Source organism: Dolichospermum sp. LEGE 00240 (assembly GCF_015207875.1).
Taxonomy (GTDB): Bacteria; Cyanobacteriota; Cyanobacteriia; order Cyanobacteriales; family Nostocaceae; genus Dolichospermum; species Dolichospermum gracile.
In genome coordinates, this window is record NZ_JADEVZ010000004.1 from 57,672 (window position 1) to 138,646 (window position 80,975).

Sequence of the window (80,975 nt, forward strand, 5' to 3'; positions counted from 1 at the left end):
TTCACCGTTCAGCAAAGCCCAAGTAGTGGCATACAAGCCAGCATATTTGGGTAAGGGCGCATCGTGGTAGTTAATAGTGGCTTTTTTTGCTCCTGCGATCACGTCCTCTGGAATGATCCATTGAATATTATTAATACTGAAAAGATAATCGTACCCAAAACCCAGGAGTGTTTTGTGAAAAATGGTTCGAGAAGCAGTGTGGGTAATCTTATGTTCCTCGGACCACTTTTGTAATGAATTATCTGTGGAATACACTCCCAACACTTGGCAATTTTTCCGCAACAGGATTTCCAAGCAGTTCAATGTCAAAACACCATTGCCCACAACAAAACAGGAAAAGCTGGACATAATTCATTTATCCTCGTGAATTTGCACAAATTTTCTGGGTATGAATTAGGGATTGAGGATATATCGGAAATCACCTGAGTTCGGAGACGCTACGCGAACGGAGTTATGATTTTTTCAACGAGATCATCAGGGTTTGAGACTCATACTTGGGGCAGTTTTCCAAGAATTCTCTCATGTCGAACTCAGGTGAAATCATACATTCTCATCCCAGTATGTATGGACGAATCTGATCCGCAATTTTTTGACTGGTGCGATCAGCAGTAATTAATTCAATTTGTTCTGGACTAGATGCTCCCAAACCCAATGCCACTGCTGTGCGAATCTGTTCTAATTTCCAAATAGATCCTTGCGTCACCTCATTTGTTGTTCCCAGTGAACGCAACATTGCCAAACCAATGACATCAATAGCTATGGGATCTGTACTTGCCAGCATGACGTTTGCCGCCACTTTCTTGCCAGCATCTGGTCCCCCTGACACAAAGGCTTCCACACCATCTATTAACACCAAACTAGGCCGATAAACTGCATTAATTTCTGCGATCATTTGCTGCATATACGGTGAACTATGCAAGTCACCCATATAGTTAAATGGATCACCCGGAACATACTTAGCTACCATACCCACAGTATTTTTCAATGACAGTGTATAGCGCGCTCCTTGATGAGTTTTCAGACAACAGGTATTAATCACTGCACCTGCTTGGAGAATTGGTCGCGCAAAAGCGAAACCTTGTTGCCAGTGAGTTCCCGATGGGGAAAAGTATTGCCATTGTTCAGTAGACATTTCATCAAAAACAATTACTTCCACCCCATAGCGATCTGCAAGTTGAAATACTCCCTTTAGCTGCATAGCGGCGCGGGTTTGAGCCATTCCTGAGCGATCGCCTATGGTAATTTGCCCTACTCCAGCTTTTTGCAGTTTTTCCACCAAAGTTGCTAACAATTTTGTATCTGTTGATGCTGGAGATGGATCGGCAGTATTATAGTTAGGCTTCAGAAAAATGCTTTTTCCCTCCATCCCCCCTGGCTGCAACAAATCAAGTATTCGTTGAGTTCCCGATACCCGATCTTCAGTGTGAACCAATGCAACTTTGCTGATCCCAGTAGGTTTGGGTAATGGTAATACGTTCATTGCCTGAAGGTTCTTGGCATTAGCAGCATCCAGAATATATCTAGATGTTCTCAGGGTATGAAGAAGGGATGCGGGGGAAACACCCAGGGTTTTGAGACTGTGAAGAATAGGAGGAACAATTGCTGCTCCCGCAAAAAGTCCAGCTACTCGGAGAATATTTCGCCTTGTGTGCTTGGGGTGAGAAGATTTAGTCCGCATAACACAACTTAATTAAGGGAATGTGTTTATATAGGGTTTGCTGAATAAGTTGCCTGTGAAGGCAGGGAACTCTTAACTGGGAACAGGAAGAGAGTTTTGGGCAATTTTACTTTTCTTCACATACCTTTAAATTTTTCGGTTCACCTACTTATATAAGAGTTGATAACAGAAATATCAATCTTTTTCAAATACGTACTAAGTCGCTGGGTACTGCAAATTTTGGGGTTTCTCCTGGGGAATAAACAGCCCTGTCTTCTGTATCACTGAGAATAATTGATCCGGCCCCAATAATATTTTCTTTGCCAATGTTGATGTAATTTCTGATCGTAGTATTCAAACCAAGAAAAGTATATTCTCCTATATTTGATCCACCACCAAGAGCAACATTAGAAGTTAGGAAACAATGATCGTTAATTACACAGTGGTGCGCGATAGAATTTACGCCCAAAAGTAGACAGTTGTTACCAATAGAAGCAAAAGGTTGAATAACATTATTTTCCATGATAAAGCAGTTTTCTCCCACTGATTTACCATAATAAAATGCCCCAGAACTAATATAGGAGATAAAGCTATATCCTCTGTTTTTGGCATTTAAATATTTTTCTGCCCGTAATTTATTCACTTGTTGGTAACTAATGGCAATAAATAATTTATATTCATCAGGTGAATAATAATTTTCTAGTCTTTCATAAGGGACAACCGGTAAATTATAAAAACTCTCTGTTTCTAGATGGGCTTGATCAACAGTAAAGCCAACCACCTCATGTTCAGAATCACAATTGAGATAAAAGTGAGCTATTTCTGCAATTTCACTAGTTCCGAAAATAACCACTTTAGCCATAATTTATTCTCCAATCATATCTTGTTTTTGCCGATAGTTATAGATGCTTGAATCTCCCATAAATTCTTCCATCGTTGCATGATTATCTTGACTGATTCCTTGTTTTTTAATGACTGTACCAACAGTGAGGAAAATTATTTGTAAGTCTAGCAATAAACTCCAATTGTTGATATAGAAAATATCTAGGTTAAATTTTTCTTCCCAACTCAGAGAATTTCGACCGCGAACTTGAGCTAAACCTGTAATCCCTGGTTTGACTTCTTGCCGTCTGGCTTGTTCTGGGGTATAAAGGTCAAGATATTTAACTAACAATGGACGTGGACCGACAAAACTCATCTCTCCTTTAGCAATATTCCACAGTTGGGGAAGTTCATCCAAACTAGTTTTTCGGAGAAATTGACCGAAAGATGTCAGACGTTTTTCATCAGGTAATAAGTTACCTTTTTCATCTTTCTCATTAGTCATAGTGCGGAATTTATAAAAGTTGAAAATTCGCGCATCTTTACCTGGACGGGGTTGGATAAATAAAATTGGCTGCCCCATCCGTAAATAAATAGCGATCGCAATTACTAGCATTAAGGGAGAAAGAATAATTAAGGCGATAATTGCCATAATTTTATCTAATCCAGACTTAATTAATCTGCTAATTAGATGATGTTTCTGAAAGTTTTCAGTCATCATGGATAAACCTTTGATTTAAAGTAATTAAAATCGCTCAAAACCTAAACCTAATTAATGAGAACTTTTCAGGCAAATTTAATCCAGAGATGTTACTTAATCTCGGCATATCGGTTCTATAGCTTGCTAATTATTAGCAATGATAAACAGATTTATTGAAGTAATCTAGTCAGATTGGCACTGCTTCTTAGCCAGTAATATCAGTCTTGAACTAAAAACTGAATTATCAACAAAATCCCCGGTTATCATTAGTTCGACAATCAGTTAATGCCTAATTCTTGATAGTATTTCGTCAGTCTTTCAAATACAAAATCTTCATTATATTCGGTTGTTACTCTTCTCCGTCCTTGATTACCATAGGCTTCCCGCAATTCGGGATTAGATAACATAATTGCCAATGCCTCGGCTAATCTATCACTATCTTGAGAAGGCACAATTAAACCTGTTTTTTCCTGTAATACTGCTTCTCGACATCCCCGAATATCTGTAGTCACAACTGGTAAACCCATCGCCATCGCTTCTAAAATAGATCGGGGTAATCCTTCATGAGTAAAAGTAGGTAAAGTAAAGACATCTAAAAGACCTAAAACTTCTGGTATATCTTGGCGGTCACCTGTGAGTGTAACGTGGTTCTCAATTCCCAGATTGCTAATTTTTGCCATTAGTTCTGTTTGGAAAGGTTCAGGATCTGAACTAAGTTGACCACCAATTATCAGAATATGTAAATTAGGAAATTTATCCACTAATTTAGCAGTAGCTTCTATCAGGTATCCACTACCTTTTTTGCGAGTTAAACGCCCAATTGTGCCAACAATTAAATTTGCTGTTTCTGGAATACCTAAAGATTGCCTTAATTCACTCTGATGAATGGGATTGAGTCGCTCACGGTGGAAACGATCAATATCTACACCGTTACCTAAATAAGCCAGTTTTTTAGGTGGACAAAGACCGAGTTTTTTAGCAGTGCTAATATCTTCATAATTTTGGCTAAGAATTAAATCAGTGATTAAAGCAGTCAGCTTTTCAACTAGAAAGTAAAAGTAATACTGGGTAGGAGTTGATAAATCATGAAAGGGCAGCCCGTGGGAAGTGTAAACAATGCGTTTAACCCCGGCAATTTTAGCGGCGATTCGTCCTAAAACAGCAGCAATTGGTGTATGGACATGGACGAGATCATATTGATTTTGCTGAATAATTTTTGTCAAGTGATAAATACTTTTTAAGCTGGAAAATAACGATATCTTGCGATCAATATTTACGGGATGTATTTGGTATCCATTTGTTTGTAACTCTTCTACTTCCTTTCCTGGAGAACAGGCTATGCCAACCTCAAATTTTTGTGACAACAAATATTTTATCTGAGGTAGTAAAAGTATCTTCGCTGTACCACCAATTGCACAAATATGCAAGATTTTCATATTTTGATCTATGGTCTTTGCTATTATGAGAATTTATAGAAAAGAGGATTTTTTAAACTTGGTAATATGAGCGATACCATTTCACAAATCGCTCGATTCCCTCCTCAATTGAGGTATTGGGTTTAAAACCCACATCTGTTACTAAGGCATCAACATCGGCATAGGTTGCTGGTACATCACCAGCTTGCATGGGAAGCAAATTTTTCTCTGCTTTCATTCCCAAACAACTTTCTAAGGTTTCGATAAAGTGCATTAATTCCACTGGTTGATTATTACCGATATTGTAATTTTTGTATGGGGCATAACTTGTGGCGGGATCTGGGGCATTTCCTGACCAATGAGGATTTGATGCAGCTACTTGATCAACAACACGAATTACACCTTCCACAATGTCATCAATATAGGTAAAATCCCGCCTCATTTTCCCATAATTGAAAACATCAATTGGTTGTCCTGCTAAAATTGCTTTGGTGAAGAGAAACAATGCCATATCAGGGCGACCCCAAGGACCATAAACTGTAAAAAATCGCAATCCTGAAACTGGTAAGCCATACAAACTACTGTAGGTATGTGCCATTAATTCGTTAGCTTTTTTGGTAGCTGCGTACAAACTCACGGGATGATCTACATTGTCGTGAACGGAGAAGGGAATTTTTGTATTTGCACCGTAAACTGAACTAGAAGAAGCAAATACTAAATGTTGAACGTTGGTATGGCGACAACCTTCGAGAATATTCACAAATCCCACTAAATTACTATCTACATAGGCATGGGGATTTTTTAAGGAATAACGGACTCCGGCTTGGGCTGCTAAATTGACGACTTTATCAAAACTAGATTGAGCAAATAATTTGGGGATGCCTTCTCTATCTGCTAAATCTAATAAATGAAAGCTAAAATTGGGGTTTGGTAAAAGTTGCTCTAATCTGTCTTTTTTTAAGGTAACATCGTAGTAATGGTTAAGGTTATCTAAACCTACAACTTGATCACCTCTTTCTAGTAAGCGTTGACTGAGGTGAAAACCAATAAAACCAGCCGCACCTGTAACTAAAATTTTCGCCATAACTTCACCTTTTATAAACTCCAATAATTAATATTTGCTGGTACATCCCCAGGTTCAAATATTGATTTGATATCCATGAAGATTCCCCCTGGACGAATATGAGCAAATAGTCTCTCTGCTGACATTTCTAAATATTCCTGATGGGGAACTGCTAAAATTAAGGCATCAAGATATGTAAGTTCTTTCCAGTCAGATAATTGAATCCCATATTCATGGACTGCATGACTATTTTCGGCTAAAGAGTCATGGACTAGGGGGTCAATCCCAAATTGTCGCAATTCATGAATGATATCGGGAATGCGACTATTTCTTAAATCTGGGACATTTTCTTTAAAGGTAAGTCCCAAAATCCCCACTCGCGCCTTTTTGATTGTCACATTGGCTTCTACCAGCAGTTTCACCAACCGACTCCCCAAGAATTGACCCATGTTATCATTAATCCGTCTACCGGCGAGAATCACCTGGGGATAATAGCCAACTTGTTGGGCTTTGGCTGTGAGATAGTAAGGGTCTACACCGATGCAGTGACCCCCCACAAGACCTGGAGTGAAAGGTAAAAAATTCCACTTTGTCCCCGCAGCAGCTAAGACATCACGGGTGCGAATATTCAGGCGATCGCAAATTATTGCTAGTTCATTCATCAAGGCAATGTTAAGATCCCGTTGGGTATTTTCAATGACTTTGGCCGCTTCAGCTACTTTAATTGATTGAGCGCGGTAAATACCAGCGTCAACAACAGCAGCATATACATTAGCGATTTGTGCCAATGTTTCCGGGTCTTCACCTGCGACAACTTTAACAATTTTTTCTAAGGTATGAGTTTTATCACCTGGGTTAATTCGTTCCGGTGAATAGCCTAATTTGAAATCAACGCCCTGTTGTAAATCAGATACCCGCGCTAGAACAGCACCACACACTTCTTCTGTGACTCCTGGATAAACGGTGGATTCATAAACGACGACATCACCTTTTTTGAGGACTTTACCGATGGTTTCTGAGGCTTTAATCAGTGGAGTCAAATCAGGAACACGGTTATTGTCAATTGGCGTAGGGACGGCGACAATAAAGAAGTTACAATCAGCTAAATCAATTAGCTCACAAGTAATTTTTAAAGATGTATTTTTGAGTTCTTCACTGGTAACTTCGCCTGTGAAATCTAGTCCTTGATTTAAGGAGGCAATTTTTTCTTGATTAATATCAAACCCAACTGTATTGGGAAATTTTTTGGCCATTGCTAAAGCCACAGGTAAACCAACGTAGCCAAGACCAATGACTGCGATCTGATTCATGTTTCTATTTCCTTCAGGGAATTTGAAAAATTTTTGCTTGTTTAATAAGTGTAAATACTGGTTATTTAGAGCTTGGCGTGGCGGTTGAAACCGTTTATTTACCTATCACTTTCTCCGATTTGAGACTATTCCTACTTTGCTCTAATTCTTCCTCCTGACTCTTCAGCTAACCAAGCTTGGAACATGAGTATAACCCAGAGATGATGTTGCCAATTGCGATCGCCATTTTGGTGTTCATCCCACTTTTGCCGAATTGGTTGAGGATGAAAATACCCTTCTCTTCGCAATCGAGACTCATCCAGTAAATCTTCTGCATAATCTCGTAGGGGTCCACGCAACCATGCACCAATCGGAATACCAAAACCCATTTTTGGCCGCTCAATTAATTCCTTGGGTACGTACTTATATAAAACCTGTCGTAACAACCATTTACCTTGATTACCACGTATTTTCATGGATAGGGGGATTTGCCAAGCAAATTCCACAACCCGATGATCTAAAAAAGGTATGCGACCTTCAAGACTCACACCCATAGTGGCACGATCTACTTTCACTAAGATATCACCTGGCAAGTAGCTAATTAAATCCAAGTACATCATGCGTTCTGTGAAATTCGGTAAACTTGCCCACAAATTGCCATCACTAAAAACTGTGCTGAGTTGGGAACTATCAATCACAACTTTCTCTGGTTCTTGCAAAGGGGATACCAAATCCGCATACATAGTATCGGGGTGGGAAACTGCTAAAATGCTGGCTAACTTATGTAATTTATCGCCAAAATTCAATTTTGCTGGCAATATGGTATTTATCGGCTCAAAACCTCGATTCCAAGTCTGGGCAGAAACACTGGTTAAAGCTTTGGCTGTAGAATGACGAACTGTTTGCGGTATCCAGCCGATCTTCTGCCAGATACTACTTGCCAAAAAATAGCGCTTATATCCAGCAAATAATTCATCACCCCCATCACCAGAAAGACTGACGGTGACATGATTTCTGGCAAGTTGAGATATTAAGAATGTGGGAACTTGGGAAGGATCGGAAAATGGCTCGTCATATAAACTTGGTAGTTTGGGAATTACTGCCATAGCTTCATCTGAGGTAACATAAAGTTCCCTATGGTCTGTACCCAAGTGCTGTGCCACAGACTTAGCATATTCAGCTTCGTTATAGTCTTGTTCGTGAAAACCGATGCTGAAAGTTTTCACGGGTTGCTGACTTTGAGACTGCATCAAAGCCACAATTGTCGAAGAGTCTATCCCACCGGATAGAAAAGCACCTAAAGGAACATCTGCCAGCATTCGCATTTTTATGGCATCCTTTAGTAGCTCCTCTAAATGTACTATAGCTTCATTTTCTGACCCTGTGAAGGGATAAGCAACACCTGATTCTGCGGCAATTTTGGCAGACCAATAGGGTACTGGCTGGGGGTGAATTGTCGTTCCATTCCAACTTAGAAGAGTTGCGGGTGGTAATTTATAGATGCCTTGATAGATGGAATAAGGTGCAGGAATATAAGAAAACCGGAGGAATAAAGCCAAGGCATCACGGTTGATTTCGGGTTGAAAATCAGGATGGACTTTAAAAGCTTTTAATTCTGAGGCAAATATAAAAGTATGACCGCACCAACCATAATATAGTGGCTTTTCACCGATGCGATCGCGTCCCAAATGTAAAACCCGTTCTTGAGAATCCCATACAGCAAAAGCAAACATCCCATTGAACCGCTTGGTTGCTTCTAAAACTCCCCATTCACAGATGGCTGATAACATTACCTCTGTGTCAGAATGACTGCAAAAGCTATATCCAAGACTTTGTAACTGCTTTCTTAATTCGGGAAAATTATAAACTTCACCATTGAAAACAATTACATACCGACCATTGCTAGATATCATCGGTTGATGTCCTTGCGGTGAAAGGTCTACTATGGATAGTCGCCGATGTCCTAAAGCAATACCGACCTCTCCATCAACCCAACTGCCACCATCATCTGGACCACGATGAATTAATGACTTTGACATTTGCTGCACAATTACTGGTAGATAATCTGTGCTAATTTGTCGAGATATATCCCAAAAACCAGTGATTCCACACATAAATATTGTTTTAGTTAATGCTTTTTACTTCTTTTTGTGCATTCAGCCAATCTTGCGTACTTTTTCGTACATAATTGTAGAAGGCAATTTGCCTTTCCCGAAGTATTTCATTTGTGTATTCTTTGGCTTTCTCTAGGTTACGGGCTGACATTCGAGCCATGCGTTCTGGGTTAGTCACAACTTCCCGAATTTTGGCGGACAAAGCAGCAACATCACCAGGTGGCACTATATCCTCTGGTGCTAGTAGTTCAGGAATGCCCCCCACTGTAGAACCAATACATGGTAATGCCCGTGCCATTGCCTCGATCATTGCTCTGGGTAAACCTTCTTGATAAGATGCGAGGATAAACAAATCCGCCTGATCCAATTCATCCCGCACAGCTTTTCCTGCGGATAACTGACCCCGAAAATTTACATAATCTCCTAAATTTAATTTCACTGCTCGCATTGCCAATTCTTCTCGATGCTTACCATCTCCAACAACAACTAATTTCAGTTTCAGTCCCTGCTGTACACAATTGGCGACAGCATCAATTAAGACATCTGGTGCTTTATAAAGTTGTGCTAATGTCCCGACAAAGATGATAGTGAAAATCTGACTTTCCTGTTTAGGTAAGCGCGGAACGGATACAAAAGCCTCATGAGATAACTCTATACTTGAGTAATGTGTGGAAAAAGCATCTTTTCCTGGTGGATACCGCTTTTGGAGAGCAAACTCGGTGACATAGGCTGCACCACAAGCTCTAGCACATTGTCGCCGCAATATCTGAGGAGATCGCCAGCGGAAATACGGACGCAAAGGGTGTTTAATAGAACCGGGCGCAAAGACATCATAGGGATCACCAACCACTTCTAGACCGTAGGGATGATTCGTAGCCCGTAGTTTAGGTTCAATACAGGAAGCAATGGTCGAACTTACCCTCAAAATTACGGCATCTTCCGTATTTACAGCTTGTTGGGCGGCACGTTTTACCATGATCGATCGCCATAAATACTGCATCGGTCCAATGTAATAGGGAATAGCCGCAAAAGAAATGCGATTCCTGCGGAGCGCTTCGCTATCGCCATTAGCCTCTTTCCAATCAGACGGCACTGACGGGACATCCTGAACACGGGCAACCACCCGCACATGATCAAAAACCTCTAGATACCTCTGCCAAAATGAATGTGGAAACTGAGTATGTGTCCAGACAATCCCATCTGGTGTCCGATCAAAACGATGTTCAAGTGCAACGACAACTTTCATAAGGATATGTGGTAAGTAGAAAAGCACAAAGCGGGCTGGAAGTGTCAATTCTTAATTCATACAAGAATTACGTAAAAACATTTTCTCGTAAGTAGACGCAATCACCTGAGCATGAAACTGTTGAGAGCGGCTTTTTCCGTTTTCAGAAAATTTCAGCTTTAATTCTGAATCTGTTGTTAGCAATCTAATAACAGCTTCTGCTATAGCTTCCACATTGGCCGGAGGTACAAGAATACCATTGACACCATTTTCAATAATTTCCCCTGGACCATAGGGACAATCTGTCGCAATCACGGGAGTGCCACAGGCCATAGCTTCTACAATCACATTTCCAAAACCTTCATAGAGAGATGACAGCACAAAAATATCTGCCGCTGCCATATATTTATATGGGTTACTTTGAAAGCCTAGTAATCGGACACAATCATTTAATCCTAGTTGCTGAATTTGTTTTTCTAGGATCCCGCGCTGTTTCCCTTCCCCAATAATCCACAAATGTACTGGGATGACTTGCCGCACCTGTGCTAAAGCATCAATCAAATAGGGAAAACCTTTTTGATCAGTCAGTCGTCCACAGGCGACAATTAGCGGCACATTTGCGGGTAACTCCTCCTGATGGATAGACTCTTTTGCACCACTCAAGACCCTACTATCCCAGCCAGCGTTATAAATTACATCTAATTGATTGCTAATATGAGGACACAGGGTCATTAAATCCTCTGCTACACCTTGAGAAAGGGCAATTATCTGATCAGCTTGTGGATAAAGTCTGGGAATTAGTGATAACGTCAGCAAGTTAGTGATATGCCAATAGGGTTGATGCTCAACAGTGGGAGGATTCTGAACACAAAGAATAACTTTTGGACGAGTCGGCAGATCACTAGCAGCTAAAAGGGCGACGACATTGGCGTGATCCATAATTGAGCAGAGAATATTAGGCTTTTCAGCTTGGATAAGTTGGCGAAGTGGAGCTATTGAGCGAATGTTGCGGATGACGCTGGAGTTAGTTTTTCCTGTATTTAAAAAATGCAATTTAACATACTTAGGTAAGTCAGATTCATAAGAACCACCAGACCGGGATAAAGCTAGAGAAAAACGAAACTTTTGAGAATCAAGGTGATTGATGATTCGTAATAAATGCATCTCTGCACCACCACCACCAAGGGTGGGAACAAAGAATAGTATATGTATTCGATGATCAAATTTACTTTGTGATTGGTTCATGTTTTTATCTACTTTCTGCTCGAAATGACAACAGTCCAAATGCACGGAGAAGTATTACAGATGAAGTGAGGGAAATCATCCCACGGATTATTCCCGGCCCCGATGGTTCGATTAGATAGAGGGTGATTACATAGGGAACTATCATTGAAGTTTGAGTGGTATAATTGCGGAAAGTCCAAACTAGCCATTTATGGAAAAGGCCAAATGCAAAGAAAACTATAAATACACCAGGAACACCAAAATTCCAATAGGCTTCAAGAGTAGGTTCAATGGGAATACCTATATCTAAATCAAAAAATGTATTGCCAACAACACCATCTACCAATCCAGGCTTCCCTGGCCAAAGTCCCCGGGGAATCAGGATTGTTAGGGCAGCTAAATAAGAGCTACCATAGAGAAAATCAACCTGATTAGGTACTAAAGCTAAAATGGGAATTTCACCGCTGCCATCTCCACTTCGTGATCCTAATTCATCTGTTGCCAAGCCGAAAATCGCCTCTGTTGAAGAGGGTTGATTTAATTTATCCCAGTTGATTTCCCCACTCCAGGTACTGTTTCTGAAATCCCCTAATATACCTAGTAGAAACAATCCGATTACAGCAAAAGTTAGGATTTGAGTGAAGGCAACTTTGCGATCGCGGATCATCGCCACCATCAACCCAAAAATGATGAAATAAATAATACTTGAACGAGAGCCTCCACTTAAAAAATTAATCACAAGTGAACTGACTGAACATATCCAGAATAGTCCTTGCAGATGAGCTTGAGGATCTTTTGCTAACCATATCAAGCAGGCAATAGCACCAAATTGAATCAAGAGTTGCCAGTAGAATTGACCCGCTAGTGTTGCCCGTCGTCCTTGTCCCCAAGAAAGGATGTGTGCAGCAATTCCACCTTGAATTTGCATATAAGCTGCACAGGCTACGATAGAGAAAATTACTACACACAAAACTTTCAGTTTTAGATGACGAGGTGGCAAAAAGGTTAATTGTAAATTACCAAATCTCAGAGAGAAGAAGAAACCACAATAGTAACTAACTAGACCAACTATACTAAGAAATATGTTATCAGCGAATAAGAAAGTTAAACTTTCGCTATTCCAATTCGGTAGAGCTATATGTGCTTCAAGTCCATTTATATAAATAGGAGTCTTACGTATTTCATGGATCAGAGTTAGAACAATATTGAATATTAAAGGATGAAACCATCCATAGGAAGGTTGATAAAAAATAATAGGTATGAGTAGAAGTAAAAAATTTACTACCAATCCTAAATTGACCCATTGTAAGGCAACTGTAGACTTTGGATTCAAATATACTTGAATAACTACAAAGAGTAAATAAATAACAATGATGGCAATTACTAAAATTCGGTGAGTCCAGTGCATAGGAACAAAGGGTGATTCATTATTGTATCTATGACTGTCAGGTTTTAATTTTGTTAGTTGGGAATTATTCATTTTTCTCACTCATTTATTTTCTGCTCAGGACAAAGCTGTTTGTAAGTTTCAATGAGTTTATCTACACCCATATCCCAATCAAATGCCTTTGCTCGTGTCCTAGCTGCAATTGCCATAGCATGGCGCTCTTCCTCATTGACAACCAGAAAACGTATTGCCATTGCCAGACTGAGTGCATCTCCAGCAGGTACGAGTTTACCAGAAACTTCATTTTCCACAACGGTTGGGATTCCACCCACATTAGAAGCAATGATAGGAAGACCAGCAGCCATTGCTTCTATAAGAACAGTAGCAAAAGCTTCGTAATAACTGGCTAAGATAAATATATCTGCACTCTGGTATTCTCCAGGAATATGAGTGGGTGATACTGCACCAGCAAACTCAACCCGGTTACTAACACCAAGCCGTTCTGCCATATCTCGTAAAAACAACTCATAATCAGGAGATCCACTACCAATAATGCGAAGACTAACTGGAAGATCGAGCAGATGGGAAATTGCCTCAAGGCAAATTTCAATTCCTTTCAAGGGAATTAAACGAGCAATTGTGAGTAAGGTAATTGGTTTTAGGTGAGAGATAGATTCAATGACTCTTTGTTGACAATTCGCAGATTTACGGGCTGCGGCAATTGCTTCAAAAGGTTGCAATTTAGTAAAATTTGCCAGGAGTAATATCTTATTATTAGAAACGGAAAAATGCTGCCCAAGGCGTTTTTGATAAAGTGGTGTAGTCGCCCAAATGCAATCATAAACTGAGAATAAAAACCTTTGGAGTAACTCCAGTACAAAAGTATATAACTGTTGAGGTAGATTCTTCGCAGAAATGTTAATCATTTTATCCTGATTAATTATATCCCAAACTAAGTCTGAACTATACTTTACAATTGATGGAATTCGATGAAACCGAGCAATAATACCAGCCATTATCGTTAAATTGAAACTCATAGTTTGCATATGTAAAACAGTTGGCTTAAACTCGCCAATAATACGATTTATCTCATAATAAATTCGGGCATTACGCACTATTTTATCTAGCCAACTCCGACGTGAAGTTTCATCAATAAAGCTTATGGGTATTCCATCAATTATTCCACTAGAATTTGGATCACCATAAGTAATAATATGTACATCAATATTTCTAGATATCAAGTTACGTGCAATATGTTGGGTTTGCGCTGATGGACCGCCTATTTTAGGGGGATATACACCAGAAACTAATAATATCTTCATTTTCATCATGCCTCCTAATTTATCTTGTTTATAAATTCTTTAGTTACGTTTGAGTAAAGTTAGCAATCTCAGCGGTAGGAATAAAGCCTTAGTTGTCAGTATCGCGTTTTCTCTAGTTTTTTTCCAAAAAAGAAAGCAGAAATAGTTAGCAAGCGAAGCAGATACCAGAGTTGCAATTGCTGCTCCAATTCCTTGGTGCATAGGTATGAGTAATAGATTGAGCATAATATTTGCCGCTAATCCTATTAGTTTTGCGTATAAATTCAAATGTTGCAGTCCCTCTGTCACTATCCAATTGCTCATCACTTCTCCTTGAAATGTAAATAGAGAAGTAAATATATAAATAGAAAGAATAGGACTAGCCAGTTGATAATTATCTCCATACAGTAGCTTTATTAAAAAGCCTGACAAGGGAACTATTAAAATTATAATAGCATAGGCGAGAAGACTAGTGAAATCATAAATTTTCTGTAGCTTCTTTCTGTATGTAGATTTGCTAAGGCTTTGAGCCTTAATCATACTTGGATATAATGAAGAACTAATTATAAGGGGTAAAAAAGACAAAGATTCGCAGAGAATCACTGCGCTAGAATAAATTCCAATTGAACTATGACCAACCATACTTCCTAACATCACCTGATCAAGTGAGGCATAAATTAAAATAGCAGTGGTTGATAGAAATTGAGGATATGCCTCTCGGATCAAATCTTTCATTGATTGAAAATCAGTTCTCCAATTTCTAATATTTTGATGATCTAGTTGATAATAAAATATTAATCCAGTTGCATAAATTATTGTTTCTAAACTAATAATACTAGCGAATAGGAACAGAGGTGCTTTAAATACAATAAGGAAGATTTTTATGATCGTTATGATCACAAAAGCTAAATTACTAGCTAACACTTGAAATTTGGATTTAACTTGAGATTCAAACCAGTTTTCAATTGGCTGGAAGGAATTAAATATAAATTTAATAGCTACAATTGCAACTAGTAGATGGATATAAGAAGACTGGGGATATATTATCTTAATAAACGTTATTGACAATGTGGCCGCCAGGATTCCACCAATAATTTGAACAAGAAAAGCTGTGCCTAATATCTTATCCTTAGATACTGGTTTTTGGACTAAATCTCTGGTTACAATTTTGCCCATTTGTGAAGTGGATAGTGGCAAAAAGAAACTGGAAAAAGCCAAAGCATATTGAAGTGTACCAAACTTGTCAGGTCCGAGATAACGTGCTACTAATGTTCCCATGCAAAGACTTATAAATAATCTGAAAACTTTTCCCACGAAAAGCCAACCTGTATTACCGATAATTTGACGATTTTCTGGATGAAAATCTTTGACAATTTTTCTGAATGTGAGCAAGTAATTCCACACTAATATTTTTTTTATTTTCATTATCTGCTTTACTCATTTTTGATAATTTTTTATAAATTATGTGATTCACAAAGAATTATGCTTGCGACTACGAAAGTTCCAAGATGTTTGATAACCATCTACACAAGCTATCCATTTATTTTCATCAATTTTATGAGGATCTATATTATGCATTCCTATTTTATTCCAGCCCCTGCCGCTTCCTTTAATAATTGAATCTTTGCTGATTTGTTTCTCTTCGTAATTTCTAGTTGTTAGATTGGTTATTTCAAATGCTCGAACTTGATTACCATATAAATGTTCATCATCTTGAGTATATCTAACGATTTTGCCATCTGATACTATGACTCTACCTCCTGGTCTGGCAATATTTTTGTTGCCCTTGATGACCGGACTTTTAGGATGTTCAATCCAAGTTTCTAAAAGATCATTTGCATAGTATAAATATAAAACATCGCTACTTTTTACTGAAGTCAAAAGCCACCAATAATCCTCAAAGTAAAAAACAGAAGCATCAGAATATTTATCACCAGACATTAAATCTTTAACAAAAGTCCATTTCGTAGGAAAATCCACTGCTTTATAGAGGCGAATAGAATTGACTTCATTGCTTTCTGGAATCAGATAATACTCATTGTTCCACTTAAAAACGTATGGATAAGATAAGTGAAAATATTCATCAATTACAATTTGTTGATAGGTCCAATTAAAACCATTAATGCTAGTTGCCAGGGCGATATCACCCTTGTGATCATCAGCATTCATAACTTCAAAAAACATATACCAAATCCCATTTTCATTGATCATAAATGGGTCTGCTACGAATTCGGCTGGAACATCTTTTACATCTTGAGCAGTCAAAACTGGGTTTTTTATATTTTCAGGAGCAACAAAATCTACAAGAGATGTGCCTACATAAATTCCAATTGACCAATTTTCTTGCTTTTTGACAAATTGTTTGATAAGTTTTTTGGCAAAATTCATATCTATTAATCTCCGAATATTTAATGCAGTTTCTAATTCTAAGAAGTTGTTTCAGGAGGTAGGGTCGCAGGCCCTGCGCCCATTCAGTGGCGTTGAAAATTGTCGTTATGGCAAGCCAAAAGGCAAGAGTGAAGAGGGTTTGGGCGATTTTACGTTTCTTTACACAGTTTGGTTTTATTGTGTTCACCTACTTAGATAAATCACAGGAAACCATCGAAAATTTCTCATTGTTTTTACCACTCAAGGGAATATTCTTTTTCCGACTGCATCCATCCTTGCCAACTTCCAAGTTGTACACACCTTCTGGTAGATAAACTACTGCCACCTCTGTGGGAACAATCACCTCTAGAACCCTATTTCCGTTCTGCGTCACCTTCATTGGCGTACCAGCTTTACCTACTGCTACCTGCAACCTGCTGATTTTTTGCCGTGCTAATGCCAGACGCAAAAATGCTTGTCCTGCTTGACCCCCTTCCATCCGCATGACGTTTTTGCCCCGTTGTAATATCCGATTCCCCAAGTTTTCTGCTGCTTCTAGAATTTCCTTATCCCCACTGGCTTCATAGGCTGCCACAAGGATGTCGAGAAAGATAGTCTGCTGTTGATCTAAGCCATACCTATTGACCATCTTTCCTTGCTCAATATATTCCGGCACAAATCCATCCTTTCCCATATTCAGCAAGTTATCCCACGCTTGCCTGAACCGTTGAATGTACTTAGGGTCTTTGGTGGTACGATAGGCTTGAACCAGGATGTAGAGAGTATTGTATTTACCGTCACCATAAAGCTGATTGACAGCGGGCTTCCCATCGGGATTAAGTTTGCGGATAAAGTGACCCCACTGCTCGACCCACGCCTTGTCATACCATAAATTCGTTACTGCCATGGCCCTATCTAGATATTTCTTTTCCCCCGTCAGTTGGTGGAGATCGAACAGTTGCCGTACGTAGTATAGGGTGTCCGTATCGCTAGACCTTTCCTCTGAACGCAAGAAGGCTTGAGTAGGGGTGAATTGTTCTTCTAGTAAAGCTAGATGCTGGTTCATTCGGTTCTGCCAGACAAACTCTAACTTCTGATTTGCCCATTTTATAAACTTAGGATTGCCAGTTTTTTGGGACAAATAGGCTAACCCATTAGCTACCGCACCGTAATCCTGTGTCAGCGTCACTTTACTCTTGGGCTGACCATCTTTCACCTCTACCCAGCCCCACATTCCAGCGTTATTTTCGTCAAAGTGCTTGATGGTTGCCTCAGCTAATGCTACACACTTTTTCAGTAGATTCAAGTCGTCAGGAAACCACTGGCAAATTTCGACTCCTTTGCTTATCAAAGCCACAGGTTGCTTATTCCCCGTACTCATGTTTGAGAACGGATCTAGGGAGTCATAGGAGAAGGGAATTAGCCCCGTATGAGGATTGCGAGTAGAAAAGAAAGACTCAGCAAATGAACCCATCATGGCATCGGCAGGCTGATAATCTAGTGACTTAAGTGCGATCGGTAAGTAATTGTCTAAGTGACCTCGCAGAAGATGCTTACCTGTTTTAGCAATCTCACTCCAGTATCTATCCATGATGTCAAAGCCAGCTATGAGAAACTTGTCCCCGGCAATATAGTAAGCCTCTTCTTTGCTGCCTGCAAGTTTGATATGAGTTAGGTCTAGATCATATCCTTCTAAACTTTTTGGGTAATACCACAACATCATCACAGTAGCTAACAATAAAGTCACAATAAATTTTTGGGAACTTTGCTTCATCTTCAATTGCCCTGGATAGGTATAATTCTTTCTGGTCTTTGACTATATCCTTGAACTTTGTGGTGTTTATATCTGAATTATTTATTATTAATTACACCCCTTGCGGCTCAGTGTTTGCCAAAATATTGCTATTGGCAATTGGGATGAAAACACTATTTCTTTCAGGATCTCCTGAGCCATTTTTTTCTAAATATTTAGGCTTGTAACCCGCTACTAATTGTGACAGCAATAGCATAATCGAAGCAGCATCATTTTTAGCAGCTGCTCCCACTAAAGTTTCTATCGTCATATCCAAATAACTAGGGATGATTTGACTGGCATTTTTTACGACTAACAGTTTTTCATGCTCAGTTTTTTCATACTCTTCTCCCTCAACAAATAACTCTTCAAACAGCTTTTCTCCTGGTCTTAAACCCGTAAATACTATATCAATATCTTTGTTAACCTCATATCCCGAAAGATGAATTAGTTCTTTTGCTAAGTCCACAATTTTTACAGGTTCACCCATATTTAACATTAAAACTTCACCACTACGACCCAGGACAGATGCTTGTAAAACCAGTTGTACAGCCTCCGGTATAGTCATAAAGTAACGACAAATATCGGGATGAGTAACTGTAATTGGTCCCCCTGCTAAAATTTGTTTTTGGAAAGTGGGAACTACACTACCTCGACTCCCTAAAACATTCCCAAACCGCACAGCTACATAGGATTTACCACTTCGTTTTGCTGCTTGTAAAACTAGCATTTCAGCTACTCTCTTACTCGCACCCATTACATTGGTGGGATTAACTGCTTTGTCCGTAGAAATCATGACAAAATGTTCAACATTATATTGCAATGCTACCTGTAATAAGTTCCTCGTGCCAATCACATTATTAGTAATTGCTTCGGCCGGGTTTAATTCCATTAGAGGGACGTGTTTATGGGCAGCAGCATGAAAAATTACATCCGGTTTAAATCTCTCGAAAGCGTGTTCTAACCTCGACTGCACTCGAATATCAGCAATAAATGTATAAATCTGCGGAAGCGGAATATTGATAGCTAATTTACCCTTATTTTTGAGAATTTGGATCAGCTGTTCTAGTTCTTGTTGGATATTAAAAACAGAATTTTCTCCATGTCCAATCAGAATTATTTTAGCTGGATGACAACGGAAAATTTGCCGACATAGTTCACTGCCAATTGATCCTCCTGAACCTGTAATTAAAACTGTTTTATGTTTAATAAATTTAGACACCCTTTTAATGTCTATATGAATAGGTTCACGTCTGAGTAAGTCTTCAATTTTGATATCTCTAATACTATCCACTCGAACCCGACCATTGAGGATTTCATGTATTCCTGGTAAAGTGTTAGGGTGGACTCCATTGGCTTGACAAATATCAACAATTTCTCGGATAATTTGTCCAGAAACTGTAGGCATCGCAATAATAATTTTCTGAATTTTTAATGTTTTGATTACCTCGGGAATTTTATAGCGATCGCCCAATACCGGAATTCCCCGTAAATGTATATGCTGTTTTTTGATATCGTCATCAATAAAGCCTACAGGATAAACCCCAAACTGGGGATTTCTTTGCATATCTTCCACCAGAGAAACCCCCGCATTACCCGCACCAATAATCAGCACTCTCTCCCTATGCTTAGATATTTTCTGTCTATGATTTACTCTTTCTACAACCCGCACACTAAATCGTAACGCAATCACACAAATACCAGACAGTATTCCCTCCAAAATTGGCAGTGATTGCGGAAGATTACTTAATAGCACATTGAATGTTTTATCCAATATATTAAATAGCGTTGTTTGGATGACTATCACACCCATCATTAACATGACTATATAGATGATTTCCTCAATACTTGCATATCGCCAATAGCGTTTATAAAAACCACATCCCCAAAAAACAATTAGTTTAACTACTAAAAACAAAATTGTAGCAACTTTTAACTGTGAAATATATTCTTGCAAATTCAGATCACCATCTAAACGCAAGGATAATGCTAAGAATGGTGTCATCGCAAAAATAGTAATATCAAAAATAAACCAATGTCTATTCCTAACTTTACTTAATTGATTAGATAAGGTTTTAATTGTTTTCTCAACAGTAAAATGAGAGACTAAAAATAGGATATTCACATCAACATCTCCAGGAAAATATATGAAATCTTTTCACTAGATAAACACCTGAGATTTTAATTGATAATCTCAAAGACATGATATATTCAAATCACCGTCTTACAGCAGAATTCAGGATTCAGGAGTAAAACTGGCTTACCGTCCGGCTTTAAATTTAGATTCTGTACCTCATTAATCTGCAATCTACTGTGTTCAAATCACCCTCTTAAATAATTAATAATGTGGTGACTTACAAAAATAAATTTTCACCAATTAAATGAAAATGCCATAGGGTTGATAAATATCAACTAAACATAAACATTAATGTATGAGTTATTATTTTTTATCTTGAACTTATAGAGGTTTTATCAAATTTCCACTGCTTAAGTCATGCCAGTTTGACACAAATTCCCTATTAAATAAAAATAATAGCAGCAAGTATAGTGGTTACACCATATCTGCTGCTTGATGAGTTCAAAAACTTCGATTGTTAACTTTTAATCCAACTATTAAAAACCCATAAACAGCCTGTTTAATTTGCTGTGTGAATTTTTAATTACTAATTTTTAATTCTGTTTTGCGGTACTAGGCTTTTGCTTGTAACGACTTCAGTAATTCAGTATTCACACCCGATTCACGAGTCAGAGAAATTTTACCCGTGCGAGCGATTTCTCTCAATCCAAATTTTTGTAGCACTTGCACGATCGCCACCATTTTACCAGGATCACCCACAACTTCCAAAGTCAAAGAATCTTCAGCCACATCCACAATTCGCGCTCGGAAAATCTGAGATAATTCAATAATCTCCGAACGATTGCTGCTAGTAGCATTTACTTTCAAAAGCATCAACTCTCTTTCTACGCAAGGAATTTCTGTAATATCCTGCACCTTGAGAACATTAACTAACTTATACAGTTGTTTAGTCAATTGCTCAATAATGCGATCATCACCAGGGACAACCATCGTAATTCGGGATACTCCATCCTGTTCCGCAGGTCCCACAGCCAGGCTTTCAATATTAAAACCCCGACGCGCAAATAAACTAGCAATGCGGGATAGAACCCCCGCTTCATCTTCCACAATAACTGACAGCGTATGTTTCATCGGCGACTAAAGGAGCATGACATGAACGCAGACCGGCACTCATGACTGCAAAGCGAGTTTCGACTACGCTGCATTGTCGGTCTGAATTTTTATTTTATACTTAATAATTGCCATCATTCCGTTCCTGTGGAAAAGTTATCGCAGGAGTCAGGAGTCAGGAGTCAGGAGTCAGGAGTAAAAACCTGTTGTGGACGGAGTTTCATGAATACCTACGGTACGTTGACAAATTATATTAAAGTAGAGCGATCGCAATTCCTCATAGGTTGGATTGTGGAACGAAACCCAACAATATCTATTTTCAAAGGTAGATGCAGCCTTTAAATCAAAGCCATATATTGTCATCAGCAGTGAAAATTGACAGGAACAAAGTATTTATGGGTTGGTTACAAAGAATGTTTGGCTTAGAAAAATCCGAAAGCGCCCAAGTTAATCCAACTTCTAGCGATGATGCTAATAAACAAACAATAGAACCAGAACGCATAGGATTAAATGGAGAATACGACCAAAGTGGTTTAGCAAAGCGCGTAGCATTAGCATTTGATCAATATCCTGACCTTAATGATATTGATACACTCTGGGTTGCCCAAACAGGTGGCACTGTGGTACTAAAAGGTAAAGTTCCCACCCAGGATATTCTTAATCAACTAGTTGCCGTAGCTCACACCGTTGATGGCACTACAGATGTTGATACTACACAAGTTAATATTAATTAGATTAATTAGAGTTTGCTAAATAAGTTGTTGGTGAGGACAGGAAGTAGGTAGATGTTTACCAATTACCAATTACCAATTACCAATTACCCATTACCATTACCAATCCAATCTAAAATCGCCTGGTTAACCTGTTCTGGTGATTCGTCCTGGGGACAATGACCGACATCTTCCAAATATAGCAATTGCAATCTCTCATTGTAGCCCACAAATTGATTTGCTAGTTTTGGCGGCACAAATCGGTCTTTTGTTCCCCAAATTAACAGCATGGGAATTGTTAAGTTTGGTAAAATTTTCTTGACACTAGGACTAAAATTCATCCTTGTTGTGGCTTTAAACAAAGCTCTAAAGGCACGGGCAGATCCCCGATCCTGGGGTGGTCCTGCTAAAATATCTATAAGTTCATCAGTAATGGCTTCAGGATTTGCATAAGCTAAACTAGCCCAAGGACGCAGCACACCAGGACGACGGACAAAATAAAATATCGGTTTCAATATTAATCTAGAAGTAAATATACTTTTAATCCCGCTGACAAGAGGTTGCAAAGCCGTCGGAATCATTTCCTGTTCCAAATTAGGATCAGGTAAACTCATCATCACTATCCCCTTTACCATATCAGGATGGTTAGCGGCTGCGACTAGAGAAATCAGTGAACCGATGGAATTACCGACCAAAACCACTGGTTGACGGATAAAAGTTTGCCAAAAATCGTAAACCTGCTCTACCCAAAGTTCCACATTGTAGTTAGTTGCAGCTTTTTCCGAAGCCCCAAAGCCAATCATGTCCAAAGCGTAAACCGTGTGAGACTTACCCAAAACCTCTAAATTATGTCGCCAATGACCAATGGAAGCGCCGAAACCATGAAGTAAAATTAAGGGTGTTGTTCTTGCATAATCATGGGGAGGACGAATATAAGTATAACGGGTTTGCCAACCACGCCACACCCAATCCCTTTGATTACCAACTCTTTGCTGCCAATGTCTTGCGGTAGTCACAGTTATCTCTTGCTGATTAGTTGGAAACTATATATATATGTTACACTATATTTAATTAGCTTCAATGTATACCTAATTTTGCTATCATGGAAACATCTTCTAGATATCATACCTCTATGTATGTCAGAAGAAAATTGTAACAATAGTTATTAGTGTCAAGTATCATGTAATTTACATTAAATAATCCAGTGGAATCAACTCAGAGTCAGACTATACAGTCAACGACTTGATCGAACTTCTCTTATAAATTTGCTACACTAGAGAGGGATATTCATTTTCCCATTCTGAGTTACTGTTGTATTTTGCCTTCAATGGCATATCAAACTAACCTAACTAAATCAAGACCAGTCCAAAATCTTAACTAAAGAGCTGCCACTAATCATAATGCCTGTGATTGAGAAAAAAAGAACTCGCGATCTGCCCCAAATTAACGAACGGATTCGCTTCCCGAAAATTCGGGTGATTGACACTGATGGCGCACAACTGGGAATTATAACTCCGCAGGAAGCGATACAATTAGCAGAGGAAAAGGAATTAGACCTGGTGCTAATTAGTGACAAGGCTGATCCGCCAGTATGTCGAATAATGGACTATGGGAAATATAAGTTTGAGCAGGAGAAAAAGGCGCGGGAAGCCCGGAAGAAGCAGCACACGGCTGATGTGAAAGAAGTGAAGATGCGCTACAAGATAGAAGAACATGACTATAATGTGCGCGTTAAACAAGCCGAACGCTTCCTCAAAGACGGCGATAAAGTTAAGGCTACTGTGATGTTCCGAGGTCGGGAAATTCAACACAGTGACTTGGCAGAAACGTTGCTTAAGCGAATGGCTACGGATTTAGAGCCTTTTGGTGAACTTCAGCAAGCACCGAAGAAAGAAGGGCGAAATATGATGATGCTGATTTCACCAAAAAAATAATTTTGTCAACAACCTAGTCATGAATGCTGTATAAATTAGTTAGTAATAGGATCTAAAATTGACACCGGGGAGATTTGTCCCATTCCCTCAGCATTCATACATAATTAGATTTATGTCAATTTATTCTGAAATGATAGTCCTGACGGCTGAGTGGGAAAAATAATACTCAGTTGTTCAGGACTTTTGCTATGGTTTTAGAGAGGAGTCAGAAAGAAGGAGTCAGGAGTCAGGAGAAGAATAAAGGAGAATAAAGAGTTTCAGGTTTAAAAAAGTGAATTAGGTGCAAGTAATAAGCATTGACACTGTTTATTTACCGAACTGACAAGTCAGCGCTTACGCTATCACTTTCTCAGATTCGAGACTATTCTGATCTCCTTCTAATTCTTCCCCCTAATTCTTCTTCCTGACTCCTGACTCCTGACTCCTAGCCTATATAGTTATTTTTACTTAGCTACCCAGACAATAAAACTGTATGGAATCGAAAAATCACGGCTTTTGTAGCAATCGAGGTCTTTTGGCGCGAATGCTTCAGTGGGTGAATCTCCGTCCTGAAGAAGTTGAGCGCACTTGGATGATGTTTGCTTTCTACACAACGGTAGCTGTAGGATTAAGATGGGCAGAGGATAGCACTGTTGCCCTATTTTTAGATCAATATGGAGCAGGACAACTACCTTGGGTTTATATTGCTAGTGCTGTGCTTGGTGTGGGACTGGTAGGTTTATTTTCTTGGTTGCAAAGGATTTTCCCTTTACGTTGGGTGATTGTGGCGATTGTCCCTTGTATGATCGTGCCTTTATTTTTATTAGTATTATGGCGTTGGGGAATAAATATTCCAGCGATCGCAATGGTGATTATTTTTATCCTCCGATTGTGGGTAGATGCTTGTTATGTAGTCAATGATTTGAATACTTCAATTGTTGCTAATCAATTATTTAATATTCGGGAAATTAAACGGACTTATCCACTGGTAAGTAGTGGTTTATTAGTAGCAGATGTCATCAGTGGGTTTAGTTTGCCTGCATTGGTAAAAGTGATGACACTCAATCAGGTGATTATTCTCGCCTGTTTGGTGGTTCTTTGTGGTTCGGGAATTTTATTTCTTTTAACTTATAAATATCGTGGCGCATTTCCGAGTACACCCCAAAGGGATATTCCTGAAGAACAGGGTTCTCGTCATCGTCGCTTGCAAACTCCTTTGAAGCGTTATGTATGGTACTTGTTTATTTTTGTAGCCCTGTTGCAAGTCATGGGTTTGTTAATAGATTTTCAATATCTCAGAGAACTGAATGCTAACTTTGGTAATCAGGATTTGGCGAGTTTTTTGGGGTTATTTGGTGGGATTGTAGGGGTGTGTGAGTTATTTACTCAATGGTTTGTTTCGAGTCGGTTAATTGAGAAAATTGGGGTGTTTTCGACGGCGGCGTTGTTACCAATCACTGTAGGATTTTTATTACCATCGGCGATCGCTCTGCTGAGTTTCTTTCCTGCCATTCAAGAGAAAACTGTATTTTGGGGTTTAGTCAGTCTCAAATTCTGTGATGAACTACTCCGCTATACCTTTGTTATCAGTAGCGGACCTGTTTTATATCAACCGATTCCCGAAGAAACTCGCAGTTGGATACAAACACTATCCGGTGGTACAGCCGAAGCCATATCCAGTGGTTTAACCGGGGTAGTAATTTTCAGCACTTTATGGTTTGTTGAACAATATTTGCCTACATCCCTACAAAAATGGGTGTTTGTGGGAGAAACGGTGATTATTGCGGCTACTTGTTTAAAAGTAATTTGGAATTTGCGATCGCGCTATGTTGATTTATTAGTTTTAAGCGCCGAAAGAGGAGAAGTCAGCGCCGCCACCGTCGGTTTACGAGTATTCCAACAGGGGGTAGTCAAAGCCCTCGTAGAAACAGGCAACACAGCCGATAAAGGTGCTTGTGTCGAACTTTTAGCCCAAATTGATCTCCAGGGAGCAGCCCAGGTTTTAGCCCCCTTGCTCCCACAACTAGCACCGGACTTACAAGCTAAAAGTCTGGAAGTAATGCTCTTAGCCGGTGCAAATCCAGCCTACTTGCGTGCAGTTAGTCCCCTATTAGAACAGTCTCCAGCTACATTTAATCCAGAGGTATTCGCTCTAGCTTTACGTTACGTTTCCTTAGCTGATGTCAATGCTGATTTAAGCCTTTTAGAAAACTATCTCCACCCTCAACACCATTCACTCATTCGGGCTACTGCCGCGGCTTTACTCCTGCGTCAAGGAACAACAATCCAAATAGCAGCAGCCACAAATACCATGCAGCAAATGTTAACTCATTCCCAGGAACGAGAGCGAATTAACGCCGTAAAAGCCTTCAGAGAATCCCTAGATTTACAAGAATTACGAGTATATATTCCCAGCTTATTAACAGATAAATCTTTACGAGTCCGTTGTGCTGTTTTGGAAATGATTGCCGCAACGAGGTTAGAACAATACTATTCGATTCTCTTAGCAGCCCTATCTTATAAGTCTACCCGCACTACTGCTATCCTTTCTTTAGTGCGGTTAGAGAACAATGCACTCCCTCTCTTATTACAACTAGCGACAAATATTTATAAACCCGAAGTAGTGCGAATGCACGCTTGGCGGACTATTGCTCTCATTGGTACTATCGAAGCACAGGAAAGTTTATGGGTAAATCTAGAAACATCTTGGGGTAGCACCAGGGAATATATTCTGCGGAGTTTAATTAAAATCGGACAACAGTCAGAAAATCAGAATATTGTGCTGATGTTAGATGAAAGTAGAATAGAAGCTTTAATTAAGGAAGAATTGCAATTTTTAGGAGAAATCTATGCTGGTTATGTAGACTTAGAATTAATTAATTCCTTAGATAATCATCACACCAATGAGAGATTAATTTCTATTGGTGAATTATTACAAACCGCACTATTAGAAGTAGAAATTGATGTTAAAGATAGATTGCTATTACTGCTAAAATTACTTTATTCTCCAGCTAAAATTCAAGCCGCAACCTTAGACATTCAATCTGAATCGGTAGTAAGTTTAGCCAGAGGTTTAGAAATATTAGACCATACAGTAAAGTTAGCGTCTAAATCCGTATTACTGCATATCTTAGATCGTCGTCCACCACAGGAAAAACTCCAGCGGCTTATAGAACATGGCATTCTTGAACAGGAAACAATGGCTGGAAATAATAAACAAGAATTAACCATCATAGCTAATCGTCTGCGTAAGTTAATTAGCATTGGTAACTTACTCTCTGATTGGTGTTTGGCTTGTTGTTTTCATTTTGCCCAAGCTGCCCATATCCGTGTTAGTTCTGATCAAATTTTAGTAACTTTGCGTCATCCTACAGGCTTTGTGCGGGAAGCTACTATATCATATTTGAGCGTGGTTTCTGGGCGGGTTATCCAAGAAATTCTCCCTTACTTAAAAACAGATCCACATCCTCTAGTCGCGGCTCAAGTTCAGGAATTAATGAAGAAATCCGTAAGGTAAAAACAGAGAAATAAATTAAGAAGTATTTATCAATTTTCCAGTTTATTTCTCCACCAACAAACCCACCTAAACCACCTGAGTTCGGTGTTAGGAGTTTCTCCTTCGGAGACGCTACGCGAACAGAGTTATGATTTTTTCAACGAGATCATCAGGGTTTGAGACTTATATTTGGGGCAGTTTTCCAAAAATTATCTTATGTCGAACTCAGGTTAAACCAGCATCAAATACTAACTCAACTATCAATATTTATATTATAATTGACTTAACGTAAAATCGTTCCCGAATAGGTTGAGCTTAAGTTGACACCAATGAGCATTGCGCTAAACCCCTACAAAGAATGTGGTTTTTTGTGAATGTGTAACGCTCCTTAACCTTACCCAAAAACAACACCGCGATAAATTTCGGATATCGGTAAATCAACCCCAACAGACTCCAAAAAAATGGATTTTTCTAAATCTTTAAAATCACTCAATAACCAACCTTGAGACTGTTTACTATATTTTTCTATAAAAATTTCATCTTGTTCAACTAATAAATATTCACAAAAACTGCTAACTGAACGATACATCCGAAACTTGCTTTGTCGGTCATAATCTGCGGTTGAAGGTGATAATACTTCTAGAATTAAAATGGGATTTAAAACTTCATCATTGCGGTTGTCATTTAGTTGCGGTTCATCTGCAAAAACCATTACATCTGGATATACTCCGCGTTTATATTCAGGAATCCATAACCTCAAATCACTATTAATTGGCTCACATTTACTATCACGCAGCATAAACTTGAGAAATGCAAAAATATTGCCACCTATACGGCTATGGTTGAGTGATCCTCCCGACATGGGAACAATTTCTCCATCACGATATTCACTGCGTTCTTCAGCTTTTTCTTCAATGGCGCGATATTCATCTAAACTATAACGACGCTCAACAGTAGTAATCATCATCTTGCAACCAATTACATTGAAATAATCATGATTCTAGCAAAACTGGATATATTGTTGAATCATTGACATGATTATCAATTATGATTTTTACCAATTGTGAAGCTGAGATCCCCGACTTCTCTAAGAAGTCGGGGATCTGAAAATCATCAACCACCATCAACAGCGTACTGAATCAATAGAGATAGACGCTGACGCAGGGTTTCCAGTCCTAAACGCTGATTAGCAGAAATAAACACAGCTAAAGGAAACTCTTCCCTCGCTAATGCTAGTGTTTCACTACTAACCTGATCAATTTTATTAAAAGCCACTAACGCTGGTCCCGGTGTAATCGGCATTTGCGCCAGTATATCCCGAACTGAGCGAATATGACTCAACCAAGCAGGATGAGATAAATCTACCAAATGCAATAAAGCATCCGCTTCCGTTACCTCTTCCAATGTTGCCCGAAAAGCATCCATTAAAGATGCGGGTAACTCATGGATAAACCCTACAGTATCCGTCATCAAAGTTTCCTGGGGTGCGCCGGTTTCCGCATGAGGAAGCATTAACCGCCGTGTTGTCGGGTCAAGGGTGGCAAACAATTGGTCAGCAGTGTATACTTCTGCGTTAGTGAGGGCGTTGAGTAAAGTAGATTTACCAGCGTTGGTATAACCCACCAAAGCCACCGAAGGAACTTCTCGATGTTGTCGGCGTTGCCTTAATCTACAACGATGCGCTTGTAATTGATTAACTTCTTGTTGGAGTCGAGAAATGCGTTTTTGAATAGCTCGGCGTTCTGTTTCTAGTTTGGTTTCACCAGGTCCTCTTGTGCCAATACCACCTCCTAATCTGGACATGGATTGACCTCTCCCAGCGAGTCGTGGCATCATATACTCTAACTGTGCCAGTTCTACCTGTAATTTACCTGCACCAGATTGAGCGCGTTGGGCAAAAATATCTAAAATTACTTCGGTGCGGTCAACTACCCTAACACCAATTTGCGCTTCTAAATTGCGAACTTGGGAGGGTGAAAGATCACGATCAAATACTACCAAGTTAGCGCCCAGAGTTTGGGCTGTGAGAGCAGCTTCTTGGACTTTACCTTCACCAATCACTGTTTGGGGATGAATGCGCGATCGCTTTTGTTGTAATACCTGTAATACAGTACCACCAGCTGTATCCACTAAACGGGTCAATTCCACAATGATGTCCTGGAATTGTTGTGGATGAGTATTTTCCGTTAATACCCCAACAATTAGCACTCGATCATGATCAGCATCTACTTCTTGACCAACAAACTCCCGACTAAATTCCTCTTCTAAACCTTCCACTAAGTTGAGAAAATCCTGGTCGGCTAAAGCATCTAAACTCAGAGGCGGTGATACATAAGAATACATCACAGCATCGGAAATACTCATATCAGAAGATTGAGTCGTAACTAACTGTCTACTATTGGCTACCAGATGCGCTAAATAAGCTTCTTTCACATACCCAGTTGAACCACCACCCCGCTTTGTAAATCCTCCTCCAGTAATATTTAAAACTACTAAAGCATCCAATCTTTGTAAAGCCATTGCCGTTAAGGCGGCTTCATTTGGCGGTTCTGACTTCAGATTAGTGGATAAACAACGAATACCGCTGAGACGTTCTGCTCCGTAACGGGGCAGTTCTAGGGGCGGAATTTGAGTTTGACGCGGAGTACCGACACCAACCCGAATCACCTGTCCGCGACGATTAATGTAAGCACAAACAGGTTGATTTATTTCTGTACTAACTGCTGCCAAACGTTGAGCAAAATCAGTTGTAGTAATGCAATCACCTGATATCCGCTGGTGGTACAGTCGCTGGAGTTGTTTTAGCTGACTGGACTTCAAACCTTGAACATTGCCAAAGATAGTCTCTATAGGCGTTTATGACCAGTTACCTGGTTCCCCCTGAATCCTTACACTGTCTATTTTACAACAGGGAACAGGGAACAGGGAACAGGCAAGAGTTTTTTAATTCTTCATTTTGAATTTGTGAGTAGTTTTTATTTATAATGAGGGAAATTTCTAGACTCTCAGGCGATTATAGATTTATAATTAACGATTGTGAGTTTTTCAAAAAACATAAAAAGTAATGAACGCGCAAGAGATTATTCGCTCAATTGAAGCGGAACAGATGAAATCTGATTTACCCGACATCTATGTTGGTGACACAATCAAGGTCGGAGTCAAAATTCAGGAAGGCACTAAATTCCGTGTGCAACCCTACGAAGGTGTAGTCATAGCTAGACGCAATGGCGGCATCAACGAAACTATCACAGTCCGTAAAGTTTTCCAAGGTGTGGGTGTAGAACGAGTATTTTTGCTTCATTCTCCCCTGGTTGAAAGCATTAAAGTATTGCGTCGTGGTAAAGTTAGACGCGCTAAATTGTACTATCTCCGCAATCTAGTCGGCAAGGCAACCCGCATTAAACAAAGATTCGATCGCCCTTTGTGATTCTCAATGGTGAATTAATAGACAAAACCCAGTCTGCAAGCGGCATCCGCCGCTAACTTGCCAAAAGAAAAAAAATAAGTTACAATTAAAATTGAAATTGCGTTAGACTAGAAAAAGTTCAGCGCAATGACTGTAACAAGAAAAGCCTGTGCGCTCTTAGTTCAGTTGGTAGAACGCAGGTCTCCAAAACCTGATGTCGGGGGTTCAAGTCCTCCAGGGCGCGCTCAAAAAGAAAAATATTGCCCGAAGCAATAACGTCACTGCCGAAACAGCAGAAAACGTCAATTATTTCGGGTATAATTTTTTTAAAATGTAGCTTTCTTATTACTAAAATCATTGAGACCGAAGCTGTAAACCTTAAAAATCACAAGGTTAGGCTATTTAAGAAACGGGGGTATAACGACTGTGGCCAAAAAAAATGAAGCAGAAATGCCAGAAACCGAAAATGGGTTTAACTTAAACAATTTTTTCCAGGGTACAAAGGAAGAACTTGAGAAAGTGATTTGGCCCAGTCGGAAACAGTTGGTAAGTGAATCTGCCGCTGTACTATTAATGGTTACACTCTCCGCATCTTTGATATATCTGGTCGATGGATTGTTCGCTTGGGCAGCAAAACAGGTGTTCTGATGACTTCTGCAACAGACGAACCACGCAACTCCGAGTTGCAGCTAGAGGAAACACTCTTAACAGCGATGAAAGAAGCACGCTGGTACGCAGTGCAAGTAGCCTCTGGCTGTGAGAAACGGGTAAAGACAAATTTAGAGCAACGTATCCAAACTTTTGATGTCGCTGACAAAATCATCCAAGTGGAAATTCCCCACACCCCAACGGTGAAAATCCGTAAGGATGGTAAACGGCTACCTTCAGAAGAAAAAGTTTTCCCTGGTTATGTGCTAGTCCGAATGGTAATGAGTGATGATACATGGCAAGTGGTAAGAAACACATCTCATGTCATTAACTTTGTGGGTGCAGAGCAAAAGCGTGGTAGCGGTAGAGGTCGTGGTCACGTTAAGCCAGTTCCCCTGAATCCTTCGGAAGTTGAACGCATATTCAAACAAGCCTTGGAACAAGAGCCAGTAGTCAAAATTGATATGGCTTCAGGTGATAAGATAGTTGTGCTTTCGGGTCCCTTTAAGGATTTTGAAGGTGAGGTGATTGAAGTTTCCCCAGAACGGAGTAAACTAAAAGCTCTACTCTCGATCTTTGGAAGAGATACACCGGTAGAATTGGAATTTAATCAGGTTAAAAAACAGAGCTAAATACAAATGGCGAAGAAAGTAGTAGCGGTCATTAAGTTGGCCCTGAATGCTGGGAAAGCCAACCCAGCACCGCCAGTTGGTCCTGCGTTGGGTCAACATGGTGTTAACATCATGATGTTCTGCAAAGAGTACAATGCCAAAACAGCAGACCAAGCTGGGATGGTTATACCTGTAGAAATTTCTGTTTATGAAGATAGAAGTTTTACATTTGTCCTCAAAACTCCACCAGCATCAGTATTGATTCGCAAGGCAGCGAAGATTGAAAGAGGCTCAAATGAACCCAACAAAAAGAAAGTTGGTAGCATTAGCAGAACTCAATTACGGGAAATTGCTCAAACTAAACTTCCTGACCTTAATGCCAATGATATTGATGCAGCCATGAATATTGTGGAAGGAACTGCTAAAAACATGGGCGTAACAGTCACAGATTAGGTGACAGGGAACAGGTGACAGGTGACAGTAAATAAAAAATAACCACTGACAACTGACAACTGAACTAATAACAAAATCATATCGGGGGAGAAGCACGACTTCGAGATGACCCCAGGAGAAAAAAATGGCAAAAAAAGTATCACGCCGCTTACAGGCGTTGCTAGAAAAGGTAGAAGATAAGGATTATACACCCTTAGAAGCATTAGCTTTGTTAAAAGAAACGGCAACTGCTAAGTTTCCTGAAGCTGCTGAAGCTCATATCCGTTTAGGAATTGATCCTAAATATACAGACCAACAGTTGCGGACAACGGTGGCACTACCCAAGGGTACAGGACAGATTATCCGGGTAGCAGTTATCGCCAGAGGTGAAAAAGTCACAGAAGCAACTAACGCTGGTGCTGATATTGCTGGTTCTGAAGAACTGATTGAAGATATTCAGAAGGGCATGATGGACTTTGATAAGCTGATTGCTACGCCGGATGTGATGCCACAGGTAGCAAAGCTGGGTAAATTATTAGGTCCACGGGGTTTGATGCCTTCACCCAAGGGGGGAACAGTAACATTTGATGTTGCTAGTGCGATCGCTGAATTCAAAGCTGGTAAATTAGAATATCGGGCTGATCGGACTGGGATTGTCCATGTTATGTTTGGTAAGGCTGCTTTTTCACCTGAAGATTTATTAATCAACTTGAAGGCATTACAAGAGTCAATTGACCGTAACCGTCCTTCGGGCGCTAAGGGTCGTTATTGGCGGTCAGTTTATATATCCTCGACAATGGGTCCATCAATTGCTATTGACATTAGCGCCTTACGAGAGTTAAAAATAACTGACGCTGCATAATATTGGTAATGGGTAATTGGTAATTGGTAATAGATGAGTACAATCAGCAATGACCAACAACTAATCACTAATAACCAAAATTAAATAGATAAAGCCGGAGACAGCAGGTGCTAACAGCTTAATACCCTGCCGAGGTTGTAATTTTAACTATCTGAAGTTTGAACAGTAAAACTGTGACAACGACAGTATTAAAAATACCACTTTGAAACCCTGGCTAAGTTAGCTGGGGTTAATTGTTTTCGGTGAATCAGCAAAAAGGTAACAGGTGACAGGTAACAGGTAACAGGTGACAGGTGACAGGTGACAGGTAACAGGTAACAGGTGACAGGTGACAGGTAACAGGTGACAGGTGACAGAAAATAGAGTAAGAACTAAGAACTGACAACTGACAACTGACAACTAACAACTGACAACTGACAACTAACAACTGACAACTGACAACTAACAACTGACAACTGACAACTAACAACTGACCACTGACAACTGACATTGGAGGTGAGATAAGTATGGGAAGAACGTTAGAAAACAAGAAAGAGATAGTAGCTGATCTCAAGGAAAGCTTGAGTAAGTCAACTTTAGCACTGGTAATTGATTATCAGGGGCTAACGGTTGCTGAAATCACCGATTTGCGTCGGCAACTCCGTCCTAGTGGTGCTATTTGTAAGGTAACAAAAAACACCTTTATGGGCATTGCGATTCAGGATCAGGAACAATGGCAGCCAATGTCAGAATTACTGAATGGTTCTTCTGCATTCCTGTTAGTTAAAGAAGATTTATCTGCGATTAAAGCTTACCAAGCATTCCAAAAAGCCACCAAGAAAACAGAAATTCGTGGTGGTGTGATGGAAGGTCGTGTCCTGAGTGAAGCTGATGTTAAGGCTCTAGGAGACTTACCGTCTAAGGAACAACTCATGGCGCAAATTGCTGGAGCTATCAATGGTGTAGCTACCAAGCTGGCTGTTGGTATCAACGAAGTTCCCAGTTCCTTGGCTCGCGCTTTAAAAGCTGTTGCTGAAAAAGAAAATAGCGATAGTTCTGAAAGTGCTACCGAAAGTTAGTTGTAGTCAGTGAAAATTAACTACTGACCAATGACAACTAAATAACTAAAAACTCACAAATCAAACATTCTTTAGGAGTTATATCCATGTCTGCTGCAACCGAACAAATTTTAGAACAATTGAAATCTTTGACCTTATTAGAAGCTTCTGAATTGGTTAAGCAAATCGAAGAAGCTTTTGGTGTTAGTGCTGCTGCTACTGGTGGCGGTATGATGATGATGGCTGCTCCTGGTGCTGCTCCTGCTGAAGCAGTAGAAGAGAAGACTGAATTTGATGCAATTTTGGATTCTGTACCTGCTGATAAGAAGATTGCTGTCTTGAAAATCGTTCGTGAAATCACTGGTCTAGGTCTGAAAGAAGCTAAAGACTTGGTAGAAGCTGCTCCTAAAGCTATTAAGGAAGCTGTAGCTAAGGAAGCTGCTGAGGATATCAAGAAGCGGATTGAAGAAGCTGGTGGTAAGGTAACAGTTAAGTAATTGTTATTAGGTGATTGGTGATTGGTAATTGGGAAGAATTTTTTGCCCATTACCTGTTACCCATTACCCAATTATTATCCCTTCAAAACTGGCATTAAATATTGTGTGAGTGTAAAGGCATCCACTCCCAATTCTGTTCTTGTTTGTGCTGCTAAAATTCCGGCTTGGGAATGCCACCAAGCGGCAGTTGCGACTATATCTTCTATAAAAATTTCTTTATTCATAATTTGCGCTAATAGTCCACCTAATAAACCAGTTAATACATCACCACTGCCTCCACGAGCTAAGGCTGGGGTACTTTCGGGATTGATCCAAACACCACCTTGAGGATTAGATATGGCTGTTCTTGCCCCTTTTAATAGGACTACAGCGCCACTTTCCTGGGCTGCTGTTTGGATGGCTTTGATCCTGTTTGTGTGGTCAATGTTCGGAAATAATCGCTGAAATTCTCCGGTATGGGGTGTGAGAACGGTGGCTGATTTTCGCTGTTTTAGGGTGGGGATAGTGCCTATTTGTGCCAAAATATTGAGGGCATCGGCATCAAGAATTAGGGGACATTCACATTGAATTATTTCGGGAATAATAGATATATTGTCTTTGGTTAAACCGGGTCCGCAAGCGATCGCCGTAAATGAGTTTAAATTTATATTTTCTGGTAATTGTACACTAGCGATCGCTCCTGTTTCGGTTTCAGGACAACCAATAATTAAGGCTTCTGGTAACTGGGAAACTAACAACATTTTTAAGGATTCTGGGACAGCAATTGATAACATTCCTACACCAGAGGATCGCGCACCTAAACCTGTTAAAATTGCTCCACCGGCATAACGCCGAGAACCACAAATTAATAATAAATGTCCTTGTTTGTATTTGTGAGTAATTAGGGGACGGGGTAAAGGTAAGGTGGATAATGCTGTTGTTTGTGTAATCCGTTTGATTTTGGGAATGTCGCCGATCACAGCCTGAATATCTGCGAGGAGAATATCAAAATCAATTAATTCGGCTTTACCAATATAAGGTAATGCTTGTTCTTGTAATAAACCTTGTTTCCATAAACCCAAGCAAAATGTATGGGTTGCTTGAATTGCTGTTCCTAAAACTTCCCCTGTATCTGTATGTAAACCTGAAGGTATATCGATACTAATAATGGGTTGATTTTTGCTATTAAAATAATTAACTGCCGCAGCGATGGAATCAGTAATTTCTCTTTCTAAACCAAAACCAAATAAACCATCAATTAAAAAATCATAACTTGGTAATTGGGAAATTTCTTGATAACAGGGAATTTTTAAACTTTGTGTATATTGGAAATGTTGAGAAGTTAATTCTTTTAATTTAGACAAAGGTTTATAAATCCAAACTTGATAACCGCGAAAATGCAATTCACGCGCTACTACTAAGGCATCTCCTCCATTATGACCAGGACCAACTAAAATTCCTATACATTTTCCTGGGGAAATAATAGCCTGTAAGCGTTGGCAAATTAGTCCTCCTACTTTTTCCATTAAAGCAGCTACAGGCATTCCTGCTGTAAATATTCTGGCTTCAATTTCCCGCATTTGGGTTGCGGTAACAATAAATTGTTCTTTACTCATTGGTTGATTTTCTTTCTTCTTTCTTCTTGCTTCTTTCTTTCTCCTGACTCCTGACTCCTGTTATTATTTGCCATAATACACTCTAGCATTGCCGTAACCTGAATCCTTTAAATAGCTATTCCATAGTTCTGCTTCCAAGCGATCGCTAAATGGTCCTACAGCTATGTGTAATCCCAATGGCTGACTTCTCCTAAATACATTGATACTGATACTAACTTTTTGGCGAATTTCTGTACCCAAAGAACGTAACCTATTAGTATTACTGGGAATAACTACATAATATGAATTTCTGTTTTCTTGCTGATAATTTTGGGCATTAGATCCAGTATTACCATAAGGTGCTACTACGGATAATTCCGTATTATCAGAATTAACAATTTTTGCGCCAGGAATACCATTCAATTCCAATTCTTTTACTCGTCGTTGAGCATTAGCTTGTCCATTAAAAACGCCAGATTGGATAACTTCACGTCCCTTGTAATTGCGAATATAGGCATTAGTTTCAATTTGCCGAACTCGCTGTAAGACTTGAGGATTATTACTGTCAACATAAACAAAATATCGATCAAATCCTTGATTATATTGACTATATTGTACACCTTGAGATTGATATAATTTTACTGATGGTAACTGCGATAATGACTGCTGGTTGATGGATAGTTCCTGGAGATATGGAAGTGTTCCTTGGGCTAATATGGGAACATTATTAGGTATTTGAGCTTGAACTGAACTATATTCACATAGAAAGATCCAACTTCCACTTATCAGTAAAGAAAATATGGGTAAAGAGGCAAAACGACCGACTCTTAAAATAGGCATATTTGTTACCAGCTTTTGCAAAAGTTTTGAGTTTAATTCCAATGTGATAGAATAGTTGAAAGAATTATTAAACTTACGAGATTACTCATAAATTTATTGATTTTTAGTAGCCAATTGTGCCGTCAGGCATTATCGCTTCAAACAAATTTGCACTTGTGAGATTTGTCGTACTAATTTCTGCTCCGAGTAGATTTACCTTGGTTAAATTAGCATCGGTAAAGTCTGTCATAGCCAGACAAGCATATACTAATTCTGCTTCAGTTAGATCAGCTTCGCGGAGATTAGCTCGACTAAAATTAACTTTACTCAGTTTAGCAAAACTGAGGTTTGCTTGGTTCAGCTTGGCTTTAATTAGGATGGCCTCTGGCATGGTCGCACCTTGCAAGTTAGCACCTATTAATTCAGCTTCAGTCAAATTTGCTTTTGTCAGTCTAGCATTGGTCAGATTAGCACTATTTAAATGGGCGCCTTCTAGATTGGTCTCAGTTAAGGTGGTATTTTGTAAAATAGCTCCATTCAGGTTAGCTTCACTCAAGTCCACGCCCCGGAGCATAGCTTCACTTAAATTAGCGCCACTCAGATTCACTTTAGCTAAGTTTGCACCAGTTAAATTAGCACCGCGCAGGTCAGCTTGATGGAGGTTAGCGCCCAGGAGATTAGCAGAATAGGCTCTTCTTTCTTCTCGCAGGTTAGCACCACGGAGACAAGCGCCTGTGAGGTTAGCATTACTCAAATCGGCGCCGCGCAAATCAGCACCCATCAAGTTAGCATCCAGCATATATGCTAAGGTTAAATTAGCATTACGCAAATCAGCCCCCTGCAAAGTTGCACCATGCAGGTCAGCATCATGTAAGTTAGCATTTTGTAGCTGTGCTTGAGTTAGGTTGACACCACGAAGATTTGCACGAATTAGATTTGCATTATTGAGAAGAGCCTGATTTAGATAGCTAAAAGTTAGGATGGAGTTACACAAATTTGCCTGATTTAAATTTATACCAATTAAATCTGCATCAAATAGATTTATGTTATTTAAGTTGGCGTTGATAAATTTTGTTTCTCCTTTTTCATATCGGCTCAGAAGTTCTTTGGCATCCATAATAAATATCTCTCAATTATTTTGATAAATTTTCCAAAATCAGAAATAGTTTTCATTCTTTGTCATTAAAGATATCTCAAGCAGGTGGTATTGTAATTTGACAGGTATTGCTGTCATCATCATCATGTTCATAAAAATCATCAATTTGATTTTGTACAGGTTGATCATAAGGATTACCTGGTGGTCTGGGTTTTTCAGGGGAATACGTGTTCAGCGATTTGGGTGAATTGGGTACTGCTGGTATATCACTATATAAACTACGCACAACTCTGATGATTACACCAGATGCTTGATTATTTTTATCTGGGTCACCTAAAGAGATCACAGTATTCTTAATTTTAGATTCAAGTTCTCCAATGGTTAGACAAGAATCGAATAATTTCTGCAATAAACTATCAAGTTCTTCGGATCTTAGTTTTAACCAGTCCTGTTCATTAAAGGTAAATTTTCTATAAAGTGCGGAAAATAAAATTATTTTTACCCTTAATGGGTTGGTATATCTCATCAAATTTTGCCGCAAATCGAATTGATTATATTGAGATTTTTTTGAACTGCTTAGAGATGTGGTTGAGGGATTTGATAATGTTTTTTCAGGATGATGAAATATAGGAATATTTGGGTGAGATTGATTCAATATTATTCGTGTATCTTCCTTGGAATTAGCTTGATTCAATATTATTTCTGTATCTTCTTCTTGGTTGGGTTGCTTGAATACTATCCCTGTATCTTCTTCATTAGCTTGATTTAATATTATTCCTGTCTTTTCATTAGAGGTTGGATATAATTTTTGTACTTCTTTAATAATGATACTGGCAATTATGGAATATTGTTTTGGTTTACTAAGACTTTTAACAGCAATAGATAAATTTGCAGTTAAGTGATTTATTGTTGGATTTAAACTAGATAACTCTTGAATTAATTCTTCTAATTTAAATCTATCTAGGGTATCTTGATCATTTTCCCACTCATTTTTACAAGCGAAGAATATTAATTTCTTAATTCGTTTTGAGTTTTCATGCTGTTCTAAGAATCTCACTATTTCATCAAAACTAGATAGGGTCATGATCAGGATATCTCCAGTACAAGTATTCAATAGCAGGAATAGTACCGCAGGGCGGATGTCAAAAGTCAAAACGAAGACAGTATAGGCTTTTTAAGGATTGAGAATGGTTGGTTGATTTATCCCGTTTTGTAATAGTTATAAATTATAGCTGTACTAGCACACTGTTGGGTAGTAAAAATTTTGTATAAGTTTAAAGAAAGAGGTCAAGCACGAGTAGATAGGTACAAATGAAAGGGATTGGAAAATTGAGGATATCCAGATAATTGAAACTGTCACCGTTCGGAGTTCGGAGTTCGGAGTATGGCTAACGCCACGTTGCGCTATCAGGAGTTCAAGAGAAAGAAAGAAGAAAATTCCTTCCCTGTCACCTGTCCCCGTGGCGTAGCACCTGTCACCTCCCCTCACAGACAACTTTTTCAGCAAACCCTAAGTATGATTTTTAATCATGCAAGTGCTAGAGTATGATGATTAATTAACTCTACCACTACCGATAAAGTACAAAAGTGCCATCCGCACTGCCACACCGCTAGTTACCTGAGATTGAATTAAGCTAAATTCGGGGTCATCCATCAAATCAGAACTAATTTCTACACCCCGATTTACTGGACCTGGATGTAATACTTTAACGTTAGGTTGACAGAGTTTTAACTTAGGGCGAGTAATGCCAAATAGTTGATGATATTCTCGTAAACTAGGTAATAAATGGGCTGTCATCCGTTCTTTTTGTAGACGCAATGTCATTACAAAATCAGCATTTTCCAAGGCTGGTTCTAGTTGCCAATGGGTAAATAATCGGCTGGAGTTTTCTGTACATCCTAAATATTCTGCAAAGAATTTAGGCAATAATGTGGGAGGTGCAGCCAGGTGAACTTCGGCACCACTAGCGATGAGACTCCAAATATTAGAACGGGCTACGCGAGAATGTAAGATATCGCCAACAATAGCAATTTTTTTACCTTGTAATGATTCAATTTTAGGTTGTCCGGGGTCAATTAAACTACAAATTGTGAATAAATCTAGTAATCCCTGAGATGGATGTTCATGTTGTCCATCACCGGCATTGAGGACGCTAACTTTTACACCTAGACGATCCATTTCTTGAGCGATCGCTTGCGGAACTCCTGCATCCTTATGGCGGACTACCATAATATCAGTTCCCATTGCTAAATAGGTTTTTGCGGTGTCAAGAATTGTTTCGCCTTTGGTCATGGAAGATGTGGCTGCGGCAAAGTTGAGAGTATCGGCACTGAGTCTTTTGGCGGCAATTTCAAAACTACTGCGGGTGCGGGTAGAGGGTTCAAAAAATAAATTTGCTACTACCTGTCCTTGTAATGTGGGGACTTTCTTAGTCCGTCTTGATAGTACCTCTTGAAAGGAAGCCGCAGTTTGTAAAACGGCGTTATATTCAGCCGTTGTGAAGTCAGCAAGTGTGAGAATGTGATGACGATTCCAGGTAGTTGTAGGCATATAAGTAGAGGAGTCAGGAGTCAAGAGTCAGGAGTCAGGAAGAAGAAAGAAGGAGTCAGAAGTTAGTAGGGGCGGGGTTTCCCCGCCCAGGAGTCAGGAGTAAGAAAAGTCTCAAAATTGGGAAAGTGATGCACCTAATTCACCTTTCTAAACTGGAAACCCTTAATTTATTGAGGTTTTCGGTTTATCCAGCAGTTTCAAGATTGTAAGTGAAATACCTTTAAAGCGATAGAAATTATACTGAGGAAGGTTAAAAATCCGATGGTATCTAGCATTGTTGTCACTAAGGGACCACTCATTAAGGCGGGATCTAGTTTTAAATGCTTTAAACCCATTGGTAGCAAAGTCCCTAAAGTCACCGCCACCATTGTATTAGTAGCCATAACTGCCCCAGCGATTAAAGCTACCCATCTTTCTTGGGGTTTAGCCCAAATTAGGGAAAGGGCAACCATTGTCAGCCCTAAAGCTACGGCTGTTCCTAAGCCGGCTAAAAGTTCTTTACGGAGAATTTTGCTAGTGTCTTCGGGTGTTACCTCTCCTACACCTAAACCACGAATAGTGACAGTCAGGGCTTGTATACCTACAGTCCCCCCTGTGTTAGAAAATATGGGCATGATCACGGCAAGAACCGGTACAGCGGCGATGACTTGTTGAAAAGGAGCGATCGCACTGGCAGCACCAATATACAATCCCATAATCCCCAATAACCAAGGCAACCGTTTCCGAATGGTAATATGTGGGGGCGATAAGGCTTCTTCATCACCACTGACCCCTGCCAATTTTTGGATATCTTCTGTAGCTTCTTCTTCTAAAATATCTACGACATCATCAATCGTAATAATACCGACTAATCTATCTTCTCTATCAACCACAGGTATAGCGATTAGATCGTAGCGCTGCATGATGCGGGCGACTTCTTCCTGAGAGGTTTCTGTCCTAACTTTGACAACGTGGGCGCTGGCAATATCCTTAATTAAGACATCAGGAAAGGTAAATAATAGCTGCCGCAAAGAAACAACACTCACTAAGGTGCGATTATCATCAGTGACATAGGCATAGTAAATTGTTTCCTTGTCTTGATCTTGCAAGCGGATTTTACTGAGGGCTTCACCAACAGTTAAACCTCGTCGCAAGCGCACATATTCCGTTGTCATTACCCGTCCCGCAGTCCCTTCTGGATAGCCGAGAATTGTGGCTGTAGCTTGTCTTTGTTCGGGACTGAGTTGTTGTAATAAGCGTTTGACTACTCCCGCCGGCAGTTCATCAAATAAATATGCCCGTTCATCAGGACTCATTTCTTCAACGAGGTCTACTACCTGGGTATCGTGGAGGGAATTAATCAGGTCTTCCTGTACTTCTGTGGGTAAATACTCAAAGACATCTATGGCCTGATCTTTATTGAGTAATCGGAAGGCGATCGCCCTTTGTTTTTCAGGCAATTGAGTGATATACTCACCCACGTCTACTGGCTGCAAACAATTTAGGTCATATTTAAGCCGATTTAAGTCAGCAATATCTAAGGACTTGCGAATTTCCTGTGTAAGCATAATAGAAATCTCCTAAAGTCTCCCCCGCGCTGGGAAACTTTCTCGCCAGCTTAGAGGAGGATACTACTGCCATCTGTTGGACTTTTGTCCATAACCTCTCGTAAAATTGAATATCAACGTGAAAACTAAAAATAGCACCGCTAATTAAAGAGTTTAGCTCGGAATTCAATTTTCCGATACTGTGCGACATTTTAAGCTGAATTTGTCATATCCAGGACGACATAAAAAATATTACCCCTCTCCACAACTGGAAAGGGGTTAATTGTCACCACTGAAAACTCAATTCCAGCAATCCTTAATAAGCGTTTTGTAACTCGTAAAAATCAGGTGAGATATAATCCTTCCGTAAAGGCCAACCTACCCAATCTTCTGGCATCAAAATCCGCTTCAAGTTAGGATGACCTTCATAGACGATGCCATACATATCATAGCTTTCCCGTTCTTGCCAGTCTGCTGTTTTCCAAATCCAGTAAACTGAAGGCACAGAGGGATTCTCTCTAGGTAAAAACACTTTCACCCTAATTTCTTCAGGACGGTCAGCATTATCACTAACTTTAAGTAAATGATAAACACTTACCAATTCTTCTCCTGCACCTAAGTCAATCCCCCCCTGAAATTGGAGATAATTAAACCCATAGGCGTACAAAGCCGTAGAAATGGGAAGGAGAAAATTTGCAGGGACTTTAATTATTTCTACGCCGTTAGCGTCAAATTCTAGAAACTCATGGAAAAAGCCATTTGACCCTAACCATTGGGAAACTTTACCGGGTTGAACTAAAGCTGCTTCCGCTGGGGGAACTGGTTTCGATTCTTCTTCAGCCACGCGCTTGTTCCTCCTTCTGTGTCTTTGCTGTCAACAATCCTGGGGGTACAGCCATACCAATTGCTTCTGTTAATTCTTTGGGCGGATTAAAGCGAGTATCTGACTGCATATACTTACCAGTTAGGATTTCGGGAACTGGCTTCATATTATGAGTTGTGCTGTAGTAACGGTGGACTTGCTTGATATTATCCCGTTCCTGCATGGACTCATTGGCAATTTTTTTCCGCAGTTTAATAATTGCGTCAATAATCGCTTCTGGACGAGGAGGACAACCAGGTAAATATACATCTACGGGAATTAGTTTATCAACTCCGCGTACTGCTGTCGGGGAGTCAACGCTAAACATTCCCCCGGTAATTGTACAAGCACCCATAGCAATTACATATTTGGGTTCGGGCATTTGTTCATAAAGACGCACCAGTTGGGGAGCCATCTTCATGGTAATTGTTCCCGCAGTGATGATTAAATCGGCTTGGCGGGGGCTGCAACGGGGAATTAACCCAAAACGGTCAAAGTCGAAGCGCGAGCCGATTAATGCCGCAAATTCAATGAAGCAGCAAGCTGTACCAAACAGTAAAGGCCACAAACTAGAAAGCCGCGCCCAGTTGTAAAGGTCATCAACGGTGGTTAAAATGACGTTTTCTGACAGTTCATGGGTGACTGTCGGCCGTTGGATGGGGTTGATGATTTGTTCTGTGTCCTGGGTGATGATATTAGAATTTAAGACCATTCCAAAGCTCCTTTCCGCCATGCGTAAACTAAGGCGATGATAAGAATCGAAATAAAGACTAGGGCTTCGATAAATGCCAATAAACCCAATCGGTTAAATGCAACTGCCCAAGGATACAAAAATACTGTTTCTACGTCGAAAACAACGAAGACCAGAGCAAACATATAGTAGCGAATGTTGAACTGAATCCAAGCCCCGCCAGTAGGTTCTAGTCCGCATTCGTAAGTAGTGCGTCTTTCTAGACTGTTACCACTGGGTCTAAGAATTTTTGAGGCTGACAGTGCTAGGACTGGTACTAGGCTACACAGGATGAAAAAGCCTAGAAGGTACTCGTAACCGCTAAGAACAAACACAATGTTTTTCTACCGCTAATGGTGTAAGGGAATAAGCTATCAGTTATCAGTTTTATGACTTGATAGGTGGCAACTAACAACTGTTCAGTGAAATATCTGGATGATGTTCTTTTACATTATATCTTTTAGGGTTTTCTGAAATCTGGGCAACAGAGAAGATCCTTGTATTTGAATCCTTTTGATTAGTGATAGAAAAGTCCAGCAATTATGTCATAATTTGTAACGTATATTTAATAATTCCTCTGAAGCGAGACTAAAAGCCATGAGTGAACAAGCTGAACAAGCTATGGAAACTCCAGTGTTAGACCGCTATGAGTGTCGCTCTTGCGGTTATGTTTATGAACCTGAGAAGGGAGACGATAAAAGTGATGTTCCCCCCGGAACACTTTTTGCGGAACTGCCGACAAATTGGCGTTGTCCGGTTTGTATAGCCAAGAAAACTGCTTTTGCGAATATTGGACCGGCGGGTACTGCCTCTGGGTTTAAGGAGAATTTGGGTTACGGTTTAGGTGGTAATACGCTGACACCAACTCAAAAGAACATTTTGATTTTTGGGGCTTTGGCTCTGGGATTCTTGTTTTTCATTAGCCTTTACGGACTACAGTAGCAACCGCTATCTTTGTTTACGAGCAATAGGGAACAGGGAAAAGGGAACAGGGAAGAGAAAAAACTTCTCTTTGCAGGGAATTCGACAAAAATCTACCAAATTTAGGAAAACCTCAGTAATACTGATGCACTCAATTGTAAAAAAGTGGCAAAAGTTTGTTGCCGCATTAATAGTAGTTATCGCTTGTATTGGGTGTAGTGGTGTTTCTTCTCTTAGCTACAATCCCTGGCAAGTGATTAATGTTCCCACGGATGCGAAGTTGCTAGATATTGCCTTTACGGGTAATTCTCAACATGGTTATTTGGTGGGTGGTAATGCCACTCTCTTGGAAACTAATGATGGTGGTGAGAATTGGCAACCGCTAAAATTAGAGTTGGATGATCCTCGATATCGGTTTAACTCTGTGAGTTTTTCTGGTCAGGAAGGTTGGATTGGGGGAGAACCTTCTCTACTGCTGCATACGACTGATGAGGGTAAGTCTTGGTCACGGATTGCTTTAAGCGAAAAGTTACCGGGTAATCCAATTGCTGTGACGGCAACAGGGGAAAAGGCGGCGGAAATGGCCACTGATGTGGGGGCTATTTATCAAACTACAGATGGTGGTCAAAACTGGAAAGCCAGTTTGGAGGCGGCTGTTGGTGTGGTGCGAAATTTGGAGCGATCGCCTGATGGCAAGTATATCGCCGTTTCTGCTAAAGGCAGTTTTTACTCTACTTGGGAACCAGGCCAAAATGCTTGGCAACCCCATAACCGCAATAGTTCCCGTCGTTTGGAAAATATGGGTTTTACTAAGGATGGACAAATGTGGTTGTTAGCACGGGGTGGCCAAGTACAATTTAGTGATCCGACAAAACCGGAAGAGTGGTTAGAGGTACAATATCCAGAGTTGTCCACTAGTTGGGGTTTGCTGGATTTAGCCTACCGCACACCTGAAGAAATTTGGGTAGGTGGTGGTAGCGGTAATTTACTCCGCAGCACTGATGGTGGTAAAACTTGGGAAAAAGACCGTGATGTAGAAACAGTTGCAGCTAACCTTTACAAAATTGTGTTTTTTAACGCCGATCAAGGCTTTGTCATTGGCGATCGCGGTGTTTTGCTCAAATATAACCCCAAACCAGAGGCAACAGCGGCCCCAGCGGCGTAATTACACCCCACTAGTACAACACAGCGTCAAAAAAATAGTCATTCTCAATTGACTTTTGACTTCCGCGAAGCGGTACTGTGGATGTATTCCCCAGAAGAAAGTTGTAAATTGTAACTCTGTCTAAACTTTGTAGGATAATAAACTCAATAATAGTTTTTGATAAGGGAGTGAAATAAATGGCAGGTACCACTGGAGAACGTCCGTTTTCTGACATTGTTACCAGTATTCGTTACTGGGTAATTCACAGCATCACCATTCCTGCATTGTTTGTTGCCGGTTGGTTATTTGTCAGCACTGGTCTAGCTTATGATGTATTTGGTACACCCCGTCCTAATGAGTATTTTACTCAAGTCCGTCAAGAAGTGCCAATTGTCAGCAATCGTTTTGAAGCAAAAAAACAAGTAGAAACCTTTATTGGAAAATAATTTGAGATCATGACTAGCGGTAATAACATCAATCAACCAGTTACCTATCCTATTTTTACAGTCAGATGGATCGCGGTGCATACCTTAGCTGTCCCTACTGTATTCTTTTTGGGCGCGATCGCCTCAATGCAGTTTATTCAACGCTAGGAGTTAATCATGGAAAGAACGCCTAATCCCAATCAACAACCGGTTGAATTAAACCGTACCTCTCTCTATCTCGGACTACTATTAGTCTTCGTTCTGGGAATTCTATTTTCCAGTTACTTCTTTAATTAACTGGACTTTTTAACGTCAGTTGCTAGTTAGGTGACAGGTAACAGGTAATAGGTAATAGGTAACAAGTTACAGAAATAATATTCTCAACTGACAACTGACAACCGACAACTGACAACTGACAACTGACAACTGACAACCGACAATTTTTGTAAGTGAGGAAAAAACTGTGTCTGGAAGTGGAAGAATTCCTCTGTGGGTCGTCGCTACGATCGCAGGATTAGGTGTAATAACTGTTGTAGGTATTTTCTTTTATGGATCTTACTCAGGAATTGGTTCTTCAATGTAATCCCATAGCAGGGAACAGAGAATAGGGAACAGGGAATAGGCAGTTTGAAAGTCTTTTGTGTTATGACTTTTTTCACCAATTTCTGTCCTCACCTACCTGATAACTACTATTCTGGAAGAAGATAGCAATTAGAAATACAAAAAACTGGATTTTTGCTTGATTATCATTTCTGAACTTATTCTGCAAAAATCGCTATAAAAACCGCCTAAATCATTGATTTAGGCGGTTTTGTTTGTAAATAAGTAATTGGCGAAAAAATCAAGTAACCAAACGTGAATTCGATAGCGTAGCGTGACGACGTAGGAGTCATTGAACCTCACCCCAACCCCTCTCCGTGTCGAACTCACGTTAACCAATTACCCATACTCTAATTAAGCAATATCTTCGCTTTCAATGTATGAAAACAAAAATGCGAAAATAACTGCTGGTAAAACCAAGCCAGTTAGGGGAACGAAAACAGAAGGTAAAAAGGAGGAATAAGCCAAAATAGTAGGCAAAAATGAACTTGACATAGAATTAAAGTCCTGTAAAGTCTTACTACAATTCAAATTGAGCTTACTGCAAAACCCTCCCTAATTTGCCAAATGATCAAGATTTTTAACACAGCTTTTTACATTCCCAACATTTCATCCAGTTCTATGGTTGGTAAATTAGGAGGAATTACTGTCTTAATAATCGTGAATTTGTCGCTTTCCTGCTGAGTAGTCTGATCAAGAGCGATCGCCGATAACCGGATTTCTAAGCAGCCAAAAGGAACTTTGAGGTAAATTGCCGTTTCTTCTTCTCCCCAGGCATTAGAACGTAAATCTGATAGAATATGTGGTCCATCCAGGAGACTCCGAGTTTGGTAATCTTCCACCCATAACTTAACAGCTAACGCAGATGAAACTTCGGGTATTGTTACACGCACCATTACAGATGTACCAGCAACAAGTTCACCCTCTAGTAAAGACAATTGGGGAGTTGGTAAAGACTCCATGATCACGCCAGATTTCTCCGGTGTAGCTTTATCCTCCAGGACAAGAGAATAATTATGGTCATCTATAGCTTCATCACCCAACCTATCCCCATCCTCTCTCACCACCAGATCATCTATAACTATTTCTTGTGACAACCATCCCGGCTGGGTTGTGGTTGGACTGGTGACAGTGACTATTTCCGGTTGATTAAGTTCTAAGAGAAGATTGTCAGCAAGAGAATCTACCTGAGTTGCTATTTCCTCATCAGCATCCTTGTCTAAGGATTCTTCGGAAACAGCTTCAATTAATAAGTACCCTTGGCTGTCTACCCATTGTTGTAAGCGAGGGGAATCCTCCTGAACATCAACTACATTCAATTCCCCATCCTGGGGAATTAAGTAATTTTCCTGAGAATAAACTGTATTTAATTCCTCATCTGCGATCGCGAAGCGCTGCTGCAATCCCTTCGTCTCCGCCACAATTTCCGCGATCAATTCTGCATAGTATGTGTCCTCCAGCACAGACTCATCAGCCTGTGGCAGATCATCAATTGGTGATTCCGGTGTTTTTACTGATGAAGTTCCTACAATGGGTAAACGTGGCGTTTTCTTCACAGGTGCTAAGTCTTTCTCGGCAACATCCAACTGATCAATGACTCTTTCCCCGGAAGTTCGCTTAACCTGCAACCGTTTCAAGTAAGGTAAAGTAGTGTTAACTGGTTTAATTACCAACTTTTTCAAATCAATTGGATGAATAGCCAGGGTTTTTGCCAGAGAGTCTGGTGGCGAATCAGTAGTAATCTCAGTCCTGGGATTTTGAGGTAAATTTGGTAATTGTGGTGAAAAAACTTTCAAGGATACCAGAGGTTTAATCTGGGGTGGTAAAGGTCGGTTTGGAGAAGGTTTTAAAATGTGAAACTGGGCTAAATTTGGCGTTTTAGCTACATTAAAAAGTTCTAATCGAATTTTAACAGAGGGCTGAGGTTTAACGGGTGGATTTGTTTCTGGTAAATTTTGACGAGAATGGGATGGGAAGGTTTGTATTGCTAGTAATTCAGTGACATCGGCTGTAATCGTAAAGGTATGATTAGCTAAGAGTATGACCTCACCAACATCAGTTAATGCACCATATAAATTAATATCTGCTAAAAGTAACTTAGATTCACAGTTGAGGGGAATATTAATCAAACTACTAAAACCAAAAGGTAAGACTTGATTTGTTAATGGCTGCTGAATCCGGTTGAGAATTTTTGATTCTAAAGGCGATCGCAAGGCAATTTCTAGCCGAAGTTGGCAAAGTCCCCCCAGGGAAAATCCTGCATTTGTCAGATTCTCTATTTCATTTACTTCCACATCACCATGAATCGTAAAATTGTCTCCCCAAGAAACAATATAAGTATCTTGATCTAAACTCAGATTCAGTAGTAGAGGTGGTGGTAAAGTCGGCGCATTTTCAATAGTCTCCTCATCTAGTAAGGGTTCATCTTCAGGTACAGCTAAATCTAATAAGTTTCGTAAAATCTGCTCAGTTGTTTCCCCCTTAAACCAGACTGGAGTACCGTGATTCATCACAATACTGACTTCAGTATCAGCATCCACAGCCAGATCAGATTCCTCAACCAGTTGAGGAGGCAGCGCAGCACTAGTTTCTGGTGGTGATACGTGAATCATCAGGGTACGTTGCCAGGACTGGCCCAGCATATCTGACATAATATCTCCAGAGCAGCGTAATTCCCAAATCCCTGGTTTAAACTGGGTAAAAGGAATTACAGCCATCAGTCCTTCACTATTAGTCCGGCGCGATCGCTTGAGAAGTCTCCGTTTTGGTGGAACTTCATCAATAGATATATGGGTAACTCGCACATCAACATCCGTATTATTCAGCCCAGAACGAGCCAAAATTCGGTAATTACCTGCCCAAATCTTCAAATTTGACGACTCCAATGTGCGCCAAGTATGATCCCCCTGTTTCTGTATCAGAAATTGCCAGTTTTCCATTATCAACAAAGCCTAAACCTAAGAGCAGCCAATAAATATTTTGCATTAACCTGCTTGTCAGTTTAACCCAGCTATCTTCTCTTAACCTAAGTTACCTGAGTTCGACATAAGATAATTTTTGGAAAACTGCCCCAAATATGAGTCTCAAACCCTGATGATCTCGTTGAAAAAATCATAACTCTGTTCGCGTAGCGTCTCCGAAGGAGAAACTCCTAACACCGAACTTAGCTTAAGTTAATATCTGGTTGTCAGTCACCAAACCTGTAGGGGTTTCCCCGCCCTGAATTGTATTACATTCGACCGAAAACTTCTTGAACAGCATCAACCTTCATTTAAGTTCATAGCAATTCATAGCGATTTTGATAATAAGCCACTATCTGCTTAAACCTTTCCCGACTTTCTCCATCAGCAGTTGGTGTCCATGAAACCCATAAGCCAGAAACTTGACTTTGGTTGTAATCAAACTCCACAGATGTTTGTGGAATTAATCCCACTTCCACACCGAACACCTGACGCAGATGCGCCGCCATTTCCCGATATACAGCCAAAGGTAAACCAGTAAATGCTATTTGCTCTTGTAAATTCATAGCTATGAAGCCGCCCCCACAGGATTTGCCATCGGCTGCACCACCGCAGCTGTAGTCGCTGGTTTAGACACTTTCATTGGTTGTTCCCCTACTTGTTTGGCAACTTCCACACCGTACTGTTCCAAAATCACAGTCGGATTAGCACCTTTGCCCATTTCAATCCGTTTTACCAACACCCCATTCACCAGTCTTTGTCCTGGTTGTACATATCTACTAGTTGGCTCATCCGGTACTTGCACAATTGCTTGAGGGACTTTACCAATTAAAATTACACCGGTCACAATTACAGCTTTAGCCGTTTCTGGTTGTGGCACTGGTGGTAATATCGTCTTCAGTTTAGGAGACGGTACAGATCCAGCCAAAACCGTAGGTAAAACTGGTCTTATCAAGGGTTTTCTAGCGATCTGTAATGGTTTTTTCCCTAACAAAATTGCTGGTTTAGTTGCTATTGTTTTTATTGGTTTCGGCTGAGTTGCTGTAGGTAAAAGGGGTAATTTAGGAACAGGAATTTTCTCGCCAGGGAGCTTAGTTCTTGTCACACCTATTGACTCTACAATTTGCCCAAAAGGATCAGTTCTTCCTTTCTGTACTACCAACAACCGCTCCGTACCATTTGTTGGTTGAATCAAACTGTCAACTGAACCAGGACTCACGGGTAGTTTACTAGATAGAAGAGGATTATTAAAAGTTTGAGTCAAAGATGGTGGCTGTGCAGGTTTCGGAGTAGTTACTTGAAGACCAGGATTTGATTGAGGACTGGCAGGATTAGTAGCTGTTGGCGGTTCACCTATAGTACATCCAGTAAGTACCAAGGTTGTTAAAATAGCTGCGGCAGCAATATGGGAATTTTTACTCATTAGCTGTTCTTAAAAACTATAGAAAAGTTTGTTTATCGCCTTTGTACTTAATGGTGTTATACTATGTCGCTGATCAGCCCCTGTTTTAGACCACAGGCTTAATTCTGTCTTCTTTATAACCTAAATTTTGATATTTCGGAATCCTATTCCATAACTAATCTTGGCGTTGCTGATTAAGGGTATGAATGTCTCACGCAAAGGCGAGGCAGCGCGGTCTTGGGGGTTTCCCCCATGAGCGACTGCCGTAGCAAAGACGCACTGAGGTTTGAGTTTTCAAGATTCAATTTGGGAATTTCATACCTCAATTCAGCAACGCCCTAATCTTCTGTCGCACCAACCATAATTTTTTTCAACAAGTCTAAGCCTTTTTTTACTTGACGAGAAACTGTCACAACACTAATGCCTAAATATGCTGCCACTTGTTTTTGAGTTAAATCGTACAAGAATATACACTCAACAACCTCACGAGTCCGTTTTTCTAACTGAATCATAGCTTGTTGTAAACGAATTTGGTCTTCTTGGGCTAGTTGAAAACTGCGATATTTGCTATCTGGAACTAATTCACCCAAACAAGTAGAACCTTCTTCCCCATCTTGTATGGGGACATCCAAACTCAAAGGGGCGCGGTTAATCCAGGCTAATTTAATTTCTTGCCATTCACTTAGAGAAATTTGCAATGCCACAGCTAATTCTCTATCAGTAGGTTGGCGATGATATTGTTCACGGAGAGAACGGGAAATTCCAACAGCTTGTTGTTGTAGCGCTAACCACCGTCTGGGGATTCTGACAGTTACACCTTTATCTCGCAGATAGTGTTGAATTTCACCCCGAATGTAGGGCATCGCATAGGAACTAAAAGCATTACCCTTAGCAAGTTCAAATTTCTCAATTGCTCTAATTAAACCTATACAGCCTACTTGAATAAGATCCTCATAGCTCTCATTGCACTGATTAATCCAATAATGTGCTTCCTTCCTGACTAGTCCCAAATTGAGTTGTACTAGTTGATTGCGGACTCTTTCTGAAGGGGATTGCTGATACTCCCGCAACAACTGTGAGATCTCATGTTTCAGTTCATTAATATTTGTTTCGTTGGTAGTTGTATTAGTCATAACAGTTTCATTTTTAAACAAGTAAATTGGGTATATAGTCGGTTTTAAACTAGCTGCGATCGCAGTTTTTTTCTTGCTTTTGAGACGTTGCCCGTGTTCCGTTTTCCCGGATAAACTGCCGTAAAAATTTCAGTCAAAAAAAGATGTTTTTTCGTGCTACCCATCTCAAAAACAGTGTCATTATTTCAATTTCATGTTTTTAAACATGAGTTTTTTCTGTTCCCTGTGAATCAAATAGTCTGAGTATGTTTCCTAATTTATTAAACAACTATTATGGACTTAAAATATACAATTAGCTATCTAATATTAAACCGGGATTGTACCTAATTTAACTAATTAATCATGAGATTTGTTTATAGGTCTTGGGAATTAAAGATAGTTGATGATTATCAAGCTTGGGGCTGCGATTATTTTTGTTTATCTGCCGCCTTCTTTTGATTAACTAAGTAAAGTAATGTTACGCAATTAAATAATTAAGTTCATCTCAAACCCGAAAACATAAAAATAAAATTTTAGGTCAATAAATTTACACAAATAGTCAAAAGTCAAAACGAAGACAGTATAGGCTTTTTAACGATTTAGAATGGTTGGTTTATTTATGCCGTGTTGTACTAGTTTTCCCAGAACAATACCTTGTCCATTTTTTGTAGGTCGGGTTAAGCGACAGCGCAACCCGACGCTCATGTTGGGTTATGGCTATGGCTTCTACGTCGCCACGCAAGCTATCGCCACACTATGGCTAACGCCACGCTCCGCGAGCGTGAACATACCTCAATCCAACCTACAAATCAAGACCTTTTGTCGATTTGGACAAGGTATTGCCAGAAAAAACCAAGATGCACTCAGCTATTAGTGTGCATCTTGGTTGAGGTAATTACCACAAATAAATTCTTGTGACTTCTGAATTCATCTTCAACATCATAGAGGTATATTAAGTTACTAAGTTGCTAAAATATTTATGCAGTATACGCTCCTATGATGTTGTATTAATATTTAGGAAAGGGGTTCGATACGTGCGTAGAACAAACCACGAATCTTCACTTCTTTCGGTTCACCTGCACCTAAATCTGTATCCGAAGGTTGTTCACTTTCAAAAGTCCCAGCGATTTCACCAGAAGTATTGTCTACTTTGGCTACTTGTAAGGAAATTTTACCTGTGAGAATTTCTGCACGTTTGACGTTAGTACGGGTCAATTCTTCATTATCAGATCCGGCCGGTAAAGCTACAGCGTTATCATAGCCACTCACAACACCACGACCTTTAGGATCTAAAAAAGCAGCGCCACGATAGGAAGGTACTTTAAAAGTTCCTTCAAAATCAGTGGATGTATTGATGCTAGTTAAGTTAGGTTGTGTTTGTGCAACTAAGTTTTTGATGGTAAATAAGAAGGGTACTAGTTCACCGCCAGGAAGTTTAACTGTGATAGCTTGGAAGTCCAGACCATCTTCTTCCTTAAAGGTTAAGCTATTGTCTGCATTGCTGGTTAGCTGACCTTGTACTTGGTCAATGGTAGAAGTATATCTAGTCATAACTTTACCAGGGACAAATTCGGCAACTTGACGTTTGTTGGCAGGTTCTTCTTTGACAAAGAAACTAGTTGGTTCTAAACAAAGTTCTTTGATGCCATATTTCACGCTAGGATCAATAGCAATTGAACCACGACTAGTTTCTGCTAGTTGGGGACATTTGTTAGCCAAGCCGGTGCCGCGAATTTGTTCGTAAGTGAGTACATCACGGACGCTGGTGGAAGGTTCATCACTGCAAGCGGTGATTAGCCCTAAGCATAGAGCCAAGAAAGCAACAATTAAAGCGCGATACCTCATGGTTAACCTCAATCTCAAAAATTAATATCTAAGTTGTCAAACTGCTTTGCTAAACGTACTTAAACGCATTGCGTCTCTGAGTCTAGAATTCAAACCATAGACTAAGCAGTGAACCGCATCCATTTGCGATTATGTATGTGTTGCCAGTACACACAATAAACGTATTTGGATAAGGAAATTAGCCAGATCATACGACTTTTTTTAACTCAAAATCAAAGCGCTCTAGTGGTTAAATCCTGCTGTCATACAGCACAGATTATGAAAAAGCCTTCTCTACCTTACCATCAAGGATTCTCATTACCTGAGAATAGTGAGAAAGTTATATATTCAGGAGATACGGGTGCAGGGCCTGCACCCATTCAGGAGTCAGAAGTGCTGGATGGCTTTTGACTTAATGTTTGTCCCTGATTCCAGTGCATACCGCCATATCTGACTCTTTTGTTGATCAATTTAGGGACTTTTCCAGTATCGTATTAGTTTTATGGAGTAAAACGTTCCATGAACCATGATCAAAATTGTGCATCTGGGGATTTGTCCTGCCAGCTACAGGCGATTTCCGGTGCGGTTCAAGATGTAGCTCGGAACTGTGAAGGAGATGTGATTGCATTATTAGCTTTGTTACGTCATTTAGAAATGTTGCACAAAGAAATTCGGGATGGGGTGTTTCAGGAAAATTTGCCGACTAATCGCCAAAGATTATACTCGCTGCTGCGAGATATTGAGTCTGAGGGGGGTTGGCCTTATATTGGGCGAATGCGAGTACAAGCTTTGTTAGCAAATTTGTCGGAGGAAGTTAGTAATGAGGATGCTCTCCCCAACTATACTCATGATGTTTTCAGCATTGATCACTCATTAGAATATAGCAGGGAACAGGGAACAGGGAACAGGGAACAGAGTTAAAAATCCTTGGTGTATGGTTTTTTAGGTAAATTCTGTATCTCATTCAAGTGCATACCGCTATAGTTCAATTTATTTTGTAGATTGGATGGATATTCATAAGAGGTTGACATGGCTGGGATATTATCAGTTTCTCGAACAAATTTAGCTAAACGCCGCCAAAAATTACGCCGGCAGCGACAACTCAAAATTCTTCAGGCTATTTGGCGTACACTTGCTGTAACTGGATTTGCTGCGGTTTTATTCTGGGGGGCAATCCAACCGATGTGGGTGTTAAAGGATTCGGGGCAAATAGTGATTAAATCTGGTGGTCAAGTTTTGACGCAAAAGGATATTTATTCATTGTTGGGGTTGTCGTCTCCCCAGTCTTTATGGCGAGTTGAACCTGCCCTGATTGCTGATTCTTTAAGAAAACAACCGAATATTGCCCAAGCTACGGTTAGCCGTCGTTTATTGCCTCCTGGTTTAATTATTGAAATCCAGGAACGAATACCAGTGGCGATAGCTCAAGTAACTGAAGATCAAAGGATAACTAGTTGTGTGCTGAATCCGGATTTTACGGGTAAGTCGGCTGAGGTTAAGTCTTGTTTACAAAATAGCGGTACGGCTAACAAACAAAATGAACTAGGTTTGTTGGATGCTAGTGGCCTATGGATGCCTTTATCAGGCTATATCTCCATTAGCCCCAAGTCCAAATTACCTCGACTCATAGTCATTGGGGCGATCGCCCAATACAAGCCATTCTGGACGCAACTTTATGAAGCTATCAGTAGCAGTTCTCTCCAAGTGACAGAAATTAATTTTCAAGATCCTACAAATTTAATTTTGAAAACTGAATTAGGAAATGTGCATTTAGGTAGCCCTAGCAATAGATTAACTGAACAAATTCAAGCGCTTGTTCAAATGCGCCATTTACCAAATAAAGTTAATTTTAGTAATATAGATTACATTGATCTCAAAAATCCTGCTATTCCATTAGTACAAATGAATCAAAAAAAATCAGGTTTAGTGATCAAAAAATCAGACTTACCGAACAAAACACCAATCCGTTGAAAATCAACATTTTTGCCTTCTACATCCCTCTGCTGTGTGTCTAGCTGAACAGACAAATCATCTAAGTTAGTAACTTCAGTTGCTAATTTTATATTTTTGTAAATTAGTTATATATTGTACATATAGATATGAGATTTTTTAGCCATTAGTTAAAAAACCATATCAGAGGTTGTAAAGTTAGTAACTAAAAAACATTCATCAAAAAACGTGGGGAGGTTATTAAAAATCATTACTAGTACACTGCCGATTAAGTGAATGAACCATTCTCAATTGCCAAAAAGCTTTGCCAAAAAGCTTGCTCAATATTACTTTTGACTTTTGACGAACACCCGGCGGTAGTAGCATTAAGCTCTATTGAACAGTTAATAACCAGTTGAATGTCTGCTGTCAAGCAGTTCCAACAGCTTGAAATCCATAGATAGGGTTGTTTTGTTATAGTGGGGGCTACGGAGAAGTTTAGCTAACGCTATTGTTGAATTAATCTGTTGCTGATAAAAAGGATGAGATCAATGAATGTCTATACTTTTTGGAACTATACTTTTTAAGAATAGGGGGGAGTCAGCAAGATCAGGGGTTGATATGCAAGAAGTCACATAAGTTAAGAATCACTGAGTAAAATCCTGTGATCAACAGAGTTTCATAATCAATTGATGTCTTAACTATCTTGGCAGTTGCCAGATCATAAACTGTAAAGCTAATCAACAATCCACAAATAAAAGAGTTGGAAGGCAAGGGGCTGGATATCTGACCCTACAACTGAGGTTTTATACCTTTTTCACGGACAAATTACCACATCTTACCTGCCATCATGTAGGCTGGGAAATAGTAAAAAAAATAAAATCCGCTGCCAAGATAAATTTTGGCGATTTGTTGACTATTAGGTGAATTACACCGAAAAAAGTCGTTTATATACCTTTCACAAATCCAATGACACTTGATAATAACCAAGGGCTGACTAATAACTCTCAAACTCCAGGACAACTAGGGTTCTCTCCGGCTGTGAACTCAAATAATCCCTTTAGTAACTCTGGGCTAAATTTTGCCCAAGGTAAGGATAGCAAGAGAATTTCTCCTGAAAATAGCGGTATTGGTGAAATTGTGCCAGGCCGTGTTGCTAATATTAAGGTGATAGGTGTAGGTGGCGGCGGTGGTAATGCTGTCAACCGCATGATTGAGTCTGATGTGTCCGGTGTTGAGTTTTGGTCAATTAACACTGATGCTCAAGCTTTGACTTTAGCGGGCGCTCCTAGTCGCTTGCAAATTGGACAGAAATTAACTAGAGGACTGGGTGCGGGGGGAAATCCGGCGATTGGTCAAAAGGCGGCGGAAGAATCCCGTGATGAAATTGCTACTGCTTTAGAAGGCGCAGACTTGGTATTCATTACCGCTGGTATGGGTGGTGGGACAGGTACAGGTGCAGCCCCAATTGTGGCAGAAATAGCCAAGGAAATGGGCGCTCTTACTGTTGGTGTGGTGACTCGGCCATTTATTTTTGAGGGACGTAGACGCACTAGCCAAGCAGAACAAGGGATTGAAGGCTTGAAAAGTCGGGTAGATACCTTAATTATTATTCCCAATAATAAGTTGTTGGAAGTGATTCCTGAACAAACTCCTGTGCAAGAAGCTTTTCGCTATGCTGATGATGTATTGCGTCAAGGTGTGCAAGGAATTTCTGATATTATTACCATTCCTGGATTGGTCAACGTTGATTTTGCTGATGTGCGCGCTGTGATGGCTGATGCGGGATCGGCTTTGATGGGAATTGGTGTGAGTTCGGGCAAGTCTAGAGCTAGAGAAGCGGCGATCGCTGCAATTTCTTCACCTTTGTTAGAATGTTCCATTGAAGGAGCTAGAGGAGTTGTCTTTAATATCACTGGTGGTAGTGATCTAACCCTTCATGAAGTTAATGCTGCGGCGGAAACAATCTATGAAGTCGTTGATCCTAATGCCAATATTATTTTTGGAGCGGTAATTGATGACAGACTACAAGGAGAAGTCAGAATTACTGTAATTGCAACTGGATTTACAGGTGACATCCAACCTCCATCAGCACAAACTGTAGTTACCCCTAGAGTTGTCACACCCACTTCCACAACTACCAGAAGACCCTCACCACTACAACAACCTGTCAATAACCCCAGTCCAGTTGTAGAACAACCAAAGGAAAAACCTTCCTTGGATATCCCCGATTTTCTGCAAAGACGACGAACACCACCAAAAAATTAAATGATAGTAGATATGAGATTTTAGATTAAATTTACAGTCTCAGTTGAGGCTGCTGTATACAAGTTGTTAGTTATCAGTTGTTAGGAGTTCAGGAGTTCAGGAGTTGGAACGAAGAAGGAAGAAGAAGGTAAATAAATTAACTAATACCCCCTGCCCCCTGCTCCCTGCCTTATTTCTTGGCTTCTACCCATTGAATGACCTGATGGGCGAGGTGAGTACCATCAAGACGGTCAATTTCCCGGATGCCTGTGGGACTCGTGACATTAACTTCCGTTAGGTAGCCACCAATTACGTCAATCCCCACGAAAATTAAGCCATCTTGCCGGAGTTTTCCGGCTAAATGGCGGCAGATTTCCTGTTCTCTTGGGGTAATGGTGGTTTGAGCAACTGTGCCACCTGTGGCCATGTTATTGCGAAAATCACTACCACTGGAAAGGCGATTGAGCGCGCCTATGGGTTCACCATTGAGTAAGATAATCCGTTTATCTCCTTCCTTGGCTTGGGGTAAATAGTTTTGTACCATCACGGGAACTTGACCTTGGAGGGTGCTAAGTTCGATAATGGAATTAAAATTGCGATCGCCTGATTGTAAAAATAAAATTCCCTCTCCAGCTTTATTCCCCAGTGGTTTGAGAATTGTTGCTTCTTTCGCTTCCACAAACTGGCGAATTACCTGTTTGTTAGCACTGACAATCGTTTCGGGAATACATTCCCTAAACTGGAGAGCATACATTTTTTCATTAGCATCACGAATCCCTGCGGGATCATTGATCACTAGAGTTTTATTTTGGTCAATATAATCCAGAATATAAGTAGCATAAAGATAAGCATCATTAACAGGTGGATCTGTCCGCATAAATACGGCATCCATCGTTTCTAAAGGACTAAAGGCACTAGGGCTTAATTTAAACCAAGGATTAACCGCTAACCAACGTCCTTCTACTAACTCCACAGGAACAAGTTCTACCTGCTGCAAAACAGCCCAAGCTTTACCATCAATCACACTCAGCAAATTTGCCTGAGTTATCCAAATTTCGTGTCCTAGAATTTGCGCTGCTTCCATCAAAGCAACACTAGTATCATGGCATGGATCAAGCCGATGGATGGGATCAATAATAAAAGCTAGTTTCACTCTTTATACCTCTTTTATCTACAAGTTTTAATATTAAATATTCTCTTAAATATCCCCGACTTCTTTCCTACATTTTTCTCGGAGATGATTAAATTAATTTAAGAAGTCGGGGATCTGATCCACAATATTTTAATGACCTAGCATCTCATCTAACTTACGTTGACGGTCTAAAGTGTAGATATCATCATAACCACCAATGTGAACATCATTAATAAAAATTTGTGGTAAAGAGCGTTTTCCATTAGCTCTTTGAGACATTTTATCTCTTGCTATTTCGTCTCCATCAATGTTGTATTCGATAAAATCAATACTTTTGCTCTTTAGTAGATTTTTAGCACGCATACAAAACGGGCAAGTTGTCCAAATGTAAATTTCTACTCTTGCAGCCATAATATTCTCAACAAAATGTAATACTTCTTAATTTTAGACCGAGGTTAATGGGGACTGGGTAATGGGTAAAACATTCTTCCCAATCACCAACGACCAATCACCAATCACCGTTCTAGTAGATCATCTAATTTACCTTGATTATCTAAATCGTGTATATCATCACAACCACCTATGTGTCGATCATTAATAAAAATTTGGGGTAAAGAACGTCTACCATTAGCTCTTCGGGACATTTTATCTCTTGCTATTTCGTCTCCGTCAATACTGTATTCGGTAAAATCAATTCCTTTTTGTGTGAGTAGCTTTTTAGCACGAATACAAAAAGGGCAGGTTTTCCAAGTATAAATTTCTACTCTTGCAGCCATAATATTCTCAACACAATGTAATACTTCTTAATTTTAGACTGAGGTTAATGGGTAATGGGGACTGGGGACTGGGTAAAACATTCTCCCTGCTCCCTGCTCCCTGCCTCTTTACCTATTCCCACTCAATAGTTCCAGGTGGTTTGGAGGTAATGTCATAAACCACACGGTTTACACCTTTGACTTCATTCACAATGCGAGTAGAAATTGCTTCTAGCACATCGTAAGGAATCCGCGCCCAGTCTGCCGTCATACCATCTTCGCTGGTGACAATCCTTAAAACAATGGGATAGGCATAGGTGCGTTTGTCGCCCATAACACCAACGCTGCGAATGGGTAATAGAACTGCAAAAGCTTGCCAAACCTCATTATATAAACCGCGTTGATTAATTTCTTGACGAACAATTAAATCAGCATCTCGCAAAATATTCAAGCGCTCGGAGGTAACTTCACCTAAAATGCGAATGGCTAAACCAGGTCCAGGGAATGGTTGACGTTGGACAATTTCTTCTGGTAAACCAATGGAACGACCGACTTTGCGGACTTCATCTTTAAATAGTTTCCGCAGTGGTTCTACGAGTTTAAATCTCAAGTCTTTTGGTAAACCACCCACATTGTGATGACTTTTAATTTTCACTGCTACCCGTTCACCACTTTTTGGATCAACATTGGTATCAGCAGATTCAATTACGTCTGGATAAAGTGTGCCTTGAGCCAAGTAATCAAAATGACCAAGATTTTTCGATGTCTCCTCAAAAACACTGATAAACTCATGTCCGATGCGGCGACGCTTTTCTTCGGGATCGGTTACTCCAGCGATCGCCGAGATAAATCGTTCGCGGGCATTAACATATTCTACGGGAATATGAAATTGTTCTTTAAATAACTTTACTAACCTTTCTGGTTCTAGTTTCCGCATGAAACCCTGATCAATAAATACACAGGTTAGTTGTTCACCAATGGCTTTATATAGGAGAAAAGCCAGAGTAGAAGAGTCCACACCGCCAGATAATGCTAATAGTACCCGTTTGTCTCCTACTTTGGCGCGAATTTCCTGAATTGATTCTTCGACGAAAGCGGCTGTTGTCCAAGTTGGTTCACAGTCACAGATATGGTAAACAAAGTTGCGAATTAAGGCTATACCACCCTGAGAGTGAACGACTTCGGGGTGAAATTGGACTCCATAGAGTTTTTTGTCATGGTGAGCGATCGCTGCACAGGGAGTATTATCAGTATGTGCCAGTAGTTCAAAGCCAGAAGGCATAGTTGTGACTGAATCTCCATGACTCATCCACATGGTTGCACCTTCTTCGACATTAGTTAATAAGTCTGTAGGGTCATCTATCTGTAGAGATGCTTTTCCATATTCACCCCGTTCAGCTTTGATGACTTCTCCACCCAGTTGATTTACCATGAGTTGCATTCCATAGCAAACACCAAGAACGGGTATTCCCAATTTCCAGATTTCTGGGTCACAATGGGGGGCGTAGTCACTATATACGGAATTTGGACCACCGGAAAGGATAATCCCTTTGGGGTTAATTTTTTCTAACTGTTCTGCTGTGGTGCGATAGGAAATAACTTCTGAATATACTTGTGTTTCGCGGATACGACGAGCAATTAATTCAGAATATTGAGAGCCAAAGTCTAAAATAACAATTATTTGACCTTTAAGTTTCCCAAAATTTTCCTGTGTTTGGGATGTTTCGACTGTTGGTAGAGTCACCGCTGTATTCATGGTAGAGAAAGTGTTTCGTTGAGGATAGAAAACCACAAACTGTGATTTTTATGATTTTTGTGATTAATAATGATCAGTGATCACAGATGAATTAATCATGCAAATCATAGTTTAGTTTTGAAAAATATTTATTTGAGATACTTTTACCAAGTTAAGATCAAGCTGCATTGAATAAGATTTCAAGAATAATTGACCGCAGATAAACGCAAATAAACGCAGATAAAGACGGATGAATTAATTAATGGATTTCATAGTTCTGTGCTGCTTTACATAAAATTGGTATTAGGATAATTTTTATTAAGTTAGCACAATTTTTCCAGTAAGATACAACCAGTTTTGCTTTTCACCAGGATTTGGCGATCGCGGTCAAAAAGTACAGAACCACAAGCTATAATGGTTTTACCTTGTTGATTGTGGCTATCCATATATGCTTGGGTGCGGGTATCAATTGTTTCGGCAATGGAGTTATAAACCTGATTTACCCAATTACTCCCAGTATTACTATCTAGACTTCTCAGATGTTTTAATGCTGCTTCTGCTGTGGGACTCTCAAAAACGGTTTGAATATCTGGAGAATTTAATCCTAGCATGGCACAATGGGCTGTGAGAATTTCCCGCCGACCATCGGCTAAATGATGATGTGTGTGAAAGATTCCCCCTGCTAGTTTCATCAATTTACCGTGATAACCAAATAATAAAATTTCTTTGACACCTAAGACATCAGCCGCAACTAACATAGGTCCCAACCAGTTAGCGGTTTTTACCATTTGTGCGGGGTTGATACCGAGTTTTTCAGCTAAATCTAAACCATTTTCGCCAATACAAAAGACTAAAGTGGAAAATTGACTGGCTTTTGCTGCTAAATCAGCGCGGAAATCTGCTAATTGATCTGGTGTACTTAAAGGTTGAGAAATCCCTGTTGTTCCTAGTAAGGATAGTCCTTCCACTACCCCAAAAGCAGAGTTAGAAGTCCGAGTTGCGAGCGATCGCCCTTCTGGTAAAATAATTGTTACCTTGATTTTTTCCGTCGGCGCTAATAATCGCTGTAAATTTTCTGTTATTAATCTCTGAGCATAACCATAAATCGCCGCTTTCCCCTCACCATTAAGTTGCTTCCCAATTCCCTCACCACCCTGAATAATTACCGTTTCTCCATCTCCTTCATACCATGTCACTACAGCCCAAATTGGTGTATTCTTCGTTAAATCTAGATTATCACCCGGATTACTACGAGTCATCGCCAAAGCCTGATTTTCCGATATTCCCGCTACTTGTTCAATGGGTATTTCAGCAATTTCCGCAGGTTCAATTAAGTCTACAGTAGTAATCTGCAAAGGTTGATGATGACGTAACCAATGCAAAGCCGCAACCGCAGCAGCACAAGCAAAAACAGGTAAAGTGTATCCAGAACTGGACATATTAACAATTTAAAATTAACAATTCAAAACTCAAAAAAATCTTACCAATTACCAATTACCAATTCTAAACCCCAACTTCAGATAATAAAACTTGCATATCTTCCCAAGAAATATCTTGTTGAAGATAACGGGGTGAGTCAGGATTATAAGGACTTGCTATGCGGTCAATTGTGATAATTGTAGCTGTATCTGGTAACACTGGAACATCGGGATCATAAGCAGTTGGACGCATCAAAGAACTAGAAAAGCCTTTAAACACGGCAATTTGATCTGGTTCATTATCAATTTCTACATTAATAATGAGAACTTCTTGGGATTTTTTAATTGTATATTTTTCCAGTCTTTTACTAATAGAGTTATTCATGCAGTCGGGACTATGATTTTTGTGATTAATTTGATGGTAAGCATTCAGCTAAAACCGGAATGTAAAGAAAAGTAAAATCGCCCAAAACCTCTTCATTCTTCATTCTTGCCTATTGCCTATTGCCTCTTACCTCTTGCCTCTTGCCTTTTGCCTCGCCATAACGACAATTTTCAACGCCAACCTACTTAATGTGAAGCTGAACGTCCATATTTGCCAAGTTTAACCGCGACAAAATAACTTAAATAAATTATGTAAATTCCTAAAGTAACTATGCCTAAAAATCCGAGGAAAGCAGGTTTGCTATTATGGTGAAAATAGTCTTTAAATAGTAATGGTGCTTCTAACCAAACGCTACAGTAAGGAGTTTTGAGAGCAGTTCCTGAAAAAGCACACCCCAAAAAAGGTATCAGCGCTATTGCTCCTAAACTACAATAAACTGTTGTTGCCCAACGCCAAGAAGTAAAAATCAATTTTAATGGACTATTGGGATAATAGTCAATTTCATCATTGATGTCTACCCAAAACCATAGCGATATAGGAATGAGAATTTGCGACATTAAAGCGGAGATGAAACTGACTCCGAAACCACCAATCATCAAGTACATACTAATAGCTAATAAACTAGCTACTCGCCAGTAAATCATTAATAAGTGCTGCATTCCTTCTGCTTTTTGTACAAATGTCCAAACCAGAAGAATTAATGGAATAATCAGCGTAAATAATAACGCCAGTCGGTAGTCCATCCAAACATAGGGTCTAAACCATACTTGTGTCATAAAGTCAATCAAAAAATAGAAAAATTTGTAGTCTCTTAATAACTGGACTTGATTCCAGCGTAAGAAACGGGGAGTTTATTCCCCGTCTGGTTCAAATCCGTTGATTAATGGTGCTTAAACCCATTGATATACCAAAAAATTATCACTTGATAAAACAGGTACAACTCCTGGTCTTAGTCTTCATACAGACGGCACTCATCTGCTTCTGGATTATCATCACAGTATTTCTCTAAAGAGTTTTTGGGTTTAATTTGACGTTTATGAGAAGCTTCAGCTTGTAATTCTTCTACAGCATCCCACGCCGCAGCACATTCAGGGGAGGTGCTACCTGAGATATCACATACAGTGCGAGCCTGTTCCACTTCTTCTTGGATTTTTTCTTGGATATCGTCATTGGCTTTTGTTTGGATATTAGTCATGATTTTGTCTCTTTATGTTTTGTTTATACTAGTATAGAAAAAGTTTGAAAATTGTAGTTTTCTGTCTCTGAGATTACTAGTTTTACACTTGTGGTGATAATTCTGGTGGGTAGTATCTCTCCAATAGGCTTTTTGCTCATTGAGCGAGATATATCTAGAGGATTATCCCATGAATATGATAAGCTGTTATACCTATAACTTGCATGATCTTCATTTTGAATACAGACTTGGGAGATTGCTTGTAAGCATTTTTTGAGAAATTGTTATTTAGTATACTGGCTCGTCCGTTGATTATTTACCTGCACTGACGATTCCCGACCATTGCACCTTTTTCTCTTTTTCTCGCCGATAGGAGAAGAAATGTTCTGGAGTTTGGAAAGTACAATAGGGAGCGATCGCCACTTGTTCTACACTAAATCCTAATTGTTCCAATTGTAAAGCATTGACCCGGCGCACGTCTAAACGCACCTTTCCCGGTTCTGGATCTCTCAGCAAAGGTGAATTGGGTAAATTGTGCAAAGCCGAAACAACTGCTTCTGGTTGACCATCTGGGACAATGGTACTGCCAATTTCCGCAGCCACTTCCACAGAGACTTGGTAAACCTCCCCAGCAATAGCCGGACCCATTGCTACTCGCAAATCTATTAAATTACTACCATGCGATCGCATTCTGGCGATCGCTTCAGGCACAATTTTCGCCGCTGTACCCCGCCAACCAGCGTGTAAAGCCGCCACCTGTCCGGTTTTGACATCGCCAATCAACACAGGTGTACAATCAGCAGAAGCTACCCACACAGCTTGCAAAGGTTGATGACTAATCAAACCATCTGCCAAGGCCAAATCATCATCACTGGTATTGACATGATCATCAACTTCCTGGGGAGTTAAAACAGTATTGCCATGTACCTGTTTCAAGCGATAAGCTAAAGCATCGGGTTGTAGAACCGGAGTTAGCTGATGAGGTAAGCGTGGCCAAAACTGTTGGGTAAAGAAACCATGAGACCAGGGTTCTAGAAGATTACAAGTTAAGTAAGGTAGACCTTCCCAATCGTGCCATTGCCAAGTGTGCATCTTTAACCAAACCTCAATAGACAATTAATAACCTTCAATCAATGCTACAGCAGGAGTCAGGAGTCAGGAGTTCAGGAAGAAGGAAGAAGGAAGAATAAAATTACCCAATGACAACCGACAACTGACAACTGACAACTGACAACCGACAACTGACAACCGACAACCGACAACTGACAACCGACAACTGACAAATGGTGGAATTTAATCAGCAACTTTTGGTAAATAGCTTAAAAGCAGAATATAAGCATCAAGATTTACCATTCTCTCTACATATTTTTAACACCTTATCCTCCACAAATCAAACCCTGTGGCAACTAATTGACCAAGGCGAAAAACCTGGCTCTGTAGTTATTGCCACCCAGCAAACCGCCGGCAGAGGGCAATGGGGTCGGGAATGGCAGTCTGATAAGGGTGGCTTATATCTTTCAATGGCAATAGCTCCTAATTTGGCAGCTACCAGCAGTTATCAACTTACCTTGGCTAGTGCTTGGGGAATTACAGCACAATTAAGAAAATTTCGTATACCTGTGGGCATAAAATGGCCAAATGATTTAGTATTAGATGGTCGCAAGTTAGGCGGCATTTTAACTGAAACCAAGGTCAATCAAGGACAAATCACTCAAGCTATCATTGGTGTGGGGATTAATTGGGCAAATCAAGTTCCAGAAACGGGAATTAATCTGCAATTATGGCAAAATTCCCAGAATTGTCAGATGTTTGATCACCTAGAAATCCTCACCTCACAGGTTTTAATAGGAATTAAGTCCGGTATAGAGTGTCTACAGACAGAAGGAATAAACATACTTTTGTCTCACTACCTTGATGTACTTACAAATATGGGTGATCAGGTTTATGTCAATAATTTTTTAGGTAAAGTAGTTGGCGTGACTCAAGAAGGTAATCTGCGTTTAAAAATGACAACTGATGATGCGAAAGCAACTTTAACACCAGAAATTTCCGTCCAACCGGGTACAATTAGCTTGGGTTATCGTCAAACTTCTGTTTCATGAGGAGGTGATTTGAGTGATACACAAGGCTGTTCAAGTTCGTATATATCCATCAAAAGAACAGGAAACACAACTAGCGCAATCTTTTGGATGTGCTAGATGGTGGTGGAATTATGCTCTAAATAAGTCAATTGAGACTTATAAAGAGACGAGTAAAGGACTTAGCCGTGCTGCACTCAACGCATTACTTCCTATTCTCAAAAAAGCAGAAGATACTATTACCGCAAGGCGGAAGTCAAAAGTCAAAAGTCAAAACTAATACTGAGCAAGCTTTTTGGCGATTGATAATGGTTGATTTATTTACGCCGTGTTGTACTATTTGGTTAGGTGATTGTTATCGACTTCGCTCAACACAAGGGAAAATTCAACTATTTCCGAAGGGAAGATTTATGGTATTGATTTAGGATTAAAACATTTTGCTGTTGTCACTAATGGTGAAAAGGTTGTCTTATATGATAACCCTAAACACCTTGCCAAGCAGGAAAAAAACCTTAAACGCAAACAGAAAAAATTAGCACGTAAACAAAAGGGAAGTAAATCAAGAAATAGATATAGAAAAGTTGTTGCCAAAGTGTACGAACGAGTTAGCAATTCGCGGCAAGATTTTCTACATAAACTTAGTTATAAGTTAGTCAGCGATAGCTAAGCTGTTATAGTAGAGAATCTATGGCTTCCTTCGATCGCCAAGCTTCGCTATCATGTCAAAGGCATGGTTCGTAATCACAATTTGGCAAAATCAATATCTGATGTTGGACGGGGAACATTCACTAATTTTTTAGCCTATAAGCTAGAACGTAAAGGTGGTAAATTAGTGGAGATTGATAGATGGTTTCCCAGTTCTAAGCTCTGTTCTAATTGTTTTTATCAAGTGAGTGATATGCCACTAGTACCGCAGGGCGGAAGTCAAAAGTCAAAACTAATGTACAGTAGGCTTTTTGGCGACTGAATATGGTTGCTTTATTTACGCCGTGATGTACTAGATGTCCGTGAATGGACTTGTCCTCATTGTGGTAGTCATCATGATAGAGATGGAAACGCAGCGATAAATATTAGAGTAGAGGGTATCAGAATCATCAAGGCGGAAGGTACAGCCGTCTCTGCTGTAGGAGGGAGGATAAGACCAAAACTCGGTCGAAAGTCTAAGTTGCGGCACTCCCCTATGAGTACAGAAGCCGACACTGTACTTGGTACTCCAAGTCAGTGTGGGTAGTTCACCCTTTATTACACACAACAAAAGAGAAAAAATGACGCAGCACCATAAATCTGCCCATAAAAATTTTTACTACGGCGGTACAAGTAAACGCCTTGCTTCTAGATTACCAGTACAAGGTATCTGTTTATTAAGTAGCTTCAGTCTTCTTAGCGGCGGGTTTGTAACTGCTCAATCGGACACTTCGTCAATAGACAATATTGTTCCTACTATTGAGAATTCTCAACCAACAGCAGTCACAAATCCAGTTCAGAAAGAAGCTGGTGTTTCCGAAACAGCGAAGCCACAACCAGATTTTTCTGTCCGCCGAGTTAATCTGAAAAAGAGGCTAAATAGCAAAGGTGTTGCTAAGAGTGAAGAGACTCAACCTACTGCTAGTGTGAGTGAAGTTGATTCTGTAATTAAAAAACTGCCAGAAGTCCCTCAGCAAAGTAATAATTCTCAAGACATTGTTAAGGATACAGAGAATAAACCCCGGGATTCCAACAGCGCTTACATTGATACGAATGAATATAAAAATGTAGGCGAAAGTAACTATGAACCACCTAGTTCTGTGGTGGTAACAGAACGTTCTAAGGGTTGTGGGGCAACGGTGTCTGCCACTTGCGCTAAATCTACACAAACTCCTGCTGTGGCTAAGTCTCAAGAATCATCACCAACTTGGCTGAAGAAAAGTGAAGTAGCGAAAGTAGTGACCGTCTCTGCACATAAAAAAGTAGGCTGGAAAACTATAACTGCAAGCAGTAATCAAAGTAAGAATGTGACTGAGGCTGTGGCTAGTAGTGTTAGCAAAATCAGTCCACCTCAAAATCAAAATAATTGGCGGATTTCCAGAACTAATACCATTAGTCATACCAAGGCGGCCTATCATGCTAATAACTTTATTCCTAGTCCTAGGGAATTTAGCACGACCAAGGTTAGTTCTACCCCTATTGCTCCCCAGGTAGGTAGTTTACCTGCGCCAATGATAGAGGGTAATGTTGCTCCTCGTCCGAGTATGGTGTCTTATGACTTCTCTTTGGCATCAGTTTTGCCAGAAGTTCCTTATACTAATACACTGGCTTATCGTGGTGCCAGTGGCGGTTCGGGAATAGTTTTCCCCCTGTCGGTGGCTGCACCAATTACATCTTTATTTGGCTGGCGTGTTCATCCTATCACAGGCGATCGCCGTTTTCACGCGGGGACAGATTTAGGTGCGCCCACAGGAACGCCAATTTTAGCAGCGGCTGGAGGTCAAGTAGAATCAGCTAACTGGTTAGGTGGTTATGGTTTGGCTGTAATCATTAATCACGGTTCTGCTCAACAAAGTCTCTACGGGCATATGTCAGAAATCCTTGTTCAACCTGGACAGTGGGTAGAACCAGGAACTGTTATTGGTCGAGTTGGTAGCACTGGCAATTCTACAGGACCACACCTCCACTTTGAAGTCCGTCACCTCACCCAAAATGGATGGGTGGCTGTTGACCCCGGTGTGCAATTACAAGGTGGTCTCAGCCAATTGGCACAAGGCACAGCAGGGGTGAAAACAGCCCAGGCTCGGTAGTTGGGCAGGGAGCAGGGAGCAGGGAGCAAGGGAGAAATTTCAGGCTCTATTCTTCAATTTCTTCCTCCGAACTCCGAACTCCTGACTCCTACAAATATCCGTTTTCTGTGAGGAAGGCGGTTGTAATTTCCTCTTGTTGGTGATTATTTCCAGGAGTTAGGAATTTTTCTACGTATTTACCCAGGATGTCTCCTTCTAAATTTACCCAACTTCCTGCTACTAAATGACTGAGATTGGTTTCGCTGTAGGTCAGGGGAATGACGGCGACTGTAAATTGAGATGATTCTGATTTGTATGCAGCTACGGTGAGGCTGATACCATTGACAGCAATGCTACCTTTAGGAACTATATAACGAGCGATCGCCTGTGGGGCAACAAAGGTCATTTCCCACGAACTAGCTGTTTGTTCAGATGTTATTAACTGACCAATTCCATCTACATGACCCATGACAAAATGACCGCCAACTTTACCGCCTACCCGCAGGGACGGTTCTAAATTAACGGATCTTTGTTGAGTTTCTTCTTGACCCAATGTGGTGCGGCGGAGGGTTTCCGGTGAAGCGGTGGCAATAAACCCATCTTTTAAGATTTCTTCAACTGTTAGACACACGCCATCTACTGCTACACTATCACCATAGGCTAAGTCCTGAATGAGCATTTTTGACTGATTAAGATAACTAATCTGCCACAAATCTCCCGTTACGGGTTTTATCGTTCCCAAACCTTGAATTAATCCTGTAAACACAGCTTTTGCAAAACTAATTTTATTTATTCCCTAATTTTGGCGGAAATTAACTAATAATTCTCGGAAAAAATGTAAAGCTTTTCCATTTTAATTTCTTTCCCAATTCTGGTAGATGAATATTAACATATTAACATCAATCCCCAGGCATACTTGAATCGGAAGATTAAAGAAGGATAAAATATGAAAGATAAATAAATTAGTTGTTAAGATGGTGTGAAATTAGTTTATTTATACCTAATTGCTAGTACACCACAGCAACAGTCAAATAACCATTAAAAATTCCTAAAAAGCTGGTTGAGTCTGCTTTTTTTAATTTTTAATTTTTAATTCTTAATTTGATGAAGAGTGTATTATCTGTTACATATTTCCAAGCGATTAAAGAACTTTAGAGGCTGAACCAATGATAGAAATGAAAGTCGCTGGTATAGCATTAGATGCGATCACCCGCAGCCCAATTGTACTTTTGAAGGATGGTTCAGATCGTCGCGCTTTGCCTATTTATATAGGTCAAGAACAGGCCAGAGCAATTATGGGGGCAATGGAAAATCAAAAGCCGCCTCGACCTTTAACCCACGATTTGATTGTGAATATGCTAGAAACATGGAATATGACTTTAGATAAAGTTATTATTCATACCTTGCAAAAAGACACTTTTTATGCAGCGTTGATTCTTCAGCAAGGGGATGTCAAAAAAGAAATTGATGCGCGTCCGAGTGATGCGATCGCTATAGCTCTCCGAACAAATACTCCGATCTGGGTCATGGAAGAAGTAGTAGCTGATGCTTCTATTCCCGTAGACCGTGATGCTGATGAGGCGGAACAGGAAGCTTTCCGCGAATTTATTTCTAATCTTCGTCCTGAAGATCTAATCAAGCGGTTTGGGAATGGCGACTAAACTAAATGAGGTTAGGAGTCAGGAGGAATCTTGACTCAACATGATTCAGAATTCTGTTGGGTTTCCTTAGGTCAACCCAACCTTTTATCGGTATCTTGGTACTAATTGGCATCAACATTTACAGTCAAGCTACCACTGATAGAAGAAAATCACAGTGTAGAGGCGCAAAGTATCGGCAAAAAGCAGCAAAATTTATGTTTAACTGAACCAGATTGAGATATAATTCATTGTCAATCAATAAAATCTCAAAACTTATTTTTTTGCATTCCATAAAAAAATTTGCCTTTTGAGTACATAATATGCAAAATCTGAACAAAGAAATCTCATAAAGCTGGCTGTGCAAAAGAAATAAGCCATATTTTTGAATATTATGGCGAATTTTTTTCTCTTTGCCCTGTTCCCTACCTATTACCGACTGGTAATTTAGCATAACAAGTACCGAAGAGCCAAAAATTTTTCAGAACAGGCACTACTTTTGATTAAATACGTCAAATACATTGAAGTTATTTAATATATTTGGATGTATTGGCACGAGATCCACAATTTACAGCAAAAACCATACAACAAAATACTCTTAACTTCTGACTTTTACTATATCATTGCCATAGTTTCAAATTAAAATGAGATTCAATTTCTATCCATTTGGTTTTCAGAAAATACTTAAAAAGTTATTTCTGCCTTTGTTTTTAATTTCCTTACTCATGGTTTTATGGGGAAACACCTTTACACCTGTAACAGCCCAAACATCACGTCAAGAAATTCGTGGTGTATGGATGACAAGTAATGATCTCGATATTCTTAAAGATAGGACTAAAGTTCAGGAAGCAGTCAAAAAACTGCAACAACTCAACTTTAACACTGTCTATCCCGTAGTTTGGAATTCTGGTTATGTCATGTATCCCAGTGAAGTAGCCAAACGTCTAGAAATCCAACCATTTGTATTTCAAGGCTTAGATGGACATGATATTCTTGCCGATTTAATTGATCAAGCCCATCGGCAAAACTTACTAGTAATTCCTTGGTTTGAATTTGGGTTTATGACTCCTCCCAGTTCAGAATTAGCCATGAATAAACCAGAATGGTTAACACGCAAAAAAGATGGGACTCAAACATCTATTAGTGCCGGCGGAGAGGTTTCATGGTTAAATCCATTTCATCCCCAAGTCCAACAGTTTATTAGTGATCTTCTAGTAGAACTTACTCAAAAATATAATCTTGATGGTATTCAGTTTGATGACCATACAAGTTTACCTTCGGAATTTGGCTACGATAAATATACAGTTGCCTTATATCAACAAGAAACCAAAAAAACGCCACCAAGTGATCCTCAAAACCCAGAATGGGTAAATTGGCGGGCAAATAAAATTACAGAATTCATGGTGAGACTGAATCAAACAGTTAAACAAATCAAACCGAACATGATTTTCTCTGTCTCACCTAATTACTATAATCATGCCTATAAATTTCAACTCCAAGATTGGTTGAACTGGGTACGATTAGACATAGTAGATGAGTTAATTGTGCAAGTTTATAAGGAAAATTTAGATCATTTTATTGGCAAGCTTTCCCGTCCAGAAATGGAAGAAGTAAAACAAAAAATTCCTGCGGGAATCGGTGTTATGGCAGGTTTAAGAACTAAACCGGTATCAATGCAACAGATTCAATCTCAAGTCCGTGCCGCCCAACAACGGGGACTGGGTGTGGCTTTTTTCTATTATGAAAGTCTTTGGAATACTGCACCAGGAGCATTAAAAGAACGTTTGGCTGGATTTAAAAGTTTATTTCCATATCCTGCATCCCGAACGGCTGTAGAATCAAGAGGATGGGAAAGACAAGTAGAATTAACCCCAGAGGAAACAAAAGTAGAGTCAATGCCAGGAGAAACAAACCTCACTGTTACTGACCAAATACCATTTTAGTCTGTGAACGCAGAAATCAGAATTGATCATTTAACTGATTTTTTCTGGTTCTTTAATTTTAAAGTTTCAACAGGGATGGCAGATTTAGGAATTAGTTTGCAAATAATCAATTGCGGCTAATAATTTGTTAGGATAACCTTCAGCAAATTTTTCAAACCATATTCCTTCTGATGACAATGGATCTAATTTATCTAACCATTGTTCAGCAGATTTTTGTAAAGCTGCTTTTTGTTTAACTTGAAGTTTTTCTTGACGAATTTTCTCCTGTGTTAATTCTTGTTGTTTTCGCAGTGCGATCGCCGCATCTTTTGCTAAAATATCAGCTTGTACATCTGCTAATAAGTTGTTGACAAATACATCTGACTTAGGATCAGGTGAATGAACAAATTGAATAGGGGATAACCTATTTTCTGGTTTTGTCGGGTTGGATTGGATATATTCGGCTTTATTTTCCGCCAAATCAGCTTGGACTTCTGATAACAAATTATCTATGAATACATCCGATTTTATTGTCGGTGAAATCAATTTAACTGGGGTTAAATGATTTTGTGGTGCTGTGGTTTTCGGTTCTGTATATTCAGTTTTGAGTTCAGCTAATAGCTTGTCAATGGAATCCATATTTGTAATTCCTCAAAGAGATAAGATCCCCGACTTCTTTTTTGATCTTATCAACAAATTATGAATTGATATAAAAAGTGGGGGATCTACTTTTTTAATTTTTAATTCAGATTTTAGATTGGGACTTTTCGGTAGAGGTTTCCCGCCCCTTCAGGACGGAAGTAATCAAAAATCACCAATGTGGAATCAATCCAAAATCTGTTGATTTCCGCGGAGCGGTGCTAGTCAGTAATGGCATTGAGCAAAACTTCTGATAAACTCATATCTTCCATCTCATCCATTGTAACGGTGTCGCAAATATCAAACTTAGCACCTGCACTTTGCAAATCATCATCCAATATTTTCAAAAAGCGGGTAGCTTGAGGATCATTACCGACTTGGATAAAAGAAATAGCTAATTCTTCATCTCTATCCAAACGGCGAGAAACTTCAATAATTACCTTCATGACAGCTTTACGATCATCTGGTTCACCGTCAGTAACTACTAAAATTGTTTCTCCGTTGGGTTTAGTTGTACCGGAGGCTTTACGTTGCAGATAATCATCGGTAGCGTGTTTCAAAACCCCAGCTAAATCTGTTGTTCCAGAAGGATCATTTTCTGTGAAAATTTGTGTTACTTTGGCAGATGTGACATTTTCATAACGTTTAAACTTTCCAGAAAACAAATAAACAGTAATACCATCTGGATCAAATTGTTCACATTTACTGGCTAAGGCCAAAGTAGATTCTTGTGCTGTTGCCCATCTAGTTCTCCCACCTTTTTGATCTGGGGTAGCCATGCTACCGCTTTTATCAATAATTAAGGTGTAATCACGGTTTTCTAGCATGACTAAACTCTCCAGATTTGAGAAATTTTTGTTAATTAATCAGTGATGGCATTCATTAAAACGTCAGCCAAACTCATGTCTTCTAAATCATCTAAAGTTACGGTATCACAAATATCGAATTTAGCACCAACACTTTGTAATTGATCATCTAAAGCTTTCAGAAATTTGGTGGCTTGAGGATCTGAACCAACTTGAATCATGGAAATTGCTAATTCTTCATCTTTTTCCATTTGTCGAGTTGCACTGATGATAATTTCAAATACGGCTTTGCGATCATCTGGTTCACCGTCAGTAATGACTAAAATGGTTTCTCCATTAGGTTTGGTAGTACCGGCAGCTTTGCGTTGAAAGTAGTTATTCAAGGCATCTTGAAGTACACTTCCTAAGTTGGTTGTCCCGGCTGGATCATTTTCCTGAAATATCTGGGCTACTTTGGCAGCGGTAACGTTCTCATAACGTTTAAATCTGCCGGAAAATACGTAAACTGTAATGCCATCTGGATCAAATTCCTCGCACTTTCTGGCTAAAGCAATGGTAGATTCTTGGGCTATCTGCCATCTAGTTCTCCCGCCCACTTGGTCGGGTGTGGACATACTACCACTTTTGTCAATAATTAAGGTATAGTCACGATCGCTCATCATAATCTTCCTATTGTGATTTTTCTATCTCTAGTTTAACCATTAAAATCCAAATATAATTCATCAGTCTTTATCTGCGTTTATCTGCGTTCATCTGCGGTCAATTATTCTTAAATTCTAATTCTATGCAGCCTGACCTTAATCACGAATTACCAGCTTTTGCTTTCGGATAAGCAATCCGTTTGTGATGAAATTGTTGCCAAACATCCACAAATATTTGGGCAATTTTTGGCATTTCCTCTCTTGTCAAGCCCGAATCTATTAATTGTTCATCTTGCCATTTGGCTTTGAGAATATTATTCAGCATATTCAAGGCTTTTTCTGGAGTAGCATCTTTGAGACTGCGTAATGCGGCTTCACAAGAATCTGCCAACATGACAATGCCTGTTTCCCGTGATTGGGGGATGGGACCATCATAACAAAAATCGGCTTTATCTACTATAATATTCGGGTTTTCTTGGGCTATTTGTTGGGCTTGGTGATAGAAATAGGCGATCGCCATTGTGCCTTGATGTTCGGGAATAAAAGCCTGAATTGCCGTTGGTAAACTGTGTTTCTTGGCCATGACTAACCCTTCTGTCACGTGCTTTTTAATTAACTCAGCACTTTGCCAAGGATCTTTAATTTCTGTTTCATGTTTATTGGGACTGCCGATTTGATTTTCAATAAATCCCAAAGGATCGTGCATTTTACCAATATCATGATACAGAGTTCCCGCCCTGACTAATTCTACATTACAACCCAATTCTTTAGCTGCGGCCTCCGCCAAAGTAGCCACTAATAAAGTATGTTGAAAAGTTCCTGGGGCTTCTGTTGCCAAACGCTTTAATAATGGGCGATTAGGGTTAGCTAATTCCGCCAAGCGGATGGGAGTAATCACATCAAATAGTGTCTCCAGATAAGGACTTAAACCCAAAGCCACCACACTCCAAGACAAACCAGATACAGCAAATAAACCAGCTTCTTGGAAGATATACCAACCCGAACCAAAAACCCCGCCAGTGAGGATTTTTAATAATAAGAATACACCACCTTGGGTGAGAGCAGTGACAACACCTAATAAGGCTAATTCTTCACGCGATCGCAATCTATGGGCTATATAACTACTTAACATCCCTCCTCCAGCCCCAGCCAACAATACTAGCATATTTGTATCTGTGGTAATTGGTAGGATCAGCGACAATAACCCTACCACCGTTATGCCTACGGTTGGTCCATAAAAACTGCCTAATAATAAACCAATTGCACTCCAAGTAGTATAGGGCAAACTGATTGCCAATACTCCAGGAACACTCAGAGTCAGCAGGAGAACTAATAGGCGATCGCGTTGTCGTAAATAATTATGACTTTTTCTTTCCAACCACACAAAAACCCGAATTCCTCCAGTCACAACCATTGCTACAACTGTTAAACCCAGCCAATTCACCTGTCTGCCAATCATGCGATAATGTTCTAATATCTGAAATTTACCAATTGTAATTTGTTCTCCTTTACTAACAATTACCTCTCCTTTTCTGATCTGCATCATCACAGACGGTATTTTATCAGCTACCTGTTGATCCTGTTGTTTAGTTTGGGCCTCATCTTGTTTAATATTTGGTTGTAATACCGCCAGCAATATATTTTTTGTTAATGATTCAGCTTCAATAGGTACAGATAATTCCACTTGTAAACTAACTGCATTATTCAAAATAGATTTGGGTAATCCAGCCGATATACCTTGAGCCAGAATTCGCTCGGCAATTTGACGAACTCCAGTTTGCATTTTTAACCAATCATTATCAGTTAAATCTAAAATCACAGATTTTGTATAAATTCTTTGAATCTGTTGATTTTCTAGCTGTGATACTTTATCTAGGGCTTGATTATATCCTTGCCTAATTTGGGATATTTGGGTAATTAGTTCTGAAAAATCAGCCTCTAAAGCAGTAAATTGATAAGCTTGTAGTTCTGACAACGCTTGAATAAACGACGCTTCATCACTATGATTTCCATAACTAGGCAACGATACGATCGGAACATTTGATGAATTAGATGAAGCAGAGGACTTTCTGCCATTTATTGAATTTTGCGGCATTAACAAAAATTGGGAATTTTGTTTGCTTAAATTTTGGTTTCTATTAGTTTCTAAAGTTAATTTAAGCTTTTGCCATTCTGATTCAGGCAAATTCCTCAAATAACGTTGAGTAGGAATTGATAAAACTGAAGTAGCAGAAAACGGAAAAATACCAACTATTCCTCGCAGTTGATTACCTGTATCTAAAATTTCTTCTAAATGCTCATTAATTTTATCATTGATCTGGTTATCAATCATCAAAACTGGCACAGACCTATCTATAGCATCTTTGCGTTTCTGTTCTGTCTCTTCTCGGTTTTCAATATTATCCGTGTAGGGGGCAATAAATGTTTGCAAGGCAATATTATCAACTTTCATTCTTGGCTGGTTATATAAATCATGACCCACCACACTTGTCAATGATAATACTGCTAACACCAAAATTATTGAGGAGCATTTTTGGTGTAACCATCTGAAAATAACTTTATCAACACCACCAGTTTTTCTCACGAATTTAGTAGTTGATGTTTGTGTTTGTCCCCGTTGACCTTGTTTTCCTTGATGGCTATTTGCTGATAAATATAGAAGTAGATTTTTGAAAAAATTCCTATGCAGCTTATGTTGATGCTTTCCTTTACGGAATAGCACTTTATACTGTCGCTGCCATTGCTTTAATTGCTGACTCAAGGACTGCAAAAATTGCTGCGTTTTCATCTTTCCTACCGCGAAATACCCCAAGTATGGCTGATGCCTCCGGCACACTACCCAAGCTGTGTAATAACTTAAGAAGAGATAGAGGTTCGTATTTGACCCCCTTCAGAGTTAAATACGACAGTCTTCAAATTTACTGCCCAATTAATTTCAACGTCTACGAATAATATGAGGAGCAGCAAAAACAGTATACCGTGTCTCTACACATTCGCCAAAATGATCACTAAAGTCATATACTCCAGCCCATGCCGCCATCATTATATCGGCTAATTTTAACATCTGGTTAAAACTGTGAAGTCCCCATACAGGGGAATTGGTGACGGAGGAGGAAATTTGCCAACTTACAGGTATACCAACCGTACTGTTATATGCACCTGATAATCCTCCAGCAATTGCACCTGTAATATCTGGACTGGCAAAATCGTGATTTTGATTAGCTCTTAATATAGTTAGAGAAAAGTCTTCTAAGGTACTCAGAAAGCAGTAAACAGCTAAACCAATATTACTAGTTAATTGTTCTGGACTACTTAATTCCCTGATTGCTGTTTCTAGTCCTACACCCTTTTTTAATAAATCATTGACTTTTATTAATTGTTGTGGTAATGAAGTTGATGTTCTATCTAAAAAACTCACTGTTTCCGAAATTAATGTGCGGGGATTAAGTTTTTCATTCAGGGATTGAGCGATCGCATATCCTATGATTAAACTAGCATCTCTCACCATCGGCTCATCTTGCCACTTGCATATTTTTTGCAGTTCTAAAATATTTTCTCGCATTTTTACAGGATTTTCATGAAAAAACATCACCACCGGTAATGTAGCGAGAATCATTTGTCCCCAAGAATTAATATTTTTTTCTAATTTAATATCTGCCGCTTCTTGACGCTTCAACCAGTCCTCTACATCCAACTTACCCAAACTAATTAAACTTTCCGTCCCCAAAACCGCAATCCTACCCAAATTAAAACCATTCGGGTTAGATAAACTCTCTCCTAAAAATGCTCCGAGAATTGTCCCCCTCACCCGATTCACAAGAGAATAACGCATAATTTTTAACTGGTAATAGGTAATTGGTGATTGGTGATTGGTAATTGGTGATTGGTGATTGAAATAACTCTTTCTTCCCTCTTCCCTCTCTCTCTTCCCTCTTCCCTCTTCCCTCTTCCCTCTTCTCTGTCACCTGTCACCTGTCACCTGTCACCTGTCACCTGTAACCTGTCACCTGTCACCTGTAACCTGTCACCTGTAACCTGTCACCTGTCACCTGTCACCTGTCACCTGTCACCTGTCACCTGTTACCTGTCACCTGTCACCTGTCACCTGTCACCTGTTACCTGTCACCTATTACTGCCTTAAATAATACACCAGTGCTTCCAGACCCAACAAATAGCTTTGAGCGCCAAAGCCACTGATTTGGCCAATTACCACTGGTGCGATATAAGAATGATGACGGAAATCTTCCCGACGATAAATATTACTCAGATGTACTTCAACAGTAGGTAAATTAACAGCAGCGATCGCATCCCGCAAAGCCACACTAGTATGAGTGTAAGCCCCAGCATTAATCACAATCCCCTGATGCTTTCCTAATGCCCCGTGAATAGCATCTACTAAAACCCCTTCATGATTTGACTGCATAGGCAACACCTCTGCTTGCAGTTCCATTGCTTTGGACTCTAACAAGCGATTAATTTCTGCCAAAGTCAACGAACCATAAATCCCCGGTTCCCTAAGTCCCAGCAAATTTAGGTTTGGCCCATGCAGCACAAGAATACTTAAACCTGGCAAATTCAACTCCCACACCTTAGAAATTTTAGCGACGGCGCATAGAACGCTCATGTACAGGAATCGGAATCAGTTCCGGTTCCGCCTCTGGACCTAGCAGACTGTCAATTAACTTTCGCGCTAATTCTTTCAGCTTTTCCAGCACCTTTTCTATATAATCCATTAAACTGACCGCTCCTGAGATACTACCTCAATTTTATTTAACCGGGTCGCACAAACTGGCGTATTATCGCACTTCTAGCCTCGACAGGGTTGACACATTTCTACCAGTATGATATCTCTTACTGGAGAATTTTAATTTTGTGTTTTCCCTTACTTATTAGATTATCACATCCATCATTAGTAATGGGTAATTAGTGATAGGAATTCGGGAGTCAGGAGTCAGGAGTCAGGAGTCAGAAGGAAGAAAGAAGTAAATAAATAAATTTATACCCCTGCTCCCCTGCTCCCTGC

At 39.8% G+C, this 80,975-nt stretch carries 75 protein-coding genes, 1 tRNA gene, 1 pseudogene and 1 other annotated feature (1 of these 78 only partly in view); of the genes and pseudogenes, 26 read left to right on the plus strand and 51 right to left on the minus strand.

The annotated features are described in order from the left end of the window. The 17 genes from IQ226_RS01990 to ilvN form a co-directional block, all read right to left on the minus strand. Window positions 1-348: the 5' portion of a MupA/Atu3671 family FMN-dependent luciferase-like monooxygenase gene (locus tag IQ226_RS01990; protein ID WP_193891456.1), read on the minus strand. The gene continues 4,347 nt to the left of window position 1, outside the view; the window shows 348 of its 4,695 coding nt (coding positions 1-348); its start codon is at window positions 346-348; the stop codon falls past the left edge of the window. A gap of 202 nt (window positions 349-550) precedes the next feature. Next, window positions 551-1,678 (minus strand): DUF362 domain-containing protein, encoded by a 1,128-nt coding sequence (locus tag IQ226_RS01995; protein WP_193891458.1) that lies wholly within the window; start codon window positions 1,676-1,678, stop codon window positions 551-553. A 184-nt stretch (window positions 1,679-1,862) separates the two neighbouring features. Beyond that, window positions 1,863-2,519, minus strand: coding sequence for an acetyltransferase (locus IQ226_RS02000; protein WP_193891460.1), 657 nt, complete (start codon window positions 2,517-2,519; stop codon window positions 1,863-1,865). 3 nt (window positions 2,520-2,522) lie between these two features. Beyond that, a complete protein-coding gene (locus IQ226_RS02005) occupies window positions 2,523-3,200 on the minus strand; it encodes a sugar transferase (protein WP_193891462.1) in 678 nt (225 codons plus the stop codon). 257 nt (window positions 3,201-3,457) lie between these two features. Next, window positions 3,458-4,615: a glycosyltransferase family 4 protein gene (locus IQ226_RS02010; protein WP_193891464.1), complete on the minus strand. Its 1,158-nt coding sequence runs from the start codon at window positions 4,613-4,615 to the stop codon at window positions 3,458-3,460. Between the two features lie 52 nt (window positions 4,616-4,667). Beyond that, entirely contained in the window at window positions 4,668-5,678 is a 1,011-nt protein-coding gene (locus tag IQ226_RS02015) for an NAD-dependent epimerase (RefSeq protein ID WP_228039198.1), read from the minus strand. An 11-nt stretch (window positions 5,679-5,689) separates the two neighbouring features. Next, on the minus strand, window positions 5,690-6,967 hold the full coding sequence (locus IQ226_RS02020) for a nucleotide sugar dehydrogenase (protein WP_193891466.1): 1,278 nt from the start codon (window positions 6,965-6,967) through the stop codon (window positions 5,690-5,692). Between the two features lie 131 nt (window positions 6,968-7,098). Beyond that, on the minus strand, window positions 7,099-9,060 hold the full coding sequence (gene asnB / locus IQ226_RS02025) for an asparagine synthase (glutamine-hydrolyzing) (protein WP_193891470.1): 1,962 nt from the start codon (window positions 9,058-9,060) through the stop codon (window positions 7,099-7,101). A gap of 10 nt (window positions 9,061-9,070) precedes the next feature. After that, window positions 9,071-10,306 (minus strand): glycosyltransferase family 4 protein, encoded by a 1,236-nt coding sequence (locus tag IQ226_RS02030; RefSeq protein WP_193891473.1) that lies wholly within the window; start codon window positions 10,304-10,306, stop codon window positions 9,071-9,073. A 51-nt stretch (window positions 10,307-10,357) separates the two neighbouring features. Further along, window positions 10,358-11,530 carry a glycosyltransferase gene (locus IQ226_RS02035; RefSeq protein WP_193891476.1) on the minus strand — a complete coding sequence of 391 codons (1,173 nt, stop codon included), beginning with the start codon at window positions 11,528-11,530 and terminating at the stop codon, window positions 10,358-10,360. 4 nt (window positions 11,531-11,534) lie between these two features. After that, window positions 11,535-12,989: an oligosaccharide repeat unit polymerase gene (locus IQ226_RS02040; RefSeq protein ID WP_193891479.1), complete on the minus strand. Its 1,455-nt coding sequence runs from the start codon at window positions 12,987-12,989 to the stop codon at window positions 11,535-11,537. 5 nt (window positions 12,990-12,994) lie between these two features. After that, window positions 12,995-14,218 carry a glycosyltransferase family 4 protein gene (locus IQ226_RS02045; protein ID WP_193891482.1) on the minus strand — a complete coding sequence of 408 codons (1,224 nt, stop codon included), beginning with the start codon at window positions 14,216-14,218 and terminating at the stop codon, window positions 12,995-12,997. 39 nt (window positions 14,219-14,257) lie between these two features. Beyond that, a complete protein-coding gene (locus tag IQ226_RS02050; protein ID WP_193891485.1) occupies window positions 14,258-15,622 on the minus strand; it encodes a flippase in 1,365 nt (454 codons plus the stop codon). Between the two features lie 45 nt (window positions 15,623-15,667). Then, entirely contained in the window at window positions 15,668-16,585 is a 918-nt protein-coding gene (locus IQ226_RS02055; protein WP_193891488.1) for a hypothetical protein, read from the minus strand. Between the two features lie 187 nt (window positions 16,586-16,772). Continuing rightward, window positions 16,773-18,338 carry a hypothetical protein gene (locus tag IQ226_RS02060; RefSeq protein WP_193891491.1) on the minus strand — a complete coding sequence of 522 codons (1,566 nt, stop codon included), beginning with the start codon at window positions 18,336-18,338 and terminating at the stop codon, window positions 16,773-16,775. A 91-nt stretch (window positions 18,339-18,429) separates the two neighbouring features. Further along, on the minus strand, window positions 18,430-20,481 hold the full coding sequence (locus IQ226_RS02065) for a nucleoside-diphosphate sugar epimerase/dehydratase (protein WP_193891494.1): 2,052 nt from the start codon (window positions 20,479-20,481) through the stop codon (window positions 18,430-18,432). 564 nt (window positions 20,482-21,045) lie between these two features. Beyond that, entirely contained in the window at window positions 21,046-21,564 is a 519-nt protein-coding gene (gene ilvN, locus IQ226_RS02070; protein WP_193891496.1) for an acetolactate synthase small subunit, read from the minus strand. Between the two features lie 374 nt (window positions 21,565-21,938). Here ilvN and IQ226_RS02075 point away from each other — a divergent pair, with 374 nt between their 5' ends. After that, a complete protein-coding gene (locus IQ226_RS02075; protein ID WP_193891619.1) occupies window positions 21,939-22,277 on the plus strand; it encodes a BON domain-containing protein in 339 nt (112 codons plus the stop codon). Window positions 22,278-22,360: 83 nt separating this feature from the next. Here the strand turns inward: IQ226_RS02075 and IQ226_RS02080 are convergent, their stop codons facing one another. Next, window positions 22,361-23,269: an alpha/beta fold hydrolase gene (locus IQ226_RS02080; RefSeq protein ID WP_193891498.1), complete on the minus strand. Its 909-nt coding sequence runs from the start codon at window positions 23,267-23,269 to the stop codon at window positions 22,361-22,363. A gap of 384 nt (window positions 23,270-23,653) precedes the next feature. Between IQ226_RS02080 and infC the strand changes: the two genes are divergently transcribed. Then, a complete protein-coding gene (infC, locus tag IQ226_RS02085) occupies window positions 23,654-24,187 on the plus strand; it encodes a translation initiation factor IF-3 (protein ID WP_015083285.1) in 534 nt (177 codons plus the stop codon). A 472-nt stretch (window positions 24,188-24,659) separates the two neighbouring features. Next, window positions 24,660-27,683, plus strand: a complete 3,024-nt coding sequence (locus tag IQ226_RS02090) for an MFS transporter (protein WP_193891500.1) — start codon at window positions 24,660-24,662, stop codon at window positions 27,681-27,683. A gap of 373 nt (window positions 27,684-28,056) precedes the next feature. Here the strand turns inward: IQ226_RS02090 and IQ226_RS02095 are convergent, their stop codons facing one another. Both IQ226_RS02095 and hflX read right to left on the minus strand, forming a co-directional pair. Next, window positions 28,057-28,626, minus strand: coding sequence for a Uma2 family endonuclease (locus tag IQ226_RS02095; protein WP_193891623.1), 570 nt, complete (start codon window positions 28,624-28,626; stop codon window positions 28,057-28,059). Window positions 28,627-28,775: 149 nt separating this feature from the next. Continuing rightward, complete coding sequence (hflX, locus tag IQ226_RS02100) at window positions 28,776-30,512, minus strand: GTPase HflX (RefSeq protein WP_193891626.1); 1,737 nt, start codon at window positions 30,510-30,512, stop codon at window positions 28,776-28,778. Window positions 30,513-30,726: 214 nt separating this feature from the next. Between hflX and rplS the strand changes: the two genes are divergently transcribed. From rplS to rplL, 8 genes are all read left to right on the plus strand, one after another. Continuing rightward, window positions 30,727-31,089: a 50S ribosomal protein L19 gene (gene rplS / locus IQ226_RS02105; protein WP_193891502.1), complete on the plus strand. Its 363-nt coding sequence runs from the start codon at window positions 30,727-30,729 to the stop codon at window positions 31,087-31,089. A 150-nt stretch (window positions 31,090-31,239) separates the two neighbouring features. Then, window positions 31,240-31,312, plus strand: a tRNA-Trp gene (locus IQ226_RS02110). Window positions 31,313-31,494: 182 nt separating this feature from the next. After that, the gene (gene secE / locus IQ226_RS02115) at window positions 31,495-31,716 is read left to right on the plus strand and encodes a preprotein translocase subunit SecE (protein ID WP_015078220.1); all 222 of its coding nucleotides are present in this window, start codon (window positions 31,495-31,497) and stop codon (window positions 31,714-31,716) included. Further along, entirely contained in the window at window positions 31,716-32,348 is a 633-nt protein-coding gene (gene nusG, locus IQ226_RS02120; protein ID WP_027404879.1) for a transcription termination/antitermination protein NusG, read from the plus strand. Before secE ends, nusG begins: the two co-directional genes overlap by 1 nt. Before the next feature lie 6 nt (window positions 32,349-32,354). Beyond that, a complete protein-coding gene (gene rplK, locus IQ226_RS02125) occupies window positions 32,355-32,780 on the plus strand; it encodes a 50S ribosomal protein L11 (RefSeq protein WP_027404878.1) in 426 nt (141 codons plus the stop codon). A gap of 124 nt (window positions 32,781-32,904) precedes the next feature. Continuing rightward, entirely contained in the window at window positions 32,905-33,621 is a 717-nt protein-coding gene (rplA, locus tag IQ226_RS02130; RefSeq protein ID WP_193891504.1) for a 50S ribosomal protein L1, read from the plus strand. Between the two features lie 76 nt (window positions 33,622-33,697). Continuing rightward, window positions 33,698-33,865, plus strand: a sequence feature (ribosomal protein L10 leader region). A gap of 262 nt (window positions 33,866-34,127) precedes the next feature. Beyond that, window positions 34,128-34,679, plus strand: coding sequence for a 50S ribosomal protein L10 (gene rplJ, locus IQ226_RS02135; protein WP_193891506.1), 552 nt, complete (start codon window positions 34,128-34,130; stop codon window positions 34,677-34,679). A gap of 86 nt (window positions 34,680-34,765) precedes the next feature. Further along, entirely contained in the window at window positions 34,766-35,155 is a 390-nt protein-coding gene (rplL, locus tag IQ226_RS02140; RefSeq protein ID WP_193891509.1) for a 50S ribosomal protein L7/L12, read from the plus strand. A 74-nt stretch (window positions 35,156-35,229) separates the two neighbouring features. Here rplL and IQ226_RS02145 read toward each other — a convergent pair whose 3' ends face one another. The 4 genes from IQ226_RS02145 to IQ226_RS02160 form a co-directional block, all read right to left on the minus strand. After that, window positions 35,230-36,750: an NAD(P)H-hydrate dehydratase gene (locus IQ226_RS02145; protein ID WP_193891512.1), complete on the minus strand. Its 1,521-nt coding sequence runs from the start codon at window positions 36,748-36,750 to the stop codon at window positions 35,230-35,232. Window positions 36,751-36,813: 63 nt separating this feature from the next. Beyond that, entirely contained in the window at window positions 36,814-37,569 is a 756-nt protein-coding gene (locus IQ226_RS02150) for a hypothetical protein (RefSeq protein WP_193891515.1), read from the minus strand. A gap of 103 nt (window positions 37,570-37,672) precedes the next feature. Beyond that, window positions 37,673-38,665, minus strand: a complete 993-nt coding sequence (locus IQ226_RS02155; RefSeq protein WP_193891519.1) for a pentapeptide repeat-containing protein — start codon at window positions 38,663-38,665, stop codon at window positions 37,673-37,675. Between the two features lie 76 nt (window positions 38,666-38,741). Beyond that, window positions 38,742-39,728, minus strand: a complete 987-nt coding sequence (locus tag IQ226_RS02160; protein ID WP_193891523.1) for a hypothetical protein — start codon at window positions 39,726-39,728, stop codon at window positions 38,742-38,744. Window positions 39,729-40,028: 300 nt separating this feature from the next. Here IQ226_RS02160 and IQ226_RS02165 point away from each other — a divergent pair, with 300 nt between their 5' ends. Continuing rightward, window positions 40,029-40,193 (plus strand): hypothetical protein, encoded by a 165-nt coding sequence (locus IQ226_RS02165; RefSeq protein ID WP_193891526.1) that lies wholly within the window; start codon window positions 40,029-40,031, stop codon window positions 40,191-40,193. A 3-nt stretch (window positions 40,194-40,196) separates the two neighbouring features. Here IQ226_RS02165 and IQ226_RS02170 read toward each other — a convergent pair whose 3' ends face one another. From IQ226_RS02170 to IQ226_RS02190, 5 genes are all read right to left on the minus strand, one after another. Beyond that, window positions 40,197-41,195, minus strand: a complete 999-nt coding sequence (locus tag IQ226_RS02170) for an aspartate carbamoyltransferase catalytic subunit (RefSeq protein WP_193891529.1) — start codon at window positions 41,193-41,195, stop codon at window positions 40,197-40,199. 197 nt (window positions 41,196-41,392) lie between these two features. Further along, window positions 41,393-42,742 carry a magnesium transporter gene (mgtE, locus tag IQ226_RS02175; RefSeq protein WP_193891531.1) on the minus strand — a complete coding sequence of 450 codons (1,350 nt, stop codon included), beginning with the start codon at window positions 42,740-42,742 and terminating at the stop codon, window positions 41,393-41,395. 295 nt (window positions 42,743-43,037) lie between these two features. After that, entirely contained in the window at window positions 43,038-43,565 is a 528-nt protein-coding gene (locus tag IQ226_RS02180) for an NAD(P)H-quinone oxidoreductase subunit J (RefSeq protein WP_193891533.1), read from the minus strand. Beyond that, the gene (locus IQ226_RS02185; protein ID WP_193891535.1) at window positions 43,558-44,295 is read right to left on the minus strand and encodes an NADH dehydrogenase subunit K; all 738 of its coding nucleotides are present in this window, start codon (window positions 44,293-44,295) and stop codon (window positions 43,558-43,560) included. Before IQ226_RS02185 ends, IQ226_RS02180 begins: the two co-directional genes overlap by 8 nt. Further along, window positions 44,286-44,648 (minus strand): NAD(P)H-quinone oxidoreductase subunit 3, encoded by a 363-nt coding sequence (locus tag IQ226_RS02190; RefSeq protein ID WP_027404721.1) that lies wholly within the window; start codon window positions 44,646-44,648, stop codon window positions 44,286-44,288. The genes IQ226_RS02185 and IQ226_RS02190 overlap by 10 nt, the downstream gene beginning before the upstream one ends. Before the next feature lie 262 nt (window positions 44,649-44,910). Between IQ226_RS02190 and IQ226_RS02195 the strand changes: the two genes are divergently transcribed. The 6 genes from IQ226_RS02195 to IQ226_RS02220 all read left to right on the plus strand — a co-directional run bounded on the left by IQ226_RS02195 (window position 44,911) and on the right by IQ226_RS02220 (window position 47,386). Then, entirely contained in the window at window positions 44,911-45,255 is a 345-nt protein-coding gene (locus IQ226_RS02195; RefSeq protein WP_168466460.1) for a rubredoxin, read from the plus strand. A gap of 124 nt (window positions 45,256-45,379) precedes the next feature. After that, on the plus strand, window positions 45,380-46,399 hold the full coding sequence (locus IQ226_RS02200; protein WP_193891537.1) for a photosynthesis system II assembly factor Ycf48: 1,020 nt from the start codon (window positions 45,380-45,382) through the stop codon (window positions 46,397-46,399). A gap of 176 nt (window positions 46,400-46,575) precedes the next feature. After that, window positions 46,576-46,824, plus strand: a complete 249-nt coding sequence (psbE, locus tag IQ226_RS02205) for a cytochrome b559 subunit alpha (RefSeq protein WP_015081483.1) — start codon at window positions 46,576-46,578, stop codon at window positions 46,822-46,824. A gap of 9 nt (window positions 46,825-46,833) precedes the next feature. Further along, window positions 46,834-46,971, plus strand: a complete 138-nt coding sequence (psbF, locus tag IQ226_RS02210) for a cytochrome b559 subunit beta (RefSeq protein WP_010997987.1) — start codon at window positions 46,834-46,836, stop codon at window positions 46,969-46,971. Between the two features lie 9 nt (window positions 46,972-46,980). Further along, a complete protein-coding gene (locus tag IQ226_RS02215) occupies window positions 46,981-47,100 on the plus strand; it encodes a photosystem II reaction center protein L (protein WP_015081482.1) in 120 nt (39 codons plus the stop codon). A 166-nt stretch (window positions 47,101-47,266) separates the two neighbouring features. After that, window positions 47,267-47,386 (plus strand): photosystem II reaction center protein J, encoded by a 120-nt coding sequence (locus IQ226_RS02220; protein WP_015081481.1) that lies wholly within the window; start codon window positions 47,267-47,269, stop codon window positions 47,384-47,386. A 371-nt stretch (window positions 47,387-47,757) separates the two neighbouring features. On the opposite strand, the gene psaI is transcribed toward IQ226_RS02220, so the two are convergent. The 6 genes from psaI to IQ226_RS02250 all read right to left on the minus strand — a co-directional run bounded on the left by psaI (window position 47,758) and on the right by IQ226_RS02250 (window position 54,722). Beyond that, a complete protein-coding gene (gene psaI / locus IQ226_RS02225; protein WP_193891539.1) occupies window positions 47,758-47,898 on the minus strand; it encodes a photosystem I reaction center subunit VIII in 141 nt (46 codons plus the stop codon). 98 nt (window positions 47,899-47,996) lie between these two features. Further along, entirely contained in the window at window positions 47,997-50,273 is a 2,277-nt protein-coding gene (locus IQ226_RS02230; RefSeq protein WP_228039200.1) for a hypothetical protein, read from the minus strand. A 407-nt stretch (window positions 50,274-50,680) separates the two neighbouring features. Further along, a complete protein-coding gene (locus IQ226_RS02235) occupies window positions 50,681-50,929 on the minus strand; it encodes a hypothetical protein (protein WP_193891543.1) in 249 nt (82 codons plus the stop codon). Between the two features lie 2 nt (window positions 50,930-50,931). After that, window positions 50,932-51,786, minus strand: coding sequence for a hypothetical protein (locus IQ226_RS02240; protein WP_193891546.1), 855 nt, complete (start codon window positions 51,784-51,786; stop codon window positions 50,932-50,934). Window positions 51,787-52,103: 317 nt separating this feature from the next. Then, window positions 52,104-52,898 (minus strand): RNA polymerase sigma factor SigF, encoded by a 795-nt coding sequence (locus IQ226_RS02245; RefSeq protein ID WP_193891548.1) that lies wholly within the window; start codon window positions 52,896-52,898, stop codon window positions 52,104-52,106. A 993-nt stretch (window positions 52,899-53,891) separates the two neighbouring features. Beyond that, window positions 53,892-54,722: a photosystem II manganese-stabilizing polypeptide gene (locus IQ226_RS02250; RefSeq protein ID WP_193891551.1), complete on the minus strand. Its 831-nt coding sequence runs from the start codon at window positions 54,720-54,722 to the stop codon at window positions 53,892-53,894. Between the two features lie 498 nt (window positions 54,723-55,220). Between IQ226_RS02250 and IQ226_RS02255 the strand changes: the two genes are divergently transcribed. The 3 genes from IQ226_RS02255 to ftsZ all read left to right on the plus strand — a co-directional run bounded on the left by IQ226_RS02255 (window position 55,221) and on the right by ftsZ (window position 58,898). Next, a complete protein-coding gene (locus IQ226_RS02255) occupies window positions 55,221-55,622 on the plus strand; it encodes a hypothetical protein (RefSeq protein WP_193891554.1) in 402 nt (133 codons plus the stop codon). Between the two features lie 108 nt (window positions 55,623-55,730). Continuing rightward, window positions 55,731-56,672: a cell division protein FtsQ/DivIB gene (locus IQ226_RS02260; RefSeq protein ID WP_193891557.1), complete on the plus strand. Its 942-nt coding sequence runs from the start codon at window positions 55,731-55,733 to the stop codon at window positions 56,670-56,672. Between the two features lie 927 nt (window positions 56,673-57,599). Further along, complete coding sequence (gene ftsZ / locus IQ226_RS02265; protein ID WP_193891560.1) at window positions 57,600-58,898, plus strand: cell division protein FtsZ; 1,299 nt, start codon at window positions 57,600-57,602, stop codon at window positions 58,896-58,898. Between the two features lie 169 nt (window positions 58,899-59,067). Here the strand turns inward: ftsZ and gshB are convergent, their stop codons facing one another. From gshB to pgeF, 9 genes are all read right to left on the minus strand, one after another. Then, window positions 59,068-60,030 carry a glutathione synthase gene (gene gshB, locus IQ226_RS02270; protein ID WP_193891562.1) on the minus strand — a complete coding sequence of 321 codons (963 nt, stop codon included), beginning with the start codon at window positions 60,028-60,030 and terminating at the stop codon, window positions 59,068-59,070. Window positions 60,031-60,159: 129 nt separating this feature from the next. Continuing rightward, entirely contained in the window at window positions 60,160-60,420 is a 261-nt protein-coding gene (gene grxC, locus IQ226_RS02275) for a glutaredoxin 3 (protein ID WP_193891565.1), read from the minus strand. A 104-nt stretch (window positions 60,421-60,524) separates the two neighbouring features. Further along, a complete protein-coding gene (grxC, locus tag IQ226_RS02280; RefSeq protein WP_193891568.1) occupies window positions 60,525-60,785 on the minus strand; it encodes a glutaredoxin 3 in 261 nt (86 codons plus the stop codon). 112 nt (window positions 60,786-60,897) lie between these two features. Then, window positions 60,898-62,520, minus strand: a complete 1,623-nt coding sequence (guaA, locus tag IQ226_RS02285) for a glutamine-hydrolyzing GMP synthase (protein WP_193891571.1) — start codon at window positions 62,518-62,520, stop codon at window positions 60,898-60,900. A 302-nt stretch (window positions 62,521-62,822) separates the two neighbouring features. Then, on the minus strand, window positions 62,823-63,938 hold the full coding sequence (cbiD, locus tag IQ226_RS02290; protein WP_193891574.1) for a cobalt-precorrin-5B (C(1))-methyltransferase CbiD: 1,116 nt from the start codon (window positions 63,936-63,938) through the stop codon (window positions 62,823-62,825). Between the two features lie 64 nt (window positions 63,939-64,002). After that, on the minus strand, window positions 64,003-64,302 hold the full coding sequence (locus IQ226_RS02295; protein ID WP_193891576.1) for a hypothetical protein: 300 nt from the start codon (window positions 64,300-64,302) through the stop codon (window positions 64,003-64,005). Between the two features lie 185 nt (window positions 64,303-64,487). Next, window positions 64,488-65,078, minus strand: a complete 591-nt coding sequence (locus IQ226_RS02300) for a DUF3177 family protein (RefSeq protein WP_193891579.1) — start codon at window positions 65,076-65,078, stop codon at window positions 64,488-64,490. A gap of 173 nt (window positions 65,079-65,251) precedes the next feature. Further along, on the minus strand, window positions 65,252-65,497 hold the full coding sequence (locus IQ226_RS02305; protein ID WP_193891582.1) for a Calvin cycle protein CP12: 246 nt from the start codon (window positions 65,495-65,497) through the stop codon (window positions 65,252-65,254). Between the two features lie 291 nt (window positions 65,498-65,788). Next, window positions 65,789-66,568: a peptidoglycan editing factor PgeF gene (gene pgeF / locus IQ226_RS02310; RefSeq protein WP_193891629.1), complete on the minus strand. Its 780-nt coding sequence runs from the start codon at window positions 66,566-66,568 to the stop codon at window positions 65,789-65,791. Between the two features lie 191 nt (window positions 66,569-66,759). Here pgeF and IQ226_RS02315 point away from each other — a divergent pair, with 191 nt between their 5' ends. The 3 genes and pseudogenes from IQ226_RS02315 (at window position 66,760) to IQ226_RS02330 (ending at window position 70,328) form a co-directional block, all read left to right on the plus strand. Then, window positions 66,760-67,578 carry a biotin--[acetyl-CoA-carboxylase] ligase gene (locus IQ226_RS02315; protein ID WP_193891585.1) on the plus strand — a complete coding sequence of 273 codons (819 nt, stop codon included), beginning with the start codon at window positions 66,760-66,762 and terminating at the stop codon, window positions 67,576-67,578. Between the two features lie 13 nt (window positions 67,579-67,591). Next, window positions 67,592-68,785, plus strand: a pseudogene (locus IQ226_RS02325) (RNA-guided endonuclease TnpB family protein). A 34-nt stretch (window positions 68,786-68,819) separates the two neighbouring features. Continuing rightward, window positions 68,820-70,328 carry a M23 family metallopeptidase gene (locus IQ226_RS02330; protein WP_193891588.1) on the plus strand — a complete coding sequence of 503 codons (1,509 nt, stop codon included), beginning with the start codon at window positions 68,820-68,822 and terminating at the stop codon, window positions 70,326-70,328. An 88-nt stretch (window positions 70,329-70,416) separates the two neighbouring features. Here the strand turns inward: IQ226_RS02330 and IQ226_RS02335 are convergent, their stop codons facing one another. Then, entirely contained in the window at window positions 70,417-71,073 is a 657-nt protein-coding gene (locus IQ226_RS02335; RefSeq protein WP_193891591.1) for a riboflavin synthase, read from the minus strand. Between the two features lie 400 nt (window positions 71,074-71,473). Here IQ226_RS02335 and IQ226_RS02340 point away from each other — a divergent pair, with 400 nt between their 5' ends. Continuing rightward, entirely contained in the window at window positions 71,474-71,968 is a 495-nt protein-coding gene (locus tag IQ226_RS02340) for a bifunctional nuclease family protein (RefSeq protein WP_053540609.1), read from the plus strand. Between the two features lie 620 nt (window positions 71,969-72,588). Next, window positions 72,589-73,887 (plus strand): glycoside hydrolase family 10 protein, encoded by a 1,299-nt coding sequence (locus IQ226_RS02345; protein WP_193891594.1) that lies wholly within the window; start codon window positions 72,589-72,591, stop codon window positions 73,885-73,887. 84 nt (window positions 73,888-73,971) lie between these two features. Here the strand turns inward: IQ226_RS02345 and IQ226_RS02350 are convergent, their stop codons facing one another. The 6 genes from IQ226_RS02350 to aroQ form a co-directional block, all read right to left on the minus strand. Then, a complete protein-coding gene (locus IQ226_RS02350; protein WP_370567065.1) occupies window positions 73,972-74,505 on the minus strand; it encodes a salt stress protein, Slr1339 family in 534 nt (177 codons plus the stop codon). Between the two features lie 221 nt (window positions 74,506-74,726). Next, window positions 74,727-75,332: a VWA domain-containing protein gene (locus IQ226_RS02355; protein ID WP_193891597.1), complete on the minus strand. Its 606-nt coding sequence runs from the start codon at window positions 75,330-75,332 to the stop codon at window positions 74,727-74,729. A 35-nt stretch (window positions 75,333-75,367) separates the two neighbouring features. Continuing rightward, window positions 75,368-75,973: a VWA domain-containing protein gene (locus tag IQ226_RS02360; RefSeq protein WP_193891600.1), complete on the minus strand. Its 606-nt coding sequence runs from the start codon at window positions 75,971-75,973 to the stop codon at window positions 75,368-75,370. Window positions 75,974-76,112: 139 nt separating this feature from the next. Beyond that, window positions 76,113-78,740 (minus strand): HD family phosphohydrolase, encoded by a 2,628-nt coding sequence (locus IQ226_RS02365; RefSeq protein ID WP_193891604.1) that lies wholly within the window; start codon window positions 78,738-78,740, stop codon window positions 76,113-76,115. Between the two features lie 147 nt (window positions 78,741-78,887). Continuing rightward, window positions 78,888-79,784, minus strand: coding sequence for an ADP-ribosylglycohydrolase family protein (locus IQ226_RS02370; protein WP_193891607.1), 897 nt, complete (start codon window positions 79,782-79,784; stop codon window positions 78,888-78,890). Between the two features lie 297 nt (window positions 79,785-80,081). Further along, complete coding sequence (aroQ, locus tag IQ226_RS02375; RefSeq protein ID WP_193891609.1) at window positions 80,082-80,576, minus strand: type II 3-dehydroquinate dehydratase; 495 nt, start codon at window positions 80,574-80,576, stop codon at window positions 80,082-80,084. Between the last annotated feature and the right edge of the window lie 399 nt (window positions 80,577-80,975).

Excerpts from the sequence above, each read along its gene's own strand:
- IQ226_RS01995 (WP_193891458.1), bottom strand. The coding sequence starts at position 1,678 with ATGCGGACTAAATCTTCTCACCCCAAGCACACAAGGCGAAATATTCTC.
- IQ226_RS02000 (WP_193891460.1), bottom strand. The coding sequence starts at position 2,519 with ATGGCTAAAGTGGTTATTTTCGGAACTAGTGAAATTGCAGAAATAGCT.
- IQ226_RS02005 (WP_193891462.1), bottom strand. The coding sequence starts at position 3,200 with ATGATGACTGAAAACTTTCAGAAACATCATCTAATTAGCAGATTAATT.
- IQ226_RS02010 (WP_193891464.1), bottom strand. The coding sequence starts at position 4,615 with ATGAAAATCTTGCATATTTGTGCAATTGGTGGTACAGCGAAGATACTT.
- IQ226_RS02015 (WP_228039198.1), bottom strand. The coding sequence starts at position 5,678 with ATGGCGAAAATTTTAGTTACAGGTGCGGCTGGTTTTATTGGTTTTCAC.
- IQ226_RS02020 (WP_193891466.1), bottom strand. The coding sequence starts at position 6,967 with ATGAATCAGATCGCAGTCATTGGTCTTGGCTACGTTGGTTTACCTGTG.
- asnB (WP_193891470.1), bottom strand. The coding sequence starts at position 9,060 with ATGTGTGGAATCACTGGTTTTTGGGATATATCTCGACAAATTAGCACA.
- IQ226_RS02030 (WP_193891473.1), bottom strand. The coding sequence starts at position 10,306 with ATGAAAGTTGTCGTTGCACTTGAACATCGTTTTGATCGGACACCAGAT.
- IQ226_RS02035 (WP_193891476.1), bottom strand. The coding sequence starts at position 11,530 with ATGAACCAATCACAAAGTAAATTTGATCATCGAATACATATACTATTC.
- IQ226_RS02040 (WP_193891479.1), bottom strand. The coding sequence starts at position 12,989 with ATGAATAATTCCCAACTAACAAAATTAAAACCTGACAGTCATAGATAC.
- IQ226_RS02045 (WP_193891482.1), bottom strand. The coding sequence starts at position 14,218 with ATGAAGATATTATTAGTTTCTGGTGTATATCCCCCTAAAATAGGCGGT.
- IQ226_RS02050 (WP_193891485.1), bottom strand. The coding sequence starts at position 15,622 with ATGAAAATAAAAAAAATATTAGTGTGGAATTACTTGCTCACATTCAGA.
- IQ226_RS02055 (WP_193891488.1), bottom strand. The coding sequence starts at position 16,585 with ATGAATTTTGCCAAAAAACTTATCAAACAATTTGTCAAAAAGCAAGAA.
- IQ226_RS02060 (WP_193891491.1), bottom strand. The coding sequence starts at position 18,338 with ATGAAGCAAAGTTCCCAAAAATTTATTGTGACTTTATTGTTAGCTACT.
- ilvN (WP_193891496.1), bottom strand. The coding sequence starts at position 21,564 with ATGAAACATACGCTGTCAGTTATTGTGGAAGATGAAGCGGGGGTTCTA.
- IQ226_RS02075 (WP_193891619.1), top strand. The coding sequence starts at position 21,939 with ATGGGTTGGTTACAAAGAATGTTTGGCTTAGAAAAATCCGAAAGCGCC.
- infC (WP_015083285.1), top strand. The coding sequence starts at position 23,654 with ATGCCTGTGATTGAGAAAAAAAGAACTCGCGATCTGCCCCAAATTAAC.
- IQ226_RS02090 (WP_193891500.1), top strand. The coding sequence starts at position 24,660 with ATGGAATCGAAAAATCACGGCTTTTGTAGCAATCGAGGTCTTTTGGCG.
- IQ226_RS02095 (WP_193891623.1), bottom strand. The coding sequence starts at position 28,626 with ATGATTACTACTGTTGAGCGTCGTTATAGTTTAGATGAATATCGCGCC.
- rplS (WP_193891502.1), top strand. The coding sequence starts at position 30,727 with ATGAACGCGCAAGAGATTATTCGCTCAATTGAAGCGGAACAGATGAAA.
- nusG (WP_027404879.1), top strand. The coding sequence starts at position 31,716 with ATGACTTCTGCAACAGACGAACCACGCAACTCCGAGTTGCAGCTAGAG.
- rplK (WP_027404878.1), top strand. The coding sequence starts at position 32,355 with ATGGCGAAGAAAGTAGTAGCGGTCATTAAGTTGGCCCTGAATGCTGGG.
- rplA (WP_193891504.1), top strand. The coding sequence starts at position 32,905 with ATGGCAAAAAAAGTATCACGCCGCTTACAGGCGTTGCTAGAAAAGGTA.
- rplJ (WP_193891506.1), top strand. The coding sequence starts at position 34,128 with ATGGGAAGAACGTTAGAAAACAAGAAAGAGATAGTAGCTGATCTCAAG.
- rplL (WP_193891509.1), top strand. The coding sequence starts at position 34,766 with ATGTCTGCTGCAACCGAACAAATTTTAGAACAATTGAAATCTTTGACC.
- IQ226_RS02145 (WP_193891512.1), bottom strand. The coding sequence starts at position 36,750 with ATGAGTAAAGAACAATTTATTGTTACCGCAACCCAAATGCGGGAAATT.
- IQ226_RS02150 (WP_193891515.1), bottom strand. The coding sequence starts at position 37,569 with ATGCCTATTTTAAGAGTCGGTCGTTTTGCCTCTTTACCCATATTTTCT.
- IQ226_RS02155 (WP_193891519.1), bottom strand. The coding sequence starts at position 38,665 with ATGGATGCCAAAGAACTTCTGAGCCGATATGAAAAAGGAGAAACAAAA.
- IQ226_RS02160 (WP_193891523.1), bottom strand. The coding sequence starts at position 39,728 with ATGACCCTATCTAGTTTTGATGAAATAGTGAGATTCTTAGAACAGCAT.
- IQ226_RS02165 (WP_193891526.1), top strand. The coding sequence starts at position 40,029 with ATGGCTAACGCCACGTTGCGCTATCAGGAGTTCAAGAGAAAGAAAGAA.
- IQ226_RS02170 (WP_193891529.1), bottom strand. The coding sequence starts at position 41,195 with ATGCCTACAACTACCTGGAATCGTCATCACATTCTCACACTTGCTGAC.
- mgtE (WP_193891531.1), bottom strand. The coding sequence starts at position 42,742 with ATGCTTACACAGGAAATTCGCAAGTCCTTAGATATTGCTGACTTAAAT.
- IQ226_RS02185 (WP_193891535.1), bottom strand. The coding sequence starts at position 44,295 with ATGGTCTTAAATTCTAATATCATCACCCAGGACACAGAACAAATCATC.
- IQ226_RS02195 (WP_168466460.1), top strand. The coding sequence starts at position 44,911 with ATGAGTGAACAAGCTGAACAAGCTATGGAAACTCCAGTGTTAGACCGC.
- IQ226_RS02200 (WP_193891537.1), top strand. The coding sequence starts at position 45,380 with ATGCACTCAATTGTAAAAAAGTGGCAAAAGTTTGTTGCCGCATTAATA.
- psbE (WP_015081483.1), top strand. The coding sequence starts at position 46,576 with ATGGCAGGTACCACTGGAGAACGTCCGTTTTCTGACATTGTTACCAGT.
- psbF (WP_010997987.1), top strand. The coding sequence starts at position 46,834 with ATGACTAGCGGTAATAACATCAATCAACCAGTTACCTATCCTATTTTT.
- IQ226_RS02215 (WP_015081482.1), top strand. The coding sequence starts at position 46,981 with ATGGAAAGAACGCCTAATCCCAATCAACAACCGGTTGAATTAAACCGT.
- psaI (WP_193891539.1), bottom strand. The coding sequence starts at position 47,898 with ATGTCAAGTTCATTTTTGCCTACTATTTTGGCTTATTCCTCCTTTTTA.
- IQ226_RS02235 (WP_193891543.1), bottom strand. The coding sequence starts at position 50,929 with ATGAATTTACAAGAGCAAATAGCATTTACTGGTTTACCTTTGGCTGTA.
- IQ226_RS02240 (WP_193891546.1), bottom strand. The coding sequence starts at position 51,786 with ATGAGTAAAAATTCCCATATTGCTGCCGCAGCTATTTTAACAACCTTG.
- IQ226_RS02245 (WP_193891548.1), bottom strand. The coding sequence starts at position 52,898 with ATGACTAATACAACTACCAACGAAACAAATATTAATGAACTGAAACAT.
- IQ226_RS02250 (WP_193891551.1), bottom strand. The coding sequence starts at position 54,722 with ATGAGGTATCGCGCTTTAATTGTTGCTTTCTTGGCTCTATGCTTAGGG.
- IQ226_RS02255 (WP_193891554.1), top strand. The coding sequence starts at position 55,221 with ATGAACCATGATCAAAATTGTGCATCTGGGGATTTGTCCTGCCAGCTA.
- IQ226_RS02260 (WP_193891557.1), top strand. The coding sequence starts at position 55,731 with ATGGCTGGGATATTATCAGTTTCTCGAACAAATTTAGCTAAACGCCGC.
- ftsZ (WP_193891560.1), top strand. The coding sequence starts at position 57,600 with ATGACACTTGATAATAACCAAGGGCTGACTAATAACTCTCAAACTCCA.
- grxC (WP_193891565.1), bottom strand. The coding sequence starts at position 60,420 with ATGGCTGCAAGAGTAGAAATTTACATTTGGACAACTTGCCCGTTTTGT.
- grxC (WP_193891568.1), bottom strand. The coding sequence starts at position 60,785 with ATGGCTGCAAGAGTAGAAATTTATACTTGGAAAACCTGCCCTTTTTGT.
- guaA (WP_193891571.1), bottom strand. The coding sequence starts at position 62,520 with ATGAATACAGCGGTGACTCTACCAACAGTCGAAACATCCCAAACACAG.
- cbiD (WP_193891574.1), bottom strand. The coding sequence starts at position 63,938 with ATGTCCAGTTCTGGATACACTTTACCTGTTTTTGCTTGTGCTGCTGCG.
- IQ226_RS02295 (WP_193891576.1), bottom strand. The coding sequence starts at position 64,302 with ATGAATAACTCTATTAGTAAAAGACTGGAAAAATATACAATTAAAAAA.
- IQ226_RS02300 (WP_193891579.1), bottom strand. The coding sequence starts at position 65,078 with ATGACACAAGTATGGTTTAGACCCTATGTTTGGATGGACTACCGACTG.
- IQ226_RS02305 (WP_193891582.1), bottom strand. The coding sequence starts at position 65,497 with ATGACTAATATCCAAACAAAAGCCAATGACGATATCCAAGAAAAAATC.
- pgeF (WP_193891629.1), bottom strand. The coding sequence starts at position 66,568 with ATGCACACTTGGCAATGGCACGATTGGGAAGGTCTACCTTACTTAACT.
- IQ226_RS02315 (WP_193891585.1), top strand. The coding sequence starts at position 66,760 with ATGGTGGAATTTAATCAGCAACTTTTGGTAAATAGCTTAAAAGCAGAA.
- IQ226_RS02330 (WP_193891588.1), top strand. The coding sequence starts at position 68,820 with ATGACGCAGCACCATAAATCTGCCCATAAAAATTTTTACTACGGCGGT.
- IQ226_RS02340 (WP_053540609.1), top strand. The coding sequence starts at position 71,474 with ATGATAGAAATGAAAGTCGCTGGTATAGCATTAGATGCGATCACCCGC.
- IQ226_RS02345 (WP_193891594.1), top strand. The coding sequence starts at position 72,589 with ATGAGATTCAATTTCTATCCATTTGGTTTTCAGAAAATACTTAAAAAG.
- IQ226_RS02350 (WP_370567065.1), bottom strand. The coding sequence starts at position 74,505 with ATGGATTCCATTGACAAGCTATTAGCTGAACTCAAAACTGAATATACA.
- IQ226_RS02355 (WP_193891597.1), bottom strand. The coding sequence starts at position 75,332 with ATGCTAGAAAACCGTGATTACACCTTAATTATTGATAAAAGCGGTAGC.
- IQ226_RS02360 (WP_193891600.1), bottom strand. The coding sequence starts at position 75,973 with ATGATGAGCGATCGTGACTATACCTTAATTATTGACAAAAGTGGTAGT.
- IQ226_RS02365 (WP_193891604.1), bottom strand. The coding sequence starts at position 78,740 with ATGAAAACGCAGCAATTTTTGCAGTCCTTGAGTCAGCAATTAAAGCAA.
- IQ226_RS02370 (WP_193891607.1), bottom strand. The coding sequence starts at position 79,784 with ATGCGTTATTCTCTTGTGAATCGGGTGAGGGGGACAATTCTCGGAGCA.
- aroQ (WP_193891609.1), bottom strand. The coding sequence starts at position 80,576 with ATGAGCGTTCTATGCGCCGTCGCTAAAATTTCTAAGGTGTGGGAGTTG.